At 68.6% G+C, this 113,215-nt stretch carries 106 protein-coding genes (2 of these 106 only partly in view); 50 read left to right on the forward strand and 56 right to left on the reverse strand.

Translation table 11 applies throughout. The annotated features are described in order from the left end of the window. Both NET02_RS09775 and NET02_RS09780 read left to right on the forward strand, forming a co-directional pair. Positions 1-1,316, forward strand: partial view of a tetratricopeptide repeat protein gene (locus tag NET02_RS09775; RefSeq protein WP_284057222.1) — the 3' portion only. 793 nt of this gene lie to the left of the window's left edge; only the last 1,316 of its 2,109 coding nucleotides appear in the window; its start codon lies off the left edge, out of view; its stop codon occupies positions 1,314-1,316. A 245-nt stretch (positions 1,317-1,561) separates the two neighbouring features. Further along, positions 1,562-3,940 (forward strand): hypothetical protein, encoded by a 2,379-nt coding sequence (locus NET02_RS09780; RefSeq protein WP_284057223.1) that lies wholly within the window; start codon positions 1,562-1,564, stop codon positions 3,938-3,940. A gap of 4 nt (positions 3,941-3,944) precedes the next feature. Here the strand turns inward: NET02_RS09780 and NET02_RS09785 are convergent, their stop codons facing one another. From NET02_RS09785 to NET02_RS09795, 3 genes are read right to left on the reverse strand one after another with little or no spacing between them, the layout of a single operon-like run. Then, positions 3,945-4,697, reverse strand: a complete 753-nt coding sequence (locus tag NET02_RS09785; RefSeq protein ID WP_284057224.1) for a hypothetical protein — start codon at positions 4,695-4,697, stop codon at positions 3,945-3,947. After that, positions 4,670-5,734, reverse strand: coding sequence for a DNA polymerase III subunit delta' (gene holB / locus NET02_RS09790; RefSeq protein ID WP_284057225.1), 1,065 nt, complete (start codon positions 5,732-5,734; stop codon positions 4,670-4,672). The genes NET02_RS09785 and holB overlap by 28 nt, the downstream gene beginning before the upstream one ends. Continuing rightward, positions 5,727-6,491, reverse strand: coding sequence for a nuclease-related domain-containing protein (locus tag NET02_RS09795; RefSeq protein ID WP_284057226.1), 765 nt, complete (start codon positions 6,489-6,491; stop codon positions 5,727-5,729). The genes holB and NET02_RS09795 overlap by 8 nt, the downstream gene beginning before the upstream one ends. Before the next feature lie 446 nt (positions 6,492-6,937). On the opposite strand from NET02_RS09795, the gene NET02_RS09800 reads away from it, so the two are divergent. From NET02_RS09800 to NET02_RS09810, 3 genes are read left to right on the forward strand one after another with little or no spacing between them, the layout of a single operon-like run. Next, positions 6,938-7,879, forward strand: coding sequence for a glycosyltransferase family 2 protein (locus NET02_RS09800; RefSeq protein ID WP_284057227.1), 942 nt, complete (start codon positions 6,938-6,940; stop codon positions 7,877-7,879). Next, entirely contained in the window at positions 7,872-9,635 is a 1,764-nt protein-coding gene (locus NET02_RS09805) for a glycosyltransferase (protein WP_284057228.1), read from the forward strand. Before NET02_RS09800 ends, NET02_RS09805 begins: the two co-directional genes overlap by 8 nt. After that, entirely contained in the window at positions 9,632-10,783 is a 1,152-nt protein-coding gene (locus NET02_RS09810; RefSeq protein WP_284057229.1) for a glycosyltransferase, read from the forward strand. The genes NET02_RS09805 and NET02_RS09810 overlap by 4 nt, the downstream gene beginning before the upstream one ends. 14 nt (positions 10,784-10,797) lie before the next feature. Here NET02_RS09810 and NET02_RS09815 read toward each other — a convergent pair whose 3' ends face one another. The 4 genes from NET02_RS09815 to NET02_RS09830 are packed head-to-tail and all read right to left on the reverse strand — an operon-like array spanning position 10,798 to position 15,145. Then, entirely contained in the window at positions 10,798-11,673 is an 876-nt protein-coding gene (locus NET02_RS09815; protein WP_284057230.1) for an N-acetylmuramoyl-L-alanine amidase family protein, read from the reverse strand. 29 nt (positions 11,674-11,702) lie between these two features. After that, positions 11,703-13,940, reverse strand: coding sequence for a hypothetical protein (locus NET02_RS09820; RefSeq protein WP_284057231.1), 2,238 nt, complete (start codon positions 13,938-13,940; stop codon positions 11,703-11,705). Next, a complete protein-coding gene (locus NET02_RS09825) occupies positions 13,930-14,499 on the reverse strand; it encodes an RNA polymerase sigma factor (protein ID WP_284057232.1) in 570 nt (189 codons plus the stop codon). The genes NET02_RS09820 and NET02_RS09825 overlap by 11 nt, the downstream gene beginning before the upstream one ends. Continuing rightward, positions 14,474-15,145 carry an RNA polymerase sigma factor gene (locus NET02_RS09830; protein WP_284057233.1) on the reverse strand — a complete coding sequence of 224 codons (672 nt, stop codon included), beginning with the start codon at positions 15,143-15,145 and terminating at the stop codon, positions 14,474-14,476. The genes NET02_RS09825 and NET02_RS09830 overlap by 26 nt, the downstream gene beginning before the upstream one ends. 205 nt (positions 15,146-15,350) lie before the next feature. On the opposite strand from NET02_RS09830, the gene NET02_RS09835 reads away from it, so the two are divergent. The 3 genes from NET02_RS09835 (at position 15,351) to NET02_RS09845 (ending at position 18,978) form a co-directional block, all read left to right on the forward strand. Then, complete coding sequence (locus NET02_RS09835) at positions 15,351-15,740, forward strand: hypothetical protein (RefSeq protein ID WP_284057234.1); 390 nt, start codon at positions 15,351-15,353, stop codon at positions 15,738-15,740. A gap of 101 nt (positions 15,741-15,841) precedes the next feature. After that, on the forward strand, positions 15,842-17,581 hold the full coding sequence (locus tag NET02_RS09840; RefSeq protein WP_284057235.1) for a gamma-glutamyltransferase family protein: 1,740 nt from the start codon (positions 15,842-15,844) through the stop codon (positions 17,579-17,581). Positions 17,582-17,586: 5 nt separating this feature from the next. Beyond that, the gene (locus NET02_RS09845; RefSeq protein ID WP_284057236.1) at positions 17,587-18,978 is read left to right on the forward strand and encodes a DUF1015 family protein; all 1,392 of its coding nucleotides are present in this window, start codon (positions 17,587-17,589) and stop codon (positions 18,976-18,978) included. A gap of 62 nt (positions 18,979-19,040) precedes the next feature. On the opposite strand, the gene NET02_RS09850 is transcribed toward NET02_RS09845, so the two are convergent. From NET02_RS09850 to NET02_RS09900, 11 genes are all read right to left on the reverse strand, one after another. After that, entirely contained in the window at positions 19,041-19,826 is a 786-nt protein-coding gene (locus NET02_RS09850) for a uracil-DNA glycosylase (RefSeq protein ID WP_284057237.1), read from the reverse strand. Beyond that, on the reverse strand, positions 19,820-20,338 hold the full coding sequence (locus NET02_RS09855) for a GNAT family N-acetyltransferase (RefSeq protein WP_284057238.1): 519 nt from the start codon (positions 20,336-20,338) through the stop codon (positions 19,820-19,822). Before NET02_RS09855 ends, NET02_RS09850 begins: the two co-directional genes overlap by 7 nt. A 151-nt stretch (positions 20,339-20,489) precedes the next feature. Beyond that, entirely contained in the window at positions 20,490-20,966 is a 477-nt protein-coding gene (locus NET02_RS09860; RefSeq protein ID WP_284057239.1) for a J domain-containing protein, read from the reverse strand. 125 nt (positions 20,967-21,091) lie between these two features. After that, positions 21,092-21,865, reverse strand: a complete 774-nt coding sequence (locus tag NET02_RS09865; RefSeq protein WP_284057240.1) for an ABC transporter permease — start codon at positions 21,863-21,865, stop codon at positions 21,092-21,094. Positions 21,866-21,867: 2 nt separating this feature from the next. Then, positions 21,868-22,866: an ATP-binding cassette domain-containing protein gene (locus NET02_RS09870; RefSeq protein WP_284057241.1), complete on the reverse strand. Its 999-nt coding sequence runs from the start codon at positions 22,864-22,866 to the stop codon at positions 21,868-21,870. Between the two features lie 522 nt (positions 22,867-23,388). Further along, positions 23,389-24,270, reverse strand: coding sequence for a major capsid protein (locus tag NET02_RS09875; protein WP_284057342.1), 882 nt, complete (start codon positions 24,268-24,270; stop codon positions 23,389-23,391). Positions 24,271-24,422: 152 nt separating this feature from the next. After that, a complete protein-coding gene (locus tag NET02_RS09880) occupies positions 24,423-24,818 on the reverse strand; it encodes a hypothetical protein (protein WP_284057242.1) in 396 nt (131 codons plus the stop codon). Between the two features lie 51 nt (positions 24,819-24,869). After that, the gene (locus NET02_RS09885) at positions 24,870-25,115 is read right to left on the reverse strand and encodes a hypothetical protein (RefSeq protein WP_284057243.1); all 246 of its coding nucleotides are present in this window, start codon (positions 25,113-25,115) and stop codon (positions 24,870-24,872) included. A gap of 2 nt (positions 25,116-25,117) precedes the next feature. Continuing rightward, complete coding sequence (locus tag NET02_RS09890) at positions 25,118-25,516, reverse strand: hypothetical protein (RefSeq protein WP_284057244.1); 399 nt, start codon at positions 25,514-25,516, stop codon at positions 25,118-25,120. A 149-nt stretch (positions 25,517-25,665) separates the two neighbouring features. Then, positions 25,666-27,291, reverse strand: coding sequence for an HD domain-containing phosphohydrolase (locus NET02_RS09895; RefSeq protein ID WP_284057245.1), 1,626 nt, complete (start codon positions 27,289-27,291; stop codon positions 25,666-25,668). A gap of 25 nt (positions 27,292-27,316) precedes the next feature. Further along, positions 27,317-31,966, reverse strand: a complete 4,650-nt coding sequence (locus NET02_RS09900) for a PAS domain-containing protein (protein WP_284057246.1) — start codon at positions 31,964-31,966, stop codon at positions 27,317-27,319. Positions 31,967-32,596: 630 nt separating this feature from the next. Between NET02_RS09900 and NET02_RS09905 the strand changes: the two genes are divergently transcribed. Together NET02_RS09905 and NET02_RS09910 are read left to right on the forward strand one after the other, a co-directional pair. Then, positions 32,597-34,042, forward strand: coding sequence for a CCA tRNA nucleotidyltransferase (locus tag NET02_RS09905; protein WP_284057247.1), 1,446 nt, complete (start codon positions 32,597-32,599; stop codon positions 34,040-34,042). A gap of 231 nt (positions 34,043-34,273) precedes the next feature. Beyond that, complete coding sequence (locus tag NET02_RS09910; RefSeq protein ID WP_284057248.1) at positions 34,274-35,248, forward strand: hypothetical protein; 975 nt, start codon at positions 34,274-34,276, stop codon at positions 35,246-35,248. A 23-nt stretch (positions 35,249-35,271) separates the two neighbouring features. Here the strand turns inward: NET02_RS09910 and NET02_RS09915 are convergent, their stop codons facing one another. Beyond that, a complete protein-coding gene (locus NET02_RS09915; RefSeq protein WP_284057249.1) occupies positions 35,272-35,706 on the reverse strand; it encodes a hypothetical protein in 435 nt (144 codons plus the stop codon). 357 nt (positions 35,707-36,063) lie between these two features. Between NET02_RS09915 and NET02_RS09920 the strand changes: the two genes are divergently transcribed. The 3 genes from NET02_RS09920 (at position 36,064) to NET02_RS09930 (ending at position 38,498) form a co-directional block, all read left to right on the forward strand. After that, positions 36,064-37,158, forward strand: coding sequence for a cobalamin-independent methionine synthase II family protein (locus NET02_RS09920; protein WP_284057250.1), 1,095 nt, complete (start codon positions 36,064-36,066; stop codon positions 37,156-37,158). A 156-nt stretch (positions 37,159-37,314) separates the two neighbouring features. Then, complete coding sequence (locus tag NET02_RS09925; RefSeq protein WP_284057251.1) at positions 37,315-38,088, forward strand: YczE/YyaS/YitT family protein; 774 nt, start codon at positions 37,315-37,317, stop codon at positions 38,086-38,088. Then, positions 38,085-38,498: a hypothetical protein gene (locus NET02_RS09930; protein ID WP_284057252.1), complete on the forward strand. Its 414-nt coding sequence runs from the start codon at positions 38,085-38,087 to the stop codon at positions 38,496-38,498. The genes NET02_RS09925 and NET02_RS09930 overlap by 4 nt, the downstream gene beginning before the upstream one ends. A gap of 67 nt (positions 38,499-38,565) precedes the next feature. Here NET02_RS09930 and ndk read toward each other — a convergent pair whose 3' ends face one another. The 3 genes from ndk to NET02_RS09945 all read right to left on the reverse strand — a co-directional run bounded on the left by ndk (position 38,566) and on the right by NET02_RS09945 (position 41,413). Then, positions 38,566-39,021, reverse strand: a complete 456-nt coding sequence (ndk, locus tag NET02_RS09935; protein ID WP_284057253.1) for a nucleoside-diphosphate kinase — start codon at positions 39,019-39,021, stop codon at positions 38,566-38,568. A 76-nt stretch (positions 39,022-39,097) separates the two neighbouring features. Continuing rightward, on the reverse strand, positions 39,098-39,445 hold the full coding sequence (locus NET02_RS09940; protein WP_284057254.1) for a roadblock/LC7 domain-containing protein: 348 nt from the start codon (positions 39,443-39,445) through the stop codon (positions 39,098-39,100). A 33-nt stretch (positions 39,446-39,478) separates the two neighbouring features. Beyond that, a complete protein-coding gene (locus NET02_RS09945) occupies positions 39,479-41,413 on the reverse strand; it encodes a tetratricopeptide repeat protein (RefSeq protein ID WP_284057255.1) in 1,935 nt (644 codons plus the stop codon). Between the two features lie 212 nt (positions 41,414-41,625). Here NET02_RS09945 and NET02_RS09950 point away from each other — a divergent pair, with 212 nt between their 5' ends. Further along, positions 41,626-42,594, forward strand: a complete 969-nt coding sequence (locus NET02_RS09950) for a queuosine 5'-phosphate N-glycosylase/hydrolase (protein ID WP_284057256.1) — start codon at positions 41,626-41,628, stop codon at positions 42,592-42,594. Here the strand turns inward: NET02_RS09950 and solA are convergent. After that, positions 42,588-43,748: an N-methyl-L-tryptophan oxidase gene (gene solA, locus NET02_RS09955; RefSeq protein WP_284057257.1), complete on the reverse strand. Its 1,161-nt coding sequence runs from the start codon at positions 43,746-43,748 to the stop codon at positions 42,588-42,590. The two genes, NET02_RS09950 and solA, sit on opposite strands and share 7 nt — an antisense overlap. 741 nt (positions 43,749-44,489) lie before the next feature. On the opposite strand from solA, the gene NET02_RS09960 reads away from it, so the two are divergent. Together NET02_RS09960 and glgA are read left to right on the forward strand one after the other, a co-directional pair. Further along, on the forward strand, positions 44,490-46,826 hold the full coding sequence (locus NET02_RS09960; protein ID WP_284057258.1) for a heavy metal translocating P-type ATPase: 2,337 nt from the start codon (positions 44,490-44,492) through the stop codon (positions 46,824-46,826). A gap of 67 nt (positions 46,827-46,893) precedes the next feature. Then, positions 46,894-48,129, forward strand: coding sequence for a glycogen synthase (glgA, locus tag NET02_RS09965; protein WP_284057259.1), 1,236 nt, complete (start codon positions 46,894-46,896; stop codon positions 48,127-48,129). 56 nt (positions 48,130-48,185) lie between these two features. On the opposite strand, the gene serA is transcribed toward glgA, so the two are convergent. The 3 genes from serA to NET02_RS09980 form a co-directional block, all read right to left on the reverse strand. Beyond that, positions 48,186-50,438 carry a phosphoglycerate dehydrogenase gene (serA, locus tag NET02_RS09970; protein ID WP_284057260.1) on the reverse strand — a complete coding sequence of 751 codons (2,253 nt, stop codon included), beginning with the start codon at positions 50,436-50,438 and terminating at the stop codon, positions 48,186-48,188. 330 nt (positions 50,439-50,768) lie between these two features. Further along, on the reverse strand, positions 50,769-51,227 hold the full coding sequence (locus NET02_RS09975) for a type II toxin-antitoxin system VapC family toxin (RefSeq protein WP_284057261.1): 459 nt from the start codon (positions 51,225-51,227) through the stop codon (positions 50,769-50,771). Further along, positions 51,187-51,513: a ribbon-helix-helix protein, CopG family gene (locus tag NET02_RS09980; protein ID WP_284057262.1), complete on the reverse strand. Its 327-nt coding sequence runs from the start codon at positions 51,511-51,513 to the stop codon at positions 51,187-51,189. Before NET02_RS09980 ends, NET02_RS09975 begins: the two co-directional genes overlap by 41 nt. 273 nt (positions 51,514-51,786) lie before the next feature. Here NET02_RS09980 and NET02_RS09985 point away from each other — a divergent pair, with 273 nt between their 5' ends. Both NET02_RS09985 and NET02_RS09990 read left to right on the forward strand, forming a co-directional pair. Next, on the forward strand, positions 51,787-52,824 hold the full coding sequence (locus NET02_RS09985) for a thiamine pyrophosphate-dependent dehydrogenase E1 component subunit alpha (RefSeq protein ID WP_284057263.1): 1,038 nt from the start codon (positions 51,787-51,789) through the stop codon (positions 52,822-52,824). Beyond that, positions 52,821-53,840, forward strand: coding sequence for an alpha-ketoacid dehydrogenase subunit beta (locus NET02_RS09990; RefSeq protein ID WP_284057264.1), 1,020 nt, complete (start codon positions 52,821-52,823; stop codon positions 53,838-53,840). Before NET02_RS09985 ends, NET02_RS09990 begins: the two co-directional genes overlap by 4 nt. 73 nt (positions 53,841-53,913) lie before the next feature. Here NET02_RS09990 and NET02_RS09995 read toward each other — a convergent pair whose 3' ends face one another. Continuing rightward, a complete protein-coding gene (locus NET02_RS09995; RefSeq protein ID WP_284057265.1) occupies positions 53,914-54,789 on the reverse strand; it encodes a universal stress protein in 876 nt (291 codons plus the stop codon). A gap of 172 nt (positions 54,790-54,961) precedes the next feature. Here NET02_RS09995 and NET02_RS10000 point away from each other — a divergent pair, with 172 nt between their 5' ends. Both NET02_RS10000 and NET02_RS10005 read left to right on the forward strand, forming a co-directional pair. Then, positions 54,962-56,029: an Ldh family oxidoreductase gene (locus NET02_RS10000; RefSeq protein WP_284057266.1), complete on the forward strand. Its 1,068-nt coding sequence runs from the start codon at positions 54,962-54,964 to the stop codon at positions 56,027-56,029. 118 nt (positions 56,030-56,147) lie between these two features. Continuing rightward, entirely contained in the window at positions 56,148-56,690 is a 543-nt protein-coding gene (locus NET02_RS10005) for a TspO/MBR family protein (RefSeq protein WP_284057267.1), read from the forward strand. 34 nt (positions 56,691-56,724) lie between these two features. On the opposite strand, the gene NET02_RS10010 is transcribed toward NET02_RS10005, so the two are convergent. Together NET02_RS10010 and NET02_RS10015 are read right to left on the reverse strand one after the other, a co-directional pair. Further along, positions 56,725-57,411, reverse strand: coding sequence for a maleylpyruvate isomerase N-terminal domain-containing protein (locus NET02_RS10010; RefSeq protein ID WP_284057268.1), 687 nt, complete (start codon positions 57,409-57,411; stop codon positions 56,725-56,727). Beyond that, positions 57,412-57,576: a hypothetical protein gene (locus NET02_RS10015; protein WP_284057269.1), complete on the reverse strand. Its 165-nt coding sequence runs from the start codon at positions 57,574-57,576 to the stop codon at positions 57,412-57,414. It lies immediately after the preceding gene. Between the two features lie 339 nt (positions 57,577-57,915). Here NET02_RS10015 and NET02_RS10020 point away from each other — a divergent pair, with 339 nt between their 5' ends. Together NET02_RS10020 and NET02_RS10025 are read left to right on the forward strand one after the other, a co-directional pair. Further along, positions 57,916-58,713, forward strand: a complete 798-nt coding sequence (locus tag NET02_RS10020) for an LLM class flavin-dependent oxidoreductase (RefSeq protein ID WP_284057270.1) — start codon at positions 57,916-57,918, stop codon at positions 58,711-58,713. 175 nt (positions 58,714-58,888) lie between these two features. Beyond that, complete coding sequence (locus tag NET02_RS10025; RefSeq protein WP_284057271.1) at positions 58,889-61,150, forward strand: YncE family protein; 2,262 nt, start codon at positions 58,889-58,891, stop codon at positions 61,148-61,150. A gap of 128 nt (positions 61,151-61,278) precedes the next feature. Here NET02_RS10025 and NET02_RS10030 read toward each other — a convergent pair whose 3' ends face one another. The 4 genes from NET02_RS10030 to NET02_RS10045 form a co-directional block, all read right to left on the reverse strand. Then, on the reverse strand, positions 61,279-61,734 hold the full coding sequence (locus NET02_RS10030) for a DinB family protein (protein WP_284057272.1): 456 nt from the start codon (positions 61,732-61,734) through the stop codon (positions 61,279-61,281). A gap of 145 nt (positions 61,735-61,879) precedes the next feature. Then, complete coding sequence (locus tag NET02_RS10035) at positions 61,880-62,452, reverse strand: VOC family protein (RefSeq protein WP_284057273.1); 573 nt, start codon at positions 62,450-62,452, stop codon at positions 61,880-61,882. 32 nt (positions 62,453-62,484) lie between these two features. Next, positions 62,485-64,278 carry a glycosyl hydrolase gene (locus NET02_RS10040; RefSeq protein WP_284057274.1) on the reverse strand — a complete coding sequence of 598 codons (1,794 nt, stop codon included), beginning with the start codon at positions 64,276-64,278 and terminating at the stop codon, positions 62,485-62,487. A 169-nt stretch (positions 64,279-64,447) separates the two neighbouring features. Then, positions 64,448-65,329, reverse strand: a complete 882-nt coding sequence (locus tag NET02_RS10045; RefSeq protein WP_284057275.1) for an HAD family hydrolase — start codon at positions 65,327-65,329, stop codon at positions 64,448-64,450. 219 nt (positions 65,330-65,548) lie between these two features. Here NET02_RS10045 and NET02_RS10050 point away from each other — a divergent pair, with 219 nt between their 5' ends. Further along, positions 65,549-66,361, forward strand: a complete 813-nt coding sequence (locus tag NET02_RS10050) for a fumarylacetoacetate hydrolase family protein (protein WP_284057276.1) — start codon at positions 65,549-65,551, stop codon at positions 66,359-66,361. Between the two features lie 104 nt (positions 66,362-66,465). Beyond that, positions 66,466-68,952, forward strand: a complete 2,487-nt coding sequence (locus NET02_RS10055; protein WP_284057277.1) for a M14 family metallopeptidase — start codon at positions 66,466-66,468, stop codon at positions 68,950-68,952. Positions 68,953-68,965: 13 nt separating this feature from the next. Here the strand turns inward: NET02_RS10055 and NET02_RS10060 are convergent, their stop codons facing one another. Together NET02_RS10060 and NET02_RS10065 are read right to left on the reverse strand one after the other, a co-directional pair. Then, the gene (locus NET02_RS10060) at positions 68,966-69,640 is read right to left on the reverse strand and encodes an RNA polymerase sigma factor (protein WP_284057278.1); all 675 of its coding nucleotides are present in this window, start codon (positions 69,638-69,640) and stop codon (positions 68,966-68,968) included. Positions 69,641-69,705: 65 nt separating this feature from the next. Continuing rightward, on the reverse strand, positions 69,706-70,725 hold the full coding sequence (locus NET02_RS10065; RefSeq protein WP_284057279.1) for a hypothetical protein: 1,020 nt from the start codon (positions 70,723-70,725) through the stop codon (positions 69,706-69,708). 522 nt (positions 70,726-71,247) lie between these two features. Here NET02_RS10065 and NET02_RS10070 point away from each other — a divergent pair. Then, positions 71,248-71,592 carry a zinc-ribbon domain containing protein gene (locus NET02_RS10070; RefSeq protein ID WP_284057280.1) on the forward strand — a complete coding sequence of 115 codons (345 nt, stop codon included), beginning with the start codon at positions 71,248-71,250 and terminating at the stop codon, positions 71,590-71,592. An 87-nt stretch (positions 71,593-71,679) separates the two neighbouring features. Here NET02_RS10070 and NET02_RS10075 read toward each other — a convergent pair whose 3' ends face one another. The 4 genes from NET02_RS10075 to NET02_RS10090 all read right to left on the reverse strand — a co-directional run bounded on the left by NET02_RS10075 (position 71,680) and on the right by NET02_RS10090 (position 74,454). Further along, positions 71,680-71,925, reverse strand: coding sequence for a type II toxin-antitoxin system HicB family antitoxin (locus NET02_RS10075; protein ID WP_284057281.1), 246 nt, complete (start codon positions 71,923-71,925; stop codon positions 71,680-71,682). Between the two features lie 95 nt (positions 71,926-72,020). Beyond that, positions 72,021-72,602, reverse strand: coding sequence for an FHA domain-containing protein (locus tag NET02_RS10080; protein WP_284057282.1), 582 nt, complete (start codon positions 72,600-72,602; stop codon positions 72,021-72,023). A gap of 112 nt (positions 72,603-72,714) precedes the next feature. Then, positions 72,715-73,242 carry a hypothetical protein gene (locus tag NET02_RS10085; RefSeq protein ID WP_284057283.1) on the reverse strand — a complete coding sequence of 176 codons (528 nt, stop codon included), beginning with the start codon at positions 73,240-73,242 and terminating at the stop codon, positions 72,715-72,717. Positions 73,243-73,281: 39 nt separating this feature from the next. Continuing rightward, positions 73,282-74,454, reverse strand: coding sequence for an MFS transporter (locus NET02_RS10090; RefSeq protein ID WP_284057284.1), 1,173 nt, complete (start codon positions 74,452-74,454; stop codon positions 73,282-73,284). A 127-nt stretch (positions 74,455-74,581) separates the two neighbouring features. Here NET02_RS10090 and NET02_RS10095 point away from each other — a divergent pair, with 127 nt between their 5' ends. Continuing rightward, a complete protein-coding gene (locus NET02_RS10095; RefSeq protein WP_284057285.1) occupies positions 74,582-75,619 on the forward strand; it encodes a threonine aldolase family protein in 1,038 nt (345 codons plus the stop codon). A 16-nt stretch (positions 75,620-75,635) separates the two neighbouring features. Here the strand turns inward: NET02_RS10095 and NET02_RS10100 are convergent, their stop codons facing one another. After that, positions 75,636-77,261 (reverse strand): transglycosylase SLT domain-containing protein, encoded by a 1,626-nt coding sequence (locus NET02_RS10100; RefSeq protein WP_284057286.1) that lies wholly within the window; start codon positions 77,259-77,261, stop codon positions 75,636-75,638. A 597-nt stretch (positions 77,262-77,858) separates the two neighbouring features. On the opposite strand from NET02_RS10100, the gene NET02_RS10105 reads away from it, so the two are divergent. Further along, entirely contained in the window at positions 77,859-78,164 is a 306-nt protein-coding gene (locus NET02_RS10105) for a 4a-hydroxytetrahydrobiopterin dehydratase (protein ID WP_284057287.1), read from the forward strand. A 196-nt stretch (positions 78,165-78,360) separates the two neighbouring features. Here the strand turns inward: NET02_RS10105 and NET02_RS10110 are convergent, their stop codons facing one another. Beyond that, the gene (locus NET02_RS10110) at positions 78,361-79,020 is read right to left on the reverse strand and encodes an HAD family hydrolase (protein ID WP_284057288.1); all 660 of its coding nucleotides are present in this window, start codon (positions 79,018-79,020) and stop codon (positions 78,361-78,363) included. 253 nt (positions 79,021-79,273) lie between these two features. On the opposite strand from NET02_RS10110, the gene NET02_RS10115 reads away from it, so the two are divergent. The 8 genes from NET02_RS10115 to NET02_RS10150 all read left to right on the forward strand — a co-directional run bounded on the left by NET02_RS10115 (position 79,274) and on the right by NET02_RS10150 (position 86,694). Next, positions 79,274-79,699, forward strand: a complete 426-nt coding sequence (locus NET02_RS10115; protein WP_284057289.1) for a DUF2089 domain-containing protein — start codon at positions 79,274-79,276, stop codon at positions 79,697-79,699. Further along, the gene (locus NET02_RS10120; RefSeq protein ID WP_284057290.1) at positions 79,677-80,942 is read left to right on the forward strand and encodes a DUF4097 family beta strand repeat-containing protein; all 1,266 of its coding nucleotides are present in this window, start codon (positions 79,677-79,679) and stop codon (positions 80,940-80,942) included. The genes NET02_RS10115 and NET02_RS10120 overlap by 23 nt, the downstream gene beginning before the upstream one ends. A gap of 32 nt (positions 80,943-80,974) precedes the next feature. After that, complete coding sequence (locus tag NET02_RS10125; protein WP_284057291.1) at positions 80,975-81,961, forward strand: ABC transporter ATP-binding protein; 987 nt, start codon at positions 80,975-80,977, stop codon at positions 81,959-81,961. After that, on the forward strand, positions 81,952-82,791 hold the full coding sequence (locus NET02_RS10130; protein ID WP_284057292.1) for an ABC transporter permease: 840 nt from the start codon (positions 81,952-81,954) through the stop codon (positions 82,789-82,791). Before NET02_RS10125 ends, NET02_RS10130 begins: the two co-directional genes overlap by 10 nt. Positions 82,792-83,014: 223 nt before the next feature. Then, positions 83,015-83,227: a hypothetical protein gene (locus NET02_RS10135; protein ID WP_284057293.1), complete on the forward strand. Its 213-nt coding sequence runs from the start codon at positions 83,015-83,017 to the stop codon at positions 83,225-83,227. Between the two features lie 29 nt (positions 83,228-83,256). Next, a complete protein-coding gene (locus NET02_RS10140; RefSeq protein ID WP_284057294.1) occupies positions 83,257-84,072 on the forward strand; it encodes an ABC transporter permease in 816 nt (271 codons plus the stop codon). A gap of 108 nt (positions 84,073-84,180) precedes the next feature. Beyond that, positions 84,181-85,299, forward strand: a complete 1,119-nt coding sequence (gene rmuC / locus NET02_RS10145) for a DNA recombination protein RmuC (RefSeq protein ID WP_284057295.1) — start codon at positions 84,181-84,183, stop codon at positions 85,297-85,299. A 393-nt stretch (positions 85,300-85,692) separates the two neighbouring features. Then, positions 85,693-86,694, forward strand: a complete 1,002-nt coding sequence (locus tag NET02_RS10150; protein ID WP_284057296.1) for a uroporphyrinogen decarboxylase family protein — start codon at positions 85,693-85,695, stop codon at positions 86,692-86,694. A gap of 96 nt (positions 86,695-86,790) precedes the next feature. Here the strand turns inward: NET02_RS10150 and NET02_RS10155 are convergent, their stop codons facing one another. The 6 genes from NET02_RS10155 to NET02_RS10180 form a co-directional block, all read right to left on the reverse strand. Next, a complete protein-coding gene (locus NET02_RS10155) occupies positions 86,791-88,194 on the reverse strand; it encodes a hypothetical protein (RefSeq protein ID WP_284057297.1) in 1,404 nt (467 codons plus the stop codon). Then, positions 88,191-88,826: a hypothetical protein gene (locus NET02_RS10160; RefSeq protein WP_284057298.1), complete on the reverse strand. Its 636-nt coding sequence runs from the start codon at positions 88,824-88,826 to the stop codon at positions 88,191-88,193. Before NET02_RS10160 ends, NET02_RS10155 begins: the two co-directional genes overlap by 4 nt. Before the next feature lie 118 nt (positions 88,827-88,944). Next, entirely contained in the window at positions 88,945-89,706 is a 762-nt protein-coding gene (locus tag NET02_RS10165; protein ID WP_284057299.1) for an ATP-binding cassette domain-containing protein, read from the reverse strand. Continuing rightward, positions 89,697-90,458 (reverse strand): hypothetical protein, encoded by a 762-nt coding sequence (locus NET02_RS10170; RefSeq protein ID WP_284057300.1) that lies wholly within the window; start codon positions 90,456-90,458, stop codon positions 89,697-89,699. Before NET02_RS10170 ends, NET02_RS10165 begins: the two co-directional genes overlap by 10 nt. After that, positions 90,439-90,984, reverse strand: a complete 546-nt coding sequence (locus tag NET02_RS10175; RefSeq protein ID WP_284057301.1) for an RNA polymerase sigma factor — start codon at positions 90,982-90,984, stop codon at positions 90,439-90,441. The genes NET02_RS10170 and NET02_RS10175 overlap by 20 nt, the downstream gene beginning before the upstream one ends. 358 nt (positions 90,985-91,342) lie before the next feature. After that, positions 91,343-92,839 (reverse strand): aminotransferase class I/II-fold pyridoxal phosphate-dependent enzyme, encoded by a 1,497-nt coding sequence (locus NET02_RS10180; protein ID WP_284057302.1) that lies wholly within the window; start codon positions 92,837-92,839, stop codon positions 91,343-91,345. 376 nt (positions 92,840-93,215) lie between these two features. On the opposite strand from NET02_RS10180, the gene NET02_RS10185 reads away from it, so the two are divergent. From NET02_RS10185 to NET02_RS10200, 4 genes are all read left to right on the forward strand, one after another. Then, positions 93,216-94,571: an amidohydrolase family protein gene (locus NET02_RS10185; protein ID WP_284057303.1), complete on the forward strand. Its 1,356-nt coding sequence runs from the start codon at positions 93,216-93,218 to the stop codon at positions 94,569-94,571. A gap of 73 nt (positions 94,572-94,644) precedes the next feature. Continuing rightward, the gene (locus NET02_RS10190; protein ID WP_284057304.1) at positions 94,645-95,712 is read left to right on the forward strand and encodes an alcohol dehydrogenase catalytic domain-containing protein; all 1,068 of its coding nucleotides are present in this window, start codon (positions 94,645-94,647) and stop codon (positions 95,710-95,712) included. Between the two features lie 5 nt (positions 95,713-95,717). Then, a complete protein-coding gene (locus NET02_RS10195) occupies positions 95,718-96,602 on the forward strand; it encodes a VOC family protein (RefSeq protein ID WP_284057343.1) in 885 nt (294 codons plus the stop codon). Between the two features lie 21 nt (positions 96,603-96,623). Further along, positions 96,624-97,574, forward strand: coding sequence for a fumarylacetoacetate hydrolase family protein (locus tag NET02_RS10200; protein ID WP_284057305.1), 951 nt, complete (start codon positions 96,624-96,626; stop codon positions 97,572-97,574). Between the two features lie 90 nt (positions 97,575-97,664). On the opposite strand, the gene NET02_RS10205 is transcribed toward NET02_RS10200, so the two are convergent. Then, positions 97,665-98,693 (reverse strand): helix-turn-helix transcriptional regulator, encoded by a 1,029-nt coding sequence (locus NET02_RS10205; RefSeq protein WP_284057306.1) that lies wholly within the window; start codon positions 98,691-98,693, stop codon positions 97,665-97,667. A 246-nt stretch (positions 98,694-98,939) separates the two neighbouring features. Between NET02_RS10205 and NET02_RS10210 the strand changes: the two genes are divergently transcribed. Genes NET02_RS10210 through NET02_RS10220 form a run of 3 tightly spaced genes read left to right on the forward strand, consistent with a single transcriptional unit; the run spans position 98,940 to position 101,321 of the window. Beyond that, entirely contained in the window at positions 98,940-99,758 is an 819-nt protein-coding gene (locus NET02_RS10210; protein WP_284057307.1) for a WecB/TagA/CpsF family glycosyltransferase, read from the forward strand. A 9-nt stretch (positions 99,759-99,767) separates the two neighbouring features. After that, positions 99,768-100,316, forward strand: a complete 549-nt coding sequence (locus tag NET02_RS10215) for a B-box zinc finger protein (protein WP_284057308.1) — start codon at positions 99,768-99,770, stop codon at positions 100,314-100,316. A 6-nt stretch (positions 100,317-100,322) separates the two neighbouring features. Next, positions 100,323-101,321: a bifunctional heptose 7-phosphate kinase/heptose 1-phosphate adenyltransferase gene (locus NET02_RS10220; RefSeq protein WP_284057309.1), complete on the forward strand. Its 999-nt coding sequence runs from the start codon at positions 100,323-100,325 to the stop codon at positions 101,319-101,321. Positions 101,322-101,328: 7 nt separating this feature from the next. On the opposite strand, the gene NET02_RS10225 is transcribed toward NET02_RS10220, so the two are convergent. Next, a complete protein-coding gene (locus NET02_RS10225; RefSeq protein WP_284057310.1) occupies positions 101,329-101,517 on the reverse strand; it encodes a hypothetical protein in 189 nt (62 codons plus the stop codon). A gap of 235 nt (positions 101,518-101,752) precedes the next feature. Continuing rightward, on the reverse strand, positions 101,753-102,712 hold the full coding sequence (locus NET02_RS10230) for an LLM class flavin-dependent oxidoreductase (protein ID WP_284057311.1): 960 nt from the start codon (positions 102,710-102,712) through the stop codon (positions 101,753-101,755). Positions 102,713-103,020: 308 nt separating this feature from the next. Here NET02_RS10230 and NET02_RS10235 point away from each other — a divergent pair, with 308 nt between their 5' ends. The 8 genes from NET02_RS10235 to NET02_RS10270 all read left to right on the forward strand — a co-directional run bounded on the left by NET02_RS10235 (position 103,021) and on the right by NET02_RS10270 (position 109,444). Next, positions 103,021-104,130 carry a class II histone deacetylase gene (locus tag NET02_RS10235; protein WP_284057312.1) on the forward strand — a complete coding sequence of 370 codons (1,110 nt, stop codon included), beginning with the start codon at positions 103,021-103,023 and terminating at the stop codon, positions 104,128-104,130. Positions 104,131-104,303: 173 nt separating this feature from the next. Then, complete coding sequence (locus NET02_RS10240; RefSeq protein WP_284057313.1) at positions 104,304-104,504, forward strand: hypothetical protein; 201 nt, start codon at positions 104,304-104,306, stop codon at positions 104,502-104,504. Positions 104,505-104,831: 327 nt separating this feature from the next. Continuing rightward, positions 104,832-105,680, forward strand: a complete 849-nt coding sequence (locus NET02_RS10245; protein WP_284057344.1) for an ABC transporter ATP-binding protein — start codon at positions 104,832-104,834, stop codon at positions 105,678-105,680. 31 nt (positions 105,681-105,711) lie between these two features. Then, positions 105,712-106,551, forward strand: a complete 840-nt coding sequence (locus NET02_RS10250; RefSeq protein WP_284057314.1) for an ABC transporter permease — start codon at positions 105,712-105,714, stop codon at positions 106,549-106,551. A gap of 80 nt (positions 106,552-106,631) precedes the next feature. Next, positions 106,632-107,696, forward strand: coding sequence for a serine hydrolase domain-containing protein (locus NET02_RS10255; protein ID WP_284057315.1), 1,065 nt, complete (start codon positions 106,632-106,634; stop codon positions 107,694-107,696). Between the two features lie 114 nt (positions 107,697-107,810). Beyond that, positions 107,811-108,536, forward strand: a complete 726-nt coding sequence (locus tag NET02_RS10260) for a DUF6391 domain-containing protein (RefSeq protein ID WP_284057316.1) — start codon at positions 107,811-107,813, stop codon at positions 108,534-108,536. Positions 108,537-108,764: 228 nt separating this feature from the next. Further along, positions 108,765-109,031 (forward strand): AbrB/MazE/SpoVT family DNA-binding domain-containing protein, encoded by a 267-nt coding sequence (locus tag NET02_RS10265; protein ID WP_284057317.1) that lies wholly within the window; start codon positions 108,765-108,767, stop codon positions 109,029-109,031. Further along, positions 109,031-109,444 (forward strand): type II toxin-antitoxin system VapC family toxin, encoded by a 414-nt coding sequence (locus NET02_RS10270; RefSeq protein WP_284057318.1) that lies wholly within the window; start codon positions 109,031-109,033, stop codon positions 109,442-109,444. Before NET02_RS10265 ends, NET02_RS10270 begins: the two co-directional genes overlap by 1 nt. 241 nt (positions 109,445-109,685) lie before the next feature. Here the strand turns inward: NET02_RS10270 and NET02_RS10275 are convergent, their stop codons facing one another. The 6 genes from NET02_RS10275 to thiD form a co-directional block, all read right to left on the reverse strand. Then, complete coding sequence (locus NET02_RS10275) at positions 109,686-110,150, reverse strand: iron chaperone (protein WP_284057319.1); 465 nt, start codon at positions 110,148-110,150, stop codon at positions 109,686-109,688. 197 nt (positions 110,151-110,347) lie between these two features. Continuing rightward, positions 110,348-110,548: a sulfur carrier protein ThiS gene (thiS, locus tag NET02_RS10280; protein WP_347711030.1), complete on the reverse strand. Its 201-nt coding sequence runs from the start codon at positions 110,546-110,548 to the stop codon at positions 110,348-110,350. Next, positions 110,544-111,182, reverse strand: coding sequence for a thiamine phosphate synthase (locus tag NET02_RS10285; protein ID WP_284057321.1), 639 nt, complete (start codon positions 111,180-111,182; stop codon positions 110,544-110,546). Before NET02_RS10285 ends, thiS begins: the two co-directional genes overlap by 5 nt. After that, the gene (gene thiE, locus NET02_RS10290; RefSeq protein ID WP_284057322.1) at positions 111,179-111,850 is read right to left on the reverse strand and encodes a thiamine phosphate synthase; all 672 of its coding nucleotides are present in this window, start codon (positions 111,848-111,850) and stop codon (positions 111,179-111,181) included. Before thiE ends, NET02_RS10285 begins: the two co-directional genes overlap by 4 nt. Before the next feature lie 8 nt (positions 111,851-111,858). Beyond that, on the reverse strand, positions 111,859-112,656 hold the full coding sequence (locus tag NET02_RS10295; RefSeq protein WP_284057323.1) for a thiazole synthase: 798 nt from the start codon (positions 112,654-112,656) through the stop codon (positions 111,859-111,861). Next, positions 112,656-113,215, reverse strand: partial view of a bifunctional hydroxymethylpyrimidine kinase/phosphomethylpyrimidine kinase gene (thiD, locus tag NET02_RS10300; protein WP_284057324.1) — the 3' portion only. It continues 274 nt past the right edge of the window; only the last 560 of its 834 coding nucleotides appear in the window; its start codon lies beyond the right edge, outside the window; it ends in the stop codon at positions 112,656-112,658. The genes NET02_RS10295 and thiD overlap by 1 nt, the downstream gene beginning before the upstream one ends.

Below are 113,215 nucleotides of genomic sequence, written 5' to 3' on the forward strand. Positions count from 1 at the left end.
AGCGGGGCCGCCTCACCCAGGCACGCTCGGCACTCCTCGGCGCGCTGGAGCGAGCGCGGGCCAGCAGCGATCTGACGATGGAGAGCCGCTGTCTCATGGGGCTGACCAAACTCGAGCGGCGGATGGGCAAGCTCGTCGAATCTGCCGAGCACTACCACCAGCTCGCCAACCTGGAACAGCGCCTGGGGAGCCGCGGGACTGCTGTCCGGGCATTGCTCGACGCGGCCGAGCTCTACCTCGAAGCGCGCCAGCCAGGCCGTGCCCTGCAGATGCTCCAGCTTGCCCAGCAGAATGCCGAGGGTATCGAAGACCAGGCAGTCCGCCAGCGGCTCCTCGGGTTGCTCGGGCTGGCGCACGGGGCGCTCGACCACCGGGGCGAGGCGCTGGATTACCTGGGCGATGCGCTCCAGCTTGCTCAGTACTCCGGCTCGGCTGAGGACGAGGCGCGCTGGTTGCTCGGCACTGGGGAGATCCTGCTCCAGTTCGGAGAGCTGGGCAATGCGCTCGATGCGGCCGACCGCGCGATCACGCTGGCTCAGCAAGTCGGTGCGGTTCACCTGGAAGCGCAGGGGCTGGCGCTGCTCGGCTCGGTCTGCCTGGCGCGCAACCTGACACGAGAGGCGAGGAGCTATCTCGATCAGGCGGTGGAGCTCGCCGCTGAGGCGGGGGATGTCGCCGGCCAGCAACGCTACCTGCTGATGCTGGCCGAGCTCGCGCGGCGGGTCACCGACCCGCACGGCGCCATCGGCTATCTGCGGCAGGCCCTCGACCTGGCGATTGCGACCGGCAATACGGAGATGCGCGCCCGGCTACATGGCCAAATCGCCCGGCTCTACCAGGCGTTGAACTTTTTCCAGGAGGCGGAGGAGCATTACCGGGCCGCGCTGGCCGCAGCCCACGAGATCAACGATGTCTCGCTGCTCGCCCGGGCGCTCCGCGGGCTGGCGACGGTGCTCGATACCACCGGTCAGGCCGAGGACGCGGCCGCTGCCTACCGGCAGGCGATCACGCTCTCGGAGCAGCTCAACGATCGCCGCTCGGCGATGGCGCTGCACTATAACCTCGGCGTGCTGCTGATCGACCAGGGCAACGAGGCCGATGCCCGCTACCACCTGCGCTGTGCCTACGACCTCGCGACCCATCTCGGGGAGCGGGAGATCGTCGAGGCGACTCTCGAACTGCTCGGTGAGCCCTTCGTCGAGCGACCAGCCCCCGCTCCGGCGTCGATCCCGCCGGACTACGGCGAGGATCTCCTGCTGAGCGAGACCGCGCTGCACGAGGGAGCCGAGCAGCACCGCGACGTGCTGCGGGATTGACAGCCCGGCCACGGGCGCTCGCTGGCCGTTGCCCCTGCCCTATCCCTGCTCGAATAGAACACGCGTACGAACGCGCTATTTCTCTTTTATCCCTCTAGACGTACGTACACATCTGTGCTAGACTGGCGGTGTCAGAAAGTCACGACCGCGCCGCCGGGAGATCCGTCCGGGCGCAGGGCTCCCTGCGCCCGCGGGGGACTGTGCGCCTGCGCGGAGCGCGCGACAGCGAGAAGGAAGCGAGAAGCATGCCGCGAACCACCTGGGCAACAACGCATTTCGCGCCGGGGATCGCCGCGACAGGAGAGTCCCCATACATCGGCCTGCTCATGGATGGGGATCTCGGGAGTGCCGGGGGCCACGGGGTAGCGGTGATCCTGGAGCCACTGGGCGAAGGGCCAGGCGTAGCCGAGGCTGCTCGGCAGGTGCTGGCGCTGCTCCAGCACGCCGCCTGGCAGATCAACGGGCAGACCTCGCTCGAAGAGCTGGGCGACACGCTGGGACAGGCCTTCGGGGCCGCGAACCAGTGGCTCTTCAGCCTGAATGCCGGCCGCTCGCTGGGTGAGTGGTACCGCTTCGGCGCGACCTGTGCCCTCTTTCGCGGGCCTGATCTCCTGATCGCCCAGGTGCTGCCGGGCCAGGTGCTGGTGGGTCAGGAGCAGGAGATCTATGCCTTTCCCGGAGAGGACGCCGAGCGACAGGACAGCAGCTATCCCCTCGGGCAATACCGGCAGGTCCAGCCAGCGTTGTACTACACCCGGCTGGCACCAGGCGACACCGTCGTGCTCTGCCACCAGGAGCTCGGGGCCGCTCTCGCTGCCCGCTTTCCGGAAGCCATCCTGAGCCCAGACTCGCACCGCATTATCAGGCTCCTGGAGGAGCTGGCCTGGGAGAGCGGGCGCCCGGACGCCCACGCGATCGCGATCGCCATCGGCTCCGAGCGCAGCGCGCCCGCACGCCCTCTGCGCCGGCTGGCGGATGTGCTGCTCCACTTGCTCCCCGAGGAGACAGCGCGGCGACTCGACTCGCGGGCTAGGACGAATTGGCCGGGGGAAGCGGTTGACCCCACGATCGAGGCGGTGCAGACTAATCATGGGGCCACCGGCGGCGTTGACGCGCACGCCGAGGCGCGGGGGGATTGGGACGACGAGCCACCTCGACGCAGCGACGACTCTGCTACACCGGATCGATCCTGGCGCGACGAGGAGTCGACCGCCGAGGAGCGCTGGGAGCCCTCCGCCAGTTCGGACGATGACGCCGTCGCAGGCGACTTCGAGCACCGGGCAGGGAGGAGTCGTACCCTGGTCGAGCTGCTGGCCGGTTTCGCCATTGCGCTCGTCGCGGCCGCGCTAGGCGTTTGGCAGCTCATCAGCCGGCGTCGCCACCGCCTTTCCCCACCGGCGGACGACGGGACGTTCGGGCTCCCGCGCCTGCAACGCTTCAACGACGCCATCCAGTTCCCCGACTTCGGCCCCGTGCGCCGCCAGCTTCCCCGATTGCCGGTGAGCCGGATGACCGGGCTGGTGGCAATCAGCCTGATCGGCATTCTCACTACGGCACTGGCGTTCTCTATCCACAACGATCGCGAGCGTGCCCGCCAGGAACGGTTCGACATGCTCGTGCAGACGGCGGTACAGGAGCGCATGCTGGCCGAGCAGTCGAGCGACCCGACCATCGCCCGAGCATATCTGTCGACGGCCAGCGCCCGGCTGGACGCGGCCGCCGAGCTCGGGCTCGACCCCGCGCGGATCCAGCAGGAGCGGGCCGCTGTCCAGGCGGCCACCGACCGCGTGCTCAAGATCCAGCGCCTGGAGAGCATCCAGGTGCTCGGCGGCGTGCCGCCAGCGCCTGAGGGGGTGACCCCGCGGCTCTTCTTCGGCAACGGCCAGCTCTACATCCTGACCGACGCGCTCTATCGCCTCGACAGCGGCGGCACCAAGCTAATCAAGCTGCTCGAGCCTGGGGCCCAGGTCGGCGGCGCGCCGGTCGGCACGTTGCTCGGCGCGGCCTGGGGCGAGGGCACACCGGTCGCCTTCGATGGGGCCAATGCGTATATTCTCGACCCGGCGACGGCGCAGTGGAACCGACTACCGGTCGGCACCTTCGGCGCGCCGTACTCCGGCGTTGCGACGGTGAACGGCTTCGCCGGCAACTTGTACCTCCTGCTCCCCGAGCCGGGGCAGATCCTGAAGTTTCTCGCTGGCTCCTACCAGAACCAGCCTGAGGACTGGACCGGCGGCCAGTTCACCGAACACCTATCCGGCGCGGTAGACATGGAGATCGATGGGCGCATCTACGTGCTCAAGCCGGACGGCACGGTGGTGACGTTCTATCGCGGCGCGCTGGAGGGCGAGGCAACGCCGCAGGTGGATCCGCCGGTGGCGAACGCGGTCGCGCTCTCGATGCAGCCGGATCGGCCTTTCCGCTACGTGGCAGACCGGGATGGTCGCATCCTCCGGCTCTCGCAGGACGGAACCCTGGTACAGCAATTCCTCCCGGCCGAGGGGGCGCCGCCGCTGGGGCCGATCCGGGATATCGCGGTGGACGACATCCTCGGCGTGGCCTATGTGCTGACCGACCAGGCGCTGCTCTCGATCCGGCTGCCTGCCCCGCCGGCCGGACAGTAACTGCTCACTCGCTAGCAGGCGTCACCTGCTCGAGCGGCACCTCGTGGCGAGTGCCGTCCTCGAGCTCGATCGTCACCACGCGATGCCTGGTCGAGACAGAGCGAACGATTCCCTTGCCCGCAGGCGTGATGACCGTGCTTGCCAGCCGCGGGTAACCACCGGGGGCCGGCGCTGGCGGCTCGCCCAGCGGCACACCCAGCCGCAGCCGGGCTAATTCGCCGAGTTCCAGCCCGGCGCCGGCGATCCGGCCGAGGCTGCCGGCAAGCGCTCGCGGCGGTCCGCCAGGGCGCGTGGCAAGGTGTACCGGCCGGCCGAGCCGCTCGGCGAGCCGGGCGGCGATCTCGACAACCGGCGGGCCGGCCCCACCCTCCCAGTACTCGACCACTACGGCCCCTCCGAGCGCGACTCGCAGTCCCAGCAGAGGCGAACTATCCTTCGCCCACTCGGCTGACTCCGCGATCTGGCCGAGCGTCTCCGCAGCCTGCTGCGCAAGGTCGCGGGCCAGCGCGGCGAGTTCGGGCAGGCGGGCACGCTCGCCCTCGCTCAACCACCGTACCGGGAGTTCAGGCACCTCGCCCTCGATGTGGAACACCTGCTCCGGCGCGATGACGACGAGCGCCGGCTCCTCGCCGACCGGGCCAGGCACCGCGACCCACTCGCCCGTGCGGAGCAGCTCGGCAACCCGGCCGATCTCGACCCGCGCGGAGCCTAGCCTGCGTACACCAGCGATCAGCGCGTGCGCTCGGGGGACGGCCATTGCGTCACCAGCGCGTCGAGTGCCAGCCGAACCTGCACGTTGGTCTCCAGATCGACCATTGCCTGGCACGTTGCGCGCAGGCCCTGCACGATCTCGTCAGGCGACCAGCGTCGGGCCAACCGCTCCAACCGCTCGCGCAGGCCGGCATAGCTCACCCGGTCATCCAAACCGTAGCGGAGCAGTAGCAGGTCACGCCAGAGCATCGCCAGCACGGCGAGCTGGGCCTCGACCTGTGCCCGGCGGCCGCGCCGGTAGGACTCGGCGAGCTGCCGCGCCCGGCCTAGCGCGACGAGTGGATCGGACAGCATCTGGAGCCCGGCCTCGGCCAGTTCCTGGTGCCTGGCCAGCTCCTCCGGGTCAGCCGCCATCCGGAACGCCTCCCCGATCCGGCCCCGGGTCAGGCTGGCAATCAGAGCCGCCTGCGGTGCCCCGACCCCGCGGGACTCCAGCGCCGCCCGGACGGTGGCGACCGGAACCGGCCCCAGCCGGATCTGCTGGCAGCGGGAGCGGATGGTCTCGGCCACGCTGGCGATATCCTCGACGATGAGGATCAGCACGGCGAAGGGGGGCGGCTCCTCGAGTGTCTTCAAAAGCGCATCGGCCGCGTCCCGCGAGAGCCAGTCGGCATCGTCGATGACGACGACGCGCCAGTCGCTCTCCAGCGGCCGAAGGGCGAGCGTGGCACGAAGCTCGCGGATGGCATCGATCGAGATCCGGGTCGGCCGGGCCTCGCGCTCGCCCCCGACCGCCTGCAAGCTGAGGACGGTGAGGTCCGGGTGCATGGCTCGTTCGACCCGGTGACAGCTCGGACAGCTCCCGCAGGGACGCCAGTGTGGCGCTGCCTGGCAGAGCAGCGCTCGAGCGAAGGCGAGCGCCAGCGCGCGGCGTCCAACACCCGCCGGGCCGCTGATGAGGTAGGCATGACTGACCTGGCCTCGCCGCACTGCCCGGTCAAGCGCTGCCACCGCAGCCTCGTGGCCGATGACCGGCCAGAGGGCCGGCCCTTCACGTTCGGTCTCGTGCAGGGGCTCACGCAACCCTGGCCTTCTTCCTTCCCGGCTCGCGCGCCGGCAGGGCCACCGGCCCCTCGACCTCGTCTCCCGCGGAGAGGGCCGCGACGACCTCGTCGCACTCCCTAGCGCTGAGCCGCCGCTCGGTACCGTAGGCGCGGATCGCCTCCGCCAGCTCCCGGCGCGTCACGACGGTGATGCTCGACTCGATGACCTGGAGGTTCACCCGGTCATTCAGGAACACGACCAACCCATCGATCGCGTCGACTCCCGGCAGGTCGCGCTGGCTCAGGAACTCGCGCAGCGCCTCCTGCTGGCGCTGGCACTCGATGGTCGGGTTGCCCAGCGGGGGGCCACCGAAGGTGAAGATCCGGATCAGCCGGCTATCGAGCCGGCGCCAGCGGGTACCCTGCACCTGGATATGGCCGGCCATCTCTCGGGTGGTGATGACTAGCAGCCCGCCGGGCCAGATCAGCACGTGCTCGGGGCGCCACCCTTGGGAAACGTCCGGATAGTGGACGAGCGTATAGCGGTCGTTGAGACGGCGCAACGTCGCGTCGAGCAGCTCATCGGGGCGCGGGCTCCGGTTCCATTTGGCCCACTGCTGCATGCCGGCGTTGAAGAGGAGAAATCCGACGATCAGCGCGAAGTAGGCCCAGAGGATCAACTGGGGCTGGAAGGTCAGAGCGATCGATGATCCCAGGCCGGCCAGCCCACCGGCGACCATCAGCCGCGCTGCTCGCTGCCGACGCTTGAGATACCCGACGTTCCGGACGACGCGCATCGCCTCCCGCCTTTCTCCGCCCCCTCCCGCGCCGCCGTGGCTCGCCCGTATGCCCGTCCAGTCTAGCACACCGTATGCCCCCAGCTCGCTCAGCAGGTCTCTCGCTCTCTCGAAGCTTCGGGAGCCGCAGCACGGGCGAGGGCTGCATCCTGAGGGTCGATCACTTTGCCCGCCGTGTTCGTCTCGACCTCCCAGCATCGCCGGGCGTGGGACTGCTGCCCCGCGCGCCTGCCAACGCCGGCTCGACGCCGGCTGGTCGGGGGATGAGGTAGGGGCGACCGGCCGGTCGCCCCTACATCGGATTCGGCGCGTGCGCATCGGGCGCCACCAGCGCTGGCCCGACGTGTGGGGGAAACTGTTCAACCCTCAGGGCCGCGCCTCCTTGACAAGGCGGCCTGCGCCTGGCGCAGAATCGTGTGCGATGGCTCGCTGGGAGCGAGGTGGGCATGAGCGGGGAGCGCGTGGATCTCTCGGTCATTGTCGTGTCCTGGAACATCCGGGATCTGCTCGAGGGTTGCCTCGCCTCGCTGGCCGAGGAGATCCATCGCTCCGGGATCGAGACCGAGGTAATCGTCTTGGACAACGGCTCGACCGACGGCTCGGTCGAGCTGGTGCGCGAACGGTTCCCCTGGGCCAGGCTAATCCCGCTGGGTGAAAACGCCGGGTTCTCGCGGGCGAACAATCGGGGCATCGCCGAGAGCCAGGGCCGAGCACTCCTGCTGCTCAACCCCGATACGGTCGTCCTACCGGGAGCGCTGGCGGCGCTCTGGCGGGCGCTTCACGCCGCCCCGCACGTGGGCATGGTCGGTGCCCGGCTGCTGAACGGCGATGGGAGCTTGCAATCGGCCGGCTACCGCTTCCCTGGCCTTGTGCAGAGCTTCTTCGACTTCTTTCCGGTGCACCCGCGGATCATCGGATCCCGGATCAACGGCCGCTTCGGCCCTGGCGACGGTCTGAGCCCGTTCGCGATCGATCACCCGCTAGGGGCCTGCATGCTGGTGCGCCGGGAAGTGATCGACGAGGTGGGCGGGCTCGACGAGGGCTACTTCTACTACAGCGAGGAGATCGACTGGGCTCGCCGGATCAAGGCGGCCGGCTGGACGGTGCTGACGGCGCCGGCCGCGCAGGTGATTCACTACGCTGGGCAGAGCACCGGCCAGATCTCGGAGGCGAGCCTGCTCCAGCTCCATCGCAGCCGCGTCCGGTACTTCTGTCGCTGGCACTCGCCCCGCTTCGTCCGGGTGCTGGCCCTGATGGCGTGGGCCGCCGCCGGCTGGGCGAGCCTGCGGGCCCTGCTGGCTCCGGCGAGCGCCGAGCGCCGCGAGCGGCGAGCGCGGATGCGGCGGGTGGCCCAGCTCTACCGGGAGGCGCCGTGCCTGTATGAGTGAACCGCTGCCGCTCTCCGTCATCGTCCTGACCCTGAACGAGGAGCGCCACCTGCCTGGCTGCCTGGCGAGCGTTGCCGGGCTCGCCCGCCAGATCCTGGTCGTGGACTCGGGGAGCCACGACCGCACGGTCGAGCTGGCTCGGGCCGCCGGAGCCGAGGTCGTCCACCGCCCCTTCACCGGCTTCGCTAGCCAGCGCAACGCTGCCCTCGAGCTGGCACGACAGCCCTGGGTGCTCTTCCTCGACGCCGACGAGCGCGTCACGCCGGAGCTGGCCGCCGAGATCCGCCAGGCCATCGATGGGGCGACGGACGCGACCGCCGGCTTCTGGATCCCGACCCAGAACTGGATGTTCGGTCGCTGGATCCGCGGCGGCGGCTGGTGGCCGGACGAGCACCTGCGCCTCCTGCGGGCCGGCCGGGCGCGCTACCGGCCGGACGTGGAGGTACACGAGGTCGTCGAGCTGTCAGGAGAGGCCGGCCGGCTGGCCTACCCGCTCGTGCACATCAACTACGAGTCGTACCTGGAATTCCTGGCCAAGCAGGCCCGCTACGCCCGCATCCGCGCCGAGATGCTGGCGCGTCAGGGGCGACGACCGCGGCGCCGTACCTACCTCGGCCAGCCCGCGCGCGAGCTCTGGCGACGCTTCGTGACGCTGCGCGGCTATCGCGACGGCCCCACCGGTCTCTTCCTCGCCCTCGCCATGGCCTGGCACGAGTTGCACACTTGGCTCCTCGTCCGCCGGCTCTGGAAAGCCGCCAGCCAGCAGAACCCTGGCAAGCCAGACGCGCCTGCCGGGGTAGAACTTCCGGACGCCTCGCTCGACCTCTCGGTGGTCATCGTCAGCTACAACGTGCGCGAGCACGTGCTGGGTTGCCTGGAAACGGTCTATGCCAGCCTGAGGGGCAGCGGACTGCGCGGCCAGGTCATCGTGGTAGACAACGCATCGAGCGACGGCACGGTCGAGGCGGTGCGGGCCGCCTTCCCCGGCGTGGAGGTAATCGCGAACCGGGAGAACCGTGGCTTCGCGGCGGCCAACAATCAGGGGATCCGTCGGGCGCGCGGCCGCGTCGTCGTCCTGCTCAACCCCGATACCCGGGTCGCGGGCGACGCGCTCGGGCGACTCGTCCACTACCTCGATGAGAATCCGGCCGTCGGCGTCGTCGGCCCGAGGTTGGTGTACCCAGATGGGAGGACGCAGCCCTCGCGCCGCCGGTTCCCGACGCTGCTCACCGGCTTCCTCGAGAGCACCGTCGTGCAGGACTACTGGCGCGACAACCGCGTGCTCCGCCGCTACTACGTGGCTGACCGCTCGGACGCCGAGACACAGGAGGTGGACTGGCTAGTGGGCGCGTGCCTGGCGGTGCGGCGCGAGGCGATCGAGACGGCCGGGCTGCTCGACGAGCGCTTCTTTCTCTACTCCGAGGAGGTCGAGTGGTGCTGGCGGATCCGCCGGGCCGGCTGGCGCGTGGTGTACCTGCCCGAGGCCACGGTCTACCACCACGAGAGCGCCAGCGCCGGCCAGGAGCCGGCTGCGCGCCAGATCGCTTTCGACACTGCGAAAGTGCAGCTCTACCGGCGACTCCACGGACGGCCGGCCGCCGAGATCCTGCGCGCCTTCCTGCTCGTGAATTACCTGGCCCGGATCGCCATCGAGGGTTCCAAGTGGCTGCTCGGGCACAAGCGGGCGCTCCGGCGGGAAAGGATCGCGCGTTACTGGCGGGCCTTCGGCTCGGGCCTGCGGCCCTCGCGGCCATGAGCGAGCGCTGCGTGCTCTTCATCACCGGGGAATACCCGCCGATGCACGGCGGGGTGGGCGACTACACGGCACGCCTGGCCGAGGCGCTGGCAAGGCAGAGCTGGGAGCCCGCCGTCCTGACCAGCCAGCGTGCGGCCGGGTCACGCTACGTCGCTGCCACGGTCGAGCGTTGGGGCTGGGATCTTGCCAGCCGGGTACGCCAGGCCGCGCGGGACACGGGCGCGCTGTTGCTCCACCTCCAGTACCAGACCGGCGCCTTCGCGCTCCACCCGGCGGTCAACGTGCTCCCCTACCGGGTGCGCGAGCGGCCGCTGCTCACCACTTTCCACGACCTGCGCGCGCCGTATCTCTTCCCCAAGGCCGGCCCACTCCGGCCGGCGCTCAACCAGTTGCTGGCCCGCGGCAGCGCCGCCGTGATCGCCACCAACCCGGAGGACTACGCCGCGCTCGAGCGCGATCCCCGGCTGCGGGGCCGGCTGCACCTCATCCCGATCGGCAGCAACCTCCCGGAGCCGTCGGGCGCCGACCCTGCTGAGACCCGCCGCCGGCTGGGCGTGCCGGTCGACCGGGCCGCGGTCGGGTTCTTCGGCTTCTTGACCCGGGACAAGGGGATCGACCTGCTGCTGGTCGCGCTCGAAGCGATGCCGGAGCCGCGACCAGCCCTAGTGCTGGCCGGCGGCGGGCTGGCCGACACCGACCAGGCCAACGCCGGCTATCTCTCCTGGCTCGACAGCCGCTTGGTCGAGGCAGCCGTCCCGGTGATCCGCATCGGCTACCTGCCGCCTCAGGACGCGGCAGACCTGCTGTGCGCGCTCGACCTGGTCGTCCTGCCCTTCCGCGCTGGGGCGAGCCTGCGCCACGGCACGTTGATCGCGGCCCTGGCCTGCGGGGCAGCCGTCGTCACCACCAAGCCGGCGCGGCTGGAGTGGCTCCACCCGCTACGCGACCGCGAGCACCTCTGGTTGGTTCCGCCAGGCGATCCCGAAGCGCTGAGGTCGGCCATCGCCACGCTGCTTGCCGACCGCGCGGCGCGCGAGCGCCTGCGTCGAGCGGCCCGGCTGGCCAGTGGCGCTTTCGGCTGGGACGAGATCGCTCGCCGCCACATCGAGCTCTACGAGGCGATCCTGGGGAGACGAGCGCGCGTGTGAGCCGCTCGTTGCCGTCACCCCTCGCGGTCTTCGTCGCCGGCGACGCTCTCAGCGAAGTACTGCCTCAGCCCGGCCTCGATCGCCCGGGCGATCTGCTCCTCCCGCCACCGCGTGCTGTCCTCCTGACCATCGGCGAACGCCCTCGCCTCCCACGGGTGGGAGAGGAAGACAGCCTCGACCAGGACAGCCGGCATCTCGGGCAAGCGAAGCAGGATCGAATCGAGCCGCTCGTGGCGCGCAGTCTCCTGGCTGATCGGGTTCGGGGCGCCGGCATAGCTCTCTGGCGTCGAGAGCTCAGCGGCGAGCGTTTCGAGCAAGACCTCGGCGAGCCTAAGGTCTTTCTCCTCTTCGCCCCACATCGTCATCGTGTGATCCACTCGCGGATCCTCGTACCGGTTGAGGTGGATCGAGACGAAGACGTCGCCGTCCTGCTGGTTCGCAAATCTGGCACGCTCCTCGAGCGGGACGTTCACGTCCACGAGGCGCGTCAGGCAGACCGTCGCGCCGGAGGCGACGAGGCGGTCACGCAGGCGCTCGGCGATCGAGAGCGTGATCTCCGACTCGAAGAGGCCGAACTCCAGGTTGACCGTTCCCAGGTCGTCACCGCCGTGGCCGGGGTCGAGGATGACGGTGTGGCCGGCCAGCGGTGACTGCACGCCGTCCGCGCCCCGCGCGCACCGCTCGTCGAGGGGAGCCGGCGTAGGCGTGACCGGTATCGGTGTCGCCATCGCACGTCCGCTGCTGGGCGTTGGGCTGGGAAGCGGAGTGGCCGAATTTGCGAGCTCACGGTGGAAGCTCAGCCGCTCGTCGGCCCGACCGGCCAGGGTAAGGATCGACACGGCCAGTACCAGCAGTGCACCGAGCAGAAATCGGATTCGATCGGAACCCATCCCTCGCCCCCTGACCCCGACGTCCTGCCTTAACGATGCCACGAAAGCACCTGCCGTGGGTCGACCATCGGCCGGCCGTGGCCGTCGAGCGCGGTATCGCCGGCGAGCTCGACGAGCATGACGGGCTGCGGGTTCCGCACATCGATCGCCCAGACTGCGTGATCTCGCAGGAAGACGAGGCGGTTGCCATCGCGCGACCACGCCGGCGCCTGCACGCCTGCCCCACCTGTCTGAGCCGCGTCCAGCACCTGCTCACTGAGGCTATCAGGGTTGGCGATCACGAGCGTCCAGGTACTCAGCCAGGCCCGGAGCGCTTCGCCGTCGTTCGGATACTGGCCCGGCGCCTCGGCCCTGATGAAGGCCAGGCGGCCGTCCGGCGACCAGGCCGGGTAGAGCGAGACCGTACCATCTGGCTTCGGCAGCCGCTGGCACGTGCCGGTCCGGGCATCGCAGATGGCGATGGCCTTGTCGCCGCTCCAGAGCTCCCGCCCCTCGCCCTCGACCATGACCAGCCGTCCGTCAGTCGACCAGTCGAGGAAGGCGCGCTCCGGCAGCATGACGCCGAGCTTGACGGGGTCACCGGCATCTAGCGGCAGGCTGAACAAGGTCATCCCATCCATCGCGATCGAGGCCGAGCGGACGCCGAGCCAGAAGAGAATTCCCTGGCCGTCCGGCCACCAGCCGGCGAGCACGATCTCGACCCCCTCGGCGAGATAGCGCTGCTGTGGCTCGCCGCCGGAGACCGGGACGGTAAAGATCGCGGCGCTGGCGCTCTCCGTGCTCCCTGAGGGCAGGGTCGTTGCGTAGGCCAGCGTCTGGCCATCAGGCGACCAGGCAAACTGGGTGACCAGGCCATCGGCCAGGAGACGCACGTCACCACTCGGGGTGACGAGGTAGAGTCCGCCGTTCGATGGCGCGATGGCCAGAATGTCCTCAGCCGGTGACCAGGCGAAGTTCTCCGTGAACGGCCCGTTGGGCACCTCCGGCATCGGTACCGGAGTGCCGTCGCTGCCGACCAGCCCGATCGAGCGCGAGCCGAGGTCGAGATAGGCGAGCCACTGGCCATCCGGGGACCAGGCAGGGAAGGCGACGGCGCTCTCGGACGGTACGGTCACCGCGCGCCCGGACTCGAAGTCGATCAGGTCGAGGCCTTCCGCGGTCACCACGGCCATTTTGCCCATGCCCGGAAACGGCTTCCCTTGCCTGGCGGAGGGGCTGGCCGTCCCCGGAGTCGGTATCTCCGTGGGGGTCGGAGTCACGAGCTGGGGCATGTCCTGGTCGGGCGTGTTGCTCTGGGGCTCGAGCCGGCGGAAGGTCGAGACGATCGCGGTGAAGACCTCGGACTCCCTGGCGGCGTCGAATTCTGGCGGCGGAGTCGTGTAGTTCTGCGGCACGGCCGAGTGCAGCACGAAGTCGAGGACGACGCACGTTCCTGTCGCGTCAGTCCAGTAGCTCGTCGCCTCGTAGCGATTGCCGGCTGCGGCGCCGTCGATGATGGCCCTGGTGAACTCCACGCCGTCGACGAGCACGCGCTCGGTCGGAATCGTCCCCGGTTGGTACCCCGCGAGCTGCGGGCTCGTGCAGCCGCCGGCCGGCGGCGGCTCGGCGGTGACAGTGACATATTTCTCCACCAGGTTGGTGCCAGGCGCGAAGGGCAGGTCGATACGGGTTGATCCGTCCTGTGCCGTGAGCTTGGCATCGGGCGGGTACTTGAGCTCGAAGCCGGCTCGCTCGTCGCGGTAGGTCTGCCAGGCCGAGGTGTCGATGCCCGGCGGCGGGGTGACGATGCTCATCGGGCCAGTGGACGGCGTGCCGGGCGGCGTGGGCGCCGGCGTAAGTGCCGTCGTGGGGTCCGGCTGGGCCAGCGGGCCGGTACGCTCGTCGATCCGGCTGCCCAGCACGGTGACGAGCAGCCAGGTGAAGAGCACCAGCACCATTCCGGCAGCCAGCAGCTCGGAGGTCGACCGGAGCCAGGTGCGCGGTCGCCGGCCCCTCCGGCGCTCGCCCGGCCAGGCGATGACGTTCGTCGGCCTCGGCGCTTCGGGCTCTCCGGCCTGTGGCTCCCAGACCGGCTCTGCTGGCGCCACAGCGATGCTGGAACGCCGTGCCTGCGTTCGGGCCAGACCGGAGATGGCAGTGCGTAGCTCGGCCGGTGGCTCGGACGACGCCAGCAGCGCGTCGAGCCCGGCGACCAGGCGTGCCAGCTCGGCGTCGTGCCCATCGAGGAGATCGGGGTAGTGCTCGGTGATGCGTCGCCTACGTGCCACGGAACTGCTCCTTCAACTGGTGGACCACGCGCTGGAGCTGCTTGCGCACGGCCGCCTCGCGCTTGCCGACGACGGCAGCGATCTCGGGTACGGTCAGCCCGGCGGCGAAGCGGAGCGCCAGCAACTCCTGCTTGCCTGGATCGAGCCTCTGGTAGAGCGCCTGGAGCAGCGCCAGCTCCTCGCACCTCAGGACGACGCTCTCCGGTGACTCCTCACCCGCGCCCCAGGTCACCTCCGGCACCAGGTCGAAGGCGACAGTGGGCCGCCGGCGCCGGTAGAAGTCGGCGACTGTGTTGCGGGCGATGCGGAGTAGCCAGGTGATGAACGGCCTCCCGCAGGGCCGGTAGCTGGGCAAGGCAGCGAGGGCTTTCAGGAACACCTGCTGGGTGAGATCGGCCGCGTCGTCGGCGTTCCCGGTGCGGGCCCGGAGATACCGATAGATCTGCGGGAGGTAGCGCTGATAGAGCACGCCGAACGCCTCCGGATCTCTCCGTGCCGCCTCGACCAGCGCCTCGTCGTCGCCTTCGGACAGGTCAACTGGAGGCTGGGGATGCTTCACTCTGCTGTCCCCCTCGAACGCCGGCCATCTCGATCAGCTCCCGTGCCCCCTCGTCGGCCAGCAGCAGGGCACGCAGTCGCGCTCTGCCGCGGGAGAGCCGGGACTTCAACGTCCCGGCGGGAACCGCCGTCATGGCTGCCGCCTCGTCGTACGTCAACCCCTCGATATCCACCAGGACAACTGCCACCCGCTGATCTTCCGGCAACTGCTCCAGCGCAGCCAGCAGTCGCTGCCGGAGCTCGACGCGGGCCAGATGCTCGGCAGGCTGGCTGCCTGGACAGGTCGCGGCTGGGTCCAGGGCGTCCACCAGGCCGGACGCAGCCTGGGCGTCCAGCGAGAGGAGCGGGCGCCGCCGCGCTGCCCGCAGCCGGTCGAGCGCCCGGTTACGGGCGATGCGCATGAGCCAGGCGAGGAAGGGCGCACCATTCGGCCGGTACCCCGGCAGCGCGACCATCGCTCGGAGGAAGACATCCTGCGCCAGGTCGTCCGCCTCGTCAGCATCGCCGACCCAGCCGCGAACGTAGCGGTAGACTCGTGGCCAGTAGAGCTGGTAGAGGGCACCGAACGCCTGGGGGTCGAGGCGCGCAGCATCGCTCGGATTCTCCTCGCCACTCAGAGCGAGATCGGTCAGGCGGAACGTCTCCACGCCTCGATCCTCTCCCTGGCCATGCCGGCTCCCGTTCGCCACTCATATGAACGCCGGAGGGACTGGAAGTGGGACATCGAATGTGGGAACGCCTCCGTGCTGCGCGACAGGCCGGCGTGCCGTCCGGCGCGGCGTAGTACACTAGGATGAGCGCCATAAACGGCCTGCGCTCGCGTCACTGTACAGGCGGCGATGGAGGGATAGTGTGCGGTACTTCCTGAAGACACAGCGTGGCCAGCCGGCGACCGAGCTCGACGAGGCCACCGGCGCCGCCATCCTCGACCGCGGCCGGCACGAGGGCCGGCGCGTCGTCGAGGTCTTCGTGCTCCATCCGGACGGGCGAATCGATCGCTATCAGGAGCGTGCCCGGCGCAAGCTCGGCAGCAACGCGATCATCAGCCGGACATGGCTCTGCGAGACGTATTTCCCCGACCGGCCGGATCGGTGGGGCGACGACCGGTATATCCCTTCGCCCGAAGAGGCGATCCGGGAGGCGGAGCCAGCGCCGGAAGCCGTTGTCCTCGTCCTGATCGGGGCTGAAGAGGACGATGCCCCGGTACTCGAGCAGTTGACCGGCCTGCAGGCGCGCCGGTAGCCGGTACAGCTACCGGCGTCCGCGACCGGCGCGACACGTCTCGATGGCCGATTTCAGCCTGACTTCGGAGCTCCTCGTCGAGCAGGAAGGATCGGTTGACCATGCCGGTTGACGCGATGTCGCCTCGCCCGTCGTCTCTCACCTCCTACCGCCCAGCGATCCAGGCTCGTCACTTCGCCGTCGCCAGCGGCCACTACCTGGCCACCGCGGCAGCCTTTCGCATCCTCGCCCAGGGCGGCAACGCCATCGATGCTGGCGTCGCCGCTGGCATCTGCCTGAACGTCCTCCTGCCCGACCTGACCAGCTTCGGCGGTGTGGCGCCGATCATCGTCTATCACCGGGCGAGCGGAGAACTGCGCAGCATCAGCGGGCTGGGCTGGTGGGGGAAGCGTGCCTCCATCGACACCTTCCTTCGAGAGGAAGGCGGGCAGATCCCGCTCGGCGTCCGTCGCTCGATCGTGCCGGGGGCGCCAGCAGCCTGGTTGACGGCGCTGGCCCGCTACGGCACCAGGTCGTTCGCCGAGGTCGTGGCTCCGGCGCTGGAGCTGTGCGAGCAGGGGTTCCCGGTCTACCCCTCGCTTCGCCGGAACCTGGCGCGAGAGGCCGAGCAGATCGCGCGCTGGCCATCGACCGCCGCCATCTTCCTGCCCGGCGGCACCGTGCCGGAGATCGGCGACGTGCTCTACCAGCGCGACCTAGCGCGCACCTTCCGCCGGCTGATCGCCGCCGAGGAACAGGCGTCTCACCGCGGGCGGGTCGCCGGCATCGAGGCGGCGCTCGACGCCTTCTACCGGGGCGACATCGCGAAGGAGATCGTCGCCTTCGTCCAGCAGGAAGGCGGTTTCCTAGACGAGGACGACTTCGCCGACTTCGCCGCCGAGGTCGAGGAGCCACCCTCGGTCACCTATCGCGACATCGTGGTCTACGGCTGCGGGCCCTGGTGCCAGGGGCCGGTGCTGCTCGAGGCGCTCAACATCCTGGAGGGCTTCGACCTCAAGGCGATGGGACACAACACGCCGGACTACATCCACACGGTGATCGGCGCGCTCGACCTCGCCTTCGCCGACCGCGAGGCGTACGTCGGCGACCCGCGCTTCGTCGATGTGCCGCTGGCGACCCTCCTCTCCAAGGAGTACGCTGCCCGGCAGCGTGGCCGGATCCGCTCGGATCAGACCTGGACAGAGATGCCAGCACCCGGTCTCGGCGCCGGAACGCGCCAGGCGCTGGCAGCGGGTGGAGCGGACACCCCGCCCCAACCAGACACCAGCTACGTGTGCGTCGTCGACGCCGAGGGGAACGCCTTCTCGGCCACGCCGAGCGATGGGATCGGCAGCACGCCGGTGGTGCCTGGCCTCGGCCTGATCTGCTCGGGTCGTGGCTCGCAGAGCTGGCTCGACCCCGATCACCCGTCCTCGCTCCAGCCGCGCAAGCGGCCACGGCTGACACCCAACCCGGCGATGGCGTTCAAGGACGGCCAGCTCTTCATGGTCTTCGGCACGCCCGGAGCCGACGTGCAACCGCAGTCGATGATCGAGGTCTTCCTCAACATCGTCGAGTTCGGGATGGATCCACAGCAGGCCATCGAAGCCCCGCGCTTCGCCACCTACAACTACCCGGAGTCGTTCTGGCCACACACCTACCGTCCCGGCCTGCGCCAGATCGAGAGCCGCGTGCCCGAGAGCACGATCGAGGAACTGCGCCGGCGTGGTCACCAGATCGAACCCTGGCCCGAGTGGACGCGCGTGGCCGGCAACGTCTGCGTGATCCTGGTCGACCAGGCACGGGAGACCCTGACCGCGGGCGCGGACGCCCGGGCCGAAGCCTACGCGCTGGGCTGGTGAATCGAATGAGCGAGGTTCCACCGGGCGGGAGTTCCGGCTCGACCGCCGGTTGCCGGCTCCTGAACCATCCCGAAGCGGATCGGCTCGACGCAGCCGACGCCCGGCCGTTCAGGGGACTGCGCTATCACCTGCCCCAGATCGGCGACCTGGGTGCGGTGCTCGGCCCGCCGGACGACGTGCTTTCCCGGCCAGCGGCGCTCGCGCTGGCAGCCGCTCATCCGCGGCACAGCCTCTATCTGGAAGTGCCCGACCCCGACGGTGCCCACTTCACCGAGGCTGCCTCGCGCCTTCGCCGCTGGCAGGCCGAGGGGATCCTCCGCTTCGACCCAGCTCCAGCGTTCTATCTCTACGAGCACAGCTATCGCTTCAACGGCGAACACTATCGGCGGCTAGGGGTGTTCGTGGCGCTGCGCCTGGACGAGCCGGGCCGGCGGAGCGTCCTGCCCCACGAGAGCATCACGCCAGCGGTGCTGGCACAGCGGCTCTCCCTGCTCCGCACCGCGCGCGCCAACCTGAGCGCCGTCTACGCGCTGGCACCAGCGAGCGGGCGACTCGCGGCGCTGCTCCGAGAGATCGCCGCAACCGAGCTGGCAGCGGTGACGGCCAGCACGGAGTCGGGAACTCACCGGCTCTGGGTACTGGCGGAGCCGCCGGCCATCGACGCGGTGCGGCAGGCGCTTGCCGGTTTCCCCGTCGTGATCGCCGATGGGCACCACCGCTATGCCGCCGCCCGGCGTTACCGCCAGGAGCTGCGGCAGGGCGGCCGCGAGCCTGGGCCCGCCGACTTCGCCTTGGCACACGTCGTCGATGCCGACGACCCGGGCATCCTGGTGCGGCCGATCCACCGGGTGGTGCGCGCCTTCGGCGAGGTGAGCTGGCCCGAGTTCCTCACGCACCTGCAACGCCACTTCGCCGTCGAGTCGATCGCGCTCCCTGCCCCAGGCGACGCTGCAGCCGTAGAAATGGCAGTGCGCGCGCTGGCCGACGAGCGGGGCATGCCGGTCTTCCTGGCGCTGGCGCCGGGAGGGCAGGAACTGCTCCGGCTGCGCCTGCCCGACTGGTCTGCCGCAGACGGCCTGCTGCCCCGGCAGCGGTCGGAGACCTACCGGCGGCTGGACGCGACGGTGTTCGAGTCGGTCGTGCTCCAGCACCTGCTGGGGCTCGATGGCGCGCTGCGCGAGGCGGCGGTCGAGTTCACCCCCGACGTCGGCGAGGCTGTCCGGCTGGTGAGCCGTTTCAAGGCGCGCTCCGCGTTCTTCCTACGACCGACACCGCTCCGGGACGTGCTGGCGGTAGCGCGAGCCGGCGAGGTGATGCCGCCCAAGTCCACCTACTTCTACCCCAAGATCCCGGTCGGCTTGGTTTTTTACGACCTGGCCGGCCCGGCGCCGGAGTAGCGGGCACGCTGCTCCCTCCGCGCGAGCGCGCCCTCAGCGCCAGGGCATAGTTGCTCTCAATCTCAGAGTGCCAGCGGCTCCAGGTCGAGCTGCCGCCGCAGCTCAGCCAGCCGGGCTAGCCCCCGCGCGAGCTGCGCGCGGTTGGCCGGGTCGTTGTGCCAGCGGTTGATCCCCGAGGGATGGGGCAGCGGTAGCACTAGGACGCCCACTTCGCCAGGCGCGCTGCCCGTCCCGCACTCCAGCCGCCCGACCTCGCACCCTGGCGTCGACGAGAGCCACGGGGCCGGCCAGGTGAAGGCCTCGCCCACCAGCTCGCTCAGCGGTCGATCGCCGAGGAACCAGCGCGCCGCGAGACGCCCCAGGGTGATGATGAGCGCAGGCCGCACCAGCTCCAGCTCACGCTCCAGGTGTCGCCGGCACAGCGCGACCTCGGCGGCCGAGGGCGCGCGATCGCCCTTCCCGCTCCGGCTCGGGCCCGGGAAGCACTTGGTGACTGAGGTCAGGTAGCAGCAGGTCTCCAGCTCCTGTGGCGGGAAGCCGGCCTGCGCCAACCAGGAGCGCAGCGTCCGGCCGCTCGCGCCGGAGTAGGGGCGGGGGTGCTCGCTCCGAGGCTGCGCCGGCGCCTGGCCGACCACCATGATCCGCTGCCCGGCATGGCCGCGGAAGACCGGCCGGGCCGCCGGCAGGTATCCCGCCTCGACGCAGGCTCGGCAGCCGCGGATGGCTTCCTGGTATGCCTCGAGCTCGCGCTGGCGGGTCGCCAGCTCTCCCGGCCTGAGCGGCTGGTTACCCGCGCTCGAGGTTGCCGGGAAGCGGTCGGGCGCGAGGAGGACATCGAGACTTACCATGACGTCCGGTCGCCCCGGCGCTTCTGCATCAGGATGCCGTGCCGGTTACGACCGTAATAGTGGCGCAGCTCGCTGACCGGCAGGTAGCCGGAGCGCCGGTAGAGCTCCTGCGCTCCGGCGTTCTTGTCCTCGACCATCAGCGTGAACTGCTCGGCGGACAGCACGAGCTCGATCGCGTCGAGCAGCGCCGCGCCGATCCCCTGGCGCCGGAATTCCGGCGCTACGCACAGGTTGAGCACTCGTCCCTGTGACCGGTGGGCATCGCCGACGACGCAACCGGCCAGGCGCTCGCCGATGCGAGCGACCAGGATCTCCACGCTCGGCCACCAGTAGAGCACCAGCAGCGTGGCCAGGCCGTAGGCCTGCCCATCGGGGAAGCACTGGCGCTGCAGCCGGGCGATCGTCGGTAGGTCGCGCAGTGCCGCGCGCTGGATCCATACCTGGTTGCCAGCCACGTCGTGCGTCGCGATCAATCGAATGGTGTAGCCTGCCACCGCGCGCCCAGCTCCCATCGAGGTTCCACCGGCGCTGATGATACCCCGATTGTCCAGCCAGTCACAGCTGGCCAGATACGCCCCTGTGTGGCAGGCGCTCGCGTCCGGTCGCGTGCGGAAGCCGCTGGGAAGCCCGAAAGCGGCGGAGAAGCGGATCCGACCGGGATACTCAGGAGAAGAGCAGGAGGAGGGCTTGCAGGGCTGCGCTGCTGGTCACCAGCGCCAGCACCAGCACCGCCACGAAGATGACCGTGACTACCAGGATCTGGAGGAACGCCTGCCCGTTCGGCTGCTGGGCCCGCAGCGTCGCCGCGCGAGCCGGCCGAATAGCTGGGTTGCCCGACCACCCCGGCACGTTGCCGGTGTAGCGCTGGAAGAGCAGGTCGGCCAGCGCCCGCTGGCGCAGGAGCTGGTCGTACTCCCGTCGCAGCTCGGGCCGCGCAAGCACAGTGTAGGCGGCATTGAGCAGTTTGGCCCGCTCCTCGGCCTTGCGCCGCTCGTCGTTGTCCATGAAGCGGTCAGGGTGGCAGTAGCGGATCAGCCGGCGATAGGAACGGGTGATCTCCTCCCGTGTGGCGTGGAAGGGGACGTCCAGCACCTCGTAGTAGTTGATCGTCGGATCCAGGTCGGAACGGCCCAGCGGCATAGGCTCCCTCGCGGGGCTGCATGCGCGCGCTTCGGGTCACATTCTACCGCATCCGGCGCCGGAGCGGCCCTCTTCCCCTCGACTCCCTTCTCCCGTGGGAGGAAGGGGAACGAGTCTCCCCGTCCTCACAGCGAGCGCTGGTAGGCCACGAAGGCGCGGGTGGCGAAGACACCGCAGACGACCGCGAAGAGCGCGAGCAGGCTCGCTCGCCCCAGCACCATCGTCCAGTCGCTTCCCAGCACCGCCTCGCGCGCGGCCTCGACCGCCCAGTTCACCGGGTTGAAGCGGGCCACCGAGCGGATCCAGCCCGGCATCAGCACCGAGGCGATGAAGGCCGATGAGAGGAAGGTGAGCGGCAGCCCGAAGAAGTTGACCACCGAGATCAACGTCTCCTCGCGGCGCGTCAGCAGTGCCAGGCCGTTCGAGATAGCCGAGAAGCCCGAGCCGAGCAGTGCCGCCACCAATACAACCGCCAGACTGCCCACCAGCCCGTTAGCGAACGATGCTCCGAGCACGAAGCCGAGCGCCAGGATCAGCGAGCTCTGCACCACCACTGTCAGCGCCGCATGCAGCACCCGCGCCGCGATAATCGCGCCCCGCGAGACCGGTGTGGCCAGTAGCCGGCTCATGACACCCTCGTTCAGGTCGCTCAGCAGCCCCATGCCCGACCATGCCGAGCCGAAGAAGGCGGTCATGATCACCACGCCCGGCGTCAGGAAGTCGATGTACGACGCTACCTGGAAGCCCGGAAGGTCGACGATGCGCCGGAAGAGCTGGCCGTAGAGCGCCAGCCAGATGACCGGCTGCACCAGCGTTACCAGGATCCAGATCGGGATGCGCAGCGTCGTCCGGATGTGCCGGAGCAGGAGCTGGAACGTATCGCTGATGAACGGTCCCATCGTCATGACCTCCTCGCGGCCCCGGCGGCGAGGCTCGCCTCCTCGGGTTCGCCCTCGCCGCGGTAGCGGTGTCCGGTGTAGTGCAGGTAGACGTCGTCGAGCGAGGGCCGGCTCAGCGTCACGGCGCTGACCGCTGCCCCGGCCCGTTCGAGCGCCGTCACCAGAAGCGGGATCGCTGTCGCCCCCTCGCTGACCCGTGCCACCACCTCGCTCCCGTTGGACACGGCCTCTAACACTCCAGGCAACCCGTCCAGCGCGCGCACCGCCTGCGAGGCGTCCCCCTCGATCTCCAGCGTCACCCGGTCGCCCTGGAGCTCCGCCTTGAGCCCGGCCGGAGTGCCTTCGACGATCACGCGCCCGTGGTCGATGATCGCCAGCCGGTCGCAGAGCCGGTCGGCCTCCTCCAGGTAGTGGGTGGTGAGCAGGATCGTGACCGAGCCCTGGGCGCGCAGCCGCTCGAGGTCGGCCCAGAGCAGGGCGCGCGACTCCGGGTCGAGCCCGGTGGTCGGCTCATCGAGGAAGAGCACCGCCGGCCGGTGGACGAGACCCATGGCGATGTCGAGCCTCCGGCGCATGCCGCCCGAGTAGGTGTTCACCAGCCGGTCGGCCGCCTCCTCCAGCCCGAGCTGCTGGAGCAGCTCGTCCACGCGCCGGCGCAGCTCGCGGCCGGGCATCCGCTCCAGGTGACCCTGGAGCAGCAGGTTCTCCCGGCCGGTTGCCCAGCGGTCGACGCCGGACGCCTGGGCCACGTAGCCGATCTTCCGGCGCACCTGGCCGGGCTCGCGGAGCACGTCGTGCCCGGCGACGACGGCCCGGCCGCTATCGGGGCGGGTGAGGGTGGCCAGGATGCGCACCGTGGTGCTCTTGCCTGCCCCGTTCGGCCCCAGCAGCCCGTAGATCTCCCCTTCACGCACCGTGAAGGAGACGCCGGATAGCGCCTGCACCCCTCCGCGGTAGCGCTTGGTCAACTCCTCGACCACGATCGCGTCGGATGCTCGCATCGCTCATCACCGCCACTTCGCTCGGCGAGGGACATCCCCGCCAGCACTGTATGCCTCCGGCCGCCGCCTCTACCCCGCAGGGCGACCAGTCTGCCACGCGCCGCCACGAGATGCCAGGCATGCCAGGAGCCGGTCGACCGGCCGGAGTAACCCGGCTACACCAAGATACTCTTCATCCTGGCAGATGTCAACCCATTGCTGAGAATCAGTACATTTTGCTTTACTGATCGTTATGAATTCATCGGTCTCCGGCTCTGCCATCGATCTCCCGGCATGCTGCTGCGCGCCTGCCCGGGCGTGGCCGGGCTCGCTGCTCGTGCCGCAGTCTGCGCGCGGCACGGCCGCTCAGTGGCGCACAGCCCGCCTGCCGGTCAGGCGCGCAGCGCGGGGCAAGCGCTCGGCCGAGACCCCGCGCGGGGAGAAGAGGGTCAGGACTTAACTACGCAACGGCGGCTCGCGCGTCCGCGCGAGCCGCGACCACCGACCGTAGGGGCAACCCCCAGCGATTGCCCATGGTCACTGCTAGTTCGCGGTGATCCCCTGCAGCCGTGCCACGCCGAGCTCCGAGAACACCGCCAGGCTCACGTACCACTTCACCCGCCAGCGGCTCGCGTCCTTCGTCTCCAGGTCACCCACGCGCACCACCTGGATCCCGCCGTTCTCCAGACCCATCACCCCGGCCGAGCCGAACTTCACCGCGTAGATGCTGCTCAGGTTCGTCCCCGTCCCCAGCGTCTCGTTGTCCGGGATGAAGTCGTCCACCAGGATCGGGATGCCGTCGTAGAACAGCGCGCGCCGGCCGAACTGGTCGACGTCCGTTTCCAGCAGGTTCCCCGAAGCCCGCCGCAGAGCCGACAGCTTCCGCCGCGTCCGCTTGCTCATCAACAGCGCGTCCGGCTTCCCCGGCTTCACCAGGTCGATGAGCTGATCCATCAGATCGAGCGTCAGCGAACCGCCGTTCGCCCCCGGGCTGATCGTCTGCGCCGCCGGCACCAGCTTCCTCAGCCCGTCGAAGCTCTTCGGGTTCGCCGTGCTGTCCCCGATGAAGAAGCTCTCCGTGAAGGCGTACGCCACCGCCTTTGCCCGGCTCTCCAGTACCACGGCCTCCAGGTCGTTCGGGTTCGCGTACGTCTGTTGCAGGAAATTGTCGATGTCCGCGTCACCGCCCAGGATGCGCAGCGGCACCGTCACCTGGGTGAACGTCGGCGTCGCCTCGGCCCAGGTGTCCCCCACGTCGTAGAACTGGGCCTGCGGCATCGTCGCTTCGCGGTTGTACGTCAGCGCCGTCCCCGTCACCTCCATGAACGGCAGCATCAGCAGTACCGAGGACTCCTTCACGATCGTCTCGATCACCCCGCGAAGCAGGAGATCGTTCGTCAGCTTCGCGGCCTCCACCTTCGTCATCGCCACGGCTCAGTCTCCTTCTCCATCCGTCTCATCCTCGATCCGCCTCCCCCCGTTGATGGGGGGACGAACCTTCGCAGGCGACCATAGGGGATCGTCCCTCTCTCCGCGCACGTTGCAGAACCCTGCTGGGCAACCACAGGGGGTCGCCCCTACTCCGCACGCCGCCGCAACCCCTCGGCGATCTTCGCCGCCGGCGAGAGCGCCTCCACGTTCACCAGGTACGTCTGCCGCCCCGGCTGCCCTGCCGGCACCGACGCCGCCGCCTCCCGAGCGACCGCCTCCCGCACGCTCTCCGCGATCCGCCGGTACACCTCCGTCGCCAGCCGAGCCGAGGCCTCTAGCTCCTCTAGCGTCTCCCCCTGCACCAGCTCGGGGATCGCCTCCGGATGAGCCCGGAGCACCAGCTCCCGCAGCCGCGCCGCGTCCACGCCCGCCGGGACCGCCCCCGCTTGCGGCGTCACCTGCTCCCCAGCCGCCGGCTCTCCGGCGCCGGACAGGTCGGCCCCGCTCGCCGTTCCCATCGCCTTGCCCTCACCGCCAGCCACGGCCTCCACCTCCTCGTCACTCGACCCGATACGGGTGTCTTGCGCTGTGTCCTAGCCCAACCCGGTCACCCGGAGCAGCACCTCCAGCGTGATCGCTCCGACGATCAGCGAGGTGAGCTGGTTCAGCCGAGCCCGGATCTCAGCGAGCTCCCGCGCGACCTCCTCCACCATCTGCCGGGTGACAACCTCGTAGGTGCTGCTCGGCTCCAGGTTCACCGTCCGGCGCCGCGAGCGGGCTAGCGCCTCGCGCAGCGCCGACCCGTCCCGATAGGCCGTCCGCCGCTCTTCTCCCGCCATCGCTACTCCTCTCCGAGACCCAGCTCGATGAGCACTTGGGTCAGCGCTTCGGTCAGGTGCTCGGCCATCACCCCGCTCAGCGCCCGCTGCGCGCGTACAGCCCTCACGACCGTGTCGACGATGCGCGGGATACTCGTCGCCAGCCGCTCAGGGTCGTCCTCCTCGGCCAGCACCCGCGCAAGTACCAGCCGCAGCGCGCCGATCTCCTCGGCGAGCGACTGGGCGCTCCCGGCCTGCTCGAGCATTGCCGCGATCCGCTCCTCGAGCCGCCCCCGCAGCAGCGCCTCGTCGCGAGACGGCGGCTCGCGGCCACCGGTCCGGTGCATCCGGCAGAAGTCATGCCCGCGCATCGCCCAGGCCCGGCAACCCGGGCGAGCGCAACGGCGTCTCTGTCCCTTCACCGCATTCCTCCGCGTTCCCTCGCACCCGGTCGAAGAGGGCGGGAACGCCGGGAAGGGACACCTTCCCCCGCCGTGTTGAATGGGACGCAGCGAGATACCCGGGAATCAGGGAAACGCAGCCTGCGCCGCTGTTCGGTCGAGCGAGCCGGTCAGGCGATGACCGGCTGGTCTTCCAGCTCGAGAGGCAGGGAAGTGGCCGCCGTTTCGACCGGCCAGCGCACCGCGACGACCTGCCGCAAGGCGCTGACGCACTCGGGATCGAGGCGAGTCCCCGCCTCCTGATCGAGCACGGCCAGCGCCTCTTCGAGGGATAGCGGGGCACGGTAGGGGCGGAGCGAGGTGAGCGCGTCGAAGACGTCGGCAACCGCCATGATCCGGGCGTCGAGCGGGATCTCGTCCCCAGCGAGCCCGTCCGGATACCCGCTGCCGTCGAGCCGCTCGTGATGCCAGCGCACTGCTGGCACAATCGGCGCGAACGAGCGCACGTGCCGGATAATCTCGTGGCTGCGCACCGGGTGCTGCTTGATCAGCGCGAACTCCTCGTCGGTGAGCCGTGCCGGCTTGTGCAGCACCGCGTCGGGAATACCGATCTTGCCGATGTCGTGCAACAGGCCGGCCTGGTAGAGGATGCGCAGTCGCTCCGGTGGCAGCCCCAGCTCCTGGCCGATCAACGCCGCCAGCATGGCGACCCGGGCGCTGTGGCCTCGGGTGTACACGTCCTTGGCCTCGACTGCGGAGCAGAGCGCGGCGATCACCTCGACGTACTCGCGCTGCAGGTGTTCGATCGTGTCGCGCAGCAACAGTCCCTCTACCACGCCGCGCAGCGACCCGCGCTCGCCGTACTCGCGCGCCAGCCCCGCCAGCGCGGTGAGAAACGCCGCCAGCAACAGGGCGTGATACTCCCACCAGCTCAGATGCCAGGCCGGCGCGACCGCCATCGATACCTGTGCCTGGAACAGAAAAATGGTCGAGAGGAGCATGCTCCGAACCAGCGGGCCGTTCCAGCGTCCATAGGCTCTCCAATAGTGCACTCCCACCACGCCGAGCAGCGCCAGCGTCACCCCGGCCAGCAGTCCACCAGCGGGCTCTCCCGCAAGCCGCGACGAGACCTGTCCGAGCACACGCCGCCACTGGCTCGTGCCTGCCGCCGTCTGGGCGACTGCTTCGTCCGTCACGCTGCCATAGACCGGGCTGTACGCGTCGTAGCCACTCGAATGGTTACCCCCGTGCCCGGTGACCGTACCAGATACAGAACCCATACCTGCCGGCGCCCCCTGGGCGCTCACTAGGGCCACGAGCCCGTAGAGCGCGAACAGGAGGAAGGCAGCGAGGATGATCCAGCCACGGTGCCGGAGGATCCATCGCTGGATCACCGGCTGGGCCTCGAGCGTGCTCAGCGCCAGCATCACCGCGCCGATCAGCAGGCTGAGCCGAGCAGAGGCGCCTACCCAGCCATTCGCTCCAGGCACCAGTACCCCGGGAGTCGTCAGCGCGTGAACCAGAAAGATGCTCGAGATGCCCAGGAAGGCGAGCGCTAGGAAGAGCACTCGCACGTTGTCGATCTGCGACGCCGCCAGGGTCATCGCCAGTGCCAGCAACAGCGCCAGGAAAGAGACGAGCGAGACCAGGTAGAAGTGGAAGACAGGCACCTGCCAGACCGGGTCAGGCAGCACCTGGCCGAGGAGCAGCCCAAGCAAAGCGAGCGGGAGCGCCCCTGCCACCCCGACACGCCAGTGGACGCGCGCCAGGCGGGACAACTGTCCGAGCAGGTGCATCTTTGTCAAATCCCTACCCTTCCCCCTACACTGCCACCATGTAGCGGGCCTTACCCGCGCGCTTCGCGGCGTAGAGCGCCTGGTCGGCCGCCAGCAACAGCGCGCCGGGATCGGTCATCCCCGGGCGGCTATCGGCGATGCCGATGCTGGCCGAGATCCGTACGCCCTGCCCCGCGACCACGAACGGCTCTTCGAGCACCTGGATCATCCGCTCGGCCACGATGACTGCATCTTCCAGTGCCTGGAGATCTTCGAGCAGCACGGTGAACTCGTCACCGGCGAATCGAGCTACGGTATCGCCGGCACGGACGGCTGACTGGAGCCGTCTTCCCACCTGGACGAGGAGGTCATCACCAGCCTGGTGGCCGAAAAGATCGTTCACCAGCTTGAAGCCATCCAGATCGACGAACAGAACCGCGATCCGCCGAGATGACCGGCTCACACGAGCCAGCGCATGCTCCAGGCGATCGAGGAAAAGGGCACGGTTCGGAAGTCCGGTCAGCGCGTCGTGACCGGCTTGATAGCGAAGCTGCTCTTGCTCGCGCCAGCGCTCGATCGCTAGCCCGGCGAGCTGGGTGGCCAGCTCGATCAGCGTCCACTCACGGTCGTCAGGCCCGCGGGGCTCCCGCGCGTAGAGCGCGAAGGTGGCCAGCACCTCGCCAGTGCTTCCGAAGACCGGCACCGACCAGCAGGCGCGTAGCCCGTGCGGCAACCCCAGGTGACGGTAGGCCGCCCAGCGGGGGTCAGTCGCGATGTCCCTCACCATGACCGGTTCCCGGAGGTACGCAGCCGTCCCGCAGCTCCCCTGGTCGGGGCCGATCGGCAGCCCCTCGATCGCCGCGATGTAGTCCGGGGGCAAGCTCGGGGCGGCTCCGTGGCGCAGGCGTCCCTCCTGGTCGAGGAGCAGAACCGAGGCGAGCAGTTCAGGAGCCTGCTCCTCGACCAGCCGGCACAGTTGTTCCAACACCTCGCTGAGCGGCGCTTGCTGAGCGATCCGCTCGAGGATGTGAAGTTGCCCGCTCAGCAGGGTCTCCGATCGCTTGCGCCCGGTGATATCGGTGAGCAGGCCGTGCCAGTACAGCGGCTTCCCTTCCTGATCGCGCAGCATGATCGCGCTGTTCTCCAGCCAGACCCAGCGACCGTCCTTGCGCTGGAAGCGGAACTCTACCTTGAACGGCTCGCCCGTCTCGTCGGTACGGGCAGCCTCCACGGCGACCGATGGTTTGTCATCGGGGTGGATCCGCTGGAACCAGAGCGCGGGTGTCGATCGGAACTCCTCAGGAGTGAAGCCGGTCACCTCGGTGATCCGCGGGCTGACGAAGAGAATGGGATAGTCGGGATCGCCAGAGGGCAGGTAATTCGGTTGAGCCGCTGTCACGATAACGGCCGCTGGCAATTGTTCTGCCAGGGTCTGGTAGCGCACTTCCGCTTCCCGGCGCGCGAGCTCCACGAGCTTCTGCTCGGTGATATCTACGAGCAGTCCTTGCCAATACAGCGGTCGCCCGGCCTCGTCCCGCAGCAGCTCGGCACTGCTCAACACCCAGATGATCCGCCCATCGCGGTGAAGGATGCGGTATTCGACCCGGAACGGCTCTCCGGTCCGATCGGTACGCTCGATCTCCGCCTGGACGCGATCCCGGTCATCTGGATGGACCAGCCTGACCCACAGGCCGGGATCCGCCAGGTGCTCTTCCGGGGCATAACCGGTAATCGCCTCGATCTGCGGGCTCATGTAGTAGATCGGATACACGAGTTCGCCATCGTCCCCCCGCACCGGCTCAGCGGCACTGGCATACACCGCAGCCGGGAGCTGCTCGACAAGCGTGCGGTACCGGCGCTCCGCTTGCTGGAGCGCTGCCTCCACCTGCTTCTGCTCGGTAATATCGACGAGTATCCCCTGCCAGTACAGCGGCCGGCCGGCCTCGTCCCGCGCCAGCTCGGCGCTGTTGAGCACCCAGACGACACGACCGTCGCGCCGGATCAGCCGGAACTCGATCCGGTACGGCTCTCCGGTACGATCGGTACGCTCGATCTCCGCAAGCCGTCGCTCTCGGTCGTCCGGATGAACCAGTTTCGGCCACAGCGTGGGATCGTTTTGGAGCTCTTCGGGCGAGTATCCGGTGATCGCGGTGACTTGCTGGCTGAGGTAGAGGATCGGGTAGACCTGCTGGCCGCTGGGGAGCGTCACCGGCTCGGCTGCGTTGAGGTAGACGGCGGCCGGGAGCTGCTCGACCAGGTTCCGGTAACGCCGCTCAGCTTCGCGAAGCCTGTCCTCCACTTCCTTCTGCGAGGTGATGTCGAGCAGAAGCTGATGGAACAAGTGTGGTTGTCCGGCTTCGTTTCGTACGAGCCAGGAATCGTGCAGCACCCAGACCACCCGGCCATCTTTGCGGATCAGCCGGTACTCGACGCGGTAGTTCTGGCCAGCATGCGCAGCCCCCTGCACGACGGAGAGAACCCTCTCCCGATCCTCCGGGTGGATCGATCGCATCCAGATCCCCAGCGTCGCCCACTCTTCTGGGGTGTACCCGGTAATCGCCTCGATCTGCGGGCTCACATAGTGCGTGTGGAATCCCAGCACTCCGTCGCTCTGGAGCACCGGCTCGGCATCGACGATTACCAGAGCCGCCGGGAGCTGCTCGACCAGCGTCCGGTAGCGTTCCTCCGCCTCGCGCAGCCGCGACTCGACCTCCTTGCGCTCAGTGATGTCGAGCAGCAATCCATGCCGATAGCGTGGTCTCCCAGCCTCGTCTCGCACCACGGCGCTGTCGTGCCACAGCCAGACGACCCGCCCATCCTTGCGGATGAACCGGTACTCAAGGTGGAACTCCTCGCCGGCCTGCGTTGCACGATCCACGAGTGCCAGCACGTGCTCCCGGTCTTCTGGATGGATCGAGCGGGCCCAGATGCCTGGCGTCTCCCACTCCTGGGGACTGTAGCCCGTGACGACCTCGATCCGAGGACTCACGTAGTAGGTGAACCAGCCGGGCACACCATCAGGCTGGAGCTCTGGTTCCGCACTCACGACGATCAGCGCCGCCGACAACTGCTCGGCGAGGGTCTGGAAGCGGGCCTGGGCCTCGCGGAGCCGGGCCTCGGCTTCCTTCTGCGCGGTGATGTCGATCATCACCCCGTGGATGACCTCGGGCTGGTCTGGATCGGGTCGCAGCAGCACCCCGTGGTCTTGCACCCATACCACCCGGCCGTCCTTGCGCCGCATACGGTATTCCAGCGTAAAACGCCCCTCGGATGCGAGCGCCTGCTCGATCGCGGCCTCCACCCAGCCACGGTCTTCCGGATGAAGATGCTCGGCCCAGCTCCCCGGAGTCTCCAGCCATTCGGCCGGCGTATAGCCCAGGAGTTGCTCCATCTGCGGGCTTACGTACGCGGTCTGCCTAATATCGTCCGCCGGGACCTGGTACACCACCACCGGCGACTGCTCGACCAGGAGCCGGTACCGCGCCTCGGCCCGCCGCAGGGCGGACTCAGCTTCCTTTCGCGCTGTGATGTCCAGTATGAGTCCCTGCACGTAGAGCGGCCGCCCGGAGTCGTCTCGGACGAACCGGCCCTCGTCGCGTACCCAGAGCACTCGGCCGTCCCGGGCGATCAGCCGGTACTCCAGCGACTGATCGTGGCCCTGCTCGACCGCGTGCCGGATCTCTTCCTGCACCCGCGCCGCGTCCTCCGGGTGAAGATGGCGCTTCCAGTTGTCCGGATCTGCCATCCACTCTTCCACGGTGTAGCCCAGCAGCGGTTCGACCTGCGGGCTCACGTACAGCGGCGCGATGCCGTCGGCCGCGCTGGCGCGGTAGACCACGGCCGGGAGCATCTCGACCAGCTCGCGGTAACGGGACTCCGCCTCCTGCAGCCGCCGCTCGGTGCGCTTGCGCTCCGTGATGTCTTGATAGCGCCAGAGGTGGCCGATCGGCCCGTCCGGGCCGTCCAGCGGGACGTAATCGCGCTCCAGCACGCGGCCATCGGCCAGCTCCAGCTCTTCCAGCAGAACGGGCTGGCGCATCCGCACCAGTTCCTCGATCCGGCTCACGAAGCCCTCGGGGTCGACGAACAGGTGCTTGACAGACGTCGCCGCCTGACGGCAGTCCGCCCCGATGACCGCGTCCGGTTCGGGGATACCGAAGAGCTCGCAAAACGCCCGGTTCACGCGCACGATCCGCCGGTGCATGTCTTCGAAGAGGATGCCGACTGGCAGAGACCTCAGGAGGAAACCTGTCTGCGCTCTCGCATCCCGCGTTGCTCTCGTTGCCGAGGATGGGAGCAGCTCGCCCGCCGCTGCTCGTATGTGAGAGGAGCCGGGCACGACCGGCCGATCTTCCAGGGCCGATGGCCACAGGAGCCACCAGGCGCCAGCAACCCTCCCGTCCGCCAGGACGGGCACGCTGACTACGTCCCAGCAGGTCGAGCCGCTGCGCCCTCGCAGCAGGAGCGTCCCCCGCTGCGGGGTGCCCCGCAGCGCCGCATCCAGAAGCCGCTCGGCACTATCGTAGTCCGGTGGCGCTACCAAGTCGGCGAGCGTCGGCCAGGCCGACCTCGATTCATCCAGGTCCAACCGGTCTGCGGCCTCGCCCTCGACGGCGACGACTCGTCCGTCCGGATCCAACCGGATTTGCAAGGGGGCGGAGCCAGAAAACGATGTATTGTTAGTCTCCTCAAACACCCCTACCCCCCCCCCCTGACCAAACATTATTTCAAATTTTCTCCTTGTTCGAGGATTGGGTTGAGCCAAACGGCAAGGGGGCATTGCCAACGGGCACATCCCGAACAGTAAGGCTCTATCCACACCTACCTCCGTGGCCGGCTGCGAGGAAGGATTGAGGTAGGGCCACTTGACAATGAGTCTCGGCAGCATCATCAGACCGCGTTTCTGAAACAGGGCGCGGGCATCCTCGTTGCACATCAGGTCATCCCTTCACAGGACGAACCGAGTGCTCACGGTTATCGATCGAGCTGATCGGACAGGACCTCCCACATACAGGAACCCCTTGGTCCACGCTGTCTCACGCGTGCGTTTGGCGGGTCTCTCACCTCTCCGACGAGACTGTCAACGACGGGCAGCACGTGTGAGAGTCCTACGTACCCATCTTCGGCAATAGCTTTTCGCGTCACCCTAGCCACTTGGTCCCGAGTGCCCAATAGGCATGTAGGGGGAGGACATATTCGCGCTCCCCGAATCAGCCCAGCTCGGCGACTACCTATTCAGCTACAATCGAGTGAGTGCGGGCGAACCGGTGAGAGACCAGGCGCTCGCCGAGAGCTTACAATGATCGCATTTTCTCAGGGAGTGTCGGTGTCCGACCAGGATCAGCAGGTGAGAGCCACGACGGCAGAGCGCGACACCATCCTCGATCGCCTGCCCTCACCGCTGCAGGACATCACCCAGCGGCTGGCCGCGACCTTCGCCGCCCATGGACAGGAGCTCTACCTGGTCGGCGGCGTCGTCCGCGACCTGCTCCTCGGTCGGCCGGTCACAGACCTCGACCTGACGACCTCGGCCGAGCCCCCTCAGACCAAGCAGCTCGGCCAGGAAGCCGGGGCCGAGGCGATCTACACCGTCGGCGAGGCCTTCGGCACCATCGGCCTGGTCTTCGATGGCGTCACCGTCGAGATCACCACCTTCCGCGAGGAGCACTACCCGACGCCCGACCGCCACCCCGAGGTGCGCTACGGCACCACTTTGCACGGTGATCTCGCTCGCCGCGACTTCACGATCAACGCGATCGCGGTCGACGTGAATTCCGGGGAGATCATCGACCCGTTCGGCGGTCGGGAGGATCTGGCCCGCCGGCTGATCCGCGCCGTCGGCTCGCCTCGCGAGCGCTTCGCCGAGGACCCGCTGCGGATCCTGCGGGCTGTGCGCTTCGCCGCAGAGCTCGGCTTCCATATCGAACCGGCTACGCTGGCGGCGATGAAGGAACTCGCGGCCGAGCTGGAGAGGATCAGCGTGGAGCGCATCGCGGCCGAGATGAACCGCCTCCTGGTCGCCCCCGACGCCGCGCACGGCCTGCGCCTGCTCCACGAGGCCCGGCTGCTCCCTCATGTCCTGCCGGAGCTCATGCCGCTCGCGGAAGACCCTGGCCGCGGGCGACACAAGAACATCTGGAATCACACCCTTCAGGTAGTCAGCCAGGCGCCGCCCCGGCTCGCTGTCCGCTGGGCCGCGCTGCTCCACGACGCCGCGAAGCCGATGACCCGTAGCGTCGATGAGCTGGGCGAAGTGCACTTCTTCGGACATGAGATCGAGGGTGCTAACCTGGCCCGGCGCACCTTGCGCCGGCTCCGCCAGGACAAGGCGCTGATCGAGCGCGTGGCGAGGCTGGTCGAGCTCCACCTTCGCCCGGCCGCCTACGATGAGACCTGGACGGACAGCGCAGTCCGTCGCTTGATGGTCGAGGCGGGCGATCTGCTCGAAGACCTGCTCGATCTGGTGGCAGCCGACGTGACCAGCGCCCGCGCCCACCGGCGCCAGCGGGCTGCCCGACGGATCGCTCGGCTGCGGGAGCATATCCGGCGGCTCGAGGAACAGGCGGCGCTGGCCGAGATCAAGAGCCCGCTCGACGGCCACGAGCTGATGGCGATCTTCGGCCTGCCGCCTGGACGCTGGATCGGTGAGCTGAAGGCTCACCTCCGTGAGCTGGTCATCGAGGGCGTGATCGCGCCCGGCGACAAGGACGCGGCGCTAGCCGAAGCGCGGCGCTGGATGGCTGAGCACTACCCGCCTGCGCCTGAGCGGTAGTCCGGGCGCTGAGCCCTCGAGCTCGCAACGATTGCGTGCTTGCCCACCGTATGAGACGATCATGATCATCGGGCGTGGGAGGGAACGTCGCTCCTCGCTGTTTCCAGCGGGCACAGTTGCCTGGCGTATCCTCGTGTCGTCGAATGAGCACCCTGGAGTGTGAGGTTTTCGGGCTCGATGGGCGGCCCGCTCAGGCAGTTTTCTACTCAGCTCCGGACCCGGCGATCCCTGATGCAGGCACTGGTCATGGCGATGTACCTGCCTGTCTTGCTGGCGCACAGCGCGGCCAATACCCACGTGATCCGCGTGGCCGAGCCACGCGTCGAAGTCCGGAGTATGGGGAATCCCGCCCGCGCACTCGAGCGCATCCGCGACGGGAGCTTCACCACGGTCGAGCACCTGAACGACCTGGCAGAGAATCCAGACCTGCGGCCGATCGAGCGCCTCGTCTACGCGAATGCCCCGCTCATCCTCGAGCAGTCCCGTATCCTGAACCAGACCCAGAACGTCCTGCTCGGTCTCTTTTACACGACCTCCGTCTCCACGCTGGAAGGGAGCCCAACCCGTACCACGATCCGCTATTACCTGCACTTCTCCAACGAGCGCGATGGGATGCCGCTCGGGCGTCGCATGGCCCGCTATGGCCACCCCTTCGACGCTGAGCTCGTCTATGCCGCGACGTTCGAGGGCGAGCGCGTCCTCTCTGCCTACTACCAGGCGCCGAATCACCGGCTAATCCCGTTCAGCCACGAGTACGGGCAGCACCCCGTGTTCGCGATCGCCAGCCCCAACCACAACTTCCGCCTTGTCCGCCGTGACGACTTGCCCGTGCTAGCCCTGCTTCCCCAGAACGATCTGATCGCGAACTGCTTCCACGACCCCGACTTCGTCGCGCTGGCGGCACTCGACGCGCTGGCCCAGCACCGGATCGACATCAGCGAGTACGTCTATGTCGCCTTTCAGAATCCGATCCCCCGGAGGGAAGTAACCGTCTCGGTTCGCGTACGCGGCAGATGGTACCACCTGCACGAGAAGCTCGGCACCGGCGTTACGGTCCAGGGATATCACCAGATCGGTATCTGGGTCGGCTTCCAGCCGCAGCCGGACGATATCGAGGAACTGCGAATCACGATCCGTGGGCAACCCTACCCGCAGCCCGAAGTCTTCGCCGTCTATCTCTACGCGCGGCCGTTCGTCCCCGCGTAGCGCCGGGGTGGCCAGGGGCAGTCTCACGGAACGCGGGCCGCCCAGATCGAGCCGGGGAAGCGATCGAGCAGCCGGCCCCAGACACGGTAGAGCTCGTCGTTGGAGTGCGTCTTCAAGTAGACCGCTACACCCCACCAGTACAGCGCCTCCGGCGCGAGCGGTCCATCGGCATCGCGCTCGTAGGCCCGGCGCAGCAGCTCTATGGCCTCGTCCGTCCTCGCCCACCGCATCGCGACGTGCGCTTCGCCGATGTCGAGCAGCGTCAGGAATAGATCCGGTGGGAGGAAGTTGACGCTCTGGTAATGCACCGTGCCACGACGATCGGCGAAGAGGATCGTCGGTGTCCAGATCACGTTGAGCGGCCGCAGCACCTGGCGGGGATCGGCGAAGAGATCGAGCTGCAGCGGAACGAAGCGGCTCTCTACCGCTTCGATAACGCGGGCATCTGGATACGTCACGGCATCCAGCTTGTCGCAGCCGCGTCAATCTGGCTTGCGGACGTCGATCAGCACCGGCTTTCGCTCTCGCAGCGATCGCTCGAGCGCCCGGCCGAAGTCCCGTTCCCAGGTGATCGCCCGCTCGTCACTCACCCCACACCTTCCTCACTGCTGGTCGTGGTACATCGAGGATACAACGCCGGCAGGCGTTCGAACCGATCCGCAAGAGCACCCGAGCTGAGCAGGGCAGGGGCGCTCGACGGAGAGCCATAGCGCGCTCCCGTGTTGCAGCTTGAACTGCATGTTACGATGCAGCGTGAATGCATCGTGAATGACCGGTCATCCAAGGGGCCGGTCGGTGCATGGAGGAGGTACGGGATGATCTACCGGAGCGACGTAGTCGGGAGCCTGCTCCGGCCGGAGTACCTGAAGGAGGCGCGTCAACAGTTCGACGCCGGCACGTTGAGCCCAGCCGAGTTCAAGCGCATCGAGGACCGGGCAGTCGATGAGGCGATCCGGATCCAGGAGGAGGCGGGGCTCGATGTCGTGACCGACGGGGAGCAGCGCCGCCTCACGTTCTTCGGCCAGCTTCTGGAGGCGTTCGAGGGGTTCGATCGTTCAGGTGGCGTACTGGTGACCTTCCGCGACGAGGAAGGTCGCGAGATGAGCTTTCGCCGCCCGGCCGTGGCGAGCAAGCTCCGCTGGCGACGGAACATGTGCGCCGAGGAGTTCACGTACCTGCGGGCGCGCACCACACGCCCTGGCAAGGTGACGATGCCCAGCACCGAGCAGGCCGCCGCGTACTGGGACCCCGAGCGCTCGGCGGATGCCTATCCCACTCTCGAGCGCTATCTCGCCGACGTCGTCGATCTCCTGCGGGCAGAGATCGAGGAGCTCTACCGGCTCGGCTGCACCTATGTCCAGTTCGACGCTCCCCAGTACGCGGCGCTGCTGGATCCCCAGATCCGTGAGTCCTATCGCCAGCGCGGTCTCGACCCGGACCGGATGATCGATCTCGCGATCGAGCTGGACAATGCGGTTATCGAGGGATTCGACCGCCGCGGGATGGTCTTCGGCCTGCACATCTGCCGTGGCAACAACGAGAGCATGTTCTACGCCAGCGGCGGGTACGAGCCGATCGCAGAGAAGATTTTCCGCAAGGCACGGTTTCATCGCTTCCTGCTCGAGTACGACGACGAGCGGTCGGGGGGCTTCGAGCCGCTGCGCTATATCCCAGATGATCGCGTGGTCGTCCTCGGGCTGGTTTCGACGAAGCGCATGCGCCTCGAGACGGAGGAAGAGCTGGTGCGGCGCATCAACGAGGCGAGCCGGTACGTGGCATTGGAGCGGCTGGCCATTAGCCCGCAGTGTGGATTCGCCTCTACCTGGCCCGGCAATCGGGTAACGCCGGAAGTGCAACGGCAGAAGCTGGAGCTCGTTGCGCGCGTGGCCCGCACGGTGTGGAGCGACTAGCCAGTGCGCAGGGCGGGACCGTGGCATGCCTGGCCCGGGTCTCCAGAACCTTGAACAGGAGGCCACGGCCTTCCCTGTCGTGCTGCCCATGTGGTTCGTGCGGGCAACATTCCAGCGGTGAGCTGGCATGCGTGGCGAGCGGCGCGAGGGGGAGATATGGGATCCACCGAGCGGCAGGGGAAGTGGCCAGCCGGGACCCGGTGGAAAGGCCGGGAACCTGAACCGGTTCGCGGCCGCTGGACGCTGCCGCTCGCTGTTGGTCTCCGACAGCTCGGGACGCTCGTTGCCGGGCTGTTTCTCTTCGCGCTCGGAGTCGTGCTCGGCCTCCAGAGCGGGCTGGGGGCTATCTCCTGGACGGTCTTCCACGAGGGGCTGGCCCGGCATACCCCATTGACCATCGGACAGGCAACGATCCTCACGAGCGTCACCATGGTCGGCGCGAGCTGGATCGCCGGTGTTCCACCCGGGCTGGGCACGCTGCTCAACATGCTGCTCGTAGGGCTCTTCACGGACCTGATCCTCTGGTCAGGGGTGATCGAGCGCCCAGAGAGCTGGCCTGGGGAATGGGCGCTCCTGGTCAGTTCGATCGCCGTGCTGGGCGTGGCCACCGGCATGTACATCAGCGCCGGCCTGGGAGCCGGTCCGCGAGACAGTTTCAACCTGGCGCTCAGCCGCCGCAGTGGCTGGTCGATCGGCCTCACGCGCTGGCTGATCGAGATGATCGTCTTGGGGATCGGCATTCTGCTGGGTGGGAGCTTCGGTATCGGTACGATTCTCGCCGCGCTCCTGATCGGCCCGGCGGTAGGCCTCGGGTTCCGGCTGTTCCGGCTCGAGGCCGGTGGTAAATCGACAGGCGAGCGCGATCTCGGCCATACTGAGAGAAGGAAGTGGGCTCGAGCCGGTGGCAGGGGCACAGAGGAGCAGGCATGAGCGAGTCGACGCCGAGGTCGGGGATACGACAGGAGCTGCGGGAGCTTCGCGACCGGATGGTGCCGATGCTGCGGGAGCTGGCCAGGCAGTTCCGGGGCAGAGTTGCCCCTGGCTACCCAGTCATCGTGGATGACGTCGAGAGTGGGGGCTACTTCGGCCTGGCGCTGGCGCCCGAGTACGGCCTGTACGTCCTGGCCGAGGGCGAGCGGCTGGTCGTGCAGCTCCAGACGGTCTTCTGGAGGACGGATGTCCACTCGAGCGCGGGCCGGGAACGCTTCGGCGCGACGCCACGTGTGTCGACACTTCCGATCTCGACCACGATGAGCGACGCGCAGATCAGAGACCTCCTCGCGAGAGTGCTGGCCAACTGGCACAAACAGCCGCTGCTGATCCACCAGAGCGACAGCTAGTCTCGCTTTGCCGGCTCGCGGGCGTGTTTCACGTGAAACACGCCCGGCCGTTTCACGCGCCTTCCGCTCAGCCAGCTACCCAGCGGTCGATTGCGCGCTCGTACGACAGAATCTCCTCAGGCCGGAAGAACAGGGCCACCTCCCGCTGCGCAGCTTCCGGCGAACTGGAGCCGTGGATCACGTTCTGGCTGATCGTCAATGCCAGATCGCCGCGGATCGACCCCGGCGGCGACGTCGCCGGGTTCGTCTCACCCATCATCGTTCGCGTCACCTCGATCGCGTTGGGTCCTTCCACCACCCCCACGACGACCGGCCCTGAGGTGATAAAGCGCACAAGGTCGCTAAAGAACTCCTTTTCCCGATGCTCGGCGTAGTGCGCCTCAGCCAGCGATTCACTCATCCACATCATCTTCAGCGCCACGAGTTTCAACCCGCGTCGCTCCAGTCGCGCGAGCACCTCCCCAATCAGCCCTCGCTGCACCGCATCCGGCTTCACGATGATCAGCGTACGCTCGAGGCCCATCCACTCCACCTCCACAAGACACAGCAACGCCGGCTCACAGCCGGCGCCTCAGCGTATCACAACCATTCTCTATCCTCTACCCCTCAGGAGGTCGGACCCATCCCTCCATCTCCACGACCAGCGGCTCGAGCATCGCGGTAACCTCCTGGCCGTCCACCTCGTCCTCCACCAGGGCCGCTACCACGAGCATCTCTCCCGCGGCAACGCACACCCTCCCGCCAGACACGGCCAGCATCCCGGACGATTCCCCTGAGCTACGCAGCGACCGCGCCAGCAACGACGCCACTGCACCGACCGCGTCCGCATCCTCGTCGACCATCGCCAGCGAACCCATTACCAGCCCGTCTAGCGTTGCGACGACCGCGCCCACAACCCCCGGCCGGGCAACGACGCCTTCCAGCAACTCCTCCAGCGGTGGGGTCATCGTTCAACTCCCCTGCCGGCGGCGCGCATCCCGCTACTTCCGTCGCAAAGACCGCTCGTAGTGGCGGGCAGCCAGCGCCTGGGTGCCTCGTCGACGGTAGATTGCCCCCAGAAGCCGATCCGCCTCCGCCGCACCCGGCCCGCCAGCATCCGCGATCGGCGTCAGCTCCGCGATCAAGGCATCATCGAACGCTCGCCCGGCGCGGTACAGCGCCCGATAGCAGGACATCGCTTCCTCGATCCGCCCAGCCTGGAACAGTCGCCGCGCCTCAACCAGCCGATCCTCCGGCTCACCCTCGCCTCGCGCCACCGCCTCAGGCACCGGTTCGCCTTCCTCAGGATGCTGGCCCAGACGCCCCGTCGCCACCAGCTCTTCCTTCACCGCGCGCGATCGCTCGAAGAGTTCCGGACCGATTCCCAACCGCTCCGCCGCAGCGGACAGCGCCTCCCGCTCGTCCGGCTGCTCTCCCGATACCGGCACCCACTGCTCCGGAACGATCTCATCTGTCGCGCCTCTTCCAGGAGCAGGCGCCGGCTCGCCCACCTCCTCGAACGCCTGCGGCGCCCGCTCTTCCGCGTACCACTCCTCGAATGCCGGCGGCTCCACCTGGCCTACTCCAGGCACCAGCTCCTGGTCGATCACCGCATGCTCCAACCACGAGCCGGTATCCTCGACGCCCCCCACCGCCTCCGCTGCCTCACTCGCCGGGCCCACACTCTCCTCAGCAGCAACCGCCTCCGCTTCCACAACGTCTCCCACGCCGGCTTGCTGAGGTTCCGCGCCCGCCTCGACCGTCTCTCCCGCCGCGAATACCTCCGGAGTGAATGGCTCTAACCCTTCCAGTTCGTACGACTCGAGCAAGCCTGTCCACCCCGGCTCGAGCTCACCGCGCGGCCGCGCCGCCTCGATCTCGTCATCGCTGGGAAGTTGCAGCAGCGGCTCCTCAACCGACTCCGTCAACGCATCGTCCGCGCCCTCTGCCGGCGAGAACGGCTCCAGTCCCTCTCCCTCGAGCGACCGCAGCAGGCTCGTGTAGCCCGCTGTCCCTGTCTCCGCGGGACGCGCAGCCTCCAGCTCCTCGTCCGACGGCAGCTCCAGCAGTACCTCGTCCCGCTCTTCCGCTGGCGCCCTCACCTCGCGCGCGGGGAACTCCGGCGCTGCTGCTTCAGCAGCCACCATCTCGCCGGCCAGCACTCCCTCATCCACTTGTGGGATCGCGGCGGGAAGTAGCGAGGCCTGCAGATCCTCTTCCCCGGCCAGCACCAGGGTGGCTGCTCGTCGACCGTCCACGTCGATCCGGCATGCCCGCTCCCGCAGCGCCGCAGCCTCATGGGTCTCCCCTCGCTCCTGCTCGATCTGCGCCAGGATGAGCAGCGGTACCACAGCGTCAGGCAGAGCCTGCAACACCGATTGGCACACCTGCGCCGCAGTATCCAGTTCACCCCGTCGCCACAGCGCGACCGCAAGCCGCTGCTGCACGTCTACTCTCTCAGCCGTCTGGCTGAGCACTGCCCGGCACTCGTTGGCGGCTCGCGACCAGCGCCCGCCACGGCTGTGTTGGGCTGCCAGCGCGGCACCAGTCAGGAAGAGCTGTCCCTCGCCGTAGCAGGCCTCTGCCAGGCGGGCCACCCGCTCCCGTAGCTCCCGATCCCATGGCGAGCACTCCCAGACGGCCTGGCAGAATGCGAGCGCAGTTTCTAACTCGCCGCGCTGCTCCGCGATCTGGCTGAGACCCAACGCTGCCTCCCGATCCTCTGGATCGAGCTGCCGAACTGCCTGGAACGCCTCTTCAGCCAGCCCGATTTCGCCAGCGTGAAGCGCCGCTCGCCCCAGCAACCGGTGCGCCGCAAGATACTTCGGAAACTCCCGGAGCAGCGCCTGGCACAGCCGCATCGCCTCGCGATAGCGACCATCTTGGAGCGTCGCCTCTGCCCGCTCGATTACCGTCGTCACCGGGAGGGTACTCATCGCCCACCCTCCGTCTCATCCGCTGCACGTCCTCGACGCCAGCTTCAGCGTGGTCGCCGTTGGAACTGCCGCCGACGCCAGTATACCCAACCTACGCCGGCACAGCCCTAGCCGAATCCTCCTAGCTTTCCAGTCGACCTGCCACACCGCATGCTATAGTTCCCGCCCAGGGCATACGGCTGTCCTAATCGATATCGACACGGGAGATCGCGATGCAGCGGCCCGATCCGCTCGGCGTGCTCGAAACCACGCGCTTCGTCCTCCAGCAGGCACAGTCCGTCCACCTGAGCCCTGAGGGGCTCGACCGCGTCGCTGCGGCGCTCCTCGCCCAGCCGGCCGGTAGCCCGAGCTGGGAGCACCCGCTCCACTGGCGCGGTGAGCGCGAGCAGACGGCCAACTACGTCCTCGTGCTCGACGCTCTGAACTTCTGCTTCTGGCCTGAGCCCCGCTGGCGCGTCGACTACCGGGGACAGGTGTACGACGGTTACTGGGCACTGGCTGCCGCGCTCCGCCGCGCTATCGAGCAGGGTGAACCGCTCTGGGACGCTGCCTACCTGGCCCGCATCACGGCCGAAGGCCTCGCTCGACTGCTCGCCGGCGACGGCAACGTCCCGCTGCTCGCCGAGCGCGCCGCGAACCTGCGCCAGGTCGGGGAAGGGCTCTTGGCCCACTTCGGTGGCTGGTTCAGCCAGGCCATCGAGCAGGCGGGACGCAGCGCGGTGGCACTGGTGAAGCTGGTCGTGCAGCACTTCCCCTCCTTCGACGATGTCGCTCGCTACCGCGACCAGGAGGTTCGCTTCTACAAGCGTGCCCAGCTTCTTGCTACGGACCTCGCCGGCGCGTTTCGAGGACGCGATCTCGGCGAGTTCCGCGATCTCGACCAGCTTACCGCGTTCGCTGACTACAAGCTCCCGCAAGTGCTGCGCTATTACGGCGCGCTCACATACTCGCCGGCGCTGGCGACCCGGATCGACCGGCGCGAGGAGCTTCCCGCCGGCAGCCAGGAGGAGATCGAGATCCGAGCAGCGACCGTGTGGGCCGTCGAGGAGCTCCGTCACCGGCTCGCGGCCGCGGGCCGGCCGATGCCGCCCTGGCAGATCGACTGGGCCCTCTGGAATCTCGGCCAGGCTTTGCCGCCCGACGCCCCGCCGTACCACCGTACCCTGACGATCTTCTACTGACCGCCCGTCCCGCCGACGCTGACGCCGCCATTGGCGAACCGGCGCAGCGAGAGAAAGTCGATCGGGTGCCGCGTCCTCCCTTGCAGCGCCAGGTCGGCCAGGATCTCGCCGACCACGCTCGCGAACTTGAACCCGTGCCCGGAGAAGCCACAACCGATCAACACTTGCGGCCACTCCGGGTGTCGGTCGATCACGAAGTGCGCATCTGGCGTCATCGTATACATGCAGGTCAGCGTCCAGAGCACGCGATCCGCCGCGCCCGGCAGGTACCGGTTCAAGACGGCCTGCAACGAGGCGACCTCCTCGCCCGAGACCTCGCGCCGGATCGTCTCGGGGGTGCAGGCCTCGCCGGCGTCGTGACGCCCGAACTTGATCCCCTGCCCAGGCAGGGCCGGAAAGCCGTAGTAGTCGCCTTCTGGCACGTCGAGCAGGTACACCGGGAGGCGGTCGGCCTCGAAATGCGCCGGCTGACTGGGTGCGAAGTGGACATTCACGACGCGCTGAACCTCGAGCGGCACAGGCAGCCCGGACAGCACCTCGGGGGCCCAAGGCCCGGGTGTCAGGACAAGTCGATCCGCGCGCTCGATACCGCCGTCGCTCTCGACGACGACGCTACTCCCCTCCACTGCCCAGTGCCTGGCAGGTTCGTTGAAGCGCAGCACAGCCCCCCGGCCTCGCGCGACCGACTGGAACGCCTCGATGCAGGCCTCAGGATCCAGCACGCCGGCGTTCGACTCGTAGACAGCAACGAAGTCTTCAGGCAACCTGAGCGCCGGGAAGCGCCGAGCAGCCGAGGCGGCGTCCAGCACCTCGTGCGGGATCCCGTGCCGGCGCGCACTCTCCAGCGCCCCGCTGACGAACGCGCTCTCCGGTCGCCCGATGTTGAGGCCTCCAGTGATGCGCAGCAACCGGCGGCCACTGATCTCCTCGAGCTCTCGCCAAAGCTCGTACGCCCGCCGCACCAGCGGCACGTACTCCGGCGACTCGAAGTAGGCCTCACGGATGATCCGGCTTCTGCCGTGTGACGAACCTCGGGTATGCAGCGGCTCGAACGCTTCCAGCCCCAACACCCGTGCTCCCTGGCGGGCCAGCATCGCAGTGGTGGCGCTGCCCATCGCTCCGAGGCCTACCACGATGACGTCCCAGTGCCCCATATCGACCTCCTCCCGGTACCCGCGATCGCCCACGCTGAAGCGCACGTCGATTCCAGAACAGGCGGCTCGTCGTGTCCATCATCGCAGATGGGCGGCACTCTGAGACGACCGACCCCAGTCATCACTCCTCACCGCGGCTGGTGCCGCGGTCACCGGCGATGCTCGGGTGCAGGGTAGTTTCCGATCAACGAAGCCTTGGTCTCCGAGGGCTGGCGGGTCCCGTGTTGGGGAAAGTATGTGCTCGATAATCTGGAGAGATCGCCGCAGGTAGTAGCGGCTCTGGAGAATGGGGAATCTCGGCGAGAGCCTCGTCAGTATCGGCCGAACAGCCCCGCGCCGTTGTGGAGAAAGCGTCCGTGGCTGCCGTGGAAATCCAGGCGCGTACCTGTGTCTCGTCGTCGCGGGCCGGGTTATCCCCGATTCCCGGACCGCCTCGCGGCTCGTTGTCCTCACACCAGCATCGACGTATACCCGGAAGTAGTGGACAACGGGAGGGAGTTATCCACAACTGGCAACGAGTTATCAACAGCCGTGGATAACTCGCACATCGGTTCTGACGGGACGGTGCCATTCAGGCAAGGCGGATCAGCAACGCTGCTGATAGCCCGTGTCGGGTAGCGGGAGGTGAACCATCTCGCGTGGCTCATCCTCCGTTTGCCGCGCCGGAGAGATTCCAGTACACTGCGGATGAAAATAGGACTCATTCTCAGATTCCTGACCGAGACAGGAGCAGCAGGAAGAATGACCGACCTCGATGAGCAGCCGAAGACGTGCCGCGAAGTGCTCGAATCTGCTATCGACGGCGTCGCCGGCATAACCAGCGTGATATTCGACCCCACGGCAGCGCTGGTAACCGTCGAGTATGACGCAGCCCGGATCGACCACCAGCAACTGCACGCTCCGATCGCTAGACTGGCTGACGCTCTCGGTGAGCACCTGGCTCTCCGTTCGAACGGCGCTGAGGATATCCCATGCCACGAGTGTCAAGCACGCGCGCCAGTACGCGTGACACGACCCGCGCAACAGAGCCCAGCGACGACCCTACGGAAGGTGACGGTACCGCTTCGCATACCCGTGGTACCTGTCCCTCCGGCCGCGCGCACTGCCGAGCGACGGGAGGAGCAAGCTCTCTGGTGGCGTGAACACGGTCTACTCATCGCCACCGGGATGACAGCCGTCTTCTTGCTCGCAGCCTGGTTACTCGAACGCTCCGCTGCTGTCGTACCGTGGGTACCGATCTTCCTGTACGTGTCGGCCTACGTAGCGGGTGGAGCCTACGCGACCTACCGCGCGGCCGTAGCCCTGCTCAAGAAGACCGTCGATATCGATCTGCTGATGATCGTCGCTGCGGCTGGCGCCGCGTATATCGATGCCTGGGTCGAGGGCGGCCTGCTCCTCTTCCTGTTCTCCCTCGGCAACGCGCTCGAACACTACGCGCTCGGACGCACTCACCGCGCCGTGCGCTCGCTGATCGAGCTCCGGCCTGACTCAGCGCTCGTCGTCCGCGATGGAGTAGAGATGGTCTTGCCGGTCGATGAGCTGGTCGAGGGCGATCAGGTGGTGGTGAAACCAGGCGAGCGACTCCCGGTCGACGGTACCGTCCTCGCTGGTGAGTCTAGCGTCGACCAGTCGCCCATCACCGGAGAGTCGATCCCCGTGCACAAGCGACCCGGCGATTCAGTTTTCAGTGGCACGATCAACACCAGCGGCCTGCTGCGTATCCGTGTGGATCGAGTGGCCAGGGAGAGTACCCTGGCCAAGATCATCCGCATCGTCGAGGAGGCCCGGCAGGAGAAGTCGCGTGCCCAGCGATTCACGGAAAGGTTCCAGGGCAAGTACGCGGTCGGCGTCCTGGTGGCCGCGGCCGTCGCCGCACTGCTGCCGGTGGTGGTGCTCGGCGAGCCGTTCGAGCCCGCCTTCTACCGCGCGATGACGCTGCTGGTGGCCGCCTCACCGTGCGCTCTCGTCATCTCGACGCCGGCCTCCATCTTGTCGGCGCTCGCGAATGCCGCGCGGCGTGGCGTGCTCTTCAAGGGCGCGCTCCAGCTCGAAACACTCGGCGTCGTCGACGCCGTCGTATTCGACAAGACCGGCACGCTCACCCGCGGTGCACCGTTCGTGACGGATGTCGTGACGGTGCCGGGCGTCGATCCAGAGGAGCTTATTCGCCTGGCCGCGCCGGTCGAGCATCGCTCCGAACATCCGCTCGGCTTGGCCGTTGTCGAGTACGCCGTGTCACGCGGCTGGTTCGATTCCGCGGACGCCGAGGCGGTCACGGCACTCGAGTCCATCCCGGGGCACGGCGTGCGCGCGCTCCTCCGGTCAGAATCCATCCTGATCGGCAACGAGCACTTATTCGCCCGTGCTGGCGTGCTGCTTCCCCCGGAGCTGCGAGATGCCGCTGAGGCGCTCCGCGAGCAGGCGCGCACCGCGGTCTACGTTGCGGTCGGCCAGCGCGTTCTCGGGCTCATCGGTATCACCGACGTCGTCCGGCCGGTCGCTCCATCCGTCGTCGCAGCCCTCCGCCAGCTCGGGATACGCCGCATGCTGATGCTCACCGGGGATAACGAGCGTGCTGCGCGCGCGATCGCTCGCCAGGTCGGCATCGAAGAGTGGCATGCTGGTCTCCTGCCGGAGCAAAAGGTGGAAATCGTGCGCCAGCTCCAGCGATCCGGCTTGCGCACCGCGATGGTGGGCGATGGCGTGAACGATGCCCCAGCGCTCGCGACCGCCGACGTCGGAATCGCAATGGGTGCTGCGGGTAGCGACGTCGCGCTGGAGACGGCCGACGTGGTGCTGATGGCGGACGACCTCGAGAAGTTGCCGTATGCGATCGAGCTCTCGCGGCGCGCGCGCCGAGTCATCGTTCAGAACCTCGCGATCGCGCTGGCCGTCATCGCAGTGCTGGTTGCCAGCGTGCTCATCCAGGGTCTGCCGCTACCGGTCGCTGTGGTTGGACACGAGGGGAGCACGATCGTGGTGGTGCTCAACGGCCTCCGTCTTCTGAGTTTTCGCCCCCGCGTGGTCTCGGGAGGCCCAGCCGGCCGGTCGGGCATCACTCCTGTGCCTGCTGGCTGAGACACAGGAGGATCCGCTCTCCTGCCTCCACTGCCCGTGGTAGCATCCTTGCCGGCAGGAGGGAGTCATGGGCGACGTGCAGAAGGTGACGATCTTCACCAACGAGTACCCGCCGCACGTCTATGGTGGCGCCGGCGTGCATGTCGAGTACCTGAGCCGGGCGCTCGCCCAACTGATCCAGGTCGAGGTTCGCTGTTTCGGGGATCAGGATCACCAGGAAGGCAACCTGCGCGTCAAGGGCTACGTCGGCTGGGACGAGGTGCGGCGCAACACCGACCCGCGCTTCATCGGCGCGCTCGACGCGCTCTCGCGCAGCCTGGCGATGGCCAAAGATACGATCGACGCCGAGGTCGTCCACTGCCATACCTGGTACACCGATTTGGCCGGGTTCTGGGCCCGGCTACTCTGGAACGTCCCGCTCGTCGTCACCATCCACTCGCTCGAGCCGCTGCGCCCGTGGAAGGCGGAGCAGCTCGGAGCGGGCTACCAGCTCAGTAGCTGGATGGAGCGCACCGGGATCGAGCACGCTGACGCCGTGATCGCAGTCTCTCGCTCGACCCGCGAGGACGTGCTGCGTCACTTCGCCGTGCCGCCCGAACGTGTGCACGTGATCCACAACGGGATCGACGCCGACGAGTACCGCAAGACCCATGCCGTCGACGCGCTCGTCCGCTACGGGATCGATCCGGCACGTCCCTACGTCCTCTTCGTCGGCCGGATCACCCGGCAGAAGGGGATCATCCATCTCGTCAACGCGATCCCCTACCTCGATCCGGCGCTCCAGGTCGTCCTCTGCGCCGGCGCGCCCGATACCGAGGAGATCGGACGGGAGATGACGGAGCGCGTGGCCGCGGTGAGCTCCGGCCGGCCTGGCGTCATCTGGATCCAGGAGATGCTGCCACGCCGCGAGGTCATCCAGCTCTACTCGCATGCGACCGTCTTCTGCTGCCCCTCGGTGTACGAGCCGTTCGGCATCATCAACCTCGAAGCCATGGCGTGCGAGACGCCGGTCGTGGCCTCGAACGTCGGCGGCATCCCGGAGGTCGTCGTCCCTGGCGAGACGGGCTTCCTCGTCGACCTCGAATTGAAGCCGGGCACGTTCGAGCCGATCGACCAAGATGGGTTCTCGCGCGCGCTGGCCGAGGCGATCAACCGGATCGCGCGCGATCCCGTGTTGAGAAAGCGGATGGGCCAGGCCGGCCGCCGGCGGGTCGAGGAACACTTTAGCTGGGCAGCGATCGCGCGGCGGACGCTCGACCTGTACCGCGATGTCGCAGCGGCTGCGCGTCAGGCGTCCGGCTGAGCCACCCGCCGCGACATCCGGGCGGCAACCGGGAGCTGCGCGAGCGGCGCGGCTCCTCAGTCCGCCGGCTGGCTGAGCGCGGCTCTCACCGGGCGCCCGGCCATCTGCGGCGCTGGCTCGGGCAGCGAGACCACGTAGGCCGTCGAGATATGCGGGATGGTGAGGATCTCGGCTAGCGCCTCCTCGGGGATCGGGTCGTCGACGTTGAGCACCATGATGGCTTCGCCCCCGCGCTGGTGCCGGCCGACCTGCATCCCGGCGATGTTGACCTCGTAGCGACCCAGGATGGTTCCGATCTGCCCCACGATCCCCGGACGATCCCGGTGGTGCGTGATGAGCATGTGCCCGGCCAGCGGCCGCTCCAGTGAGAAGCGATCCACCTCCATGATGCCGGCGTCCTTGCGATCCCAGCGCACGGTCACGTGGTGGGGCGACTCGCCGTCGACCTCGAAGCTGAACTCCGGGATCGCTGCCGCGCTCGAGTCGAAGCGCACGCTGACGAGCAGGTTCAGCTCGGCAGCCACGAGCCTCGCGTTGACCGGCGTCACCCGGCGATCTGACCAGCGGCGGAGCGCTGAGCTGAGCGCCGCCGCTGTGACGTGCTCGGCCACGTCAGGCGCGACCTGCCCCCGCACTGTCACGGCGAACGTGCTCGGACGGTTGGGTTGGAGGACGGCGATCAGGTGCCCGGCCGCGTCGGCTACCTGAGTGAGCCGCAGCAGCTCCGGCGCGCGCAGCGAGGCCGCGGGCAGGTTGACCGCGTTCGGGACGATCTCGCCACGCAGAGCAGCCAGTGTGGTCGTGCTGATAATCTCGCCGACAGCCTCCAGGGCCTCCCGGCTGGAGCCCCCGATGTGCGGCGTGAGGACAACGTTAGGCAGGCCGAAGAGCGGGCTGGCGTAGGCAGGCTCCTCTGGGAAGACATCGATGCCGGCGGCGGCCACGTGCCCGCGCTGGAGGGCCTCCGCCAGCGCCACCGGATCGACGACTTCGCCGCGGGCACAGTTGATGACGATCGCCCCGGGCCGGAGCCGGGCGATCGCATCGGCATCGAGCATGTGGTGCGTCTCCGGGGTCGCTGGGACGTGGAAGGTGATGATGTCGACATTCTCGAGCAACGTCTCGTAGTCGACCGGCTCCACGCCGAGCTGAGCGAACCGCTCGCGCGTGATGTACGGGTCGTAGCCGAGGAGCCGAACCTCGAAGGCGCGCAGGCGCTGCGCGACCACCGACCCGACGCGCCCCAGCCCGACGATGCCGACCGTCTTGCCCTTGAGGTCGAAAGGCTTGAAGCGCTTGCGCTCCCAGCGGCCGGCGTGCGTGCTGGCGTTGGCCTCGGGCACGCAGCGGGCGATGGCCAGCATCAGCGCGATGGTGTGCTCGCCGGCTGAGACCGCGTTCGCGCCAGGCGCGTTGAGGACGAGGATCCCTGCCTGGGTAGCCGCCTCGAGGTCGATATTGTCGACTCCGCTTCCAGCGCGGGCGATGACCCGAAGCCTTGGAGCAGCCGCCAGTACCTCGCGCGTCACCAGCGTCTCGCTGCGCACGATCAGCGCATCGGCGTCCTGGACGGCCTTCAGCAGCGCCGCGCGGTCTCGCCCGTCGATGTCGACGATATCGGCTTCTGCCGCCAGCCGCTGGCGCGCCTTCTCATCGATCAGGTCACTGATGACGATGCGCCTGCGTCGTGGCTCGGCATCTTCGGGCTCGTGCCAGCGGGCGTTCGCCTGGGGAAGCACAGGCCCGATCTCACCGGCCAGGCTGAGGATCCGCTCGATCGCCTGTGCCAGATCCGGTACCCGGACGACGAGAGGTGACTCATCGGCCGGGGCAGGCTCGCTGCTGAGGAGGAAACAGGTGATGCCGGCACGGGCGTAGCACGTCGCGTGGCGCAGGCTGTCCTCGATCGCGTGCGTCACACCCAGGGCGCGCGCGACTTCGACCTTGTCGTCGGCGAACTCGATCCGGCAGGCCGGGAAGCGATGACGGCGGAGCCAGTCCTCGGCTACCGCCCGGGAGCGAGCTGGCCGAGCAGTCACGATCCAGACGTTCTCGGCGCCGAGAGTATCGAGTAGTCGCTGCAGCAGCTCTTGCGCCCGCGGGGCGGCCTCTAGCAGGCTGGCCGGGCCGCCTGGCCCGTAGACCCACTCGCGAACCGCATCGGGCACGTTACAGCCGGCCGAGTCGACGAAGGCATGGTCGGGGAGTTGCATCCCCAGCGCCCGATTCGCCGCCTGGGCGAGTGGCGCCGGGTGTTCGGTCAATACACCGTCAAGATCGAGCGCGAGCCGGATCGTTAGCTTCTCCACGTTGTTCCCTCCGGTCCAGTACATCCTTGACGATCAGGTCCGGGAACCCCGGACGGCGACTGGATCCGGAGGGACTACTGGCGCCGCGACCGGAGCTGGAGGAGGCCGACCACGATCCGCTGAGCGACGTGCGGGCGGGCAGCGAGACATGGAACCGGTGGCGGTGCATTCGATCCTCCTTGCGGTCGTCCAGACGATGCGCCAGTAGCGCGCTCATCCTTGACGATCGGCAATTGTCGAGCCGGAGTATAGCCGATTTCCTCCCCGCTGGCCAAGTGAGTCGTGCAGCCTCGCGGGGGCCGGCTCAGTCTGCTCCGCCTCATGGACAGGTCAACGCCTGCTGGTGATCGACTGAACCCAGGTTGCGCCCGCTCGCCGAGCGCTCGCGGCCAGACGCTGATCTGCGCACCAGAGTTCAGCCCCCAACTCCTCGGCGAGCGCGAGGTAGAAGGCGTCGTAGGCCCGCCGTTGCTCGAGTCGCGTGGCCCATTCAAACGCAGCGCGCGTTTGCTCAGGTGTCATCGGCAGGAGCTCTACCTCCAACGCCAGCAGGTCGTGTAACGCGCGACGGCCTTCTTCCAGGGAGATGGCGCCAGTGTGCACGAGCGCCCGCAGTGCCGATGCGCTATCAGCCAACCAGAGTATCGGCGCCACCACCCTCGCCCTCTCGCGCCGCCACTGGATCAGCAAATCGAGCGGGTCAACGCGAGAGACGACCGGCACCACGACGCAGATCGCGAGGCTGGCGTCAACGACGATCGTCCGTCGAGCCGGCCAAGATGTCTGCATCGTGCTCCTCCCGCTCCGCCGCGACGAGTGCCGCAATGTCGATATCGAGCGGCACGCCACCGCGACGCTCGAGTACCGCCTGCCGGTGCTGACGGATCCGCTCGAGGGCGGCCATTTGCCGTGCCAGGATCACGTCGGCAGCCTGATCCCGCTGAGCCAGGTGCTCGCGAACCAGCTCCCTCAGCAGCTCGGACAGGCTGCGCCCCTCTAGCCGGGCCAGCTCGACCAGTGCTCGATACTGCTCCGGCTCCAGCAGAATCTGCGTCCGGTGCATCCGCTGCCTCACGCTCTCACCCCTAGTGGTGTATACATCTCCATTTCAACACCGATTGTACGGAGCGGTCGTGAGCAAGGTGAGCGAGTAGCCCGCGCCTGGAGACAGGGAAGCGACCGACAGGCCAGAACGGGCCCTGGAGCTCACGAGCAATCCATAAAGCCGGGCTAGCCTTCACCGTTCCGCGCCTTGACTGATTGACACCGGTCGGGTCGCTGACTATGCTGGGGGTAGAGCCCGGCTACAACGCAAGAGCGGTGTCCACGCCAGCGAGGGAGGTGAGGCATGTGGAAACCGGAGCCGAGTCTTGCGGATCTCCAGTACCTCGTCGAGAAAGCTGGCCTGACCCGCGACGCGCTCCTCTCCGCCTACCGCCAGATGTGCCTGATCCGCCACTTCGAGGAGACCATCGCTGACCGTTACTACATCGGCAAGACCCCGGAGTTCAACATGGCGGCCGGGCCGATTCGGGGTGAGATGCACCTGGCGGTCGGGCAGGAGGCGGTCGCGGTCGGCGTCTGCTCGCTGCTGGAGGCTGAGGACGTGGTGGTGAGCACTCACCGGCCTCACCACCATGCGCTCGCCAAAGGCGTCGACCCGAGCAAGCTGGCGGCCGAGATCTTCGGCAAGCAGACCGGCCTCTGCCGCGGCAAAGGCGGCCACATGCACCTGTTCGACAAGGAGAAGAACTTCTCCTGCAGCGGCATCGTGGGTGCCTCCTTTCCCCAGGCAGCCGGCGCCGCCTTCGCCTTCCGGCAGCGCGGCCAGCGGAACGTCGCGGTCGCGTTCTCCGGTGAAGGCGCGGCCAACCACGGCACCTTCACCGAGACGCTCAACGCGGCGGTGCTCTGGCAGCTCCCGTTGATCATCGTCGTCGAGGACAACATGTATGCCGACTCCACGCCCAAGTGGGCGGCGCTCTCCCAACCGCACCAGTTCCAGCGGGCGCTGGGCTACAACGTGCCCGCGTATCTGGTCGACGGCATGGACGTAATCGACGTCTACCGCGCGGCGCGGGCGGCGATCCAGCGGGCGCGCGAGGGCCAGGGGCCGGCGCTGATCGAGGCCGTCTGCTACCGCTATCGCGGGCACTTCGAGGGTGATGCCGAGGAGTACCGGACGAAAGAGGAAGTCGAGCTCTGGCGCGCGCTCGATCCGATCCCGCGCCTCGGGAACCGGCTCAAGAAGCTGGGCTGGGCCGACGACGCGACGCTGGAGGCGCTCCGCGCGGAGGCGCAGCGCGCCGTCGAGCAGGCAGTGGCCTTCGCTGAGCAGAGCCCGCTACCGGATCCGGCTGAAGCACTGACGGGGGTGTTCCGATGAGGACGATGAAAGGGATCGCCTTCGCGATCGCCGAGGCCATCGACCAGGAGATGGCCGAGCGGCAAGACATCGTGGTGCTGGGCGAGGACGTCACCTACTGGGGCGCCGTCTTCGGCTTCACCATGGGCCTCCACCAGAAGTATGGCCGTGACCGCGTGGTGGACACTCCGATCACCGAGCAGACGTTCTTCGGCATGGCCGTCGGTGCGGCGGCCGTCGGGATGCACCCGGTGGTCTCGCTCATGTTCGTCGACTTCCTCGGCGCCGGCTTCGACCAGATGTACAACCACATGGCCAAGAACCACTACATGTCCGGCGGCCAGTTCGCCATGCCGGTCACGGTGCTCACCGCGATCGGCGGCGGCTACGGCGACGCCGAGCAGCACTCGCAGGTGCTCTATGGCCTGTTCGCTCACGTGCCGGGGTTCAAGGTCGTCGTGCCCTCGACGGCCTACGACGCCAAGGGGCTCACCATCAGCGCGCTGCGCGACCAGAATCCGGTGGTCATCTTCGGCCACAAGCTGCTGACCGGCCTGCCCTTCTTGCCGTTCGAAGGCGAGGAGGAGGAAGTCCCCGAAGAGCGCTACACGGTCGAGTTCGGCAAAGCCGCGGTGCGCCGCGAGGGCTCTGACCTCACGATGGTCAGCGCTGGGCTCATGGTGCACCGCTGCCTGCGTGCCGCCGAGCGGCTGGCGCAGGACGGCGTCGCCGCCGAGGTGATCGACGTGCGCACGCTGGTGCCGCTGGACGCCGACACCCTCGTCGCGTCGGCCCGGAAGACCGGGCGCGTGCTGATCGTGGACGAGGACTACCGCAGCTACGGCATGACCGGCGAGCTGGCCTTCCGGATCCAGGAGGGCGCGTTCGACGCGTTGAAGTCCCCGATCCGCCGGCTGGCTGTGCCCGACGTGCCGATCCCGTTCTCGGAGCCGCTCGAGCGCGCGGTCATCCCGAGCGTGGATCGGATCTACGAGGAGGCTCGGGCGCTGGTCGGCGCGCCGGCTCGCACCGCGTAGGATCCGGCAAGAAAGCGCGAGGGGCGACCACGTTGCCGGTCGCCCCTCCGCTTCCTTGTTGTTCCGGCCTGAATCAACCGTTCTCCTCCGGCTCCGCCGGGCGCACCAGCATGACCGGGGCGTTGCCCTCGCGGAGCACATGCTCGGCGACGCTGCCGAAGATGACCCGGCTGAGCCCACCGCGTCCATGCGTGGCCATCACCACCAGATCCGGCTGGCGCTCCCGCTCGAACGCGAGAAGCTGCTCGATCGCCAGCCCCTCGAGCACATGACTCTCCACCCGGACTCCCTCGGCGCGCAGCCGCTCGGCCAACTCGTTCAGGTAGTTCGAGGCGTCATCGATCATCTGCTGGGCAATCTCGGCGAGTACCTCTCCTGAGGCGGCGGCCTGCGCATGAGTGCCGAGCAGCGCGTAGATCTCGGGAGTCTCGACGACGCGCACCAGGTGCAGCTCGGCGTCGAACCGCCTGGCGAGCTCGACGGCGTAGGGCAGGGCTGCCTCGGCGAGCGGCGAGCCATCGAGCGGTACCATAATGCTGCGAACCTCGCCCAGCGCGCGCTGGGGAAGCCCAGAGCGGATCAGCAGCACCGGTACCCCCGCCCCACGGACGACGCGGTCGGCGACGCTCCCGTACAACCAACGTCCTAGCCCGCCGCGCCCGTGCGTGGTCATCACGATAATCGGGTCGGCCAGCTCCTGGGCCAGGTCGATGATCTCGGCAGCCGGATGGCCGTATCGCACGCTGAGCTGGACGCGGTCTCCGAGTTGCCCGGCCAGACGCGAGAGATACTCGCGCGCTTCGGCGGCCTCGTCTGGTGGCGCGTCGATCGGCACCACCCGGACGAGATGGAGAACCGCGCCCGTCCTCTCGGCGATCCCCTTCGCGTTCGGAAGCGCCTCCTCCGCCAGCTCCGAGCCATCGAGCGGGATCAGTACCGTGCCGAACATCGTCATCTCCCGTCGCTTCCGTCTAAGCCGATCTTCTCGTAGCATGGTACCATGTCGACGCTTCTGCTCTCGGAAGAGCGCGTCATCAGGACGGCTCGCTCGAGTCTGGTAGCCTTCGAGCCACGTCGTGGTCGCTCGGCGATGAAGCAGCGGCGGGTAGTGGGAGGGAACGATGGCACAGAGCACGGTGCGCGTCCCGGTATCGGCGCTCGGAGCGTTCGTCAACGACGTCTTCCTTCACCTCGGTGCGAGCGAGGAGGAGTCCCGGATCACGACCGAGGTCTTGATCGCTGCCGATATCCGCGGCATCGACTCGCACGGCATCGCTCGACTGCGCTACTACGTCAATCGAGTCCGGAGAGGGCTCGTCAACCTACGCCCGAACTTCAGGGTCATCACCGAAACTCCCTCCACCGTCGCCTTCGACGCCGACAATGGCCTGGGCCATCCGGCAGCCTATCGCGCTATGCGTCGCTGTATCGAGAAGGCCAAGGAAACGGGCCTCTGCATGGCGACGGTTCGCCAGAGTAACCACTTCGGCATCGCCGGCTACTACGCGACCATGGCGCTCGAGGAGCCGGGACTTTGCGGCCTCGCGATGACGAACGCGACGCCGCTCGTCGTGCCGACGAACGCTCGAGAGCCGTACTTGAGTACGGCGCCGATTGCCGTCGCCATCCCGGCCGGCAAGGAGCGCCCCTTCGTGCTCGATATGGCGACCAGCACGGTTGCCTGGGGCAAGATCGAGAATGCCCAGCGCGCTGAGAAGCCGATCCCAGCCGGCTGGGCGCTCGACCGCAACGGGGAAGTCACGACCGATCCGTTCGCCGCAGTCGCCCTGACGCCGCTGGGCGCGTTCCCTGAGCTCTGTAGCCACAAGGGGTATGGTCTCGCGCTCTTCGTCGAGGTACTCTGCGGGCAGCTCGCCGGCGCCGCCTGGGCGAGGTACGTGTCCGGCTCGCGGGGCGAGGCCCGTCCATCGAACACCGGGCACGCGTTCATGGCCTGGCGCATCGACGCCTTCCGCCCGCTCGACGAGTTTCTGGCTCATATGGACGAGATGCTGCACGAGCTGCGTACCGCTGAGCCGGTCGCCGGAGCCGAGCGCGTGCTCGTGCCGGGGGATCCTGAGTTCGAGGCGGAAGCCGACCGGCGGGCCAACGGGATCCCGGTGCACCCGAAGGTTCTTCAGGATCTGCGGGCGCTGGCGAACGAGCTCGGGGTACCAGCCGCGTTCTGAACCGCGAGCCCGTGCACAGAGTCCGGACCAGTACGCATTGCGAGCGGTTATGGTTTGATTGGCCTCACGGCTCCGCCGGGTGAGCTGATCCGTTCACCGGTCACCTGGAGGTGCGCCCATGCAGGCACGATCTCGATCCTGGTCTCGACAGCTCCGCTCGTTACTCCCGTTCGTGGCCGCCAGCTACGGCGCTGCCGCGCTCGGCAGTCTCTTCACCGCCCGCTCTCTCGGCCCGTGGTACCGGAGCCTGCGCAAGCCTCGCTGGACACCTCCGGATCGCCTCTTCGGCCCGGTCTGGACGGTGCTGTACGGCATGATGGCCGTCTCTGCGTGGCTGGTCCGGCGTGCGGCACACGCCTCGCCCGGGCACGACCGTGCCGGTCGGGCTGCGCTGCTGAGCTGGTGGCTGCAGCTCGTGCTCAACGTCCTCTGGTCGGCCGTCTTCTTCGGCCGACGCAGCCTCTCCGGTGGACTCGCGGTGATCGCGCCCCTCTGGGGGATGATCGCGAGCACAGCGGTTCTAGCCGCGCGCGCTCGGCCGCTGGCCGGGCTGCTCCTGCTGCCGTACCTGGCCTGGACTGGCTTCGCTGCCGCCCTGAACTACCGCATCTGGCAGCTCAACCGCCGCCGCCCCCTGCTCCGGCGAGCGTTGCCGAGCTAGGCGCCGCGCGTTTCGGCAGGCCCGGGATCGGCCTCTAAATCGAGAAGAAGAGCGACCGGTAGCGGTCGGCGACCTGTTGATCGCCGTAAGCGGTGCCGGCGCGCACCCGCCCGAAGGCGGTCAGGACGAGGCTTCCCGGATCGAACTCGAACACGGTCGGCGCGTTCAGCTCATCGGGCGGGCAGGGCTCGTAGGCGTAGCCGCTCGCGTTGACGGTGACGCGCCAGGTTCCGCCGTTCCGGCCGGACACCCGGAAGCCGACTTGGATCGGCTCCGAGCCGACCCGCTCGGTGTCCGTCGTCACCTGCCACAGGATGAACATGAACGGCGCGAGGAAGTCGGCCACGTCGCCCGGCAGGCCATTGGGCAGGCCGAGTCCCTCGCGAATATCCCAACCGTGCACCCCGTAGTCCATGAGCTGGAAGACAGGGTAGATGAACGCCGGCAGCGGGCCCATGTAGGCATGCGGTACCTGCAGCCCGGTCCACTCGTCGGCGCTCAATCCCTCGAAGATCGCCATGACCCGCTCGAAGTCGTCGCGCAGGCGCCGAAGCAGCTCGGACTGTGGCACCGAGCGGAAGGCTTGCGCGCGCTCGTCCAGCCGCTTGGCCATCACGCGCAGTCCCAGGGCCGGCTCCGCCTGGCCGCCGCTGCGCGCGATGTCGAAGTCCTTCAGATAACCCTCGGTCACATCGACCATATGGCCGACGATATCCCGCACCTACCAGTGACCGCAGGCGGTCGGCGCCTCCCAATGCTCCGGGCGCTCGGCCAGCTCCATAACGCGCCTGGCCTCTTCGCGCACTACACGCAGGAGTCGATCCTTGTTGCTGTAGTTGGTGGCATCCCACTGGGCGCGGTCCGGAACCTGCTCGACAGTTGCCATGGGACCCCCTTTCGGCGAACAGGCTACCGACGACGTGCTGTGACTTGCGCGGCACCAGCCGGATCGTGCGGCTAGTCGCTGTGGTGGGAATCACACGCTCATACTAGTCCCTGCGGGCGTATCTGGCAACTAGTGGATCGTCACTTTTACCTCAACGCTAGGGTGCGTTTGCGCGAGCCGAGTGTCCCAGTCCCCGCGTGCTGGCCCGCTCCATGGCCAGCGAGTGTAGGCGCGCCTCGCGCCTCTTGGCCGGCCACCCCGTGTGCGGCATGCTGTGCGACGAGGCGGGCCTGGCAGCACGACACTGCCGGGCGAGCACGCGACCGGAAAGGGGGAGCCATGAGCGGCAGCGCGCGAGGGTTCGGGCTTGCGGCAACGACGCCGGCCACCGTCATCAGGGCAGCGGCGGCCGCCGCCGAGGAGCACGGCTACCGCACCTTCTGGGTGAACGACACACCGGACGGTGACGGGCTGGCCGCGCTGGCGCAGGCGGCGACGGCCACCGAGCGGATCGGCTTGGGGGTGGGGGTGATCCCGCTGTCGCGCCGTACGCCGGAGAGCATCGTCGAGCAGGTGCGCCGGCTAGGACTGCCGCTCGACCGGCTGAGACTCGGAGTCGGCAGCGGGTCGGGGCCGGGTGCCCTGAGGCGAGTCCGGCAGGGCATCCGGGCGCTCCGGGAAGCGCTACCGGCGGAGCTGGTGGTTGCGGCGCTGGGGCCGAGGATGTGCCGGCTCGCTGGCGCAGAGGCCGATGCCGTGCTCTTCAACTGGCTTACGCCTGAGCACGCGCGCGTCTCCGCTGGCTGGCTGCAGGAAGGGGCCGATCAGGCTGGCCGTCCGCGGCCGAAGCTCTATGCCTACGTGCGCGTCGCCATCGGCCCCGCGGCGATCCAGCGGCTGGAGCAAGAGGCTGGGCGCTACGAGCGCATCCCGGGCTACTCGGAACACTTTGCCCGCATGGGCGTGAGCGCCAGGCAGACGGCGATCGCGGTGGAACGCCCCGAGGAACTACCGGCGGCACTCCAGCCGTGGGACGGCGTGCTCGACGAGCTGGTGGTGCGGGCTATCACGGCGGCCGACACCGAGGAGCAGGTACTGGAGCTGGTGCGGGCCGCTGCTCCGAGCAACCCGTACTAGGTCGCCTCTCCCGCCCTCCAGCGCCTGTCCGATCCGGTGCACCGAAAGGTGTCCAGGGATCGCTGTGTGTCCCTCCTCGAGGGTGGGGCAACGCTTCCTCGAGATGGGAACCTTCGCGGTCTGCGCGTTGTAGTACCGGTGGGTAGTCGAGGTCGCACACCGACGGAGGTTCTCCATGATCTACCGTGTCCGCTCGCTCGTCGCCGTCGTCTTGATCCTGGCGCTCGTTGCCGGGCTGAGCATCGTCGCCGCAATGGCCGCCGGCAGGCATGAGCTCAGGGAAACTGTGGCCGAGGCCGAGCCGGTCGCGCTCCCTGATACCCTGCTCTTCAGTCTCTATGATCAGCAAACCGGCCGCTCGTCGCTGGCCGCTCTGGTGCCAGGGCACCGCTTGCCGCAGCCGATTCTCGAGACAGCCGGCTTCTACCCGCCCACGGATGCGGCGATCTCGCCGGATGGTCGCCAGCTCGTCGTTCGCCAGGTCGAGGACGTCGGAGGCCGTCAGGTCGGCTCCGTCATAGCGCTCGCGACTGACACGCTCGAGACGCAGTGGCGCGCGGAGGTCATGGAGTGGGCCGCCTCAGCCGGTGCCGCGACGCCGGACTCGGGCCCGGTCGACGAGCGCCCGCAGCTCATGCTCGACAGCGTGGCGGTCACGGCCGATCGCGTCTACGTGGCCGGCCATGTCTGGCAGGGGACGAATTCGATCACGGTCGCGGTACTCGATCGCGCGACCGGCGCGGAGGTCGCGCGCTGGGTGGTCGATACCGGAGAGCGGGCGCCAGGGTACGCCCGCCTGCTCGCTTCCCCAGACGGCGGGAGGCTCGTTGTCCTGGCGTCGACGTGGGACGCGCTCCCGACAGACCGAGACCCCGCTGGCGAGGAAGGGCCGATCCTCTACACCCGACTGCGGCTCCCCGAGGGTATCGTCGAAGCGCGCACGGTCGTCGAGGCGCAGCCGGGCACGGTACCCCTCTGGGATGGCCGGCCGACGCCTGACGGTCGCTGGCTGTACGGGCTCGTCTACACTGGGGGCAGCGAGATCCTGGTGAACTTCTTCGACCTGGCCTCTGGGGAACTCGGCCCCTCGCTGGATCTCGCGTTCTCCGGAGCCGGAGGCTTTCCCATCTCACAACATGCCGTCTCGCCCGACGGACGCCGGCTCTACGTCTTCTCGCCGGCCACCGGCGAGATGGCGATCGTCGACCTGGAGCGCCAGCAGATCGAGGGGAAGGTCGTCGTCGAGACAGGAGCCGAACCAGCCGGCACTTCCCGGCTCGAGCGCTTCCTCGCCGCGCTGCGCGGCTTGCTCGTCCGGGAGGCCGCAGCCAAGGTCTCCTTTGCCGGTGGCGGGATGCAGCTCTCGCCGGACGGGAGTCGACTCTACGCGATCGGGTTTGAGGGGGAGGCGTATCAGGAGAGGGTGGACGGGATCTGGGTGATCGATACAGCGTCGTGGCGCATCGTTGGTCACTGGTTGCCCGGCGCGAGCCCGGGCGAGATATTCCTCAGCCAGGACGGCCGCTTTCTCTACGCCCAGATCTGGGATACCGGCGCAGCGCAGAGCCAGAGCGAGCTGAGCGTGATCGACACGATAACCGGTTTCGAGGTCTTCACGGTGCCGATCGGGGCGTCGAGCGTGACCACGTTGAACGAGCTCTACCGCCAGTCCATCGGGCGCGCTCCGGCCGGCGGCACGCTCCCGCGGAGTGCGCCGGCCGACGCCCGGCCGATCGCCGCCCTGGCAGCGTCGGTCGAGCCAGCCAGGGTGCCCATCCGTCAGCCAGTGACGATCGAGGCGCGCTTCGTCGACCCAGCGACGGCCCAGCCGCTCCGCCCCGGCCAGGATGACGTCCGCTACGACCCACCTGATCGGGTGACCGCTTCTCTGAGCTACCGCGGAGCGGACGACCTGGTGACCGTCGAGCTAGAGCCAGCCGGCTACGCGCGCTACCGGGGACAGGTCGCGTTGGAGAAAGCCGGCCCCTGGACGCTGACGGTGGTCGCCGAGCGTGTCGACTCGTTCAACAGCCGCGCGTATCGAGAGGCGGCCGTGACGGTACTCCCGACGTTCAACGGCACTGACGGGCGAGCCTACCTGCTCCGGATCACGACAGACCCCGAGCGGCCGCTCGCGCACCAGCGCGTCGTATTTCGCCTAGCCTTCGTGGACGCCGAGACCGGCGAGCCGCTGCCGCCGGACGTCACCGTCACCGAGGGGCTCTCATCGGAAGCCTTCGCGCCGCTCGCCAGCTTCTACCTGGGCATTGACGGCGGGGCGACGACTGGTCGGCTCGAGCCGGTCGGGCATGGCGTGTACGAGGGACAGGTAACGTTCTGGGAAGCCGGCACCTGGTCGGTCGAGGTGAGGATGCGCCGCGCCGATGGCCACCTCGTGCCGCTCATAGTCGGCACGATCGAGGTCGATAAACAGTGAGCTGTCCTCGGTCGAGAGCCTGAGCGCCTCTCGGGCCTACCCAGCGAGCGGAGGACACGAGCCGCTCGGTGGGTAGGCCGTGTCTATCGCAGGCTTCCTGTAGCCGGACGGTGACTGGTGCCGGTTCTCTACCCGCCCAGCAGGTGCTGGATCTGGTCGAGATGCTCTCGGTCGTGCTGGATCAGGTCTTCGATGATGTCCTCGATCGTGATCTCGTCGCGCGTCTCGTGGATAGCCTTTCGACCCCAATCCTTCGGGGCCAGGTTCATCAGCACCGAGAGCGTCTCGCCGCGCTCATGCCCGAAGGCCTCGAGGACGTCGTGCAGGCTGCGACTGGCGTAGTCGCCTGCCCGCGCCAGCTCGAGCTGGTTCATGGCCCGGAAGTAGGGGGTGTCTTCGGCCAGCATCCGCACGATCCGCTCGCGGGATAGCCGCTCTGCGTCGACCATATGGGCGATGACCTCGATCGGGCCCCAGTCCTCGTTCGACCGCTGCGCGGGGAGTTCCCGGCCCTCGACGAGGTTCTGGAGACGCTTTGGCGTCTCGGCGAGGAGATCGATGAGTTCACGGTACGCATCCAGCATCGGGCACGTGCTTTCGATCGAAGGGCCGACGAGGCGAAGCCGCTATCACAGTGCATCACCGGGCCGGCTCCGCGTGAACGGTGCACCCTCAGCTACGCCATCCAGGTGTGCTCGACCTCTACGGTAACATCTGCCAGGAGACGCGTCAAATCCGGCTCTCGTGTTCGTCTGGCCCAGCGTGACCGTCGGTCAGATGCCAGGTGATCCCGAACGGGTCGCGGAAGACGAACGAGTGGCGCTGGTCTTCGCTGACAGCGTATCCCCTCGCCAGGGCCACGCCGCGGAGCTCGACCAGCGACTCGGGGGCGACCCGCAGGCTGATGTGCTGAAGCCGCGGCTCCACGAACACTGTGCCTCGACCGGCCGCCTGGATCAGAAGCGCCAGAGGCCCATTGCGGAGGTAGCAGTACTCCGGGTAGATCCCCTGCCGCAGCCCGGTGTCCCAGTCGAAATCGGCGGGCAGGAACTCCCATCGCTCGCCTGCCCGGCGGGCCCGGAAGACGACGTCCATGCCGAAGAAGTCGTGGTAGAACGCCTCGGCCCGGCGGATATCGGCAACGCGAACGGCAATGTGCTCGACTGCCTCGATCGCTGGTCGGCGCTCGGCCGGCACCAGCGGGCTACCCGCAGGAACTGGCAGGCCGAACGGCAACGGGGCCGGAACGCCTACCGTCTGGACTGCCGGCGTCTGCGCTGCCGGCTGCTCACGCTCGGACATCGCGCCCGTCTCCCTCCGTCCCCCTCACGCGCTCAACGGTACCAGCTCATCGTGCTCAGAACCTGATTGCCGAGCAGGCCGAGCTGCACTTCGTGCTCGGTGCCGGCATGCTCTGGATGGTACTCGAACCGGGCACGCTCGAAGTACTGTACCGTGTAGGTCTTGCCGTCCGCGGGGTTGACCTCGGTCAGCTCGCCGCTGATCGGGTAGCCGAAGATGGCGAGCCCGCCGTGCTCTTCCCAGTAGCGCTTGAAGGCGCCGCCCAGGTACTGACCGGTCTCCGGAAAGTAGACGCGGTTCGGGTCGGGCGGCTGGTCGGGGCTCGGCGGCGGTTGCCGCTCGAACTGGCGTCCCCGCGCCACGTACCAGCCGAGCAGGCCGAGTTGCACCTCGTAGGGGGTGCCTCGGAACTCCGGCCAGTACTCGAAGCGCGCGCGCTCGAAGTACTGCACTGCCCGGCCGGCCACGAAGAACACCTCGGTCTTGGGGTAGCCGAACAGCGCGAGACCTCCATGCTCGAGCCAGTAGCGCAAGAAGGGACCGCGCAGCGTGTGGCCTGTCTCCGGGAAGTACCAGACGTCGGGGCCGGCGTTGAGCGGTGGCGGAACGGGAGCGGTAGGCAGCATCTCCGGCCGCGCCAGCGATTGGTAGACCATGTAGGCCGGCTTGCGTGGCCACGGCGTCGCCTCGCGGCCATAGCGGAAGGCGGAGTCCCGCAGCCGGACCAGCCCCCAGTTGGCGTAGTCGTGGCCGTCCCCGAAGTCTTCGTACTTGAACCAGAAGACGCGGTCGACAAACGGCGTCTCGTCGCGCAGCTTGGTGTAGACCTCGCGCAGGAACTCCGCCTGCCGGATCTCCTGCTGCGTCGGGTCCATGATGCCGGAGACCGACCACTCCGGCGGGGCAGCCGGGTAGCCGATCTCGGTTACCCAGACTCCGGAGGTGTCGCCGAACTCTGTCTGGAGGGCGCGCAGTCTCCGCAGGTCAGCCAGGGTCTCCTCCGGTGGCAGGTTGTAGGGGTGGATCGAGACGCCGTCCCAGGGATGGCGCCCGGTGCGCTGCACGTAGTCCCGCACCGCCTCCGACTCGTAGACCGCGCGCAGCCAGTCGAGATGATCGGTCTGGCCGCTCTCGCGATCGTGGAGCAGGGAGCCGGCCACGAACTGCACCGATGGGTGCGCCGGCTTCACCGTCTCGTAGAGGTCGACCGCGATGCGGCCGTAGATCTCGGGGTCGACGGCCTTCTCCTGGCCGAGCGTCTCCCAGTGCAGGATCTGGTTCGCGTTCGGCTCGTTGAGGATCTCGATCGCGCCGAGCCGGTCGCCGTAGCGGTCGACGATCTCCTTCACCCGCTGGACGAAGGCGCGGCTATATCGATTGCGGCCATCGGCACCGGGCCGGTCGTTGATGTGCCGGAACCGGTAGGTCTGATCCAGATCGGCCAGGATCCCGGAGCCCATGACGGCCAGCACCTTGACCCCGTAGCGCGGTGCCAGCTCCTGGATGTACCAGTCGTGCTTGACCGGATCGATCCAGCCGGGCCCTTCTGGCTGGTCGTACTCAGCGTGGAACTCGATCCGCACCCAGCCGGCCCCCATAGCCGCGATGTCGGCCATCATCCCCTCGAGGAACGTGCGGTTCACGTCGAGCGGGTGACGCTCCGGGTCAGTGTTGTACTCGTACCACGGGTCCCTGCCGACGATCCCGAAGAAATCCCGGGGATTGGCTGGATCGCGAGCTGCCGACACGAGCGAGGGCTGTCCGAGAAGCGTTAGGCTGAGGAGCGCGACGAGGAGCAGGCGCTGGTACCGTCCAGCGAGAGCCACTACCCTTCCCTTTCCCCTGAACCAATCATGTTGCGTCCCGGAGGTATTCCTACAGGAGCTGGGCTCTGCGAGCAAGGGCTGTTACCGAGTGCCGCGGCGGGTAGCCTCCTCTCTCAGGCGAACAGGCGAAACGCCGGGTAGGGTACCGAGCCGGCCACTCGCTGGCTCTTCAGTCTGACCGCCGGAGCGGGAGTGGCCTGCCACTCTCTCGAAGCGGCTGCAGGACGAAGCGCTCGATCGCCTCGGCTACCCCGTCCTCGTCGTGCCCGCGCACGACGGCAGCCGCCCGGGCTTTGACGTGCGGCGCCGCATTCCCCATTGCGACGCCGAGCCCGGCAGCTTCGAGCAAGGGTAGATCGTTTTCCCCATCCCCCACGGCGAGCACGTCCGCGAGCGTGATCCCCAGGCGCTGCGCGAGCATGGCAACTCCGCTGGCCTTGCTCGTTCCCGGCATGTGGACGTTCGCTGCCCAGTACGGCGGGTTCGCGTCCCACTCGAGCGGCCCCGCGTGGTAGAGCTCGAGACCGCGCTCGGCGAGCATCGCGCTGACTGGGCGCAGTCGCTCTTCCGGCGCGAAGAGGTCGATCGTCAGCACGTCGGGCAGATCGGGGAGCGCGTCCGGCGGCAGGCGTTCGCTGTCACCCGGACGGGTCGCCAGAGCCGCCTCCAGGAGCGCGCTCGCCTGGCCAGGAGTGTCGGTGAGCACGATGCGCTCCCCCGATTGAGGGCTGCGGATCAGCATCAGGCCGAGTTCGTGCTCGCGCGCCGTCTGCGTGACCAGCGCGAGCGTCGGGCGGTCGAACGGAGCCTGGTGGAGCGGCCGGTCGTGTGCGGTATCCCATACCAGCGCGCCGTTGTGGACGACCAGCGGCAGCGCAATGCCCAGCTCTTCGACCACTGGGCGAGTCGAGCGGAGACGCCGCCCGGTGGCGAGCGCCACCTCGACCCCGAGCGCTCGGGCCTGGCTGATCGCATCGCGGACAACTGGCGTCACGATATCCGAAGGGTCGAGGAGAGTTCCGTCGATATCGAGGACGATGAGCCGGAACATCGAGTCGAATACCTCTCCGCTCTCGAGCGAGCCCCGTCATCGCTCACGGTGCGGGGTGTCGCTGTCAGAACGATTCCACCCGGGTCTGAAAGCCCTGGGCGGTGCTCTCTGGTATACCATACGGCATGCGCCTGCCCCGGCACCTCGAGCGGACATGGGCCTGGACGTCTCCCCTGACAGCGGCTAGGATCGCAGCAGAGAAGGTCGAGGAGGCGACTCGTGTACCTGACGCGTCATGCCACGCCTAGTGGGCCGCGCTGGGCCAGGGACGGTCACTATCTCCCGGCCAGCTTCAACCTGAGGCTGGCCCTGGAATTGCCCGCCGCAGCCGCTCGCGAGCTCCTGGCGGTGCTGCCGGCCGGCGAGCCGGCCACCGATCCGACCCTGCCGCCACTGGAGCCGGAGCAGGAGGTCTGGGCCAGCGGGGTGACGTACCTGCGGAGCCGAGATGCCCGCATGGCCGAGTCCGTGGTCAAAGATATCTACGACCTGGTCTACGAGGCCGAGCGGCCAGAGCTCTTCTTCAAGGCCGCTGGCTGGCGCGTCGCCGGGCCTGGCGAGCCGATCCGCGTCCGGCGAGACAGCGCCTGGAATGTGCCGGAGCCCGAGCTGGTGGCCGTCTTCACGCGCACGCTGGAGATCGTGGGCTACACGGCCGGCAACGACGTGTCCTCGCGCTCGATCGAGGGGGCGAATCCGCTCTACCTGCCGCAAGCGAAGATCTACGACGGGGCGACGGCGCTCGGTCCGGGTATCGTGATCCACGAGTTCGCGCAGTCCCCAGCGCTACCGATCCGGCTGGTGATCCGGCGTGGCGACGCTGTCGTCTTCACCGGCGAGACCTCGACAGCGCAGATGAAGCGCTCGCCCGACGACCTGGTGCGCTGGCTCGGACGGGAGCTCGCATTCCCCTGGGGTGGTTTCCTCATGACCGGAACCGGTATCGTCCCGCCGGACGACTTCACGCTCCAGCCTGGCGATCGCGTCCAGATCACAGTCGGCCAGCTCACGCTGGAGAACCTGGTTATCTGAGCGCTCGCCATCTCACTGTCCCTTTATGCTCAGATGCCTGAGCACGGGCGTTGGGAGCTGATTGACCGGAGTACGCTGGCCACTGGGAAGGTGAATCCATGTCGATGACGATCCCCCCTCCGGAGGCCTGGTTCGGGTTCTCGCCAGGGGACGATCGCCGGCTGGCTCGCTGGCCTGACCTGGTGGCCTACTTCGAGGCGGTGGCGGCTGCCAGTAACCGCGTCCTGTGCCAGCAGCTCGGGCCGACGACCGAGGGGCGGCCGCTGATTCTGCTCACCATCTCGTCGCCAGCGAATCTCGCTCGTCTCGGCGAGCTCCAGGCGATCCAGCGGCAGCTCGCCGATCCCCGCGCGCTCGCGGAGCAGAATGCCGAGGCACTGACCCGAGCGGGGCGCTGCATTGTCCTGCTCACCTGCAGTATCCACGCCACCGAGGTCGGATCGACGCAGATGACCCCCGCGCTCGTCTACGAGCTGGCAACGCGAGCAGACGACGATGTGCGCGCAATGCTCGACGAGGTGGTGTTGCTCCTGATCCCCTGCCTCAATCCCGATGGTCTGGAGCTCGTCGCCGACTGGTACGCGCGCACGCTCGATACGCCGGCGGAGGGAGCCCCGCCCCCAGCGCTGTACCACCCGTACGCAGGCCACGACAACAACCGCGACTGGTTCATGTTCAATCTCGCCGAGACCCGCCTCGTCGTCGAGCAGGTGCACAACCGCTGGCATCCCCACATCGTCTTCGACCAGCACCAGATGTCGCCGGATGGGCCCCGCTTCGTCCTGCCGCCGTATATCGACCCGTTCGACCCGAACGTCGATCCCATCTTGCAGGCCGAGATCGCCCAGCTCGGCGCGGCGGTCGCCAGCGAGCTGATCGCCGAGGGAAAGGCCGGCGTGGCGATGAACGTGATCTTCGATGCCTTCAGCCCATCGCGCGCCTACCAGCACTACCACGGCGGCGTGCGGCTCCTCTCCGAGGCGGCGAGCTGCAGGATCGCCACGCCCATCGAGCTCAAGCCCGAGGCGCTGCGCGCGATCCAGGACTGCGATCCCCGCCGCGTGGGCTGGAACCAGCCGCTGCCCTGGCCCGGCGGGATCTGGAGGCTGAGCGACATCGTCGACTACCAGAAGCTCGCCGTTTATGCCTGCCTTCGCCATGCCGCGCGCTATCGCGAGCAGTGGGTGCGCAACTTCTGGCGGGTGCAGCGACGAGCGGTCTCGCGCGAGTCGCCCTACGCCTTCATCATCCCGGCCGATCAGCCAGACCCGCTCGCCGCGGCCGAGCTGATCGAGACGCTGCTGACCGGCCTGGTCGAGGTCGAGGAGGCGACCGCTCCCTTCGAGGCTGGCGGGGTGACCTACCCAGCCGGCAGCGCGGTCGTTCGCCTGGCGCAGCCGTTCGGTGCCTTCGCCAAGACGCTCCTCGAAGTGCAGCACTACCCCGATGTCCGGCTCTACCCCGGTGGACCTCCGAAGCCACCCTACGACACGACCGCGCACACCTTGCCCCTGGCGATGGGGGTCGAGGCTGTGCTGGCCGACCGGCCCTTCGCGGCCGAGCTCTCGCTTGTGCGGCAAGCACGCTATCCGGCGGGGGGAGTGCAGGGCAGCGGCGCCGTCGGCTACCTGATCGACCCACAGACCAACGCTGCTGTCCGGGCAGTGAACCGGCTGCTGGACGCTGGGGCGCAGATCTGGCGCTCGGCCGGCCACTTCGAGCTGGCGGGGGCGCACTGGCCGTCCGGCACCTTTCTCGCTCGCGGGCTCGCGCCCGAAGCCGCCGAGGCCATCGCGCGAGAGACGCGCTGCCCCTTCAGCGGCCTGGAAGAGGTACCGGCGATCCCGTTCCGGCGAGTCCGCCAGCCTCGCGTTGGGCTCTACCGGAGCTGGCGCCCGAACGCGATCGACGAGGGGTGGACGCGCTTCGTCTTCGAGCGCTACCATCTCCCGTTCGCCACCGTGAGGGATCAGGATCTGCGGCAGGGTCGATTGGAGCGACGCTTCGACGTCATCGTGCTGCCTCACCAGCCGGCCGAGGAGATCCTTCACGGCAACGACCCCGCGATCTATCCGCCGGAGTATGCCGGGGGGATCGGCGAGCGCGGGGTCGCCAACCTGCGGCGGTTCGTCGAGCTCGGTGGGACGCTGGTCGCGCTCGGCTCGGCGAGCGAGGTCGCGATCGACCATCTCTACTTGCCGGTCCGCAACGCGCTGGAGGGCCTGCCGCCGGAGCGCTTCTCCTGCCCGGGCGCGCTGCTGCAGGTGCTGATCGATCCGGAGCACCCGCTCGGCTATGGCTACCCACGAGAGGTGGCGGTGATGCTGGCCGATGGCCCGGCGTTCACCGTAGAGACTGGAGCGGTAGCGGTCGCGCGCTATCCCCTGACCAATCTCCTCCTCTCCGGCTGGCTGCTGGGCGCAGAGTACCTGGGCGGCAAGGCCGCGCTGGCCGAGGTGCCGGTCGGGGATGGCTGCGTGATCCTCTTCGGGTTTCGCCCGCAGTTCCGCGCCCAGCTTCGAGGTACCTACCGCTTGCTGTTCAACGCGCTCTACCGGGCAACACTGGGGGAGGCTGAACGGCTCGGCTAGCCGGGCGTCGCAGTCATGGCTGTCGCTCGCGGGCGGCCCACGCTACCGCGCCGCGCAGTCGCCGGGTCAGTCGATTCCTCTCGTCCCGCGAGTGCCGGTCGCCGGCCGGCTGCTCGAGTAGGCGGCGCAGGTCGGCCAGCGCCCGGTGCTGGATGACCGAGACGTTGGCCTCGCTCTTGCCGAGCGCTGCTGCCACCTCAGCGACTGAGAGGCCGTCGATGAAGCGAAGGATGAGAACCTGTCGGCGCTCTGGCCGGAGCTGGAGGATGGCGCGGCGGACATCGTCGCAGTCTAGCCAGGTCATCGCTGTTCCCTCTGGATCCTCGTGGCAGCACTGGCGGAGCGGAGCTGTCTCGAGATCGGTCGTGAGAAGCCGGCGCAGCTTCCGGTAATGGCTCGTTGCCAGCCGGTCGCTGATCGTCAGCAGCCAGGCGATGAAAGGCGCCTCTGTTCTGCGGTAGTGGCCGATCGCTCGCCAGGCGCGCAGGAAGGTTTCCTGGGTCAGGTCCTCAGCGTCGCTGCGGTGCCCGGTGCGGTAGTAGCAGTGCCGGTAGACGCGATCGACATAACGATCGTAGAGTGCGGCGAACGCCTCCACATCCCCCTGGACCGCTGCGTCGACGAGCAGCCGCTCATCGGCATCGCGCTGGTCCGGTGGAGTGGCCGGAATCACTTCCGCTCCGGCCACTCCTGATCGGTCTCCGAGGCGAAGAAGGTTCGGTGTCATCCCACTCGCCGTCCGCGTCGTCCCGATCACTCCTCGCCAGTCTCGTCCTGCTCTTCCTCGTCTTCATCTCCGCCTGGTAGGCCAGCCGGCTTGCCGGACTTCGCGGCCTCGCTCACCTGAGCGCCGTGGTTGTCGCGGGCGACGTCGCGGACGGACTGCTCTTCCTGCTGGCCTTCCTGTTCTCCTGCTTCTTCGCCGTCCTGCTGGCCTTCCTGTTCCTCTGCCTGGTCGCTTTCCTGCTCGCCTTCCTGTTCCTCTGCTTCCTCCTCGCCGCCCTTCGAGCGCGCGACTTCAGAGACCTGAGCTCCGTGGTTGTCGCGCGCTACCTCGCTCACCTGCTGGCCGTGGTTGGTCTCGCCACCGGGCTCGTTCGTAGTCGCTACCGCCGAGACCGCAGCCCCGTGGTTATCTCGAGCGACCTCACTCACCTGCTGCCCGTGGTCGGTCTCGCCGCCACTCGCGTGAGAGGTCGCCACGGCCGAGACCTGAGCTCCGTGGTTATCGCGCGCGACTTCACGCACTGCCTGGCCGTGCGTGCTTGGTTGCTGGGTGGTGGATTCTGGCACTGTCGACTCGGGTGTCTGTGTCGGCTCTGACGTGGCCGTCTCCTCGGGGGTGACGGTCGGCTCAGGGGTGGCCGGCGGTGTCGGTTCCGGGGTCGAGTCCTCCTCCTGGAGCAGCTCGAACTGCTGGTTACTGCTAGCCATGGTATCAGCGGCGAGGGATGTGTCATCCCCGCCGAAAGCCATCCTCACACCTGCCGCGACGTTCGAGAAGGCGCCCCCGAGGCCACCGGGGCCGGCAAGTGCCGGCATCGCGATCAGCGCGACGGCGAGCGCTGCGGCACCGGCTATCGCGATTCGCCGGGAGAGTGGAACTGGCCGTTCGCCGCGAGCCCGTCTGCCCGAGCGAAGCAGCGCTTCTCGCCCTCGCGCGCGAAATGCTGGTGCCGGTCTCGCCAGCGGGTCGGCATCGAGCCGGATCGCGGATCGCTCCAGGGCGTCGATCAAGGAGTCAGTTCGATCGTCGTCGCGCATACCAGTCACTGCGCCCCTCCTCGGCTCTGCTTAACGCGTGCTCACTCCGAGAAACGCGTGACCGCGTGACACCTTACATGGCGATGGGGGTAGTCGCGAGTAGGAAATTCTTCCTAGCCCGGGCGCGGGATCATGCAACCAGGCGCACGTGCCGGCGGCTGCTGTCTGGAGAGCGAGTGACGCGAGAGCCTCATCTAGCTGCCGCAGTTAGGGCAGGCGACCGACGAGCTCCCGGAACTGCTCGAGCGGGAACGCCTTGGGTCACGCTCGTGTTCAGATTGACTTTCCTTATATGCCAGAGATGATCAGTCGTCAAGAGAGGAAATGCTTATCGCGGTTGCGCTCTCACGCGGCATGTGGTAAAGTGGGAGTTAATGGCCAAGGGTTTCCGCGCGTGGCTCGAGGCGACAGCGAGGGCCTGTCTCCCCGAACTCATCTCTGCGAGAAAACCCCTAAGCCGTGAAGAGGTCTGATCCGTGTCGGCCATGGACGCAGGTCTGTGGCCCTGGAACCCAAGGAGCATCCGCCGAGATGAGTTATGCCTTCACCGACAAGACCCTCACCTGTCGCGACTGCGGCACCACCTTCGTCTTCACCGCAGGTGAGCAGCAGTTCTACGCCGACAAGGGCTTCACGAACGAGCCGACGAGGTGCCCGTCCTGCCGCCAGGCGAACCGGGCCCGGCGCGCCGGCCGTGGTGAGGCGGGTTCGTCGGGCTACCGAGCGCGCGAGCCGCGTGCGGACCGCCCGATGTACCCTGCGATCTGCAGCGACTGCGGCCGCGAGACCATGGTGCCGTTCCTCCCGCGAGAGGATCGCCCGGTCTACTGCTCGGATTGCTTCCGAGCCCGCCGGCAACTCAGCGCCAGCTACTAGATCGACTACCCCTCAGCGCGTGAACGCCGCCTGGCTGCCCTCACCAGGCGGCGTTGCGCTCGCGCTGAGACGCGGAACCGTCCGTCATCAATCGACGGACCAGGTCCCACCGACGCTTCCCTTGATCCACTCCTTGAGCACATCCTCGAGCGCCCGGCGACACTCCTCTTCGGTCTCCGCCGTGGCCCAGACATCCGGTAGCTGCGGGATCTCCCCGTAGACGATACCCTCCTCCGGCCACTGCTCGAAGCGCGCTCGCTCCATCGCCTTCTGCACGTACCGAGCAATCAGGTCCTGGCTCCTCTCGACATGCTTCTCCAACAGGAGCGTCATCACTATAGTACATTTTCGGTCGTGTTATCTCGACGGTTTGCAGCCCGGAGCGCTGTGCCAGACGCGATCGACTCTCGAGATGCCCGGGAGTCCGCTCACCGGCGGCGCAGCGGGACTCCCCCTTGGTTGAGCGCCTGCTCAGTGGTCGACGTCGCCAGGAAATGGACGGTGATAGCCCCGAGGGTAATCTGATCGCCGTGCCTGAGAATGGCACTGCGCACCGGGGTACCGTTGATGCGCGTGCCGTTCCGGCTCTCCCGGTCGACCAGCTCGTAGCGGCCGTCGGGCCGGCGGATCAACTCGGCATGGTAGGCCGAGACCGTGGGGTGATCGATCACGATGTCGTTATTCGGGTAGCGCCCGATCCGGACACGATCCTGGATCAGCAACACCGTCCTACCAGGCATCACCAATCGCGGGGTTGCCTGGAGATTTCCGGATCGCCCACGGCTCAGTGGCCGGACGAGAGCCTCCCAGAGATGCCCGACCTGCTCGACGAGCTCGGGCGCCGATTTGGCCAGCGGGAGCGCGAAGACAAAGAAGAGCGCCGCCCCGGAGACCATCAACAGCGGATCCCGACCCGCGCGCGGCGCCCAGCGATGGATCGCGACGAGCTCGGCCAGCCAGATCAGAGCCAGAACGAGGAACACCACGGCCAGCCATGTCTGCCCGCTCACGGCGATGCCCTCCTGCTCCTGTGGCGACAGTATACGCTACCTTCCGATAAGTGTGATCCTCCCTGCTCTCCCTCTTTTGAACCAGCAGATGATCGCTCACGGTCCGGATCGTCTATCGCCAGTCGTCGAGCTCGAGCTGCTCCATCAGTGTCGAGAGCGCGCCTTCGGTGTCGGCGCCGGCCGTGGCCAGCCGCCGCGCCGAGCGGGCCAGTTCCGCCGCGATGAGCTGGCCGCGTTGGTCGTACGCCGCCCGCTCGGCATTGCTCCAGGCATCAGCCAGCGTCGCCAGCACCGTGCGGGCATGCACTGGGCGGAGGTCGTTGAGAAGCGTTGCCAGGGCAGCCCTGGCCGCCGCCTCTGGTTTCGGGTGCGTGGCGGTGAGCGCCGTGACGGCCAGCAGGGCAGGAACGCCCAGCTCGGCTGGTACCCGCTTGATCAATAGCCGGAGCAGGTCGCCTTGAGCTGCGTGCACGAGCGGCCAGGGGAGCGGGGAGTAGCGGAGAAAGACGACCCGGTACGCCTCCTCGCTCGCATCGCCGGGGAAACAGGCCTCCCACTCGCGCGCTCGCTCGGCGCGGAGCATCGCCGTCGTCGGTCTAGGCTCCTCGGGTTGGTCGGCAGACCGACGCAGTAGCGGCATGATGCGAACTCCAGACGTTCGGCTCGGCCGCCGATCGGCTCAATCCGTCGCGGCAGCGACCGGAGCCGGTGCCGGCGGGCGGAATTGGCGTCCCAACTGCAGCGCAGCGGCCAGCAGCGGGAGCGCGATCAAGAGACCGAGTGCCAGTGGGAGCCGTGGGTCGATCGCGTACAACCAGCCGGCCAGGAACGGCGCAATCGTCGATCCGGCACTCCCCAGGATCTCTGCCAGGGCGAAGGCGCGGGAACGCAGCTCTGCCGGCGTGACCTCCCCGTAGGCCGCATAGAAGACCGACCAGGCGACCAGGAAGCCGCCACGGAGCACGTAGGCGACCGCGAAGGCCCACAGTGTCTCACCGAGCAGCAGCACCGCAAAGCCGCCGATCACCGAGCTCAGTGCCAGCGCCAGCCCGTTGAACGGTGGCTGGAAGAACCGTACCCGGCTGATGACCAGGCTGAGCAGGACGCTTCCCCCAGCTCCTAACGAGCCCAGCCAGCCGATCGTCTGGAACTCGAGCCCGTGCACGTCCTGCAGGAAGTTCGGAGCGAGCGTCCAGCCCAGCGTGAGAAAGGTGATCGTGCTCAGCATCATCAGCGAGACGAGGAGAACCGGCCGGTATCGCAGCGCCGCTAGGTAGCTCGCCGGTGGCCCCTCAGGTCGCTCGGTGGCCGGCGGCCGGATGGTAACCAGGATGGCCGCCGCGATGGCAGTCAGCAGCGCGGCCGCGAGCAGCGTTGCCCGCAGGCTGAGCTGCTGGGCAATGATCCCGCCCAGCGCCGGGGTGACCAGGAAGGCTACCGATGGCGCAACGGTATAGACCAGCGTGAAATTCCGGGTGCGCTGCGCGCTGTCGGCGCTCAAGCCGGCGATCAGGTTCGAGAGCGCCGGGAATGCCAGCACGCCGACCCCGAGCACAGTGGTCGCCGGCAGCAACTGCCACCACTCGCGGGCCAGGCCGCACAGGGCTAGCCCGAGCACGGCCAGCGAGCGCGTGGCCAGGATAAGGCGGCGTGGGGGGATCCGATCGTTGAGGACACCGCTCGGCAACAGGCAGAGCAACCGGATCAGGCCGGCATACCCCATCACCAGGCCGATCTGCGGCGGGCTCGCTCCCAGCGTGGCGATGTAGAGGGGCCAGAGCGTCACGTACAGCCCGATCGCCCCCTCGTTGAACAGCATCGCGACGAAGAGCCGCGCCGTCGGTGACTGCAACGCGGGGCGGCTCCAGCGCACTCTCGCCATCTCGACCCTACCAGCCAGATCCCACACGCCTGCGGTAGTATACGGAGACTCGAAGGCGAGTGTGCGGGGATCTTCTTGCTAGAGGGAGGGCGACGCGATGATCGACCTGATCAGCGATACGGCAACCCGGCCATCGCCGGAAATGCGGCGCTTCATGGCCGAGGCGCCGGTCGGCGACGAGCAGCTCGGCGAGGATCCGTCGGTCAACCGGCTCCAGGAGATGGTCGCGGAGTTGACCGGGAAGGAGGCCGCGCTCTTCCTCCCATCGGGCACGATGTGCAACATCATCGGGATCAAGCTCCATACTCAGCCCGGTGACAAGATCGTCCTCGAGCGACACGCTCACCCCTTCACCTCCGAGGCCGGCGGGCCGGGCCTGCTGGCCGGTGTCATGACCCATCTGGTGGACGGCGTGCGCGGCGTGTTCACCCCACAGCAGGTCGAAGAGGCTGCCCAGCCGGGTGACGGTATCCACACCCCGCCGACCACGCTCGTGTGTATCGAGAACACCCACAATCGCGGCGGCGGCAAGATCTGGCCGCTCGAGACCCTTGAGGCGGTCGCTGACAAAGCTCATGATCTGGGCCTCAAGGTGCACCTCGACGGCGCCCGGCTGCTCAACGCCGTCGTGGCTACCGGTATCCCTGCACATGTCTGGTGTGCCAAGATGGACACCTGCTGGATCGACCTCTCGAAGGGGCTGGGGTGCCCGGTCGGCGCTGTCCTGGCCGGCGATCGCGAGACGATTCGCCGGGCCAGGCGCTACAAGCAGATGTTCGGCGGAGCGATGCGCCAGGCAGGGATCATCGCTGCGGCCGGGATCTACGCACTGCAGCACAATGTCGAGCGGCTAGCAGAGGATCACGCCAATGCTCGCCTGCTGGCTACCGGGTTGGCGGAGATCCCGGGGATCGCGATCGATCCGGACGAGGTCGAGACCAACATCGTCTTCTTCGATGTCGCGGGCACTGGCCGGACGGCGCAGGAGATCAACCAGGCGCTGATCGGGCACGGCGTCCGCATGGGCGCAGTGGGCCGCACGCGGATGCGCGCGGTCACTCACCTGGATGTCTCCCGCGCCGACATCGAGCGCGCCGTCGAGGTCATGCGGATGGTCGTCGCCGGCGCACGCTGACCGGCCGCGTGGGTGACTACGGCGCCCACACCGAGACGCTGTTGCGCTGGTCCAACCTGAGCGCCTCGAATGCCGACCACGACAGCTCGACGGCCCAGCGACTACGCCACTGCGCGACATGGTGGGTTGCCACCGTATCGCCGATCGTGCACCACAGCCCTACGCCGTTGGCGGTTAGGAAAAGCCGCTGGCCGGGACGGAAATCGGGGTGCACGCAGTAGTAGCCGTTCGGGTCGAGCTGCCATCCGGGCACCGCGCCGCCCCACCCGGCGTGGCGGCGCAGGGCTCCCTCCCACCAGGCGACCGTGTATCCCGGGTCGTAGTAGGCCGCCTGACCCCGGGCGATCAGCCGGTACGTCTTCCGCTCGCTGAGGGTCGGCGGGCTCTGAAACGCTGCGCGGTACTCCTGCGCCTTCTGGAGAACCTGGTCAGCCCCGCTGGCGATCTGCGCCGCCTGGAGGTAGAGCGCCAGTGCAGCGTGCCAGTCCTGTTGCTCGCTGGCCAGGCGCTTCAGCTCGCGCGCGGCGAGTTCGGCATTGACCGCAGGGTCGAGTGGGAACGGTACCCCGCTTCGCTGGCTGACCGCGATGGGTACCTGAAAGAGGCCGAGCCCGATCCCCGGCTTGACCGCTAGCGGATCGAAGTTGCTGGCCACGGCGGCCAGGGCAGCGAACAGGTAGGGATCGACACCCTGGGCGACCGCCTTGCTGACGATAATCTCCCCGAGCGGCACCCCACCCGCCAATCCGAGCAGGCTGCGATCGTCTGGCACACTCAGCTCTCGCCAGGCCCGGTAGTGCTGGCCAGCGTTGTTCGCCTCCACTCTCCAGGGCTCAGGATTAGCCGGTGTGTAGGTCAACACCCGGCGCTCGAACGCCTGGATCAACACGCGCTCCTGCCGGCCGCCGACGACAGTGTCGATCCAGAACGGCTCGGTGAGTGGTAGGCCGGCGAGCTCTTGCCAGGAGATCGACTGCCGGTTCATCCAATCCCAGAACACCTGCGGAATGTTGTGCCCGAGCCGTTCCTCGTAGTACCCGATCGCCACCGTGCTGTCCGCGACGGCATTCTCCACGACCTGCCCATCGGCGCGCACGAGCGCAGTCACCGGCTGACCCACGCGGTTCGGCTGCCGGCGTGCCTGGGGGTTCTCGCCGACCGAGGCCAGCGGCTGGAGCGCCGCATAGGTGGGCGCAAGCGCGTTCCCGACCGTGTCGCCTGCTACCGGGATCTGCGCTGGTGCGACGGCGATGAAGGTAGCGTCCCCGAGCTGAATCTGGCCGGCGATCATCTCGCGGACGAGCAGCCCGGACGTGACCCGGCTCGGATCGCCAGGTGGGCGCTCCGGATGAGTCAGCTCGAGTCGCCCCTTGTCGAAGTAGTAGACCGTACGGGCGCCGGAGGGCGATTCCCGGTACGGCTCGAGCGCTACTGCGCGCACCGCCGGGCCGAGTAGCCATGATCGGCTCGCGCTCTCGAACAGGACCTGCCCGTCGAACCGGTACCACACGTCTGGAACAGGCGTCGCGAGTGAGAGCGGATCGACAGAAAGTTCGGCCGCGTGCGTCGACGCATGACCGGCCAGGCTGGCGACCAGCGCGCAGCCGGCCACCAGCCGTAGGACCGCTTTTCCAATGGACACGTTCCCCCCTCCCGCTTCCCGAAGCGCGGACGGATTCGCTCCCCATCCCGATCGATGCAGGCCGCTTCCCTTCGGCCTGCTCCGGCGTCCTCCAGCACGACGCCGCGCCCGTCGCGGGCTGCGGGTAGTCTAACCATAAGAGAGAGTGTTGTCAAGGAAGCGTGTAAGAAAAGAATGAGACTTGCGGAGTCTAATCATCACGAGAGTGACATGGATATCTGGGTGAATCTCAGAATCGTTCAGCAATTGGTATGATGACATGGCGAGACTAAAATGTAATAGGCCCGTCTCGTGCGGGACAAGCTAGCTTCGAAAGTTGTTGTGTGGACAATTATTCCAGCCGGTCGCCGCGGGAGTCCGCTCGCGGCGACCGGGCGCGGGTGGCACCGTGTTGCCCAGCTCCCGAGGCAACGGCACGCTGGGCGTGACAGAGCCGGTTCGGCGCGGTCATACTTGTGCTGTCCGCCGGACGCCGGTGGTTGCGAGGCAATGGCTGGTATCATCCAGCCGAGCTCGATCCGGCTGCGCCGCGCGCCGAATGGCGGAACGTGCTCCACATGTGATCGACTCGCTCGGCCTTCGAGTGAAGGAGGGAGCATGGCCAAGCTCTCGCCAGAGGAGATCGATGCCGCGCTGTCCGAGTTGCCCGGCTGGCAACGAGAGGAAGAAGCGCTTGTCAAGGAGTTCCGCTTCAAGACGTTCCGGGAGGCAATGGCGTTCGTCAACGAGGTGGCCGACCTGGCCCGCCGGCTTCGGCATCATCCCGAGATCGTCATCAACTACAACCGGGTCAGGCTCAGGCTGACCACGCACGACGAGGCCGGCATCACCGGCAAAGATACCGAGTTCGCGCGCCAGCTCGAATCCAGCGAGCTCGCGCGAGGCCGGCCACAGGAGCAGTAACGCCGGGCGCTCGATCACGGCATATGCTGCCCTGGCCATCCCTAGCTCGCTCGGCCCCGGCGATCGCCGAGGCCACGCCGGACGCCCGGTGGCATGGTAGCCGCGCGGGCGTGCTCAGCGCCCAACCAGCAACAGGCGCGTGGAACCGGCTCGACTTCGAACGCGCGGCGCTCGCTAGGTCTCCTCAGAGGATCGGTCAGCCCTCCAGCAACCGGCTCAGCGCCTCCCAGCTCAACCGGGTAACCACCAGGTCGGCGGCCGCGAGCCGCTTCTTCCACCCCTGGCGGTCGACCGCTAGGCAGCGCATCCCGGCAGCCCGGGCGGCGCTCACGCCGGCCGGCGCGTCCTCGACGGCGATGCACGCGCCGGGCTCCAGTCCCAGCCGGCGGGCCGCCAGCAGGTAGGGCTCCGGATCCGGCTTGCCGCAGATGACCTCATCGCCGCTCACCACCACCGCAATGAGCCCGCCGATCCCCAGCCGCTCAGTCGCCCAGACGATCTCTGACGCCAGCGCGCCCGAGACGATTCCGACCGTTAGGCCGGCGGCGTGTGCCGCCCGCAGCGTCTCGACCCCGTCGGCGAGCGGGCGCACGTCGGCCGCGAACCGCTCGGCGTAGCGGGTCGCCTTGCGCTGCAGCAATGCTGGCAGCGCATCCGCCGGTAGGCCGCGAGCAGCCAGGTACTCGGCCAGGGCGCTGTGGTCGGGCCGGCCGAGCATCCAGCGCGCGTAGTCCGCCTCGTCGAGCGTTCCTAGTCCGAGATCCTCAAGTGCCGCGCGGGTCGCCGCGAAGTGGGCCGGCTCGCTGTCGATCAGCACGCCGTCGAGGTCGAACAACACCGCCCTGCCGATCGTCATGTCCTGCGCTCCTGATCGATCCCAGCGTCGTCCCCGGCCCGACCTGGCGGCCGCGTGGCCGTCCCAGCGTAGCGCACCCCGCCGCCAGCCGCCACGGCCTCATGCGTGGCGGCGGGCGCGCGAGCAGCGGCACGCGCGCGAGCAGCTTCCTGGCGCGGCAACGTGCTTGATCTCATTCATTACTAATCATCTCTCATTTATCACTTGACATCGGTCAAGAATATCGCTATGCTGGAACCTAAGGAGGTGACCGATGCGCCACGCGCCGCAACAGTGCCCGACCTGCGGCCAGCCCCTGGAGATCCGCGAGCTGGCTTGTCCCGCCTGCGCCACCGTGCTCCGCGGTCGCTGGGTCGCCAGCCCGTTCAGCCGGCTCAGCCCTGACCAGCAGGCCTTCCTCGCGCTCTTCGTCCGCAGCCGGGGCAACCTGAGCGAGGTCGAGCGCGCGCTGGGGGTGTCCTACCCGACGGTGCGTGCCAAGCTGGAGGAGATCATCGCCGCGCTGGAGGAGCCGGAGCCCGCGCTTCGCTCTCCGGCCTCCCGCTCCGAGATCCTCGAGCGTGTCGCCCGCGGCGAGCTGAGCCCGGCTGAGGCGCTGGCGCTCCTCCGCCGGTCAGGCGAGCGGGCCCCAGCGGGCTCATCGGAGGAGGTTCCTGATGAAGACGCGCCAGCGTCGTGAGATTCCGGCGAGTGGCATTCGCCGGGTCGAGCTCGAGGCCGACCAGGCCCGCGTTGCTGTCCGCTGGGCCGATACCGACACGATCGCGATCGAGCATGATCCCGAGCTCGAGCTCTCGGTCGAGCCGGCTGACGACCAGCTCTATATCGGCGCGGTCGGCCCCGCGGGCGGGGGTGTCAGCCGGCTGCAGGTCAGCGAGCAGGGGATCGTCGTCCGGCTGGGCGATCGCGGCGGTATCTCGATTGGCCCGCAGGGCATCGAGCTCGAGGGCTTAGGGCTCGGCCGCCGGAGAAAGGCGCCGGTCGTGCCCGGTGTCTACCCGCTGGCACTGACGCTGCCTCGCTCCCTCCCGGAGCTGGTCGCCGCCGTGCGCCGCGGCGCGCTGCTACTCGAAGGGGCGCGGGGTCGGGTCAAAGCCAGCCTGGATGACGGGGATCTGACCGTTCAGGGGGGAGAGGGGCAGTTTGCCGGCGCCACCGGCAGCGGCGATGTCCTGGTCGAGGGCTTTTCCGGGGAGGTCGACGTATCCAGCGGCTCCGGAGAGGTTGCCCTTCGCGGCGTCGCCGGCCCGGTCACGGTCAAGACCGGCAGCGGCGACGTGGTTGCCCGCGAGGGGCGCGGCCCGCTGGCGATCGTCGTCGGCTCCGGCGATGTCCAGGTCATCGCCTGCGATTGTCCCTCGCTCTCGATCAAAGCAGGCAGTGGCCAGGTGAGCGTGCGCGAGAGCACGGTCGAGGAGACGACGATCAAGGCCGGCTCCGGCGATATCTCGGCTCAAGCCTGGCTCGGTCTCGGCCGGCACGAGTACGCGTCGGGCAGCGGCGACATCTCCGTGGCGCTCCCGCGTGGTCTCCCAGCCCGGATCGAGGTCACGACCCGCGGAGACGTCGAGTCGAGCATCCCGCTGGTCGTCGTCGGCCAGCGCGGGCCGCGCAGTGCCTTCGGCCGGCGGCTGGTCGGCAGTGTGGGGGAGGGCTCCGGGCAGCGGGCCGAGGTGATCGTGCGCTCGAACCAGGGCGACGTTCGCCTGGGCTGGCTCGACCGGCCGGCCCCGGCGACCGCGCGTCCGGCACCGCCACCGCCCCCGCCGCCACCGCCTGAGACCGGTGGTGGGGCCACTCCGGCGCGCCGGGAGGCCACGACGACCGCTGACGACGAGGCGCGCGCCATCCTCGAGGCGCTGGCCCAGGGCGAGATCACCGTCGAGGAGGCCCAGTTCCTGCTCGACCGGCTGTTGCGGTGAGGCAAGCGAGGGTGGCTGGGAGGGAGAGTGCCATGCACGCCATCGAGGCCGAGCATCTCCGGCGCACGTTCCAGCGCCGCGGCTGGCTGCGGCGCCGTGGCCGGGAGATCGTCGCGGTCGATGACGTCACCTTCGCCGTCGAGGCCGGCACGATCTACGGCCTCCTCGGTCATAACGGCGCGGGGAAGACGACCACGATCAAGATGCTCTCGACGCTGCTCATTCCCACCAGCGGCCGGGCGAGCGTGGCCGGCTTCGACGTGGTGCGCCAGGAGCGGGAGGTGCGGCGCCGGCTAGGCGTGGTGCTGGGCGGCGACCGTGGCCTCTACGGCAAGATCTCCGCGCGCGATAACCTGCTCTACTTCGGCCGGCTCTACGGCCTGCCCCGCGAGCGACTGCTGCGCCGGGTCGAGGAGCTGTTGGAGCTGGTCGGCCTGGCTGACCGGGCCGATGACCGGGTAGAGGGCTTCTCCCGCGGGATGAAGCAGCGGCTGCACTTGGCCAAGGCCCTGCTCCACGACCCGCCGGTGATCTTCCTCGACGAGCCCACGATCGGGCTCGACCCGGCGGCCGCCGTCAGCCTCCGGCGCGCAATCAAAGCCCTGGCGCCCGAGCACACCGTGCTGCTTACGACCCATTACCTCCACGAGGCGGACGAGCTGTGCGACCGGATCGCCATCATCGACCACGGCCGTATCGTGCTGGAGGACACCCCGTCCGGCATCAAGCGCCGGGTGGATACCGACCAGCGGCTGCGGCTCCGCGTCAGCGGCCTGCCGGCGGCGACGCTGGCCGCCATGCTGGAGTCCTGCCCGGCCGTGCGGTCGGTCGCCCTTCCGGCGAGCCGCGACGGCGAGGCTGAGCTGGTGCTCAAGTGTCACGATCGGGCGCGGGCCATCGACGAGGTGGTTGGCCTCGTCCACCGGCAGGGCGGGCGGATCGAGGTCATCGAGGCGCTCGAGCCGACGCTCGAGGACGCCTTCCTGGCCCTGACGAACGGAGCCGTCGCGTGCGTCTGATCGCTGGGGCAGCACCGCCCAGTTCGCCACTAGCTGGCTTCCTGGCCGTCGTCTGGGCCACTGCGTGGGCCGAGATCCAGCGCCGCGTGGCGTATGCCATCCACATGATCCGTGGCCCGGTCTTCCCGGCGCTCTACTACCTGACACTGCTCATCGCCTACCGGGCCGCCGGCCGGAGTGTCGTCGCCGGGGTAGACGTCGAGGGCTACCTGCTGGTTGGGACGATCGGCATCCTGCTCTGGTCGTCCAACCTCTGGGCCAGCGGCTACGCGATCGAGCATGAGCGGCAGGAGGGGACGCTGCTGGCGCTCCTGCTCACCCCGGCCGGCCGGTCGGCGGTCGTCTTCGGCTACGGGCTCGGCGACTGGGCCGTCTGGGTGCTGCCGAGCGCCCTGGTCACCGGGCTGCTGGCCTGGGGCTTTGGGGTGGAGCTGGTCGTGCGCGACCCGCTGGCGTTGCTGCTCGCCGCGGTTGGCCTGCTGGGGAGCACGCTGGCGCTCGGTTACGCGCTCGCTGGGTTCTTCGTCCTCTCGCGCCGGGCCAACCTGCTGGCCAACTTCCTCCAGAGCCCGATCTACCTGCTCGGCGGCATGGTAGTGCCGGTGTCCGCGCTGCCGGCGCCGCTCGACCGGTTCGCCGCCGTCTTTCCCATCAGTGCTGGGATGGACGCCCTGCGCCTAACCCTGCTGGCCGGCGCTGGCCTCGGCGCCATTGCCCCGCTGCTGCTCAAGCTCGCGGTGCTCTCGGCAGTGCTGCTCGTCGCCGGGTTCGCTGGGCTGCGGCTGGTGGAGCGGGCAGCCAAGCGCGGCGACGAGCTGGGGCTGGAGTGAGCGCGATGCGGGACGGGCGGATGCTCCACCGGGCGATCTCTGGAACCGATCGGCCTCCGCGCGCGTTCTACTCCTTGTCGCCTGCGTCCGCCGGCACTCGGGTCGCGTCCGGAGCGCGAGCCGCGGTCTCCTGCCGGGCCGGCGCGAAGGGAGCGCCCTTGCCCATCGGCGTTGACGACAGGGACGGAGGCGCTGCGCGCGAGACGAAGAGAGGTGGTGTGCGATGACGCTGAACCCGTTGCTCTCCGAATTGATGGTAGAGGACCGCCGGAACCAGCTCCTCGAGCGGGCCGCTCAGGAGCGGCGAGCGGCTCTGGCCGTGCCGTCCCTGCGCCAGCCTGGGCGGGTACGCCAGGAGCTGGGGCACGCCCTCATGCGGCTGGGTGCGCGGGTCGCTGGGGTACCCCCGGCCCACGAGCCGTCCCCGGTCGGGTGAGCCGGACCGGGCGAGCAGAGGAGAGCGGGATGGAATCGACAGGCTGGACGAGCGCGATAGGTCACGAGCTGGCAGCGCTGCGCGCCTCCTGGCTGGTGATGCTCAGGGAGCGGCTCGACTTCATCGCCCGGGGAGGCTACCTCCTCGTCTGGGCCATCCGGCCAGTCTTCGACCTCACGATCGCCGGGCTGATTTATGCCAGCGGGCGCCGCGATCTGCTCCCCTACGTCGTCGTTGCCCTGATTGCGAACTCCGCGCTCTGGATCAGCCTGTTCTGGGTCGGCGAGGTACTCGACCGCGAGCGGATGCGCGGCACGCTGCCGGCGCTCTTCCTGGCGCCCTGCTCGCGGCTGGGCTGGCTGATCGGCTTTGCCGCTGCCGGCGTGACGGAGGTCGTGGCCGGGGCGCTGACCGTGGGGCTGGCCGGCGTGCTGCTCTTCGACGTCCAGTTCGACCCGAACCCGCTCTCGCTCGCCGTGGCCCTGCCGCTCTATCTCTGTTCGGTGGGCGGTCTGGGCGTGGCGCTCAGCGGGCTCGGCCTGCTGGTCAAGAAGGCCAACCACCTCTCTAACCTGGTTTCCCCGGTCATCATGCTGCTGGGAGGTATCTACTACCCGGTCGCCGCGCTTCCCGAGCCGCTGCGCCTGCTGGCCCGGGCGTTGCCGATCGGCTACGGCATGGAGACGCTCGCAGCCGCCGCCCTCCACCGCGCCACGCTGGCCGAGCTCGCCCCCTCGCTCCTGCCGCTGGCCCTGTCCGCGCTGGTCTGCCCGCTGCTCGGCGCGGCCGTCTTCGCCTGGATCGATCGCCTGATCCGCCGCCGTGGCGAGCTAGACCTGTACTGAGCACTCGGCGAAATCGGTACCATCGGCCCGCTTCCCTAGCGCAAAGCAAGCAGGTATCCTGGGGTAGAGACACGTTGCCGCGGGTTCGTCCCGCGTCGAGGGGGATCGATGGACTCCGCGCTCTCTGTCCTCGTGCTCGTCGTCGGCTTGGCTGCTCTGATCATCGCGGTTCTCGTCCTCGTCCTGGGACTGAGGCGGTCGGGCGCAGACGGCGGTGTCGGAGCCGAGCTCCAGCAGCTCCGTGACGCGATCGCTCAGCTTCAGGCCGAGCAGCGCCGGGTGGCGAGCGATCTCGGCCTCGTCCAGCAGGGCATCGTCAAGCTGGAGAGCGGGCTGGGACATACCGAGCAGCGCGGCCAGGAGCTGGCCAGCTCCCTCCAGCAGCTTAGCCAGGCGCTCGGAGCCACGCGCGAGTTGCTAGCCGAGATGCGGCGTGGCGACGAGGAGGCGCTGCGGGGCCAGCAGCAGATGGCCGACGTGCTGCGGCGCCTGGAAGGCGTGATCGCCGGGGCTCGCTCCCGCGGCGCGGCCGGGGAGCGCATTCTCGAGGCGCTGGTCGAGCACCTGCCGGCTGACTTCAAGGTCTTCAACTGTTCGATCAGCGGCAAGACAGTGGAGCTGGCGTTCCGCCTCCCCAACGGAAAGCTGGTACCAGTGGACTCGAAGTGGGTGGCGGCGAGCCAGCTCGAGGAGCTGGCTGCCTGCGAAGACCCGGCCCAGCGTGACCGTCTCGTGCGGGAGATCGAGAAAGCGTTGGAGAAGAAGATCGACGAGATCGCCCAGTACCTCCACCCCGAGCTGACGCTCGGGATCGGTGTGGCGGCGGTGCCGGAAGCGGTCTACCAGAACACGCAGCGCGCGCACGCCTACGCCCTGCGCCAGGGGGTCGTCGTGATCTCCTACAGCATGGCCGTGCCCTACCTGCTCACGCTACTCCAGCTCGCCATCCGCTTCGTCCCGCGCAGCGAGCTCGACCCGGCCCGACTCAGCCCGCTGTTCCAGGCGTTGGAGAATGCACTGGCCGACATGGAGAAGGAACTGAATGGCCGCCTCTCGCAAGGCCTGACCATGGTAACGAACAGCCGGGGTGCGCTCCAGCAGCACGTCGGCACGGCGCTGGAGACGCTCGCCCGCCTCCAGGGTGTCACCATGCTCCAGGAGCCCGAGCAGCCGGCCGCGCTGCCGGCACAGCCCCCGGCGCTCGAGGGTCCCGCCGGGCCGCAGTGAGATGCGCGGGCCGACCGGAACTCTCCGACTACCACCGGTGTTCGCTCGCCGGTCGATCGCGCTCGGCTTGCCGTCCCAGGCTCGCTCCTCCCGCGGCAGGCAACCGTTTCTCGACACTGGCTCGGCGGGAGGGAAGTGAGACCTGCACGAGTAGGGGCGAATGACCATTCGCTCCTACACTGTCGTAGCCCCATCGCTCGTCGGGTGGCAGATCCCTTCCCGAGCTAGCCCGGCAAGCGCTGCCATGACGGGCGCACCGCGTTCCCGAGAGGCGCGGCCTGCTGCCGTCTTCCGTCGGGTACAGTCCCAGTGTGGTAGAACGCTCCCATAGGCCCGGGCGCAGCCGCGGGAGCCGCGGCGCAGTCCATCCCCGCGTGGAGAGGAGGGAGTCGTATGCTGAGCCACTGGGAGCGGGTCGAGGCGGCGCTGCGCGGCGCCGAGGTCGATGTCCCGCCGGTCAGCCTCTGGCGGCACTTCCCTGAGCGCGACCAGACCGCTGAGGATCTAGCCGCGGCCACGCTGGAGTGGCAGCGGGCGTTCGACTTCGACTTCGTCAAGCTGATGCCGCCAGGCGATTACCCGACGATCGACTGGGGCGCCGAGAGCGTCTACCGCGGCAGCCCCGGCGGCACCCGCGAGACTGTCCGCTACCCGGTGACCTCACCAGAAGACTGGGCGCGGCTCGCGCCGGTACCGGTCGATCGCGGCATGAACCGGGAGGTGGTGGAGGCAGCCCGGCTGGTCGATGAGGCGTTGCGCGGCGAGGTGCCGGTGCTGCAGACGGTCTTCAGCCCGCTGACGGTCGCGATGAAGCTCTCGGCCGGCCGGGTGATCGAGCACCTGCGCGAACGCCCCGACCTCGTCCACCAGGGCCTGGCCGTCATCACCCAGGTGACCCGGGCCGTGGCTCAGGCCAGCCTGGAGCGCGGGGCCTCCGGCATCTTCTTCGCGACCCAGTGCGCCACGACCGAGCTGCTGGCGCTGGAGGAGTATCGCGCCTTCGGGGTGCCGTACGACCTCCAGGTGCTGGACGCCGCGGCCGGCTCGCGCTTCACGTTGCTGCACCTCCATGGCCAGGCGATCATGTTCGAAGAGCTCGCGCGCTACCCGGTTCACGCCCTCAACTGGCACGACCGGCGTACCTGGCCCTCCCTGGCCGAAGGCCAGCGACTGAGCGGTCGCTGCGTCGTCGGCGGCATCGACGAGCGGGCGATCGCGACGATGGCGCCGGCAGAGGCCGCGGCCCAGTCGCGCGACGCCGTGGCCCAGCTCGACGGCCGCCAGATGATGGTCGCGCCTGGCTGCGTCATCCCCATTGCGACGCCGGAGGCCACCGTCCGCGCCGTGGTCGACGCCGTGCGGAGCGGCCGGCCATTAGACGGTAGTGGCAAATAGCGATTAGCCCGCAGTCCGACTGGTGCGATGCCGACTCGAGCCGCGCTCGATCCCCTAGGTCGTCTGGTAGATCGCTTCTCGAAAAGGTTGACGGCATCATGGCAGGTCATCCAGCGCTAGTCGCCCGGCGCGCAGGTCGGCGTAGTGCGCTTCGAGCCAGTCGCGCTGCTCGGCCGGGGAGAGCCGGCTGAAGCGCTCGACCGCCTGGCAGATCTGGGGAGTGGGCATGCCGTCCAGGTTTGACGATCCAGGCACGAACTCATGCAATGGACGCCAGGAATCCTCGGTGACTATCGCGGGTATGCCCTCGTGGCACCCGAGGGTGTGCGCGTGCCGGATCCTCGCCCGCTCGATGAGCCAGATCCGTATGGCGAGCTGAGCCTCGTTCACGATCGCGCCGTCTACCCTCGACTCCGGATCGGCCACGAGGTCATCGGCGAATGCCGCGACGGAGAGCCAGCCCTGGTTCCCTACCTCGAGGAGCGAGGAGCTCCCACCGCCGACGAAGCCGGCATCGTCCTCCTCCGCCCGCATCGGAACGCCCGGGAGCCCGAGCAGCGGCTCGACCAGCCGGTTTGCCTCCTCGACTGCTTCGTCCAGGAGCGGCAGGTACTGCGGATGCACGCAGACGCTCACGGGAGCGCCTCGGCAGACTGGCTGAACTGCCTCCAGGGTCGGCGACGTGATCGGGCGGCCCCAGCCGTCCCGCATCAGGCCGGTGGCTGGATCGTAGCGAGGCCAGGAACCCCAGACCATCACCGCTCCGGCGAGCGCCAGCAAGGCGGCGATGCCCAGAGCTACCAGGTAGAGCACTGCCCGGCGGCGACGCAGCGCTGAGCCGGCGAGCGCCGCGACGGTCAGCCCTGTATAGAGGAGCATCTGCCAGGGGGCGGTCTCGGGCGTCGTCTTGTCAGGGGCGAGGTAGTTGACCCAGGACGGGTTCGACCCTCCGCTGGCGGCCGGCACGCGGTAGTTCGCCAGGAACAGCATCGATCCCAAGACGCCGACGGTGACCAGAGGTGGCGTGAGCCGGCTCGGGATCTGTCTTCCGATTAGGGAGCCCCAGGCGGCCCCGGCCAGGATCGCGGCGAGCACGATCGCCACGCGCCAGAGATCCGGCCCGCCCCAGGTCGCTGAGAGAGCCGTCCGGGCCATCATAAAGGCAGCGAACGTGGCATACGCGAGCACTCCCCACGCGGCCGTGGCTGCCCACAGCGCGATCTCGCGGGCCGCAGGTGGGGCTGGAGTGCTGTCGAGCAAGTCCTCGATTCCCCGGCGGCGGTCGCGCCCCGCCATCCAGGCCGCGACGCCGGCGACGGCGGGAACCGCGAAGGGGGCGACTGCGGCCTGGAGTTGTTCATTGGTGCTACTCCACAGGATCGCGACCCATCCCCAGGCACTGAGGAGCCACCAGGAGACCAGCGGGATGGCGACGACGAGCCATACCCCGGCGTTCCGCCGCGTCTCGATCGCTACCAGCCGGTAGAGCCCGAGGCTCATGCGACCTCTCCTTCGCTCGCGCGCTGCCAGTTCCTGGCCGGTAGAATCAGTGCCAGCCCGATCACCAGCAGCGCTACCGCGATCGCCAGCGCGGAACCCCGCGAGGCCGGTTGCCCGGCCCAGGCCCAGGCGCGCTCCAGCCGCTCGCTGGCAGCAAAGACCAGCACGGCATACCCGACCGGCAGCGCCCAGGAGAAGGTCGCGACGAAGGCCGATCCCTGCAGCCGTGCCCCGATGAGAGCCAGCCCGGTATACCCAGCCAGATTGCGGACGAGAACCCAATGGGTGTTGGCGCCGGAAGAGGCCAGACCTGCCAGCGCGAGCGTGGCAGCCGCGCAGGCCAGTAGCCCACCGAGGTGCAGCAGGCGCAGCGGCACGAGCGGTCGGCCGGAGGTGTCTTCGATCTCTCCCTGGGGAGACCAGGTGCCCGACCCGATCACCACCGCAGGCGCGAGGGGCACGACGAGCTCGACTAACTTGCTCATCTGGCGATCAGGGCTCAGGGCCAGGAGGAGCCAGCCTCCCGCCGCGCTCGCCAGGATAGCGACCAGTGCCCGGCTTGCCCGGCGTGAGGTCAGGTACAGCCGCGCGACCCTCCTAGAATTTTCGGTACCCAGCACGCACGCGCTCACACCAGCCACACTCCATCCCGAGCCCGTATGGTGCTCTGTCCGCGAGGCGCAGCCGGCGCCGGCATCAATCGGCACCATCGCCGAGTCGTGGTTCTATTCCGCATCTATTCCGCACTGCTCAGGCGCGTGCGCCGGCCCGCGCGCCCGCCAGCACGGCGCTGTAGCCGCGCTCCAGCGGGGTATCGCCGGCTCCCGTCCCCTCGCCCAGCGCCGCCAACTGCTCGGGTGTCCCCCGGAACACCAGCCGGCCGCGGTGCAGTAGCCCGACCTCCGTGCAGGCGGCGCCTACGTCTTCCACGAGGTGCGTGCTCACGATCACCGTGCCCCGTGCCCCGATCTCGCGCAGGAGGGCGCGGAACTCGACGCGCTGCTCCGGGTCGAGCCCTGCGGTCGGCTCGTCGAGCAGCAACAGCTCGGGGTCGTTGACGATCGCCTGGGCGATGCCGACCCGCCGGAGCTGCCCACCGGAGAGCGTCTTCAGCTTGGCTTTGGCACGGTCGCCCAGCCCCACGCGCTCGATCGCGTGGGCCACCGCGCGCCGGATGTCCCTCGCCGGCATCTCTTTCAGCAGCGCGATGTACTCGACGAACTCGAAGACGGTGAAGTTCGGGTAATAGCCCATCGCCTGCGGGAGGTAGCCCAGCCGCCGGCGCAGCTCCCGCCGCTGCTCGGGCTCGGACGGGTCGAGCCCCAGCAGTCGCAGCCGGCCGCCGGCTGGCGCGATGACCGTCGCGAGCGTCCGGAGTAGCGTCGTCTTGCCAGCGCCATTGGGGCCCAGCAGCCCGAAGACGCCCATGCCGATCTCGAGATCCAGATCCTCGATCACCGTCGTCCGTCCGAAGCGCTGGCATAGTCGCTCGACCTGCACGGTCACTGCCATGTCTGTTGCTCCATCCGACGCCCGCTGCTGGCGTGCAACGCGAGCAGCGCAAGCCCGATCGTCCCGGCGAGGTACATCGGCAGCAAGGTGACCTCGGTCACCGCCGCCGCGAGGCGATGGGTGCTCGCTGCTCCGCCCAGCACGACGAGAGCCCAGCCAGTTAGCGCCGCCGCCACGCCAGCGCTCGCCGAGCGCGCCAGGGTTGCCACCGCCAGGCCGAGCGCCGAGATCGTCGTCATCGGGATCAGCCAGCCCAGCGAGAGCCCGCGCATCGCCGGTGTCGCCAGCGAAGCTGACAAGGCCAGGAACGCGTTGAGGCCGAACACCGCCAGCGCGCGTACCAGCAAGACCATTCGATCGGAGATCGGCAAGGAGCGACTCAGCTCGAACGCCGGGTCGATGCCTGGCCCGTAGGCGTAGGCGATCGCGGCGCCGGACAGCGCCGGAGCCAGCAGCGGCACCCAGGGCGTGCCTGTGCTCTCAGTCGCCAGCACGCCGATTGCCAGGACGGCGATGCTGGCCAGGATCCAGGAAGGTACCAGCGACGGCGTGGTGACCAGCGCCCGGGCCAGGCCAGGCGAGCGGAGTAGCCACCGGGCGACTCGCTCGATCCGTCCGTCCGGCCTGGCCCAGGCCTCGGCCGCTACCCCGATCCAGACCACGCTCAAGTCGACATCCAGCCCTTCGGCCGCGCGACGACGACAGGCCTCACAGGTACTCAGGTGAGCGACATCATCGAGATGCTCGGTCATGCTCATCTCCTCTCTCGATTGCTCGCTGCAGCCGCTGGCGAAGCCGGTGGATCCGGCTCTTGACCGTCCCTTCCGGGATCCCGAGGAACTGCGAGATCTCCTTGATCGGGTAGCCCGCGACCAGGGCCAGCTCGACCAGCAGGCGTCGGTCGCTCCCCGCCGGCCCGATCTGGGCCAGCGCGTTCTCGAGATCGACCCGGTCGATCGCGCAGTCCATCACATCCTCCGACCGGGGGGGCTCGATCTCGTCCAGCGAGATCACAGCTCTCCCGTTGCGGCGCAGCCAGGCGGCGGCCTGCCGGCAGGCGATGGCCCAGAGCCAGCCACCGGCTGCCCCTTGCGGCCGGTAGTGCCGTGTGCCGCGCCAGACCGCGATGAACGTCTCCTGCAGCACGTCCTCGACCGCTTCGCGGGGCAGCCGGCGCCGCAGGCGCGCCGCCATCCAGGGGGCGTGCCGCTCGAACAGAGTTCGCAGGGCGGTGTGGTCACCCGCGGCGATAGCCGCAAGCAGCTCATCGTCGCTCATCGTCATCTACTCTATTGCCTGCCGGCGCTCTCCGGTTCCCCTTCGGGGCGAGCCGGAGACCAGGGGCTGCTGTGGCCAGGGCCGCGTGGGAGTCGAGGCAGGCGATGCTTCCCGAGGCCGGCGAGACTAATGCCGCCTTCGCCTGGATCTTCCGGCATCGCCTGGCGCGGAACTGGAACCCCGCGCTCAGTTAGAGAGCCGACTCTCGCCGGCCCGCTGGGGAATCAGCCTCTTCCAGGGGACTCGTGAGCGCTGAGGAGTACCCTACGGCATCAGGCAAGGCTGTGGAGGCCCCGCTGAGCCTCTTCAGGGCGTCGATCAGCGCGGCGAGTGGGGCGGGGGCTGAGCGGGCGATGGCTCAGGTTCTCCCTGTCTCGGCCACCACTCGCACGGTGCGGAGGGTGGGATCGGCTGGCCCGCTCAGGTACATCCCGGCTGCCAGCCCGGCATGCAGGTAGTCCACCACCTCCGGCGTGATCAGTTCGCCCGGCGCTATCACCGGGATCCCTGGCGGATACGGCGTGATCGGCTCGGCCGCGACCCGGCCGATGGCGCGCTCCAGCGGCGCCGGCTCCGCTGGCGCCAGGAAGGCCTCCCGGGGCGTCAGCACCTGCTGCGTGGCGGCCAGCACCGCGCCGGTCGAGCGCAGCTCGGCGCTCAGCGCTGGTGCCGAGCAGCTCCCCGCTGCCTGGGCCAGCCCGGTAAACCCGTCGATCAGGTGCCGGATCGTCTCCGGCGTGTCGCCGATCGTGACCAGCAGCATGACGCTGACAAGGTCGCTCATCTCGACCGCGATCCGGAACTGCTCGCGCAGGATCGCCTCGGCCTGGTAGCCGGTCAGCCCGAGGCCGTGCACGTCTACCAGGATGCGCGTCGGGTCGAACCCCGCGCCCGGGCGGCCGGCGATCAGCTCGGGCCCCAGGATGCGCAGGCCGGGGATCTGAGCGAGCGCCTCCCGGGCCTGCCAGGCCAGCTCGATCGTGCGGGAGAGGAGCGCCTCCCCCTCCAGCGCCATGCGCCGCCGGGCCACATCGATCGAGGCGTAGAGCATGGCTGCCGGGCTGGTGGTATGGAGCAGAGCGACGGCGCTGGCGAGCTGGCTCCGGGTGATCCGGTCTCCCTTCATCGTCAGCAGCGCGGTCTGGGTCAGTCCCCCCAGCAGCTTGTGGATGCTGGTGACGGCGGCGTCCGCCCCGGCCTGCATGGCGGAGTGGGGCAGTGCCGGGTGGAAGGCGAAGTGTGGTCCCCAGGCCTCGTCGACGAAGAGCGAGACCTCCCGCTCGTGGCAGATCCGGGCGATTTCCGGCAGGTCACTGGACACGCCCGTGTACGCCGGGCTGACCAGCACGACTGCGCGGGCCTGCGGGTACTGCTCCAGCGCCTCTTGCACCGTGGCGGGCGGGATATCGAGCATCACGTTGGCCTCGGGGTGGATCGCCGGGCAGACATAGACCGGCCGCGCGCCGCTGAGGATCAGACCGGCCAGCAGAGACTTGTGGAGCGTGCGGCTGACGACGATCGGAGCGCCCGGCCGGCCGGCGGCCAGCATGAAGGCCAGGTTGCCGGTGGTGCTGCCGTTCAGCAGGAAGAGAGCGTCGTCCGCTTGCCAGGCCGCCGCGGCCAGCCGCTCGGCCTGTCCCAGGAGATCTCGCGAGAGATGCGTGTCGTCTACGCCTCCGGCATGGGGGATATCCAGCGCTAGGGCCGCGTCTCCGAAGGCCTCGGCCAGCTCGGGGGCGACACCCCGGCCCTGCTTGTGGCCCGGCGTCGAGAAGGACACGATCCCCTGCCGTCGATACTCCAGCCAGGCCTCGAAGTAGGGCGCCTGACGCTGATCCAGCCCGCTATCCCCCACTCTGGACTCCTCCTCTCCCTGCTGCGCGTCGTACCGGTGCCCCCTGGCTACGGCCAGCCAGGCCGGGCTCAATCCTACGTCGCCCGGCCGATGAGGTGGGACACAGCTCACCGCTGGCCTGGCTGGAGAGTGGCCCCCAGGCCGGCATCACGCCTTCCGGTACGCGTCTCGCGGCGACCAAGCGGATCCTGCCCCGCCGGCAGCCCTCTCTGAAACGGGTACCCTCTGCGCGCCAGTGCTTGACAGGCTTGGCTTTCCCCATTGCTCTGAGATTGATAGTGGCGGGCCACAATCGAGTTTTTCTCCGGCGCCAGCGCGCGTGCGCGCCTGCTGGACGGGATCCGCGGTCTTCGTGCACACAGGAGAGGGGGGTGCCATGGCGGATCGTCTGCTCCTGCGCGGCGGCTATGTCGTCACGATGGACGAGCAGATCGGCGATATCCCCGGTGGCGATGTGCTGGTCGAAGGAGACACCATCGCCCAGGTCGGGCGCGACATCGCAGCGGCTGATGCCGAGGTGATCGATGCCCAGGGGAAGGTGGTCATCCCCGGCTTCATCGATACGCACCGGCATACGTGGGAGACCGCGATCCGCGGCTGCGCGCCGGACGCTACCCTGGACGACTACTTCGTCGAGGTGCTCGACACGTTCGCGCCGCTCTACCGTCCGGAGGACGTCTACGCCAGCAACCTCGCTGGCGCTCTCGAGTGCTTGAATGCCGGGATCACCACGCTCGTCGATTGGTCGCACATCAACAACACCAGCGAGCATCCCGACGCAGCCATCCAGGGCCTGAAGGACGCGGGCATCCGCGCAGTCTACGCCTATGGCACCGCTAACACCTCGCTCCAGGCGTACTGGTTCAACAGCACCATCGTCATGCCGCGCGAGGATATCGAGCGGGTGCGCGTGCAGTACTTCAACTCGGATCAGGGCCTGCTCACGATGGCGCTCGCGACCCGCGGCCCAGGCTTCTGCACGGATGAGGTGGTGCGCGCCGAGTGGGAGATGGCACGCGACCTGGGCCTGCCGATCACGGTGCACGTCGCGATGGGCCGTCTGGCCGGGCGCTGGGGGATGGTCAAGCACCTCGAGCGGCTGCAGCTCCTCTACCCCGACACGACCTACATCCACTGCTGCCACTTCAGCGACGAGGAGTGGCAACTCGTCGCGTCCAGCCGGGGCAAGGTCTCGATCGCGCCGCAGGTCGAGATGCAGATGGGGCACGGCTGGCCTCCGATCCTCAAAGCGATACAGTTCGGCCTGCGACCCAGCCTCAGCATCGACGTCGTGACGACCGTGCCGGGTGACATGTTCACCGAGATGCGCTGCGCCTTCGCCTGTGAGCGGGCACACCTGCACGAGGCGGCCTGGCCCACCGACACGCCGGTGAGCAAGGACACCTTCACTACCCGCGATATCCTGAAGATGGCTACCATCAACGGGGCTCACGTGGTGCTGCAGGAGGATCGCATCGGTTCGCTCACGCCAGGCAAGAAGGCGGACATCGTCGTCATCGACGGCGGGGCCGTCAACACGGCGCCGCTCTTCGACCCGGTGGCCACGGTGGTCATCTGTGCTGACGTCTCCAACGTCGACACGGTCATCGTCGACGGCCGCATCGTCAAGCGCGACGGCAAGCTGCTCGCCGATTGGGAGGCGGCGCGGCGCCGGGTCGAGGCCTCGCGCGATTACCTCATCGAGGCGCGCGAGCGCAAGCAGGCGGCCTAGCGCTCGACCCGACCGGCACGGTCGCGCCAGGCGATACCCTGTGTCCCTCTTCGGCAGACGAGGAGGACTGTGGATGAGAGCGATGGTCTTCCGATCCTTCGGGGGACCGGAGGTGCTGGAGCTGGCCGATGTCCCCACGCCCCGCTCCGGGCCCCGCGACGTCGTGGTACGCGTGGCCGCGGCGACGGTGAACCGGCTCGACATCGAGTTCCGCCAGACTGGATTCGGGTTCGCGGGGGCCGATTTTCCGTTCCCGCACGTCGGCGGGGCTGACGCTGCGGGCGTGGTCGACGAGGTCGGCAGCGAGGTCGTCGAAGTCGCCCCAGGAGACCGGGTGGTCATCTACCCGTTCGTCACCTGCGGGCGCTGCGAGCCCTGCCGGAACCGGTGGCCGGAGAACACCTGCTGGAACTACCAGTTGCTCGGCGTGCAGCGCTGGGGCGGCTATGCGGAGTACTCCTGCGTGCCGGTCGCCAACGTGGTCTCTCTGCCGGCCTCGGTGGCGTTCCAGCACGCCGCCTGTTTGCCGATCTCTTACGTTACTGCCTGGCACGGCCTGGTCAACCGCGCAGCGGTTGGGCCGGGTGACCGGGTACTGGTCATGGGCGGGACGAGCGCCACTGGTACCGCTGCCGTGCAGATCGCCAGGCTCCGCGGGGCACACGTCGTCGCTGTAGGGAGGACGGATTGGAAACTCCAGCGGCTGATCGAGCTCGGCGCGCACGCGGCGGTGCGACTCGGCGACGAGGGCTGGATCGCGAAGGCGCGTGACGCGCTGGGTGGGCGCGGGGCGACAGTGCTCTTCGATACGCTCGGCGCGGTCACCTGGTCGAACGTGCATGAGCTGGTCGATCGCGGCGCGCGGGTGGCTGTCTGCGGGCGCACGACTGGCCCTGAGCTGCAGGCGAACCTGCTCTGGCTCTACCGCAACGTAACGACGGTCTTCTTCTATCTCTCCGGCCAGCGGCGTGACCTGGTCGAACTCGTCGCCTGCCTGGAACGCGAGCTGCTGCGGCCGGTAGTGCATCGCGAGTACCCGCTGGAACAGCTCGCCGAGGCACAGCGGGAGGTCGCCGAGGGCAAGGTGTTCGGCAAGGCGGTCGTGAGACCCTGGCGCGAGGATGCAGGAGGTGCATCGTGACCCTGATGAGCCTTGACCACGCGGTCATCCGCGTGCGCGACCTCGAGACTGCGCTGCATTGGTATCGCGACATCCTCGGGCTGATGGTCATCGAGGAGCGCGATGGTACGGTCTACCTGGGCTGCGGCTGCGATCCTCACTTCGACCTGGGGCTGGTGGCCGGCGGGGTGGGGCTCGACCACGCGGCGTTCGCCGTGGCCGACCATGCGGCGCTGGTGGCCGCCCGCGAGCGGTTCGCTGGGCGCGGCGTGCGCTGCAGCGAGATCGAGCAGCGCGGGGAGCCTGGCATCGCCTCGGCTTTCCGGGTCTTCCTCCCGACTGGCCATACCTTCGAAGTGGTGGCGCGCGATGGCACGACTGGCTATCCACACCCGACGAAATGGCATGCCGCGGCCGCGCACGCGCCGATCGACCTCAGCCACGTGACGCTGATGGTCGAGGATGTCCAGGCAGCGGTCGAGTTCCTCCGCGACCAGCTCGACTTCGCCGTCTCCGACATCGTCCAGCCCACGCCGGAGTCACCCTGGGTTTTCGCGTTTACCCGGGTCGGCGAGAACCACCACGACGTCGCGCTGGCGCTGGGAGACGGTGGAGGGAAGCTGCACCACGTCGCCTTCCAGGTCAACGGCGTCGGCGAGGTGGTGCACTTCGCCGACCGGCTGGGCCGCTTCGGCTGGAAGATCGAGGCGGGCGTCGGGCGGCACGGGCCGGGTGGTAACACGTTCCTCTACGTCCGCGACCCCTTCGGGAACCGGGTGGAGATCACCGCCGATGTCGCTCGCGTGCCGAACCGCTGGGAGCCGCCGAAGGTCTGGACTGGTGACCTCTCGGCGATCTTTAATGTCTGGACAGAGGAGCCGCCGCCGGCGAGCTTCGCCGAGGGGACGTAGTCGCGGGAGGGACGCAGCGCGATGCGACTGGTGAGCTACCGCTACCGGGGCTGGTCGAGTGTTGGAGTGCTCGACGACGATACGGTGATCGATATCCCGAAGGCGTATGCCGAGCTGCTGCGGCGGCGTGGCGTCGCTGATGCCGAGGGGAGGGCGCTGGCCGAGTGCCCGCCCGATCTCGTCGAGCTGCTGCGGCGCGACGGGCTGGGGCGGGCTACTGAGGCGGTGGCCGCCGCGAAGGATTTGCTGGCTCGCGACCGCCAGGCAGCCGAGGCGGCGGGGCTGGCCCTACCGGCCGGCGATCCCCACCTGCGGCTCCTCGCGCCGCTTTCGCGCCCGGACAAGATCATCTGCCTAGGCCTGAACTATGCTGACCACGCTGCCGAGAGCGGTGCGGCGGTACCCGACTATCCAGAGCTGTTCAACAAGTTTCCCAGCTCGCTCATCGGCCCGGGCGAGCCGATCGTGCTGCCGCGGGTCAGCCAGCAGGTGGACTACGAAGCCGAGCTGGCCGTGGTGATCGGTCGACCTGGCCGGTATCTGGAAGAGTCGCGGGCGCTCGAGCACGTCGCCGGCTACACCATCCTCAACGACATCAGCATGCGTGACTTCCAGTTCCGCGGGCGCCAGTGGATGCAGGGCAAGACCTTCGACCGCTCGACCCCGCTCGGCCCCTGGGTGGTGACCGCCGACGAGGTCCCCGACCCGCAGGCGTTGGAGATCTCCTGCGAGGTCAACGGCGAGCGCCTGCAGCACTCGAATACCCGGGAGCAGATCTTCAGCGTCGCCCGCGTGGTCGCGTACATTTCCCAGATCGTGGCCTTGGAGCCGGGCGACGTGATCGCGACCGGCACGCCGGCCGGCGTGGGCTTCGCCAGGAAGCCGCCGCGCTTCCTGCGCCCCGGCGATGTGGTGCGGGTGACAGTCGAGCGGATCGGCACGCTGGAGAACCCGGTGGTCGCCGAAGCCTAGCCCGGTTTTGCCCGGCGCCGAAGCGCCGGGCTCGATGCTCGAGCCCCCTCGAAGGGAGCTTGCTTGTCTACCTCGGCGGGCAGGCCACGGCTACGCCGGCTCCAGCTCGATGCCGGCCGCGATGCCGTTCTCCAGCATCGGCGCGGCGACCGTGCTGTAGCGCTCCAGGATGGCGCGGGCGTGGGCCTGCACTTGCTCGCGGAGGCTATCCGGCTGCACGACTTCGACCGCGCCGCCGTAGCTCAGCACCCAGCGGGCGAAGTCTGGCGTCACCGGCAGCTTCACGGTGAAGCGCAGGCGACCGTCCGGCAGCCACTCGATCCGCTGCGAGTGGTGCCACTGCTCCTCAGCGACCCAGTGTGCCGCCGGAGGAGAGAACAGCAGCTCCACCGCCTCGGCCGGTTGGTCTTTGGCGTCGATCATCCCCCAGCTCGACATCAGAAACTCGCCCAGGTCGAACTCTTGCCGGCGCTCGAAGGGCGTGCGAGTGATCCGAAGCGTCTTGATCCGATCGACCTTGAACGTCCGCCAGGCCCGGCGCGTGTGGCACCAGCCGATCAGATACCAGCCTCGGAGGTAGGGCACCAGCGCGTAGGGGTCCACCAGCCGCGAGTAGATGGGGCTCTGGCGCATCGGCGGCTGGTATTCCATCTCGACCGTCCAGCCGCTGGTGATCGCTTCGAAGAGCTCTCGGAGGATCTGTTCCCGGTGCTGGGCTTTTGGAGTCGGCGCCAGCGAGCGCCGAACCGGCTCGATCGGTAGGCGTAAACCCTTCGGCAGCACGGTGTGCAGTCGCTCCAGCGCGGCAGCGAGCTTGTCCTGCGGGACACCGGGGCTGCGGCTTCCGGCCACTGCCGCCAGCGACAGGGCGAGCAGCTCGACCATCTCGAACGTCACCGAGGGAAGTGCCGGTAGTGTCTTGATGCAGTAACCCTCGCTGGTCGAGACGATCTCGATTCCCAGCCGTTCCCGGATGACCCGCAGGTCGTTCGTGATCTGGCGCTCGCTCACCTCGTATCGCTGGGCCAGATCTCGGCGCTTCATCCGTCGCTGGCTGAGCGCGATCAGGATATCGAGGATTCTGGCGACCCGCTGCAGTTCGGGCTCACGCTTGGCCATCCTGTCCCTCCATCCCCTGGTGAACTGAAGTATAGGCCAGAAGCGCTGAACACGGGAGAACTGCACCGAAAGGAGCGTGTGGCTTGTCCAGAGTATCGCGTTGAGCCCCGGTGATCAGCGGTTTGGCGCCGCTGCTATAGTTGGCATGACGGTTCCTGTCCTCCCGTTCGGGAGGATTTCTCGCAGCGGTGCTCGTCGCGATCGTTCGCGGTGAGGCACTGGATCGTTTCGAGCATGCTGGTGCCGATGACGACGCAGCCGGCAGATCCCGGGGTGCAGGCGCGGAGCGGCGAGCGACCGCGTCTTCCGGCACACGCGCGGATTCTCGGTCTCCCGGTGCACGACCTCACCCTACCGGAGCTGGTCGACCGCGTCCGGGCCTGGTTGCGGGCCGAACCGGATCGCCTGCACCAGGTGGTGACCCTGAACCCGGAGATGGTGATGGCGGCCCGGCATCTCCCTGAGTTCCGTGAAACCATCGAAGCGGCCGACCTGGTCACGGCTGATGGCATCGGGATCGTGCTGGCCGCGCGCGTGCTCGGCCGGCCACTGCGCGAGCGGGTCACCGGCGTCGACCTGGTGGAGGCGCTGGCGGCCACAGGAGAGCCGGAGCTGGCTCTTTTCTTGCTCGGCGCCGCGCCAGGTGTCGCTGAGCGGGCAGCCCGGCGGCTAGAGGCGCGCTATCCTGGATGCCGGATCACCGGGACGTGGGCCGGCTCGCCGGGGCCGGAGGGAAGCGCCGAGTCGCTCGCCCGGATCGCCGAGGCCCGTCCGGCGGTGTTGCTCGTCGCCTACGGCGCTCCGGCACAGGAGCTCTGGATCGCGCGGCACCGGCGCGAGCTGGAGCAGGCGGGCGTGGTCGTCGCCGTTGGTGTGGGCGGTACGTTCGACTACCTGTCCGGCGCGGTGCCGCGCGCGCCGCGCGCGCTCCGGCGCCTGGGCCTGGAGTGGCTCTACCGGCTGATCCGGCAGCCCTGGCGCTGGCGGCGGCAACGAGCCCTGCCGCAGTTCGCTCTGCTGGTGGTGCGCGAGTGGGTGGCGCGGCGGCTCGGGGGTAGGAAGTAGGGATGCGAGGTGGTGTTGTCGGACATCAGTGAGCAGCCGTGCTCGTACCACCCCAGGGTGCTCACCCGGCTGCGCTGCAGCAAATGTGGGAAGCCGATCTGCCCCCGCTGCGCGGTCGAGACGCCGGTCGGGTTCCGTTGCCCGGAGTGCGCGCAGGTGCGTGGACTACCGACGTATGAGACCAGTCCTGGGATCCTGGCCCGCAGCGCGCTGGCCGGCCTGGTGGCGGCCGGCTTCGTCGGTGTCCTCTGGGGCTATCTCCCGGACTGGGGCTTCTACATGTCACTGGCCCTGGGCTTCGGCGTCGCCGAGGCAATGGCCTGGGCGGCCAACTACAAGCGAGGGCGCGATCTCCAGTTCCTTGCCATCGGCTGCGTGCTCTTCGGGATCGTCCTCTCGCGCGTGGTGCTGGCCCAGCGAGTGCCCGGCCTCGGCCTCGACGAGCTCCTCGACCAGGCCATGGATCCCCGGGTCATCGCCGCGTTCCGGCTCCGGCTGATCCCCGACCTGCTCTTCATGGCCCTCGCGGTGATCATCCCATACGTGCGCTTCCGGTGATCGTCGATGGCAGGGCGACGAGACGATCTGGCGCTGCTCGATGCGATCCCTCGACAGACGATCCTCGTGGTCGGCGATCTCTGCCTGGACGTCTACCTCTTCGGCGAGCCGGTTCGGCTCTCGCGGGAGGCGCCGATCCTGGTGCTGGAGGAGCGCCGGCAGGAGGCCCGGCCCGGTGGCGGCGCTGCCCCGGCGCTGGCGGTCGCTGCGCTCGGGGCGTCTTCCTGGCAGGTCGGAGTGATCGGCGACGACGAGGCCGGCCGGCAGCTCCGCGAGCTGCTCGTCGAGGGGGGCGTCGATCCAGTTGGCCTGGTCGTCGACCCGGAGCGGCCGACGACGACCAAGACCCGGATCGTGGCCGAGGGGCCCTACAACGTGTTTCCCCAGCAGATGGCGCGGATCGACCGGCAGGATCGGCGGCCGGTATCTCCCGCCGTCGCTCGCCGGCTGGTCGAGGCGATCGCGACTCATGGCCCTCAGGCCGATGCGATCTTGCTCTCCGACTACCGGAGCGGCGTGGTGATCCCAGAGGTAGTCGAGGCAGCGCGGCATGCGAGCCGGCTGGTCACCGTGGATTCCCAGGGGGCGCTGGCCAGCTTCCGCGGGTGCACGCTCGTCAAGTGCAACCGGGCAGAGGCCGAGGCGTACCTGCGGCGCTCGCTGGAGAGCCTGGCCGAGCGCGAAATGCATCTCAGTCGTCTTCGTGCCGAGCTGGAGTGTGAGCTGCTGGTCGTCACGCTCGGGCCGGCTGGCGCGGCGCTGGCCTCGGCCGATGGAGGGTACCTCGAAGTGCCGCCGCTGGTGCGCCGGCAGGTCTTCGACGTCACCGGCGCGGGCGACACGGTCATCGCCGTGCTCACTGCGGCGCTCGCGGCCGGGGCCGAGCCACCGGAGGCGCTCCGGCTATCGCAGGTCGCTGCCGGGATCGTCGTTGGCAAGTGGGGAAACGCGCAGGCCACGGCCGAAGAGATCCGCGAGGTACTGCGCGATGCGGCCGGGGAGTGACCGGCGGCTAGCGTCCGAAGATGCCGACCAGGATCAGCAGAGCGGCCATGACCACGATGACGGCGAGGCTGACGTAGCCGACGTAGACCAGCCGTCGGTAGCCGAAGCGCCGGGCGCGCACGATGCCGGGTACGCTCCAGATCGCTGCCCAGATGGCCAGGATTCCCATCGAGATCATCGCCGGGTTATCGACCACTCGTGACCCTCCTCCGCTCGGCAACCCGACAGCCTCACGTCGCCGGCCGGTATCTTACCGCAGCTCTGGCCTCCGTGGCAGATACTCGCGACGAGTGCGAGCGAGGGCATCTCGGCGCCGGCCATTGGGAAGACAGCGAGGTAGCCACTTCAGGCCGGCGAGCCTAGCGCGCATCGTAGCAGAGACCGCCGGCCCCTCGGCGACCGGCACTGCCGGAGGGCCCGGAGCTCGCCGATCAGCGCGTCCCGAATTGCCGGTGTAGCCTGGCGAGGACGCCCGCGAGCCGCTCGTCCTCCTCAGCCGGGGCGTCGCCCGGAATCAGCATCACGAGCAGCTCGTCGATACCCTGATCCAGGAGGGCTGCGAGTCGCTCTTCGACGCGCTCTTCGTCCCCCCAGACCACCAGGTGGTCGAGCAGGTCGTCGCTCGGCGTGCCGTCGTCTAAGAGCGGGTAGCCGGCGGTCGCGAACATCTGGGCGTAGAAGGGCTGTCGCCCGTAACCGCCGACGACCGGCCGGGCCAGCTCCAGCATCGTGGCACGGTCGGTCGTGAGGACGACCGGCACATGAGCCACGAGCCGGGGGCGTGGGCGGTGCGCCTGCTCGGCTCCGGCTTCGAGGGCCGGCAGCGCCTGCGCGAGCAGGTACTCGGCCGGGCACATCCAGGAGATCGCGCCGTCGGCGATCTCGCCGGCCAGCCGGAACGCGTTGGGGCGCAGCGCGGAGGTGTAGATCGGCACGCGGGCAGTCCCGGCGATCTGGGTGTGGATGCGGAAGTACTGGCCCTCGAAGTCGACCCGGCCCTCCTCGAGCAGCGCGCGCACGACCGTGAGATACTCGCGCAGGTGATCGAGCGGCTTCCCCATCGGGATCCCGTAGGCGCCCTCGATCGTCGGGCGGTGGCTGGGGCCGATCCCCAGGCGGAAGCGGCCGGGCGCGAGCTGGTGGAGCGCGATGACCTGCTGGGCCAGCACGACCGGGTGCCGGGTGTAGGTCGGCACGATAGCGGTACCCAGGCCGATCTGGCTGGTCTGCACGGCGGCGGCTGCGAAGACGGTGAGGGCGTCGATCGAGCGCCCGCCGGTAATCGCCCAGACCATCGGCACGCCACGCGCCTCGGCGCGCTGGATGGCGGCCACTGCCGCTGGCGCATTCGTCCGCTCAGGCTGATCCATGCTGATCCTCGGCCAGGCCATGCTCTCCCCTCCCACACGCTCCGCGCTCGTCATCGAACTGCTTGCATAAGCGTAGAATTTGGCTTTACGCGAGGCAACTCGATTGTGGCTGTCTCTGGCGATGGGGTGGCCGCTGGAGCGCGGCTCTGGTGAGTATCCTCGCCACCTTGCGCTGATGAGGCTATGCTGTCCTCACGTGCCGGATGGCTCGTGGTGGGTCGAGACGCAGTGATGGCTGGCCGGTGCGGGCGATTCCCGGTAGGGGGCGCGTGAAGCGGCACGGCGCACGACTGACGCTGTGGCGTGGCGACGATGAGCTGGAGGCAGCGATGGCTGAGCTGACAGCGTATGCCTATGATTCCCGTTTCCTGCAGCACGATACTGGAGAGGAGGCGATCGAGCTGCCGGGTGGCGAGACGCTGGAGCCGGTCGAGCACCCCTCGAGTGTCCGCATTACCCGGCGCACCGCCCAGCTCATCGCCGGCTCCGGCATCATGGAGCATCTGCTCCCAGTCGACGCCCGGCCGGCCACTGAAGAGGAGCTGTTGGTCTACCACACGCCGGACTACATCCGCCAGGTTCGCGAGACGGCCAGCCGTGGCGGCTGGCTGGATCCGGAGACGCCAGTCGTCCCCGGTTCCTGGGAAGCGGCGCTGCTGGCGGCCGGCGCGGCGATAGAGCTGGTCGACGCGGTGCTCGACGGCCGGACGCGCAACGCCTACGGTCTCCTGCGCCCGCCGGGCCACCACGCGATGAAGGATCGCGGCATGGGCTTCTGCGTCTTCAACAACGTGGTGATCGCTGCCCGGCATGCCCAGCGGCGTGGCCTGCGCCGGCTGCTCGTGGTCGACTGGGACGTGCATCACGGCAACGGCACCCAGGCCGCGTTCTGGGAGGACCCAGACGTGCTCTTCGTCTCGCTGCACCAGGACAACTGGTATCCGGCCGGCTGGGGGGCGGTCGACCAGGTCGGCGGGCCGGGCGCCGAGGGGACGACCGTCAACGTGCCGCTCCCACCCGGTACCGGCAAGCGCGGCTACCTGCTGGCGCTCGACGAGGTGGTGCTGCCGATCGCCCGGCAGTTCGAGCCGGAGATGATCTTCCTCTCCGCCGGGCAGGATCCGAGCATGGACGACCCGCTCGGCCGCATGCTGGTGACGATGAGCGGCTTCCGCGAGATGGCCGAGCGCTTCCGCGCGCTGGCTGACGAGCTGTGCGCCGGGCGGCTGGTCGCCGTCCAGGAGGGGGGCTACTCGCCGCGCTACGTGCCCTTCTGCACCCTTGCGGTGATCGAGGGGATCACCGGCGCGCGTACCAGCATCCAGGATCCGTTCACCGGAAACAGCGAGCTGGAGCAGGCCGAGCGCGACTTCCGGCCCGACCAGGAGGCTGCGGTCGAGGCTGCCCGGCAGGTGCAGGCAGCCTACTGGCGGCTATGATCTGCCTGGGCGGGCTGCCGGCCGGTGTGGGACGTTGCGGCGTCGTTCACTCGCTCAGCATGGCGAAACGGGGAAAGCGAACGGATCCTGGCTGGTTCTCGCCTTGCGCCGGTGCTCGGCGCTCGGGATAATCGAGACACCTGGAAGGTCGACGGTAGCGGGAGGGGGCGTCGATGTCCCAGCAGCTAGACCGGGAGCGGCTGCTCGCCGTGCTCCAGCAAGGGCTCGGCCCGGCCCCGGCAGGGATGGACTCGCGCGTCTTCCAGCAGTTTTGCGCCAACATCGTCGATGCGATCCTGGACGCGCTCGCCGAGCACGAGCGCCAGTCGCACCAGCCAGCACCCGAGTTCGGTGAGGCTGAGCGCGAGGAGTGAAGGATCTCTGATCCCTCGCCAGGAGCGATCATCTATGGTACCCTCACTCCTTGCCGTCTGATCGGCTTCGCTCGGTGCCGAGCCGGTACTGCGGCCGGTGATGCGAAGCGTGCCGGATAGCCCAACTCCCACGGGCTGCCGGTGATCACGGGGAGGCGGGCGGGATATGGTGCGGATCCACTGACAACCGATCCTGAAGTCCAGGCAGCGCAAGCGAACCTGTCCTAAGGCGCAGTTGCCTCGTGCGCGGAGGGCGAGGGAGCCTTGTCTCTGCGAAGGCTCTCCCTGTCGGCATGAGGAGATTGAGGAGTTCGTGTTGTGTTCGCGATGACTATGCTGGAGAGTCTCGCATCGCCCGCTGATCCGACGATCGCCGTGTGGGTCGAAGGCCTGACCAAGCGGTTCGTCCACCGGTCGCTGCTGCGCCGGAGCGAGCCTCAGGTCGTCACCGCGCTGGAAAACCTGACCTTCAGCGTAGAGCGCGGGGAGATCTTCGGCATCCTAGGAGCCAACGGCTCCGGCAAGTCGACACTCATCCGCGTGCTCTCGACGCTGCTGATCCCGGACCGGGGGACTGCCCGCGTCTTCGGCTGCGATGTGGTGCGCGAGGCCGGCCAGGTCAAGCGGCTGATCAACCGGGTCTCGGTCGAGGCCTCGTTCTTCAAGCGGCTCTCGGCGATGGAGAACCTGCTCTACGCCAGCCGGCTCTATGGCCGGCACGGCCGCGGCCTGCGCGCCGATATCGTCGCCACGCTCGGTCGACTGGGCATCGGAGCGGACCAGATCGACCAGCCGCTCGAAGAGTTCTCGCGCGGCATGCAACAGAAGGTCGCGATCGCTCGAGCCTTTCTGACCAGCCCGATCCTGCTGCTGCTCGACGAGCCGACGACCGGGCTCGACCCGCGCTCCAAGCGTGACGTCCAGGCGCTGGTGCACCAGCTCCGGGCCGAGCACGATGCCACTATTCTGCTTTGCACGCACGACCTGGACGAGGCCGAGGCACTCTGTGACCGGATCGCCATCCTCGACCGCGGGCGCCTGGTGGCAGTGGATACCCCCGAGCGGCTCAAAGCGATGGCGGCTCGGCCCGGCGCCAGCTCGCCGTCGCTCGAGGAGGCGTTCCTGGCACTCACCGGGCATGCGCTCGAAGCGGAGCTCGCCGGGAAGCCCGGTTGAACGCTGAGCGAGCGTGCCAGGGAGGACTGCGATGACCGTTGATGCCATGCGGAAGGTGAGCCCGAGGCGGCGCCTCTGGCACGAGGTGAGAGCTGCCTATGCCTTCATCGAACGCAACCTCTTCCTCACCCGTCGCTACTGGGGGTGGGAAGTCGCGTTCACCATCTACACTATCGCCTCGTCGCTGAGTGTGATGTACATCGGCAAAGCCCAGCAGGCGAACGAGGACTACCTGGTGCTCTACCTGGGCATCGGGACGCTGGTCTGGTCGTACCTGCGGCTGATCTTCTCGATCATCAGTGAGATGATCGCCTGGGAGCGCTGGGAAGGCACCATCGAGTACACCATGATGGCGCCGGTCTCCCGGCTGACCCACCTGGTGGGCGTCGCGATCTTCGCGGTGCTCAATGGGCTGTTCCGCAGCGCGCTGCTGCTCGGCGTGATCGCCCTGCTCTTCGACATCGACCTCGGGGGCGCTAACCTGGCCGGGGCGACGCTCATTCTCGCCGTGGGTAGCCTGAGCTTCATCGGCGTCGGGATGATGGCCGCGGTGCTGCCGCTGCTCTTCACCGAGCGCGGCGCCGAGATGACCTTCGTCATCTCCTCGGTGCTGCTGCTGGTATCCGGGGTGTACTACCCCGTCGCCGTGCTCCCTGGCTGGATGCAGCCGGCAGCCCGCGTCTCGCCCGCGACCTACGTCCTGGAGGGGATGCGCGCCGCCATCCTGGACGGTGCGCCGATGGCGGCGCTGTGGCCGGTGCTCTGGCCCACCTTGCTGATCGGCCTGCTGACTATCCCGGCCGGCGTGCTCGTCTTCTCGGCCGTCGAGCGCTATGCCAAGCGGACAGGGCGCCTCAAGCGGAGCGGGTAGGCGCGCCATCCGCTGGGCTGGCGCGCCACCCGTCGCTCGGTGACAATGGGTCAGCCAGCGACAGCGTGAGGGAGGCGAGCATGGAGCAGGCGAGGATGCAGCAGCAGGCCCTGGGCGGTGTGACTGAGCGGATCGCCCGGTTCATCGAGGCCGGTGAGATTTCCGGGGCCGGCCTGGCGGTGGCGCTCGGAGGCCAGATCGTCCTGGAGTGGTACGGCGGGGAGGCGGCTCCTGGCCTGCCCGCCGGGCCAGACACGCTCTGGCCGCTCGCCTCGATTACCAAGCTCTATACCGCGGCGACCATCATGGCGCTCGTCGAGCGGGGCGTGCTGACTCTGGGTACCCCGGTACGCGCTGTGCTACCCGAGTTCGACGGCGACGGGCGGGAGGCGGTCACGATCCGTCACCTGCTAACCCACACGTCAGGCCTGCTCTACGAGCCGGAGGATATGGAGACGCTGCTGCGCCAGCAGCTCCCGCTGGACGAGCTGGTGGAGGCCGCCTTCAGCGAGCCGCTCCAGTTCCAGCCCGGCACGCAGGTCAGCTACAGTGACCTGGGTTACGCGGTCGCCGGGCTGGCAGCCGAGGAGGTGGCCGGCCGCCCGTTCCCGGCGCTGGTCCGCGAGCTGCTGCTGGAGCCGGCGGGGCTGCGCGAGACGTACTTTCCGCTGCCGCCGGACGAAGCCGGGCGGCTGGCCCAGGTGACCGGCGCGCTGGCGGAGGGCACGCCCGGCCACATGTACGGGCCGGGCTATGGCCTGCGCCTGGCGCACCCGGCCTGGGGCGTCGTCGCCTCGCTGCCCGACCTCCTCCGCTTCGCCTTGCTCTTCACGCCACACGCGCCGGTGCGCATCCTCTCCCAGGCGTCCATCCGGACAATGACGTCCAACCAGGTCGGCCTCGCTGCCGATGGAGGCATCTGGGGGATCGGCTTCGAGCTGGCCGGCGGCCACTTCGGGGAGGGCGATCTCCTCTCTCCCGCCAGCTTCGGGCATAGCGGGGCTACCGGCTGTACCCTCTGGGTCGAGCCGGAATACGATCTCGTGCTGGCCTACGTCTCGAACCGTCACCTCAACGCTGGGCGGGAGGAGTTCATCCGGCGCCTCGCTACCGTCGTCAACATGGTGCTGGCCGCGTTGACCTGAAGCGCCGGGTCGAGGTCCCCAACGGGCGTTACGCTGCGGCGGTGCCGCCGAGGCGCGTTCACGGTGCATGGCATACTTGGGTGCTGTCGTCGCGAGGCATCGGGCAGGTTGACCATGCTGTTCTTGACGCTCATCTTCCTGGCGGCGCTCGTCCTGCTGGCGCTCTTCGCCCTGACGGTGACGATCGGAGTCACGCTGACCTCGCTGGTGACGCTGGTCACCGCGCCGGGCCAGTTGCTCAGGCTCCTGCGCGATCGCCGTCTCCGGCGCAACCATGCGCTGGAGCACGCGACGATCAATGTGATCGAGGAGCGCTACGGGCCGAGCCGGCTGACCGGGATGGCCCGGCCCGACGGCTTTCTCATCCGTGGTGGTGCCCCGGCCGGTCTGGTGCTGGAGGCGGCTCAGGAGGCGCTCGCGCGGCTGCGGGCTGGCGAGCGCCGGCTGGCGATCCACCCGCGCTGTGGCACCACCCTGGTGGCCTCGCAGCTCGTCCTGGCGCTCACGTTTCTCGCGGTGCTGCTCGTGACCCGCCAGCTTACGCTCTGGCCCTTCCTGGCCGGAATCCTGGCTGCCGGGCTGCTCGGGCCGCGCCTCAGCCCGTGGCTCCAGCGCTGGGTTACCACGGATGCCCAGGTCGGCTCGCTGGCGATCACCGGGATCGAGGTCGAGCCGTGGCCGGCCCAGTTCGGCTGGACAGCCCTGATGATGCCTGGCTCCCTCTTTGTCCGCACGGCGCAAGCCGGAGCGCCCGGCGCGAAGCGCGGGGACGAGTCCGGCTATACGGTGGTCATCCGCAATCGAGAGGAGATCCCTGGCGGGCGCTATCGCATCCGCTGACCTCCGGGTCTCCTGGCGCGATCGCCAGACCGTAACGCGCGTTCCAATGCGTTGCAGTATCGGCCATCGATTCCGATCTCGGGGCGCGGCTACCGCACATCGCCTGGACGTTTCGGTGTAGGCGCCCGGGAAAGCGCGCCGGGGCCATCGAAGCCTCGTGGGTCATAGTTGCTGCCGTCCACACTGTGAAGAATGTGGGCATACGGCAAAATGTGGTAACATTAGGTTATGAATGGCATCGAGCACTACACTATCGCCCTGGACGAGCGTGGCCGGTTGGTATTGCCGGCGCGGCTCCGTCGACGCCTCGATCTGCGTCCCGGCGATCGGTTGATCATCACTGTCGACGCAGCGGGTGGCTTACGGGTCGTCTCGGCGCGCGAGCAGGCTCGCCGTCTCCGCGGCCTCTACCGCGATCTCGCGCCGGGGCGTTCGCTCGCCGACGAGCTCATTGCCGAGCGACGGGAAGAGGCCCGGCGCGAGGACGCGCGCTGATGGACGAGATCGAAGGTCTGGTTCTGGATGCCTCGGCCTTGCTCGCCTACCTTCAGGGAGAGCCCGGGAGCGAGATCGTCCAGGCGGCGCTCGCCGCTGGGGCTGTGATCAGCATTGTCAACTATGCCGAGGTGCTTTCCCGGCTCGGCGACGCAGGCGAGGACCCGGTGGTTGCCCACCAGCATCTCCAGGAGCAGGGGCTCATCGGCGGCCTGCTAGAGATCGTACCCCTGACCGAGGACGACGCCGTGGCTATCGCGCGGCTGCGTGCTGCCACTCGGGGGCAGGGTCTTTCCCTCGGCGACCGCGCCTGCCTGGCCACCGGCCTCCGCCTCGGACGCGCGGTACTCACCGCCGATCGAAGCTGGGCAGCCGTCGACTCAGGGATACCCGTCCGCGTGATCCGGCCGTAGTTGGTTAGGCGCTCCGAGGATTCGGGAACTGGCCGCTGCCAGCAGTGCTTGCGGATACCTGACGCAAGCAGCTACGCTGGGAGTGCGCCGTATGGTAGGACGCAGCGGCCCGTCGAGGATTCGGCCGGCGTGACTCGCAGGTCGATAGCCCGCGCGGCCTGCGCGGTAACACCCGCCTCAGGCGTGCGACTCAGCCAGCTCTTGTCATCGGCCTCATCTCAGCCAGCGGCGGGCTCGACGTTCAACTCACCGCTTTCTTCACCAGCGCGACGATCCGTTCCTCGTTGTCGGGCGTCAACTCCTTGAGCGCGAAGGAGGTCGGCCACATGGTGCCGTCGTCGAGGTTCGCCGTGTCGTTGAAGCCGAACGTGGCATACCGCGAGTTGAACTTCGACGCTGGGGTGAAGTAGCAGACGACCTTGCCGTCCTTGGCGTACGCGGGCATTCCGTACCAGGTCTTCGGCGAGAGGTCCGACACGCTGGCTTTGATGATCGCATGGAGCCGCTCGGCCATGGTCCGATCCGGTTCCGGCATCTCAGCGATCTTCGCGAGCACGGCCTGCTCGTCGTCTTCCGCTCGCCGGCCGCGGCGTGCCGCCTTCAGCTCCTGAGCGCGCTCCTTCATCGCGGCTCGTTCTTCGGCCGTGAACCCCTCGGCCGACTTGTCCCTGGCCGAGCGCCTGGCAGACTTCGGCGCATCGTTCATCGCGCGTTCTCTCCTCTACGAACCCTTACGGAAGAACATTCCTCTCGCCAGGAGGCGCTCTGCAGGCGACACCCAGCGCCGCGCATTGTACCTCCACCAGCTCTGAACGGTCGCCGTCGCTCCGGAGAGACCGCGTGGACTTGGCCCGGTACGGCCAGGGCGTGCATGACCTGGAAACGGGAAGACCGTGGTGCGTGCTAGCCCCCGCCGACGAAGTGGACGATCTCGAGCCGGTCGCCCGGCGCCAGCTCGCGCTGGTCGTACTGGTCTCGCGGCACGATCTCGCCGTTGTGCTCCACGGCGACGAGCCGCGGGTTCAGGTTGCGCAGGCGCAGCAGATCGCCGACGGTACGCACGCCGTCGACTTCCACCTGCTTGCCGTTCAGCACGATCTCAATCGCCACCGCCGATCACCTCGTCCAGCGCTTCCCGGTAGCGCCGCGCCGCCTCGGCCGGCTTCGCATCCCCCAGGATACCTGAAATGACGGCTATCCCCCAGGCGCCGGCCCGCAACACCTCGGAGACGCGCTCTGGCGTGATGCCGCCGATCGCGACTACCGGGATGGGGCAGCGCTCTGCCAGCGAGCGCACGAACTCCAGGCCACGCCCGGCCTGCCCCGGCTTGCTGCCGGTCTCGTAGACGTTCCCCGCGATGACGAAGTCGGCGCCCTCGGCGGCTGCCCGCTCCGCGCCTTCGACATCGTGCACCGAGCGACCGATCAGCAAACGCGGGCCGGCGATCTCCCGAACCTCGCGTGGGCTAAGCCCCGTCTCTGGCAACTGCACCCCGTCGGCCCCGATGACGAGCGCCACGTCGACCCGCTCGTTCACGAAGAGCAGCGCCCGGTCGCCGATCGCCCGGCGCAGCGCTCGCCCTGCATCGGCCAGCGCCCGGCCGGGAAGGTCTTTCTCCCGCAGGTGAACGGCATCGACGCCGGCGTCCACCGATAGGCGGGCGAGCTCAGGAAACCGATCGAGCGGGCAGAGCCACCGATCGCTGATCAGGTGCAGGCGGGGGATGCGGTCGTTCATGCCCGGCCTGCCAGCGCCGCGTCCACGGCCGCCCGCAGGGCGGCCGCCGCTGCTCGCGGATCATCGGCCGCGACCACCGCCGAGATTACAGCCACGCCGGTTGCCCCCGCCTGAATAACTGGCCGGGCATTGTCCGCCGTGATCCCGCCGATGCCGACCACCGGGATGGACACGGCCTGAGCGATCTGCCGCACGTGCTCGAGCCCGACGGCTGGCCCGGCGTCGGCTTTGGTCGCGGTGCCGTAGACCGGGCCGACGCCTAGGTAGTCGGCCCCGGCCCGCGCGGCGGCCAGCGCCTCTTCAAGGGTGGAGGGTGAGAAGCCGATGACCAGCCGGTTGCCAGCCAGCCGGCGCGCCTCCGCGAGCGGCAGATCCTCCACTCCGAGGTGCACGCCGTCGGCCTCCAGCGCCAGCGCGAGGTCGACCCGGTCGTTGACCACGAAGAGAGCGCCGGCTTCCCGGCACAGCTCGCGCAGCGCCCGCCCGGCGCGCACCGCTTCGGCCAGCGGGCCGGCCTTCCAGCGGAGCTGGATGGCGGTCGCGCCGCCGGCCAGCGCCGCCTGGACGATCTCGACCTCGCTCCGTCCCCGGCTGAGGCCGCGGTCGGTCAGCACGTAGAGCCGGAGCGCCCGGCGCAGCCGCTCGGGCGGCCAGTCTGCCCGTGCCATGGCTTGCCCTACCGGATCACGCCCTCGATCGGGCTACTGGCTGAGGCGTAGGGCTTCTTCGGGATCCGCCCGGCCAGGTAGCAGAGCCTCCCGGCCTCGATCGCGAGCCGCATGGCCCGGGCCATCTTGACCGGGTCGCCGGCCTGGGCGATGGCCGTGTTGATCAGGCAGGCGTCGGCTCCGATCTCCATCGCCAGCGCGGCGTCCGAGGGCGCGCCGATGCCGGCATCGACGATGACGGGCACGTTCGCCTGCTCGATGATGATCTGGATCTGCCGGAAGTCCGGCAACCCCTGCCCCGAGCCGATCGGCGAGCCGAGCGGCATGACGGTCGCGCAGCCGATCTCCTCTAGCCGCTTGGCCAGCACCGGGTCGGCGTTGATGTAGGGCAGGACGACGAAGCCCTCGTCCACCAGCACCTTCGCCGCCTCGAAGGTGCCGATCGGGTCGGGCAGCAGGTACTTCGGGTCCGGGATCACCTCCAGCTTGACCCAGTGCGAGAGCCCCATCGCCCGCGCCAGCCGCGCGACCCGGATCGCCTCCTCGGCCGTCCGGCAGCCGGCGGTGTTCGGCAAGATCTGGTACTTGTTCCAGTCGATGACCTCCAGGATGCTGCGGCTCTGCGGATCGTCGAAGTTGATGCGCCGGAGCGCCACCGTCACCATCTCGCAGCCGGAGGCCTCCAGTGCCGCCAGCATCTCCTCGTTCGACCGCCACTTGCCGGTGCCGAGGATCAAGCGCGAGGTGAACTCGCGATCGGCGATCTTCAGGGGCTCATCTTTCACGCGGGTCACGGTCTCGGCCATCACGACACCTCCTGTTGAGCCAGCGCTCCAGCCGTCCAGAGCGCGTAGAAATGGTGCACCGGCGACTGGCCGGCGCCGATCGGGTAGGCGTGCCGCAGCGCCTCGTGCAGGTACTGCTTGGCGTGCCAGACGGCCGCCGGGACATCTTCCCCGCGGGCGAGGTAGGCCGCGATGGCGGCGGAGAAGGTGCAGCCGGTGCCGTGGGTATGGCGGGTCGGCACCCGCGGGAGGGCGAAGCGCTCTACCGAGCGGCCGTCGAACAGGATGTCTACGGCCTCGCCGGGCAAGTGCCCACCCTTCACCACGACGTAGCGCGGGCCGAGCGCGTGGATCGCCCGCGCCGCCTCGATCATATCTGGCTCGCTCGCGATCTCCCGGCCGGCGAGCACCTCGGCCTCCGGCGCGTTCGGGGTGACGACCAGGGCGAGCGGTAGCAGCACCTGGCGCAGCGCCTCGACCGCGTCCTCCCGCAGCAGGCGGTCGCCGCTCTTGGCGACCATGACCGGGTCGACTACGAGCTTCTCGATCCCGTGCCGGCGCACGCCCTCAGCCACCGTCT

It is taken from the genome of Thermalbibacter longus (assembly GCF_023806485.1).
In the GTDB taxonomy this organism is placed as follows: Bacteria; Chloroflexota; Chloroflexia; order Thermomicrobiales; family Thermomicrobiaceae; genus Thermalbibacter; species Thermalbibacter longus.

Bases quoted from the DNA above. Each gene is read 5' to 3' on its own strand.
- NET02_RS10175 (WP_284057301.1), bottom strand. From the start codon at position 90,984: ATGAGCGACGATGAGCTGCTTGCGGCTATCGCCGCGGGTGACCACACC.
- NET02_RS10140 (WP_284057294.1), top strand. From the start codon at position 83,257: ATGGAATCGACAGGCTGGACGAGCGCGATAGGTCACGAGCTGGCAGCG.
- NET02_RS10295 (WP_284057323.1), bottom strand. From the start codon at position 112,656: ATGGCCGAGACCGTGACCCGCGTGAAAGATGAGCCCCTGAAGATCGCC.
- NET02_RS09780 (WP_284057223.1), top strand. From the start codon at position 1,562: ATGCCGCGAACCACCTGGGCAACAACGCATTTCGCGCCGGGGATCGCC.
- NET02_RS09885 (WP_284057243.1), bottom strand. From the start codon at position 25,115: ATGGCGGGAGAAGAGCGGCGGACGGCCTATCGGGACGGGTCGGCGCTG.
- NET02_RS10245 (WP_284057344.1), top strand. From the start codon at position 104,832: ATGACTATGCTGGAGAGTCTCGCATCGCCCGCTGATCCGACGATCGCC.
- NET02_RS10150 (WP_284057296.1), top strand. From the start codon at position 85,693: ATGCTGAGCCACTGGGAGCGGGTCGAGGCGGCGCTGCGCGGCGCCGAG.
- NET02_RS10165 (WP_284057299.1), bottom strand. From the start codon at position 89,706: ATGGCAGTGACCGTGCAGGTCGAGCGACTATGCCAGCGCTTCGGACGG.
- NET02_RS10255 (WP_284057315.1), top strand. From the start codon at position 106,632: ATGGAGCAGGCGAGGATGCAGCAGCAGGCCCTGGGCGGTGTGACTGAG.
- NET02_RS10115 (WP_284057289.1), top strand. From the start codon at position 79,274: ATGCGCCACGCGCCGCAACAGTGCCCGACCTGCGGCCAGCCCCTGGAG.
- NET02_RS09860 (WP_284057239.1), bottom strand. From the start codon at position 20,966: ATGCCGCTGGGCCGTTCCGACCTGGATCCGACGATCAACTACTACGAG.
- NET02_RS09945 (WP_284057255.1), bottom strand. From the start codon at position 41,413: ATGAGTACCCTCCCGGTGACGACGGTAATCGAGCGGGCAGAGGCGACG.
- rmuC (WP_284057295.1), top strand. From the start codon at position 84,181: ATGGACTCCGCGCTCTCTGTCCTCGTGCTCGTCGTCGGCTTGGCTGCT.
- NET02_RS09960 (WP_284057258.1), top strand. From the start codon at position 44,490: ATGACCGACCTCGATGAGCAGCCGAAGACGTGCCGCGAAGTGCTCGAA.
- NET02_RS10125 (WP_284057291.1), top strand. From the start codon at position 80,975: ATGCACGCCATCGAGGCCGAGCATCTCCGGCGCACGTTCCAGCGCCGC.
- NET02_RS09975 (WP_284057261.1), bottom strand. From the start codon at position 51,227: ATGCAGACATCTTGGCCGGCTCGACGGACGATCGTCGTTGACGCCAGC.
- NET02_RS09855 (WP_284057238.1), bottom strand. From the start codon at position 20,338: ATGGGAGCTGGGCGCGCGGTGGCAGGCTACACCATTCGATTGATCGCG.
- NET02_RS10095 (WP_284057285.1), top strand. From the start codon at position 74,582: ATGATCGACCTGATCAGCGATACGGCAACCCGGCCATCGCCGGAAATG.
- NET02_RS10070 (WP_284057280.1), top strand. From the start codon at position 71,248: ATGAGTTATGCCTTCACCGACAAGACCCTCACCTGTCGCGACTGCGGC.
- NET02_RS10205 (WP_284057306.1), bottom strand. From the start codon at position 98,693: ATGGCCAAGCGTGAGCCCGAACTGCAGCGGGTCGCCAGAATCCTCGAT.
- NET02_RS10230 (WP_284057311.1), bottom strand. From the start codon at position 102,712: ATGGCCTGGCCGAGGATCAGCATGGATCAGCCTGAGCGGACGAATGCG.
- NET02_RS09910 (WP_284057248.1), top strand. From the start codon at position 34,274: ATGCAGGCACTGGTCATGGCGATGTACCTGCCTGTCTTGCTGGCGCAC.
- NET02_RS10075 (WP_284057281.1), bottom strand. From the start codon at position 71,925: ATGACGCTCCTGTTGGAGAAGCATGTCGAGAGGAGCCAGGACCTGATT.
- NET02_RS09920 (WP_284057250.1), top strand. From the start codon at position 36,064: ATGATCTACCGGAGCGACGTAGTCGGGAGCCTGCTCCGGCCGGAGTAC.
- NET02_RS10120 (WP_284057290.1), top strand. From the start codon at position 79,677: ATGAAGACGCGCCAGCGTCGTGAGATTCCGGCGAGTGGCATTCGCCGG.
- NET02_RS09845 (WP_284057236.1), top strand. From the start codon at position 17,587: ATGAGCGAGGTTCCACCGGGCGGGAGTTCCGGCTCGACCGCCGGTTGC.
- NET02_RS09865 (WP_284057240.1), bottom strand. From the start codon at position 21,865: ATGGGACCGTTCATCAGCGATACGTTCCAGCTCCTGCTCCGGCACATC.
- NET02_RS10020 (WP_284057270.1), top strand. From the start codon at position 57,916: ATGAGCGGCAGCGCGCGAGGGTTCGGGCTTGCGGCAACGACGCCGGCC.
- NET02_RS10275 (WP_284057319.1), bottom strand. From the start codon at position 110,150: ATGAACGATGCGCCGAAGTCTGCCAGGCGCTCGGCCAGGGACAAGTCG.
- NET02_RS09800 (WP_284057227.1), top strand. From the start codon at position 6,938: ATGAGCGGGGAGCGCGTGGATCTCTCGGTCATTGTCGTGTCCTGGAAC.
- NET02_RS10000 (WP_284057266.1), top strand. From the start codon at position 54,962: ATGGCACAGAGCACGGTGCGCGTCCCGGTATCGGCGCTCGGAGCGTTC.
- NET02_RS10220 (WP_284057309.1), top strand. From the start codon at position 100,323: ATGGCAGGGCGACGAGACGATCTGGCGCTGCTCGATGCGATCCCTCGA.
- NET02_RS09990 (WP_284057264.1), top strand. From the start codon at position 52,821: ATGAGGACGATGAAAGGGATCGCCTTCGCGATCGCCGAGGCCATCGAC.
- NET02_RS10105 (WP_284057287.1), top strand. From the start codon at position 77,859: ATGGCCAAGCTCTCGCCAGAGGAGATCGATGCCGCGCTGTCCGAGTTG.
- NET02_RS10185 (WP_284057303.1), top strand. From the start codon at position 93,216: ATGGCGGATCGTCTGCTCCTGCGCGGCGGCTATGTCGTCACGATGGAC.
- thiE (WP_284057322.1), bottom strand. From the start codon at position 111,850: ATGGCACGGGCAGACTGGCCGCCCGAGCGGCTGCGCCGGGCGCTCCGG.
- NET02_RS09940 (WP_284057254.1), bottom strand. From the start codon at position 39,445: ATGACCCCACCGCTGGAGGAGTTGCTGGAAGGCGTCGTTGCCCGGCCG.
- NET02_RS09985 (WP_284057263.1), top strand. From the start codon at position 51,787: ATGTGGAAACCGGAGCCGAGTCTTGCGGATCTCCAGTACCTCGTCGAG.
- NET02_RS10240 (WP_284057313.1), top strand. From the start codon at position 104,304: ATGTCCCAGCAGCTAGACCGGGAGCGGCTGCTCGCCGTGCTCCAGCAA.
- NET02_RS09895 (WP_284057245.1), bottom strand. From the start codon at position 27,291: ATGCACCTGCTCGGACAGTTGTCCCGCCTGGCGCGCGTCCACTGGCGT.
- ndk (WP_284057253.1), bottom strand. From the start codon at position 39,021: ATGGGCCTCGAGCGTACGCTGATCATCGTGAAGCCGGATGCGGTGCAG.
- NET02_RS10285 (WP_284057321.1), bottom strand. From the start codon at position 111,182: ATGAACGACCGCATCCCCCGCCTGCACCTGATCAGCGATCGGTGGCTC.
- NET02_RS10030 (WP_284057272.1), bottom strand. From the start codon at position 61,734: ATGCTGGATGCGTACCGTGAACTCATCGATCTCCTCGCCGAGACGCCA.
- NET02_RS10055 (WP_284057277.1), top strand. From the start codon at position 66,466: ATGACGATCCCCCCTCCGGAGGCCTGGTTCGGGTTCTCGCCAGGGGAC.
- NET02_RS10265 (WP_284057317.1), top strand. From the start codon at position 108,765: ATGAATGGCATCGAGCACTACACTATCGCCCTGGACGAGCGTGGCCGG.
- NET02_RS09995 (WP_284057265.1), bottom strand. From the start codon at position 54,789: ATGTTCGGCACGGTACTGATCCCGCTCGATGGCTCGGAGCTGGCGGAG.
- NET02_RS09795 (WP_284057226.1), bottom strand. From the start codon at position 6,491: ATGCGCGTCGTCCGGAACGTCGGGTATCTCAAGCGTCGGCAGCGAGCA.
- NET02_RS10135 (WP_284057293.1), top strand. From the start codon at position 83,015: ATGACGCTGAACCCGTTGCTCTCCGAATTGATGGTAGAGGACCGCCGG.
- NET02_RS10025 (WP_284057271.1), top strand. From the start codon at position 58,889: ATGATCTACCGTGTCCGCTCGCTCGTCGCCGTCGTCTTGATCCTGGCG.
- NET02_RS09925 (WP_284057251.1), top strand. From the start codon at position 37,315: ATGGGATCCACCGAGCGGCAGGGGAAGTGGCCAGCCGGGACCCGGTGG.
- NET02_RS10235 (WP_284057312.1), top strand. From the start codon at position 103,021: ATGGCTGAGCTGACAGCGTATGCCTATGATTCCCGTTTCCTGCAGCAC.
- glgA (WP_284057259.1), top strand. From the start codon at position 46,894: ATGGGCGACGTGCAGAAGGTGACGATCTTCACCAACGAGTACCCGCCG.
- NET02_RS10210 (WP_284057307.1), top strand. From the start codon at position 98,940: ATGACGACGCAGCCGGCAGATCCCGGGGTGCAGGCGCGGAGCGGCGAG.
- NET02_RS09850 (WP_284057237.1), bottom strand. From the start codon at position 19,826: ATGGTAAGTCTCGATGTCCTCCTCGCGCCCGACCGCTTCCCGGCAACC.
- NET02_RS09840 (WP_284057235.1), top strand. From the start codon at position 15,842: ATGCCGGTTGACGCGATGTCGCCTCGCCCGTCGTCTCTCACCTCCTAC.
- NET02_RS10190 (WP_284057304.1), top strand. From the start codon at position 94,645: ATGAGAGCGATGGTCTTCCGATCCTTCGGGGGACCGGAGGTGCTGGAG.
- NET02_RS09785 (WP_284057224.1), bottom strand. From the start codon at position 4,697: ATGGCCGTCCCCCGAGCGCACGCGCTGATCGCTGGTGTACGCAGGCTA.
- NET02_RS09950 (WP_284057256.1), top strand. From the start codon at position 41,626: ATGCAGCGGCCCGATCCGCTCGGCGTGCTCGAAACCACGCGCTTCGTC.
- NET02_RS09870 (WP_284057241.1), bottom strand. From the start codon at position 22,866: ATGCGAGCATCCGACGCGATCGTGGTCGAGGAGTTGACCAAGCGCTAC.
- NET02_RS10260 (WP_284057316.1), top strand. From the start codon at position 107,811: ATGCTGTTCTTGACGCTCATCTTCCTGGCGGCGCTCGTCCTGCTGGCG.
- NET02_RS10045 (WP_284057275.1), bottom strand. From the start codon at position 65,329: ATGTTCCGGCTCATCGTCCTCGATATCGACGGAACTCTCCTCGACCCT.
- NET02_RS09805 (WP_284057228.1), top strand. From the start codon at position 7,872: ATGAGTGAACCGCTGCCGCTCTCCGTCATCGTCCTGACCCTGAACGAG.
- NET02_RS10170 (WP_284057300.1), bottom strand. From the start codon at position 90,458: ATGACCGAGCATCTCGATGATGTCGCTCACCTGAGTACCTGTGAGGCC.
- NET02_RS10015 (WP_284057269.1), bottom strand. From the start codon at position 57,576: ATGGCAACTGTCGAGCAGGTTCCGGACCGCGCCCAGTGGGATGCCACC.
- NET02_RS09810 (WP_284057229.1), top strand. From the start codon at position 9,632: ATGAGCGAGCGCTGCGTGCTCTTCATCACCGGGGAATACCCGCCGATG.
- NET02_RS10200 (WP_284057305.1), top strand. From the start codon at position 96,624: ATGCGACTGGTGAGCTACCGCTACCGGGGCTGGTCGAGTGTTGGAGTG.
- NET02_RS10085 (WP_284057283.1), bottom strand. From the start codon at position 73,242: ATGCCGCTACTGCGTCGGTCTGCCGACCAACCCGAGGAGCCTAGACCG.
- NET02_RS10155 (WP_284057297.1), bottom strand. From the start codon at position 88,194: ATGAGCCTCGGGCTCTACCGGCTGGTAGCGATCGAGACGCGGCGGAAC.
- NET02_RS10195 (WP_284057343.1), top strand. From the start codon at position 95,718: ATGAGCCTTGACCACGCGGTCATCCGCGTGCGCGACCTCGAGACTGCG.
- NET02_RS09875 (WP_284057342.1), bottom strand. From the start codon at position 24,270: ATGACGAAGGTGGAGGCCGCGAAGCTGACGAACGATCTCCTGCTTCGC.
- NET02_RS10250 (WP_284057314.1), top strand. From the start codon at position 105,712: ATGACCGTTGATGCCATGCGGAAGGTGAGCCCGAGGCGGCGCCTCTGG.
- NET02_RS10270 (WP_284057318.1), top strand. From the start codon at position 109,031: ATGGACGAGATCGAAGGTCTGGTTCTGGATGCCTCGGCCTTGCTCGCC.
- NET02_RS09930 (WP_284057252.1), top strand. From the start codon at position 38,085: ATGAGCGAGTCGACGCCGAGGTCGGGGATACGACAGGAGCTGCGGGAG.
- NET02_RS09815 (WP_284057230.1), bottom strand. From the start codon at position 11,673: ATGGGTTCCGATCGAATCCGATTTCTGCTCGGTGCACTGCTGGTACTG.
- NET02_RS10110 (WP_284057288.1), bottom strand. From the start codon at position 79,020: ATGACGATCGGCAGGGCGGTGTTGTTCGACCTCGACGGCGTGCTGATC.
- solA (WP_284057257.1), bottom strand. From the start codon at position 43,748: ATGGGGCACTGGGACGTCATCGTGGTAGGCCTCGGAGCGATGGGCAGC.
- NET02_RS10035 (WP_284057273.1), bottom strand. From the start codon at position 62,452: ATGTCCGAGCGTGAGCAGCCGGCAGCGCAGACGCCGGCAGTCCAGACG.
- NET02_RS10005 (WP_284057267.1), top strand. From the start codon at position 56,148: ATGCAGGCACGATCTCGATCCTGGTCTCGACAGCTCCGCTCGTTACTC.